The organism is Pseudofrankia coriaricola (assembly GCF_032027725.1).
GTDB lineage: Bacteria > Actinomycetota > Actinomycetes > Frankiales > Frankiaceae > Pseudofrankia.
In genome coordinates, this window is record NZ_JASNFO010000040.1 from 1 (window position 1) to 113,752 (window position 113,752).

Sequence of the window (113,752 nt, forward strand, 5' to 3'; positions counted from 1 at the left end):
GCTGGGGCTGCCGTTCACCCACTGGAGCCTGCGCAAGCTGTCCGACTACCTGCGCCACCCCCCGGCCGGGGTACCCCCGGTCATCGTGGGCCGCCAACGCCTCGGCGAACTGCTGCACCAGCACCGGATCTCCTTCCAGCGCACCCGCACCTGGAAAGAGACCTCCGACCCGGACGCGGAGACCAAACTGGCCCGGATCGAACAGGTGACCCGCCGTTTCCCTGACCGGTGCTTTCGCCTTCGACCAGTTCGGGCCGCTGTCGATCCGCCCCTGCCACGGGCTGTGCTGGGCCAGAGCCGGCCACCCTGACCGGCTGCCGGCCACCTACCACCGCACCCACGGCATCCGCTACTTCCACGGCTGCTACTCGGTCGGTGACGACACCCTGTGGGGCGTCGTGCGCGAGCGCAAGGGAGCCGACCACACCCTGGCCGCCCTCAAAAGCATCCGCGCCGCCCGCCCGGACGGCGCCCCGATCTACGTCATCCTGGACAACTGGACCGGGAACAAGACGGCCGCGATCCGCACCTGGGCGCGGCGGCACAAGGCCGAGCTGTGCCTGACCCCGACCCAGGCGTCCTGGGCCAACCCGATCGAGGCCCACTTCGGCCCGCTGCGCGGCTTCGCCCTCGGTAACAGCGACCCGCCCAACCACCCGGCACTCGCTCGCGACCTGCACGCCTACCTGCGCTGGCGCAACACCCACCGCCGCCACCCAGCAGTGCTGGAAGCCCAGCGCCGCGAACGCGCCCGTATCCACTCCGAACGCCAGCACCGCTGGGGCCACACCAGAAACGCCGCCTGATCAACAAGAACCGACCCGCATTCGCGGACAACGCACTAGCCGTGGTCTTCGCCATCCTGACTCTGCCTGCTACGGCGTGCGGCGGCGGGCGGTTTCGGGTCGAACCAATTCTCGGCGCCGGCCGCCCAACCCCCGGGCGGAAAGGCGGCTCGTGAACATGCGACGGCCGTCCCCCGAGCAGAGACACCCGCCACCGAGCCCGCGTCAACCGCCGCCCAGCCCAGGGCCACCGTCCCGGCCGCTGGACGGGACGCCGAGCTGAGGCTCGAGCTCGACGGCATTCGGGCCGGCTACAGCTTGATCGACGCGGTCGGGAACGTCAGCTTCGCCGTCCGTGCCGGCGAATTACTCGCGCTCCTGGGCCCGAACGGCGCTGGCAAGTCGACGGTCCTGAAGGTTGCCTCGGGCCGGCTCCGGCCGAACGCCGGCACGGTGCGTCTGTATGGCGCCGACGTTACCGGCCGCCGACGGAAAGGCTGGCCCACGGGGGCTGTGCTGTCTCCCCGAGAGACGCAGCGTCCTCCCGGACCTCACCGGCGCCGAGAACCTCCTCGTCGCGACGCATCCGGGAGCCGCCCGCGCCACCGTGGAGGCGGTCGCCTACGAACTGGTTCCCGCTCCTGGGCCAGCGCCGCAGGCAGGCAGCGGGCGCCCTGTCGGGAGGCGAGCAGCAGATGCTGGCCATGGCCCGCCCGCTGAGCCTGGATCCCACGTTCTGCTCCTCGACGAACTGTCGATGGGCCTGGCCCCATCTATCGTGGAGGACTCTACGAAACCGTGAGCCGCCTCGCAGCCGCCGAGTCGATGGCGATCGTCATCGTCGAACAGTTCGCCCACGATGTGCTCCGCGTCGCCAACCACGCCCTTGTGATGGCCCACGGCCGAATCGTCCTCGGCGGCCGCCCGGACGAGATTGCGGGCGGTACGGGCACGGCCTGTCTCGGGCTCCGGTCGACGTGACGAAGCGGCTGGCGTTGCCCAACGAGCGCGGACGACAGACGTCCTCTCACTGCCCGGGATCCGCTGGTGCGCACGTGTCTGCGCGAGAACGTGATGTTGGTTCTCGACCAACGACCCGCCTTGCGGATCGAGAAATAAGGTAGCACAATGCGGGACACTGTCCCGTAGACTGCCACATCACGAGGAGCACGATGGCGATCTTCCTGACCCTGCACCAAGCTCCTGGCCTGTCACCCGAGGAGATCGCCGGCTACGGTCCGGAGGTCGTCAAGTCGGTCCACGCCACGTTCCGCCAGCTGTACGTCAACACCGGCACTGGCTTCATCGTCACCGTCTACGAGGCCGACAACGCGGGCTCGGTCGAGCAGGAGTTCGAACGGGTCGGCTTCCCGTTCGACTCCATTAACGAGGTCGACTACACGATGAGTGCGACCGAGCTCAAGGAGATGCTTGCTCATGACTGAAGAACCGCGCCTGGACCGGCCGATCACCCTCGCGTTTCGCGGCGACTGGGGCCAGGCCAACCTGCACCGGATCTGCGGCTGGCTCGCCCAGGAGATAGGCGACCGGTCACCGGAAGGCTCCAAGTTCGCGATCTGGTCTGGCCGCGGCGGCATGGACCAGATCAACGCGATACGCGCGGGTGAGGCCGACATTTCCCTGGTCGTCCCGTCGCCGGCGCTGCCGGGCTTCAAGATCGACGACGAGATGTGCGCGCTCGGCGTGATGCCCCAGCGTGACCGTCTCGTCGTCGCGGTCGACGCCGCACTCCCCGTCAGCACCGTCGCCGACCTGGCGACCCTCTCGGGCAAGGTGACGGTCGCGACCTCCCCCGACGACGGCGTCAACCTCATCGGCTTCGCGGCCCACAAGGGCCTGCGCATTGCCGGAGTCGACCCCGAACGCCTCTCCTTCGTCTACGACGAGCGGCCGTTCCCCCCCATCGAGGCGTTCACCGCCGGTGAAGCCGACGTGCTCATCCACGAAGCGATCATGACGCCGCACTGGCAGAGCATCGCCAGCAAACGGCCGGTGCGCTATCTGCCCTGGGGCGACGACGTCCTCGCCGCCTTCGCCGCGGAGGGCTGGCCCTCTGCCACCGTGGAGGCCGGCTACCTCCCCGGCCTCACCGAGGATCTCCTCACCCTCGACTTCTCCGACTTCGTCGTGATCTGCCCCCGTACCCTCGCCGACGACATCGCCTACCTCGCCGTCTGGTGCATGGTGAAGACCCGCCGCGCGCTGGAGTCGCAATACGCCCACATACCGCCCGAGCGCTCCCCCATCACCTACCCGCTCGTCCCCGCCGACATGGCGCGGACACCGATCCCGCTCCATCCAGCGGCGGCCCGCGCCTACGCCGACGCCGGCGACGACACCCTCGATGGCGCGATCATCTGGAGGTGAGCACCCGGTGGCGTACGTCATCAATGAACGTTGCATTGACGAGCTGGACGGCTCATGCGTCGACTGCTGCCCCGTCGACTGCATCTACGAGGGCCTGAGGAAGCGCTACATCCACCCGGACGAGTGCATCGACTGCGGAGCCTGCCTGCCCGAGTGCCCGGTCGACGCGATCCTCGGCCCGGGCGACTCCCCCGACCCCGTCTGGGTGACCGACAATGCCGCGTTTTTCGCCGAGACGCTGCCCGGCCGAACGACCGCCCTGGGTTCGCCCGGTGGCGCTTACCCTGCCGGCGCGACCAGTGTGGACACGCCGCTCGTCACAGGCTGGACCACGAAATGACCTCACAGGTACCCCTACTGATCATCGGTGGCGGGATCGGGGGCATGACCACCGCGCTCGCCCTGGCCCGGGCCGGCTTCGCGGCGCACATCGTGGAGCAGTCACCGGAGTTCGCCGAGATCGGCGCCGGCATCCAACTCGCGCCGAACGCGCTGCGCATCCTGGACGATCTCGGCGTACTCCCGGAGCTGGCCGCGCTGGCCGTCCATCCACGCCACGTAGTGTTCATGCACGCCGACACCGGCCAGCATCTGACCACCATCGCCTTCGGCGAACCGTTCGAGCGGCGCTACGGCTATGCGTACACCGTCATGCACCGCGGTGACCTGCTCAACGTGCTTCACGAGGCGTGCAAGGCGGACGACCGCATCACCCTGGAAAGCAACCGCGAGGTCACCGAGGTCACCGATCACGGGGACACGGCACAGGTCCGCTTCGCCGACGGCGACAGCTACGAGTGCGAGGCGGTTGTCGGTGCCGACGGCCTGTGGTCGATGGCCCGCAAGCTGGTCTCCGACGACCGCCCGATCACCGACACCTTCGTCGCCTACCGCGGTGCGCTGCCGGTCAGCGACGTTGCGCGGCCAGCGGACGAGACCAGCATCCCCGTCGGGCCGGATGACGAGATCATCTGGATCGGGCCGGACAAGCACCTCGTGCAGTACCCGATCCGCCGCGGCGAGCTGTACAACCAGGTCGCCGTCTTCCGCAGCCGACGCTACTCGCGCGAGGCCGAACTCACCGACGGCTGGGGCACCACGACCGAGCTGGACGAGAGCTTCGCCACCTCGTGCGAGCAGGTACGCGGCGGGGTGGCCCTGGTCAGCCGCGACCGCCGGTGGGTGATGTACGACCGCGAACCCCTGGACAACTGGACCTCCGGCCGGATCACCCTGCTCGGCGACGCCGCACACCCCATGGTGCAGTACCTCGCGCAGGGCGCCTGCCAGGCCATCGAGGACGCCGGATGCCTGGCACGCCACCTCACCGAGCAGGACGGCGATATCGACAAGGCCTTCGCCACATATCAGGCCGAACGCATCCCGCGCACCGCGCTGGTCCAGCGGGCCGCCCGGATCTGGGGCCGAATCTGGCACGACGACGGCCCAGTCATCCCGATCCTGCGCGACCGGGTCTTCAGCCGGCGTGACCCGGACGACTACACCGACCTGGACTGGCTCTACCAGCATCAGCCGAAGGCGAGTTGAGCCATGACGACCAACCCCGTCGAGGAAGCCGTGCAGGCCAGCCAGGCGCTGGCCGCCGCCGGGCTGAACGACCTGGTGTGGGGCCACGCCGCGATCCGCGAACCCGACGGGCGGGGGGGCGTCTGGATGAAGGCGGCGGGCTGGGGATTCGAGGAGATCGACGCCGACCGGGTGCTTCTCGTGTCCCCTGACGGCGAGGTGTTGTCCGGGGCCGGGAAACGGCACATCGAGTACCCGATCCACACCGAGATCATGCGCCGGCGCCCCGACGTCAGCTGCTCGGTACACACCCACGCGCCCGCGCTCAGCGCATTTGCGTGTCTTGACACGCCGCTGCTGCCGATCTCGCACGACGGCGTCTTGTTCTGCGACCCACCGATCCCGCGGTTCACCCAGACCGGTGCGCTCATCGCCACCGCCGAGCTCGGCGCCGCCCTGGCCGAGACACTCGGTGACGCACGCGCATGCCTGATGCCCAACCACGGCGCGGTCACAGTCGGGCCCGATGCGACGACCGCCGTCATGTACGCGGTCCTGCTAGAACGCGCCTGTCGGACCCAGCTCATGGCGCTGGCCGCCGGCGGTCCGAAAATCTGGTCGGACCCCGCCGAAGCCGCGCTCAAACGCGAGCAGATATGGAACCCCGGAGGGCTGCAGGCAGGCTGGCGGTACCTGCTCCGTCCGGCGGAAAGGGCCCTCCGATAACCAACGGCTGTTCGCGGCTCCCGCTGATCTGTTCCGGAAAGGGACACCTCGCCTGATGAAAGCCACCAGCTTCCTGGACAGCCGGGGCAGCCTGCGCCTCGCGGTCGCGGACCCGGCCGGCGCCTGGCGGGATGTCACCGCCGCCGCCCTCGACGATGCCGGCCCCCAGACGGGCTTGAGCCCCATGCGGCACTTCCTGTCCAGCGATGGTGACTGGGCGCGGCTGGCCATCGCAGCCGAGTCTGCCCCGGTCGCCGACATCGTGACACCGCTGGCCCCGGTACCGGATCCCAGCAAGGTCGTTGCCGCGCCGGTCAACTACCGTGATCACCAGAGCGAGATGAACGAGGACATCGCCGTCGACGCGCTGGGCGTGTTCCTCAAGGCGCCGTCGTCGCTGATCGGCGACTCCGGGACGGTGCGGCTGCCCTATCATGACCGGCGGTTCGACCAGGAAGGCGAACTCGCCGTCATCATCGGCCAGCCGGCCTCGCACGTCAGCGAAGCGGGCGCGCTGAACGTCATCGCCGGTTACACGTGCCTGTTGGACATGACGATGCGCGGCGGGGAGGACCGCTCGGTACGCAAGTCGTTCGACACGTTCACTCCCGCGGGCCCCTACCTTGTGACCGCGGACGAGGTCGGCGACCCTGCGGAGCTGGAACTGCGCACCTGGGTGGGCGGGCAGCTGCGGCAACGTGCCGACCTCGCCGACCTGATCTGGAGCGTTCCCCGCCTCATCGCCTACATCAGCTCGGTCATGCAGTTGCAGCCCGGTGACCTGATCGCCACCGGAACCCCGGCCGGCGTCGGCGAGGTTTGCGACGGCCAGGACATCGCCGTGGAGATAACTCGCGTCGGACGGCTGCAGGTCACGGTGAGCAGCCAGGGCGCGTTCACCTGCCCGACTCTCGGCAAGGACCGCGGTCCCGTCCCGCCGGCTCACGTCACACCCCCGTCCGAGCGTGTACGCGCCTGACCCCGCCGCAACCGACAGATGCACTGTGAACTCGCCGACCCCGGTGGGCATCGAGACGCTCGACGCGGCAGGTCGCTGCGTCCTCAGGAGCGATCAGCCAGCGGGGTCAGGCCATCGGTAGGAGGAGAGCAGTGATCCGACGGTTCAAGACTGGGCGGGCCGGTAGCGCACCTCGCACGGCCAGCGCCGAGGTGCGCGCGACTGTCGAGGAGATCGTGGCCGCCGTGGAAGACCGCGGCGACGACGCCGTCCGGGAGTATTCGCGGCGCTTCGACGGCTGGTCCCCGCCCTCGTTCCGCCTCAGCGCGGATGAGATCGCGAAGGCGGTAGAGGCCGTTCCCGCGCGGACGCTCGACGACCTCGCCTTCGCTCAGGCACAGATCCGCTGCTTCGCCCAGGCCCAGCGCGAGGCGCTGCGTGACGTCGAGGTGACCACGCTGCCTGGCGTCGTGCTGGGGCACCGCACCATCCCGGTGACCGCGGTCGGCTGCTATGTGCCCGGGGGCCGCTACCCGTTGGTGGCCTCGGCGCACATGAGTGTGGTAACCGCGAAGGTCGCCGGGGTGAGGCGCGTGGTCGCCTGCGCACCTCCCTTCGACGGCCGCCCGCACCCGGCGATCGTCGCGGCGATGCACCTCGGGGGTGCCGACGAGATCTACGTGCTCGGCGGAGTTCAGGCGGTCGCCGCGATGGCGCTCGGCACCGACAGCATCGAGCCGGTCGACATGATCGTCGGACCGGGCAACGCCTACGTCGCCGAGGCGAAACGCCAGTTGTTCGGACGGGTCGGCATCGACCTGCTCGCCGGACCCACGGAAACGCTGCTGATCGCCGACGACAGTTGCGACCCGGAGATGGCTGCGGTGGACCTGCTCGGGCAGGCCGAACACGGCCCGACCAGCCCCGCCGTGCTGCTGACGACATCCCCGGCGCTGGTCGAGGGCCTTCCCGACGCGATCGAGAAGGTCCTGTCCTGGCTGCCGACCGTGGACGTCGCCCGCACGGCCTGGCAGAACTACGGCGAGATCATCCTGTGTGACACACGCGAGGAAATGGTCGCCGAAAGCGACCGCATCGCCTCCGAGCACGTCCAGGTCCTCACCCGCGACCCTGACTACTTCCTCGAACGCCTGACGAACTTCGGCGCGCTTTTTCTCGGCCCACGCACGAACGTCGCCTTCGGCGACAAGGTCATCGGGACCAACCACACGCTCCCGACCATGGGGGCCGCCCGGTACACGGGTGGCCTGTGGGTCGGCAAGTTCCTCAAGACCTGCACCTACCAGCGGGTACTGACCGACGAAGCCTCGGCGCTCATCGGCGAGTACTGCTCACGGCTGTGCGCGCTCGAAGGGTTCGCCGGCCACCAGGAGCAAGCCGACCTGCGGGTCCGCCGGTACGGCACCGCCGCCCGATGACCGCGGCAGATCAACTCGCCGGACTGCCTGTCGCGGCGGTGACAGGCGGATCCGGCAGTATCGGGCGGGCGATCTGCAAGGCCCTCGCCACAGCCGGGTTCCGGGTACTCGTCGGCTACCGGAGCGGTACCGACCGGGCCGACGCCGTAGTCCGCTCCCTTCCAGGAGCGGGGCATGCGGCGTTGCCGATGCCGGTGACCGATCCACCCGCCCTCCTTGCCGCGGCCGCGTTCGTGACCGCTGAGCACGGCCGCTGCGACGTGCTGGTCAACGCCGCCGGCGTCACCCGCTTCGTGCCCCACGACGACCTCGACGCACTTGATGACGCGCTCATCGAGGAAATCCTCGCGACCAACGTGCACGGCGCCTTCGCCGCGGTCCGAGCGCTACGTCCGCTTCTGGACCGCGCCACGCTGGCCGGCGGCGGTGTCGTCGTCAACATCTCGTCCATCGCGGCGGTCACCGGCACCGGCAGCAACGTCATCTATTGCGCGTCGAAAGCCGCCCTCGACACCATGACCAAGTCGTTGGCGCGGGCGCTCGCCCCACAAATCCGGGTCCTGTCGGTGTCCCCCGGTCTCGTCGACACCGAATTCGTCGCCTCCCTGGATGAGGCATGGCGAGACGAACAGGCGGCCCGTACCCCGCTTGGCCGCCTCGTGACTCCCGCCGAGGTTGCCGCTGCCGTCGTAGCGGTGGTCCGCGACCTCCCCACCACCACCGGAACAATCATCGCCGTGGACGGCGGCCGGCAACTCGGCTGAATGGCGGCGGTGCGGGCGACCGGGACGACCTCGACCCGCTGGGCAGGGTCGCCTGCGAGACGTTGGTGACCACCGGGCTCGTGGTCCTCGCCGGGGAAATCACTACCACGGCCACGATCGACTACACCGAAATCGGCTGGTTCTTCCTGCGGGTGGAGTTCACGCCGCCCGACCTGGAGCGCAAGCTGGTGGATGTCGAGTGCGGGCTTACCGACTTGGCCGCGTCGTTCGGGATGGAATGGCGGCTGCGCCGCGCCGCGGAGACCCACCACCTCGGGATCATGGTTTCCAAAGCCGACCATGCCCTGCAGGAGCTGCTGTGGCGCCGGCAGGCGGGGGACCTACGCGCCGAGATCAGCGTCGCGATCTCGAATCATCCGAGGGGCGACGGCGCACTACCTCTCGGAGGAGCTGGACGCCGGGCCGATCATCGAGCAGGACGGGTGCCGGGTCGACCATCGCCACACCGTCACCGACCTGCGCGGCGCTGGCCGGTATGTCGGGCGCTCGATACCTGCCCGTGCGGTGTACTGGCAAGTCGGCGACCGCGTTATCACCACGCTATGTAGGCGTGCATCTCCGGCTCTTGCAGATTCCGGCGCCACAGCAGCATAATACGAAACAGCGTTCCGTATCGCGACACGCCGCGACGAGGGAGGTCAATGGCACTGCTCCTGAGCGGCCCCGGGACTGTCACCCGATGAGGTGTGGACTTCGGCGAGCCCTTCGAGCGGCGCTGTGGCTTCGCGTACACCGTCATGCACCGCGGCGACTTGCTGGCCGTGCTGCACTAGGCAGCCGGGCGGACGAAAGCATCACTGGTGCGGCGCGGTAGCGAGCACAGGGGGTCCTCGGCGGGGTGCGGCTCAGTGCGCCCGCAGCAAGGCCAGCTGCTCGACGATCCCGGCACGGGGAGTGTTGACAAGACAGGCAGCCCGTTCTCGACCGTTAACTGTCTGGGCCAGGCACAAGGGTCAACGAAAGATAGAGGACGAAGACACCGATGACTACTGTACGTGGCACAACCGTAGACATCCCCACTCGGGACGGCACCGCCGACGCCTACCTCGCCCACTTCGACGACAACGCTGCCCGCCCCGCGGTGCTGCTCTACATGGATCTCTTTGGGCTGCGCCCCCAACTGAAGCGGATGGCCGACCGGCTCGCCGCCGCCGGCTACACCGCGCTGGTACCCAACGTCTTCTACCGCCGTGGGAGGGCACCTGTAGTGGAAGTACCCGACCTCATCCAAGCGGCCCACCGCCCGGCACTGAACGAGCAACTCTTTCCGATCATGCGGGAGTTGACCCCCCAGCTGGCCATGCGCGACGCCGACAGCTATCTGTCCTGGCTCGCCGCCTGCCCCCACGCCACCGACGGGCCGGTCGGCATCACCGGCTACTGCATGGGCGCCGCCCTGGCCTTGCGCACCGCCGGCACCTACCCCGGACGGGTCGCGGCCGCGGCCGGCTTCCACGGCGCGAATTTGGCCACCGACGGCCCGGACAGCCCGCACCTGGTCGCGGACCATGTCGCGGCAGAACTGTACTTCGGCCATGCCGACGAAGACCCGCTACTACCGCCCGAGCAGATCGAAAGCCTCGACAAGGCGCTCGCCGCCGCAGGTGTCCGCTTCCGCACCGAGGTCTACACCGGCGCACGCCACGGCTACACCCAGGCCGACACCGAGGTTCACAACCCGGAAGCCTCCGAACGTCACTGGGCGGCGCTGCTGGATCTCCTCAGCCGCACTCTCGCAAACACCCAGTCATGACAAGATGCACCGCGGTGACACTGCCAGGCCGAGGCGATGATCGCGCGGTGCACGAACTGCAATGCCGAGCTGCTGCGGCACTCCGGGGTGCGCGGCGTCGCCGAGCAGGATGACGCCGGCCGGTGGTCTAGTTGTCCAGAGGCTCTCCGGTCGTACATCACCCACCGGCGGTCGCGGTTGATCAGGGTCACTCCGGCGCGCCACGCGTGGGCACCAGGCAGCGAAGCTTCGGTACTTTGTGCCAACAGCAAAACGACGAACAACGTGGCGGAATCCGATCCAAAGGACAGTTAATGCCGACGCTGGCCGTCATCATCGGCTCGACCCGACCGGGCCGAGCCGGTCTGCCCATCGCCGTGTGGTTCATCGAGCGCGCACGCCGCCACGGCGGGTTCGAGGTCGAGGTCGCCGACCTCGCCGAACTCAATCTTCCCTTGCTCGACGAGCCGAACCACCCACGGCGGCAGGAGTACGTTCACCAGCACACGAAAGACTGGAGCGCATTTGTCGACCACGCGGACGCCGTGGTGTTCGTGACGTCGGAATACAACTATGGCTACTCGGCACCGTTGAAGAATGCGATTGACTATCTGCACAACGAGTGGATGGGCAAGCCGGCGGGGTTCGTCTCCTACGGCGGCATCTCGGCCGGAACTCGCGCGGTGCAACAGCTCAAGCAGGTCGTGGCAGTGCTGAAGATGATGCCAGTCGTGGAGTCGGTGAATATACCGTTCCACACCAATTTCATCAAAGACGGGCGGGTGCAGGCCAACGAGGTCATGGAGCAGGCGGCGGACGCGATGCTCGACGAGCTCGTCCGCGTCGAGGCCGCCCTGCGCCCGCTGCGCAAGCCGGCACTTGCCGCCGCCGCGCCTACCCGGGTGGTTACCGCGGCGTCCGACGGAGACCAGGCCCGCTGACCGAACGGCCAACATCCAGGGGGTGCAGACCCCCTGGACCTTGCGAACGCGGGTCGCGCGGCAATGGAAGCTGTCCTGTCGGGCCTGCTCGTAGTCCAACTCGACGCGGTCCCCGGCTTCCAGGGCACGGAATCCGTCCATTTCGATCGCGCTGAAATGAACCCAAGCGTCGAAACCGCGTGTCGCTGCAGGTCATCCCTGCAGGGGGGCCGGTCAAGGCGGCGCTGGGTTCTGTTTTGGCTGGTTGTGGGCGTGCGGGGTTGGGCGCCGTGGGTCGGCGGCGTGTGGGAGGGGCAGGCAGCTGAGCCTGGGCGGCTTCCTGCGCACGGCCGCCGAGCACGGCCGCGACCTGATGACCACCCTGCGCCAGGTATTCGTCGGCCAGCTCTGGATCCCGGACTGGCCCATCGTCCCCGCCGTGCGACCACACCCCCGCGCCGGCGGCGCCCATGCCGCCGGCCATCACGCCATGCCACGGACCGGAACTCTCAGCACACCTGCTGAATGATTGCGCGGTCAGGCGACACAGACGCTGGGGACGGCGATCTTCTTGAACACATGCGGCGAGACGGTGCAGGAGTCCGGGTAACGGGAGAGAAGTTCCTGGAACTCCGGGGACTTGAATGCGGTGGCGAGGGCTTGCGCGTTCTCCCAGACTGCAATGTTCAGAAAACAGCAGCTACCTTCGGTTCCTTTGTGCATCTGAGCCGAGAGGCAGCCGTTGCTCAGCATGTAGGCGGCATCATCCTGCCACAGTCGCAAGAACTCCTCCTCATACCCCGGCTCGACGCACAACCGGTTCACCAGCACGATCGGGCCGTCGTCCTGCGACGCGAGCTGCTGGAAGAATGTAGTGTTCTGGTCCATCTCGACGAGCTTCGCCATGATCGGGACTTCCCATTCTTCTTGACCGTACAAGCATTTTCGACGAGGACGGCCGAGACCGACCGACCGCCCTAGCCGCACCGCCGTCGTCCTTTTCGATGACAAGATTCAGCGCCGCCCGGCCAAGGCCGAGCTGCGGACCAACCAGCACCGTGGTCAGCAGTGACACGAAAGCCGACCGGTACAGCGTTTCGTCGGTGAACGGCGTCGGGTAACGGCCCTCGATGGCGGCCGGCACCGACATCACGCGATGCGACGGCACGAAGATATCGGTGGCCACCAGGCAGTTGCTCGCGGTCCCTTTCATACCGGCGACAAACCGGACGTCCTCGATGGTCAGGTCGGCCGCCGGGGCCAGAATCAGCCCCTGGTCGGCGACCTCGCCCCCATCATCGGTCAGCGGCACGCCGAGCACGGCCCAGGTCGACCACCAGGAGCCGGAGTTGAAGTACCACCGACCCGAAACCTGCCAGCCGCCGTCCACCTTCCGAGTGGTGGCTGACGGTGTCAGCATCCCGGTGACGTGCGGCTCCGGGTCAGTGAACACTTCGTCCTGCGCCTGTGCGGGGAACAGCGAGGCGAGAGCCGCGGTTCAGCGCCACGGTGATCATCGGCGATCGGAGCGACAACGAGGCGAAGGCGCTGACCGTCGTCCCGAACGGCCCGCCTTCGGCGGCCGTGACGACCGTGACCGGAGCGCAGACGCCGGCCATCAGATCCCAGAAGGCCTGCTCGGCGAGCATTCTTTGCCCCAATCATCGAGAGCGCTCTGCGTGCTGCCGACAGAGGAGAGGCCGCTGCCGGGTGTCGTCGCTATGTAGCGACATGCGGAACATTGCTCCTCATTGTGAGACCAAAACCCCGGCGCTGGCAAGAGGCCTCTCCGGCGGGCGTGGACGCCTGGCTGAGGGTGGACCTGGCCGCGGCGGGGTGGACAGGCGACTCTAGGGCGCGTATCGCGTTGTGATCTCTCGCCGTGATCTGTGTCCGCGGCTGTGCATGATCCGGTAGATCGTGGTGCATGACGCGGGTGCAGTTGACGGACCAGGAGTGGGCGTTCATCGAGCCCTACCTGCCGATCGGGGAGTTCGGCCCGTATCCGGCGCGGTTGCGGGAGCAGTTCGCCGGGGTGCTGTGGCGGTTTCGCACGGGCAGTCAGTGGCGGGAGATGCCGGCCGAGTTCGGGGCCTGGTCGACGGTGCACAACCGGTTTCGGCAGTGGCGGGACGCCGGGGTCTTCACGGTGCTGCTGGAGGGAATGATCGCCGAGGCTGGGCGTCGGGGTGCCGTGGACCTGTCTCTGGTCAGCGTGGACTCGACCACAACCCGGGCCCATCACGACGCCGCCGGGATGCATCTGGCCGAGGACGTGATCACCGCGCTGGAAAAAGCCGCGGAGGAGGAAGAGGGGATCCGGCAAAAAGGGGCGACACGCAGGGACAAGACGGGCAGGACACCCAGGACGACCCGGAGCGTGAGCAGCGGAGACGGGTGCGACGACGGCGTCGGGGCCGGCTGAGCGCCGCGCTGCTGGGGCGGTCGCGGGGTGGGCAGACCAGCAAGGTCCACCTCGCCGCCGACCGGCGGTGTCGGCCGTTGGCGTTCGTGCTGACCGCGGGACAGGCCGCCGACTGCCCGCAGTTCATCCCCGTGCTGGCGAAGGTCCGCGTCCCCGTCCCCGGGCCGGTCGGGCGCCTCCGGACCCGGCCCGGCGCGGTCGCCGGGGACCAGGCGTACTCGTCCCGCGGCAACCGCGCCCACCTGCGCAGCCGCGGGATCACCGCCGTCATCCCGGAAAAGACCGACCAGGCCGCGAACCGCAAGAAGAAAGGACGCGCGGGCGGCCAGCCCGTCCAGCATGACACCGAACTCTACAAGGAACGGAACACCGTCGAACGGCTGATCAACAAGCTGAAGGCATGGCGAGGTAACGCCACCCGCTACGACAAGACCCCAGGCAGCTACCTCGGCGGCCTCCACCTCCGCGCCACCATGATCTGGATCAAGGAGCTTGCACCATCACCTTGATCGCAACCAGATACGCGCCCTGGCCGAGGCGGTCGCCGAGCCCGCGCGCGACCCGCGTTGTCACCGCGGCCGTAGCGGCAATCCACTCATCATCGGCGCGCGACATCGGCGCTGTGGTGACCAGAGCACATCGAACATGGCCCCGCTTGTCACGCACCGCCGCCGCGACCGCGGCCACATCGTCCTCGCTCTCCCCGCGGTTGACCGCGTACCCCGCCGGCGAACCTTAGCCAGCTCCTCGATCAACGCCTCCCGCGTCGTCAACGCCCGGTGCGTAGACACCTCCAACACCCCGACGGATACAACTTGACGATCTCCTCGCCACTCCGTTCCGCTAGCAATTCCTTACCCACCGTCGTCGAATGTGCCGGCAGGATCCACCCCACCCGGCCGCCAGTACGCACCACCCGATCGCTCTCCAGACTGTCCAGAAACACGACGCTGGTAGCCCCCCGCATGATCCCCAAATGCACTGTCTCCTGCGTCAGATCACGTAGGGTCACCAACGCCATGTGCGACACTGCCCTGATGTCGATCTTGGACACCCCCGCCAGACCGATGTCGACCAACGCCGGCCCAGGCTTGTACGCCGGCGAGTACTCGTCCTGCTCCACGAACTGGTGGTGACTCAGCGTCGCCAACATGCGATGCACCGTCGACCGAGACAACCCCATCTCCCGGGCCACCTGGTTCACGCGGGCCATCTCATGATCCTCAAACAGCCGCAGCGGTCGCAGCACGTTGTCCACCGCCCCGATCAACCCACCGGGGCGCCCAGACGGAACCTCGACATCGTCTAAGACCGGCTCCACCCCAGTAGACCACGCCGGCCCGGCCTTGCGGATCACGATCCGGTGTAGCACACTCCGGGACACCGTTCCGCGTCGTGCACCATGCCGGAGCCTTCCCAGCAAAGGGGTTTTGCCATGCCACAGTCCCACGTGACGCCCGACTCGGCTGCCGGAGCGCGAGTGTCGGACCCAGCGCCCATCGGGCTCTCACTATTCGGTTTCGGGTTACTGCTCTACGCGGTGAACTTCATCTGGGTCGAGAAGTCGGTAGTGGGCTTGGACTACGCACTGCTGATTGGCGGGCTGGCCTTGGTCCTCGCCGGGATCATATCTGTCGTCGGTGGCCTCGCCTACTCCGGCTACGTTATGACCACCTTCGGTTTCTGGGCCATCGGGCTGTATTTTCTGCTGACCTCCGGGATCCAGAACCGGGCCTTCGCTCCTGAGGCTGTCGGCTGGTACTGCCTCGGCATGCTTGTCCCCGTGGCCTACCTCGCGATACCCGCGATCAAGTACCGGATGTACCCATTCGTGGCGCTCTTCGCCTCGCTGTTCGGAGTGCTGGCGTGTATGGGCATGGGCCAGATCAACACGGATCAGGACCTTGTGAAGACGTCCGGGTGGTTCGCCCTGTTCGCGTCCGCTCTGGTCTGGTCCGTCGCTGCTTACAGCGTGCTGGTCAACACCGGCGTCCTCACCCAGGCCGCTCCCTCGCCCCGTGTCCCAGCCGCTTCACTGCCGGTCGAGAAGGCCACCGCCTGACGTGACCGAAAGCAAAGGGTTCGCCCATGCCTGACGAGTATGAGGTCGCGCTTGCACCTCCCGGATCACCTCGCCACCAAATCGGCCTCCAGCCGGCAGGCCTCGGCATGCAGGGCCGTGACCAGCTGCCGAAGGTGATGTGGGTTGTAACGCACTATCGGCAACGACACCGACAGGCCGGCCTGCGCCATGCCGTCAGGACCGCGCACGGCCACCCCGACGGCGACCAGGCCGCGCTCCGAGCGTTCTCGGTTCAGGGCGAACCCTTTGCTTCGGACGCGCGCGAGCTCCACGCGCAGCGACGCGAGGTCCGGGCGCTCCGCCGGGCGTTCCTGGTAGCGCTCCGCCGCATAGATGCCATCCAGTTCGGACTCCGGGAGTTCAGCCAGGAGCAGGAGCCCAGCGGTTGTGCGATGGGCGGGAAACACCATCCCCTCCCGGGAGCCGACCCGAAGCGCCTGCCGGCCCTCGGCGCAGGCGATGAACCGCACGGTGTCGCCGGTGCGGATGGCTACACTCGCGGTCTCGTCGAACAGGCCGACCAGCCTGCGCAGATGGGGAAGCGCGGCTGCTCGCAACGAGGACACTGTCGACTGGGAGTGCGCGGCGAGTTCCAGCACCGGGCCGGCCCGGTAGACCCGATCGTCGTCCCGCACCGCGAAGTCGCGGTAGACCAGCATAGCCAGCAGTCGGTGCGCGGTCGACCTGGCGACCCCGAGGCGGTCAGCGACCTCCGAGACCGTCAGGCCCCCCTCCAACTGCAACATGGCCGCGGTTCGCAGTGCGTGGTCGACGCTGGCGATGGCGTAGGGCGGCGGCGTCTTGGGCGGATTGTCCAACTTCAAGCTCCGATTCTGCTATCCAGAATCTTGCGGTCTTCAGTGCAGACCTGGACAACCCTATGGTGCATGACCATGTCCTCCCTGGATGCCAGCTCCCTCGTCCGGCTACACGCCACCGCGGCAGCGGATCAGCCAGCTGTCACCCCAGCTCTCGAGGAGCTGTACCGGGGCTTTGAGCAGGAGCGGCTGGTGCCGCTGTGGACTGAGATCGGCGACATCATGCCCCCGCATCCGCGTCCTAAGGCGGTTCCCCACCGGTGGCAGTGGGAGCCTCTGCGGAAGCTGGCGGCCCGGGCCGGCGAGCTCGTCCCGGTGGGCCGCGGCGGGGAGCGCCGCGCGATCGCGCTCGCCAACCCCGGGCTCGGCGGACGGCCGTTCGCCACGCAATCGCTGTGGGCCGCGATCCAGTACCTGATGCCCGGCGAAGATGCCCCGGAACACCGACACACTCAGCACGCCTTCCGGTTCGTCGTCGAGGGCGGGGGCGTGTGGACCGTCGTGGGCGGCGACCCGGTGGCAATGCGACGGGGTGACTTCCTCCCGCAGGCGGGATGGAACTGGCACGGCCACTACAACGCGGCGACGGAGCCGACAGCCTGGCTCGACGGCCTCGACGTCCCGTTCCAATACATCACCGAAGCCCAGTTCTTCGAGCCGGGTCGGGACCACCTCGACGACGCCGAGCGGATCACGCCCGACCGGTCGCGCGCGGAGCGCCTCTGGGGGCACCCGGGATTGCTGCCGGTGGCAACCGGTACCCTGGCGCCTGGCTCGCCGCTGCTGGCCTACCGGTGGGAGTACACCGACCGGGCACTGGCCGATCAGCTTTCACTCGAGGCCGAAGGGTTCGCCGGTACCGTCGAGCCCGGTCACGCCGCGGTGCGGTTCGCCAACCCCGCCACGGGCGGCGATGTGCTACCCACCATCCGGGCGGAGATGCACCGCATCACAGCCGGGACGCAGACAGCGCCTGTGCGGGAGACAGGGTCATCTGTCTACCTGGTCTTCGACGGCTCGGGCAGCGTCACCGTCGGGGACACGACCTGGTCGGTGACCCGGGGCGACCTTTTCGTCGTCCCGTCCTGGCAGCCGTTCTCGGCCCGTTCCGAGGCCGGCGGCGACGACTCCGACTCCGGCGCCCTCGATCTGTTCCGCTTCAGCGACTCCCCTGTCTTCGAGGCTCTCCAGCTCAACCGCTCGCACGTGCAAAGGAGCACCCCGTGAGACTTGCGACCATCCGGCTCGACGGCACGACGAGGGCGGTCAAAGCCGACGGTGACACGCTGGTCGACCTCGGATACTCCGATGTCGGCGAGCTGCTGGGCCACGCTGACTGGGCCGAGCGGGCACGCGGCGTCGGCGCTTCGGGCGCGGCGACCTACGCCTCGGCCGGCGCTGACTTCGCGCCCCTGATCCCGCGACCGTCCAAAACGATGTGCGTCGGGCTCAACTACCGCTCCCACATCCTGGAAATGGGCCGGGATCTGCCGGAGTACCCGACGCTGTTTGCCAAGTTCGCCGACGCGCTCATCGGTGCCGGCGACGACATCGTCCGGCCGCAGGAAAGCGACCAGCTCGACTGGGAGGGCGAACTCGGCCTCGTGGTCGGCTCACCGGCACGTCGCGTGCGGGGGGCGGCGGCCGAGCGAGCGATCGCCGGATTCACGGTCGTGAACGACATCACCTGCCGGGACTGGCAGTTCCGGACTCGGGAGTGGCTGCAGGGCAAGACCTGGGACTCCAGCACACCGGTCGGCCCGTACCTCGTGACCCCGGACGAGGTTCCCGGCGGCGTCCGGCCCGACCTCTGCCTGCGGTTGCTGGTGGACGGGGAGGTGATGCAGTCCGCTTCGACCGCCGATCTGCTCTTCGACCCGGTCGCGCTGGTGGAGTACGCCTCGACGGTCGTGCGCCTGCGTCCCGGCGACATCATCGCCACCGGCACCCCCGGTGGCGTCGGCAACGCACGCGACCCGAAGCGCTTTCTGGTCGGCGGCGAGACAGTGGTCACGGAGATCGAGGGGCTGGGCCGCCTCGAGAACGTGGTCGTCAAGGAGCCCTCGAACTGATGCGCCGGTCCTTCGCCGATGCGCGACGGTGGATGCGGCAGGGCACGTTGCTACTCGCCAAGGAGGCGGACCTCGACGGCGATGCCGCCGCCGCCCCGAGCGCGCTACCCGGGTGGAGCCGCCGGCACCTGCTTGCCCACGTCGCGGCGAACGCCGATGCGCTGGGCAACCTCGTCCACTGGGCCGCTACTGGGGAACCCACCCCGATGTACGCCTCGCCAACCGAACGGGCCGCCGGGATCGAGCGCGGGAGCCGCCTGTCCGTCCGCGACCTGACGGCCTGGCTGGACCGCTCGGCCAGCGCACTCGAAGAGGCAATGACCCGGCTGGGCGACCAGCAATGGCAGACACCCGTGGTAACCGCCCAGGGACGAACGGTGCCTGCCTCCGAGGTGCCCTGGCTGCGAGCGCGGGAGGTCTGCGTCCATGCCGTCGACCTCGCGACGGGGCTGTCCTTCACTGACCTGCCCGCCGGCTTCCTCGCCGCGCTCTGCGACGACGTGGTGGGCAAGCGCGGCACCGGTCCAGGCCCGTCCCTGGTCCTGGCGGCCAGCGACACTGGCGACCGATGGGAGTTGCCTGGTGACGGTGACGCCGTCACGCTGATCGGCGCGCTGAGTGAGGTCGCCGCGTACTTGACCGGACGGACCAACTACCTCGCCAGGTTACAGGGCAAACAAGCCCCAGTCCTGCCGCCCTGGCTTTGAGCCGGCACACCAGCCACCGGATGCGAACCAAAGAAGGAGGTGGTTGGCACAGTGACCCGGTCAGCCCGCCACGAACACGGGCTGCTCGGCGAGGCTAGGAAGCATCGACGGGCACGTTTCTCACGGCCCATCTGCACAACACTGCACAGAGAGTTTGGAGCGACCGATGGCGACGTTAACCTGTGTACGCGAGATCACCATTGAGAAGCCGGCGGAGGAAATCTGGGACTGGGTCTCCAACCTGGACAACATCATGACCCTGAACCAGTTCCACGTGGCAATCGACTACGACGCCGGAGGAGAGTCGCCGAAGCGTGGCCTCGCCGTACCCCTGCACCACGACTTCTTCGGGTACAAGCACGTTCGGATGGCGACTATCCAGGCCTACGGTGACCACAAGATCGGGTGGGGTGAACGTCACGTCGCTGAGGTGGAAGGCGAGGGCGACCCCTTCCCGCACAGCGAAGCCTGGTGGATCGAGTCGCTCGGTCCGGATCGCTCCCTCGTCCGCACCTCCCTCCGCGGGTCGATGCAGTGGGGTCCGCTCACCTCCGTGTTGGCCGACTATCTCTGGTCGATCTTGATACCGCCCATCCTCGACACAGATCTCAAAACACTCGCGTGGCGGCTCGGTGGGGGGGGAGAAGAGCCCACTCTGGAGTTGTCGCCCCACACGCTCTTCGTCAACCGCCTGTTGGCGGCGCGGGAAATTGACGGCCAACCCGTGGAGAAGCTCATGGCCGATTTCCTGCCCGAAGGGATGATTAAGCCGGGCATACCGCTCGACGCGGACAAGGCGTTCCTGCCGGTCAACTAACCGTCCGTGATGCTGTTCCGCCAGGTTTTCGAGGGTGGCGAGCCGACCCGGTAGAACGTACGCGACAGTGAAGGCCTCCGGTTGTGGAGTGGAGCTGTTGAGCAGCTGCTCTCCAAACCGGAGGCCATCATTTCTGCGAGCCGATTCCGTCAATTATCTGTTCCGGGCCGGGTGCCGCCGGGTGACTCCCGGCCCCAAGACGCCCGGTTCCTTCCCGCCCCGGTCCGCTCGGACCTGTCTCATCTCGGGCGGTGCCGTCCGAGTGCCCGGGCCTGGCCGCGGTCTGGACAAGGGCGGGCGAGGGCGGTTCCTGCCCCCCGGACACGGCCGTGTGGGTCATCCAGGCGCCGGTACGGCATGGTCCCCGCCCTGACTTCCGCCAATCGGTGCGCAGGTCCCTCGTCGGTCTCGAAGTAGAGGGTCGTCACGTCGTGGAGCAGGAACGTCGCCGGTCCCAGCCCCGCGTGCCTCGCCCGGGCGCGCCACGGACCACCGGCAGGGTCCCGAGCACATCGGGTTCGGCCTCGTCGTCGTTGTCGGTCTCGCCGGCCGGCTCTCCCGATCGACCCGGGCCGTAGCCCGAAAAGCCACGGCTCGGAACCGTCAGAACAGCCGAGCAGGGTCGGTCGGCGCGCGCAGCGCGGCGAGCGCCTCCTGGTACATCCGCTCTTTGATCGACCCACGGTTCGAGCGAGACTTCCCTGCCAGCGGGCGGGCGAGGTCCACGGCGGCCGCGAGCACGTCGTCCACACCCGCGACCCCGTCGACGATGCCGGCCGCGAGCGCGTCCTGTCCGCCGTAGCGCCGACCGGTGGTCATCGCCACGTGTGCGACCTGGGGGGTCAGCCGGGCCCGGACGAACGCCGCCATGCCTGGCGAGAACGTCATGTCGATGTCAACCTCCGGCAGGCAGAAGAAGCCCCGGTCCACGCGCATCACCCGCAGGTCGTGGGCCAGCGCCCACATCCCGCCGGCTGCAAAAGCGTGGCCGTTAATCGAGGCGACGCTCACCACCGGCGACGCCAGGGTACGGGCCAGCAGGGCCTCGACCCGGTCGAGATAGGCCGCGAACTGGTCACCGTGCGCGCGCAGCCAGTCCACATCGAGCCCGTTCGACCAGAACCTGCCGCTGCCCGCCGTCACCAGCGCCGCAGGGGCGCCGGCCGCTTCCACCTCGTCGAGCGCCTCCTCGACCGCGGCCAACCAGTCGGGATGGAACCGGTTCTCGTCGTCGGGATCGAGGCGCAGGATAAAGATCTCGCCGTCGCGCTCCAGCTTGGGCACAAGTCGCTCCTGATCTGAACCGGGCCTCGCCGATGGATCGTGCGAGGCCGAGGGTCGCCCCAACCAGCCGAAGCCGGCGTCGCCGAACGGGTCGGCGCGAGGCCGACGGCAGTCGCGTTGGCCGGGGCGCCAGAACCGTTCCTCCGGTGTGAGCTCGATCGTCATCGGCGCTCACAGCTTAAGGCGTGTCTCGTGTGGTGGCGGCAGGCCACGAGGGTGGACACCGGCTCGATTCCGTCTCGCCTCGCCGCGCGGAGCCGCGCCCGCTTCACGGCGGTCCCGGCCAGCGTTCGCTCCGGAGCCTAGAATGATACTGAGCGGTTTCTTACGACGAGGGGACATTCTTCGTGTTTACCCGGCATCCGCGGCTCGTACGCGTGGACTCGCCGTTGGCTGCCCCGATGGAGACGCTGCCACGGACCAGCATCGAAGTGCGCGTCCAGGAACCTGCTGTCGCCGGTGGCCGCGCGACGACGGAAGGTGGAGCCTGATGTCGCCACGCCCAGGGGTGCCGCGGGACGTCATCCTTCGGGCCACGATCGACCTCATCGCCGAGAACGGCGTCGCCAGTCTGTCCGTCGATGCGGTGGCTGCGAGCGCGGGAGTCAGCAAGCTAACGATCTACCGTCATTGGGGCTCGCGCGCCGGGCTAATCCACGCCGCTTTCTCGTGTGTGCAGCGTCCGTCGGTGGAGCCCGACACCGGATCCCTGCGCGACGACCTGATCCAGCTGCTCTGGCAGCTGGTCAGCTACCTCAACAGACAGGACATCAGCCGCGCCTTTCCATCCTTCGTGGAGGCCGCGAATCGCGACCCGGAGCTGGACGCGCTGCGCCGGAAGACTGAGCGAGAGGCCCGGTCGACCTTCGAGCGAGTCATCCTCCGTGGCATCGAGCGTGGCGAGCTAGTCGACGATCTTGACGTCCGACTCTTTGTCGACTTCGTGATGGCGCCGTTCATCTACCAGCGCGTCATCGAGCAGTCCAAGGTCCGATCGGAGGACATCGCGACGCTAGTCGACGTCGCGCTCTCCGGTTTCAACCGTCCACCGACCAAAGAAAGATGGAACGGAAAATACGATCCTGCCGCCAGGAACTCCTCAACCGAACCCTGATCTACAACCAGCGCCACCTCCTGTACGCCCCCGCCACTACGAGGCGTTCTACAACATACACCGACCACACCAGGGCATCGCCAACTCCGGCCCCCTCCACCCGCTACCCGAAACGATCACCGCCCCGGACCGGCTCACCCACCTCAACATCCACCGACACGACCGCTTCACCGGCATCCTGCACGAGTACGAACACGCCGCCTGACCTGCCCAGACATGCTTTTCGGCAGGTACGACCGCAGGACTTGCAGCGTGTTCAGGCCCGTCGCACGAGAAGCGAACATATTCATGAAAACTAGTGTCCCCTCCACTGAGGCGGACGTTTTTCGGCGAACGCCCTGGGTCCTTCCTGGGCATCTTCGCTGTTGTAACAGCACTCAGACGCGTGCCGGGCGGCCTTGAGGGCCGCCGAACGACCCATCTCAGTAGAGAGCATTACCGTTTCTCGCGCCGCCTTCACCGAGAGGGGGGCACCGCCAAGGATTTCGCCGGCCAGTTCCAGCGCGACGTCCATCAGCGCTCCGGGATCGGCAAGGCGATTGACCAGGCCGATCTCATATGCCCGCTGAGCGCTCATCGGTCGGCCGGTCAGCAGGATCTCCATCATGATCCGCTGCGGGATCATATGGATCAGTGGTGAGGCCCACGGAGAGCTTCGGCCGACCTTGACCTCGGTGACCGCGAACTTCGCGCTGGTACTGGCGACACACAGGTCACAGGCCTGGGCGATCATCCAGCCGCCGCCGAACGCGACTCCGTTGACGGCCGCGATGGTCGGTTTCGACAGCTCGACGGTGTCGTACGGGAGGGGAAACATATCGCGAGGCGGCACCCGCATACCGGTCTCGACCATCTCCTTGAGATCACCGCCGGCGCAGAATGCCTTCTCGCCGGCGCCCGTCAGAATGGCGACGCGCAATACAGGGTCGCGCTCAAAAAGATCCCAGGCGGCGTACAGGCCGTCGCGAACGTCTCGCGTCAGACAGTTACGGCTCTCGGGTCGATTCAACGTGATGACGGCGATGCCGTCATCACGGCCATCGAATAATACCGCGTCGCTCACTAGAACCCCCTCCGTTGAATGGTGTGAGCCCCCCGCGCCAGCTCTTCCTGGAAATCAGGATGAGCGATGGCGATCAGACGCCGGGCACGCTCGGCAAGGGTCCGGCCTTTGAGCTCGGCCGCGCCGAATTCGGTGACGATCACATCCACATCACTGCGCGCGGTGGTGACCGGTCCGGACAGGTTGACCGTGATCCTGCTGATCGTGCCACCCTTGGCGGTGGCGGGCAGGGCGATGATGGCGTGACCGCCCGGCGAGCGCGCGCCGGCACGCACGAAGTCCACCTGGCCACCGGTACCCCCGAGGTACGCCGAGCCGCTCTGTTCGGCGTTCACCTGGCCGGTCAGGTCGACCTCCATCGCCGAGTTGATGGTCACCAGCCTGTCCAGCTGCGCGAGCACGGCCGCGTTATGGGTGTAGGACGTGGGGCACATGCGAATCCGCGGGTTACGGTGAGCAAATTCATAGAGACGCTTCGTACCGACCAGGGCGCCGTTGATCGAGACCCCGACGTCGATACGTTTGCGTGCATTGGTGACGACACCTGCCTCGACCAGTTCAACCAGACCATCACCCAACATGCCAGAATGCACGCCAAGGTCTTTGCGGTCATGTAGCAGGCGGAGTATGGCATCCGGCACCGCGCCGACCCCGGTCTGGACGACCGAGCCGTCCTCGATATAGGTGGCGGCGTACTCCGCTATAGAAATATCGGTTGGGCCGATTCTCGCCGGCGGTACCTCCACGGGCCGCCGCGAGACCTGCACGGCGTAGTCGATCTTAGCCGCTGGTAGCAGTCCGCCGTGAGTGAAAGGTACCTGATCGTTTACCTCCGCTACGACGACACGCGCCTTCGCGACGGCGGCCTGTACGTAATCGCTGATGAGACCAAAGCTATGGTCTCCGTTCGCGTCGGCTGTGCTGACCTGGACGAAAGCGACATCGCACCCGATGATCCCGGCCTCGATCAACGGGCCGACCTGGCTGACGTGACAGGGGATCACGCTGAGTCTGTGCGCCTTGGTCAGTGAGCGTAACGCGCCGATGGCCCCCATGCTCGACAGGGAGAAGCCGTCCGTCGCCTCCGGGGTGAAAAGACCAGAGAAGCTTGTCGCGATAAAGGCCGAGAGGCCACCGATGCCGCCACTTTGGTCGATCAACGCCTCGATCAGCGTGGTCGGCTCGCCGCAGGCCTGGCCGATGACGATGCGGTCACCGGGGCGCAGGAACTGGCTGAGGTCCACGTCCCTGACATCTGAGATGACCTTCATGCGCGTTTGCCCGATACCAACAGCGCCTGCGCACGGGCCAGGTGAGGACGGTCGAGCATGGCACCCTTGTGACCGATGGCACCGACGCCGGGATTGGCGGCGAACAGATCGACGACTTCCTGAGCCGCGGCCAGGTCCGCCTCCGTAGGCGTAAAGGCGAGGTTGATCACATCGACCTGGGCTGGGTGAATGGCCAGCATACCTCGATAGCCGTCACGGCGTACCCTCTCAGCCCGCCGGCGCAGGCCTTCCACATCGCGGAAGTCGCCATGGATAGTTTCGATAGGCGCTACCCTGGCGGCTGCCGCGCCCAATAGGCACAGACTTCTGGCCAGCTCATAGGTGAAACCATAGCTTCCATCAGGGTTGCGATTCTCACTGGCGCCGACGGCATCAGCAAGATCTTCCGCGCCCCAGGTCATGGCAACAAGCCTCGATGCACCCTGGTATGTGTCGGTCGTGAACATGCCTTCGGCCGTTTCGGTTACCAGCACGATGACCTTTGTCGAACCCTGCTCGATACCGGCGGAGACCTCCAACGCCGAGAGGTAATGGTCCAGGAGGTCCACGTCCGCGCGGCCGCGTGACTTGGGAAGCATAATTCCTCCGGGCCGCGCCGGGATCACCGCCGCCAGATCAGCCAACGCATGTGGGCCGTCCAGCGGATTGACTCTGACCCATAGTCGACTTCTGTCCTCCTTCGGCCTAGCCGCCAGAAAGGCTGAGATCATCGCTCGCGACCTGGGTTTTTCGTCCTCATGTACCGCGTCTTCAAGATCGAAGATAACAATGTCCGCCGCGCCGGCGGCGGCCTTTTCCATCTTCCTTTCGCTGTCGCCTGGGGCAAAAAGCCAGGACCGTGCACTGAAGAGTTGTCCAGCGCTGACCATTTCTCCTCTATTTCTTCTGTTCAGAGTCTTTCTGACGTCACTTGGACTTGGGCACACCGAGCACCGCTTCGGCCAGGGGGTTCAGGATCACAAGCGGGCGCACCGGCGGGCGAGTGGGACGAGGACCCCCGCAAGCAGCGTCCGACGTGGTACTCCTGCGCGAAACCTATACCGCCCAAATCGACTTTGCGGCACACATTTCAAATCCAGCCTCACCGGCCGGTTATTTTTCGACACTCGTCTCAACGCCACAGTTGAGGCCCTCGCCAGACATCGTCGCCGCTTTCATAGCCAGCGGGTTGGTGACTTCAAATTGGGGCGGACCGACGGCCAGTCGCTCGGCCAGCGCGATCGTCGGGTGTCGCGGGGCGTCGCCGAGGATCCGGCCAAGGCGGCCGGGTCTGTCGCCGACGCGCTTCTCCCCTCCCGGATTCACGTCGGCGACAAGACCTGGGGTCGGCCGGTCACCTGGCCGCGCCAGCAGCTATGCGCTGACGGGTGACCTGACGGGTCCGAACTTCTCGTACGCTGTACGGATCTGGGTCTTGGCGGCCTGGGGCAGGATTGCCTGCGGGGGTCGGGAGTGGGGGTAGTCTCCCATGGGCAGACCGATCATCGATGCCGCATAACGGAACGCCTCAGCCCAGTGCGTGAAGTATTCGGGCCGTCCGGGGTAGCACGTGTACCAGTTGCCGACCGCCGACTGGAGCTCCTCCAGCCCGCTTTCCTTGGCGTAGCTGATGGCCTCGGCGATCCGCCCGTCCCAGATACGGGTCCAGTACTCGGTCAGGCGCGGCCATTCCGGGGTTTCCACCAGGTAACCGGCGGTGCCGAGCTGGGCGGGAGTGACGATACCCGCCTGCAGCCAACCGGCCCGGTAGACGATCGTGTCGCACTCCCAGACGACCAGACTCGGAGCGAGCGCATGGATCGCCTTGCTTCGCCAGTACTGCAGCATCCCCTCCTTGATCGCACACACGGCAGGAACCTCGTCGTAGATTCGTGCTATCTCGACCGGGGAGAGCACGCAGCCGGACGACCCCGAGTTGAACATCCCGAGCGCGATGTCCGTGCGATCCGCGATGTACTTGAAGAACCGCAGGACGCCTTCGCCCGCGTGCACCTCCATCGGAGGTGTCTGCAGGTAGCAAATGTCAGCGCCGTGCTCCTGCGCATGCCGCGTGAGCTCCAGACTGTCCTTCGCCGAGGTCGCGGTCGTGCACGCCTGGATAACGGCGCCGGGTGCCACCGACCGCGCCTCATCGATCGCGATCTCAACGAGTTTCTTACGCTCGTCCAATGTTAACGACCACCACTCGGCAATGCCGCTGGTCAGCCAGAGCATCGCGTGGCCCAGGTCTCCGACGCAGTACCGCACCAGCGCCCGATACGCGTCATAATCGATGTCGTCCCCGTCGGGCCCGCTGAACGGCGTGTACAGCGAGTTCCCGATCCCGTGCAGCCCGCCCTGGGCGGCCCACTCTCGCGCATCACGTGCAGAAGGCAACGTCTCCTCCTTAGGTTGGGACCCGGTTGAATGCGGCGAAAACGGCATCGACGACGGGCTCGACATCCACGCGCTCCGGCGGGTGGTCGACGACGCGCCGACAGATGGGCAGCGACGTCACCAGGTCGACGAAGGGCCGGACCTCGAGGTCCTCGGGATGCGTGAGGCCGGATCCAGCTTCGAGCGGGTCGCCCATCGTGGTATCGAACGTGGCGAACGACAGGTAAGCGGGGCCATGTCGGAACGGTTGAGGTGGTTGACGTCGACGGTGGTACGGAAGATGGGGTCTTCCAAGGCGCGCTCGAAATGGTCCTCGGAAGGCGTCACGGACATCCCTCACGGTTGCGAAACCGGATCGTAGCAATGTGGAGGCTGAAGGGACGCCGATCGGGGCGCGGGATGTCTCATGTGCGGGCCGAGTGGCTGCGGGGCGCGTCGCGGAAAGCGATACCGCGGTCGGCGGCGGGTTCCCGGGGCATGCCGAGGACGCGTTCGCTGATGACGTTGCGGGCCATCTCGGCGGTGCCGCCGCCGATGCAGCCCGCCTGGCGCATGAGGAAGTCGGTGCCGCGGTTCGCCAGCGTGCCGTCGTCGTTGGCCCACGCCACGCCGGTGTCACCGGCGAGCTCGAAGGCGATGTCGGTGGTGCGGGTCGAGACGAGTGCTCCGAACACGCGGCCGATAGCGGCAGCCTGGTCGGACAGTACTCCGGCGGCGATGCCCTCACGCAGTCGCCGTTCGAGCTCTCCCTTCGCGACCGTGAGCATGTAGGCCTCGCCGACCAGGTCGCGGGCGGCCGGATCCTGGAGGCGGGCGGCGTCGCGGGCGATGTCGCGCATCGACGTCGGGCTGACGACACTCCCGGGGGCAGCGCCGGCGGGGATGGTGAGCAGGGGCGAGTTGAAGAGCATCCGCTCGTGGAACATCCAGCGGATGCAGACGCTCCAGCCGTCGTCGACGTCGCCGACGCGGTGGCTGTCGGGGACGCGGACGTCGGTGAGGAACTCCTGGCAGAACTCCTTGCTGCCGTTGAGCATCTCGATGGGGCGGATCTCAATGCCGGGCTGGCGGATGGGGAGCATGAACACGGTCAGACCACGGTGTTTGGGGACGTCCCAGTTCGTGCGCGCCAGGCACAGCGCCCAGTCGGACCACGAGGCGTTGGTGGTCCACAGCTTGGAGCCGTTCAGGACCCATTCATCGCCGTCGCGGACGGCGTTGGTGAGCGCGCCGGCCATGTCGGAGCCACCGCTCGGCTCGGACAGGAACTGCACCCACAGCTCGTCACCCTTGAGGATGGCGGGGAGATGGCGTTGCTTCTGCTCCTCGGTGCCGCGGTCGAACAGCACCGCGGCACAGGGCACGAACGTCGGGATCTGCAGGCGCATCGGGTACTCGTAGCCGGCGAGCTCAGAGTTGAGGACCTGCTGGTGGTCGGGAGTGAGGCCCTGGCCGCCGTACTCGCGAGGGACGCAGATCCCAGCCAGGCCGGCGTCGAACAGCATGCGCTGCAGCTCGCGTTCGCGGGCGACGGCGGCGAGCGTCTCCTCCTCGGGCAGCATGAGCCGGGCCGACACCACGGCCGGGTCCGCCGGGCGGAGGTTGACGCGGACGAAGGCGCGGGCCCGCTGCCGGAAGCCGTCGAGGTCCTCTACCTCGCCGGTGTCCTGGGTAGTCATGCGGCGTCCTCTCGCTGTTCGACGAGGTCGGCGAGGCGTTGGCGGTGGTCGGCGGGGGTGCCGTCGAGCGCCCGGTTGACGGTGTGGCGGCGCAGGAACAGGTGCAGGTCATGCTCGAAGGTGAGGCCGATCCCGCCGTGGAGCTGCACGCAGTCCTGGAGAAGTCGGCTGCCGTAGTCACCGATGTACGCCTTGGCGACGCTCACGAGTGCGCCGGCCTCGGGGGATCCGGCGCCGACGGCCGCGGCGGCGGCGTCGCTGACGGCGTTGCTGGCCTCCAGCCAGGCCTTCATATCGGCGAAGCGGTGCTTGAGGGCCTGGTAGGAGGCGAGGGGGCGGCCGAACGAGTAGCGGTCGAAGGCCCACTGGACGGTCAGTTCGAAGGCGGCCTGCATGGCCCCGACCGCCTCGGCGGTTCCCACTACCGCCGCGAGCTGACGCTGGTGCTCCACCTCGGCGTCCGCGCCGCCGATCTCACCGACGACCCGTTCAACGGGGACGCGTACGTCGTCGAAGGTGACCGCGAAGAAGCGGCGGGTCAGATCCACCGTGTGCAGGGGCACGATCGACACCCCCGGGGCCACCGCGGGTACCAGGACCTGGGTCAGTCCCTCCCCGGTGCGTCCCGTCACCAGCAGGTGCGATGCCTGCGCTGCGGACTCGACCGGCCGCTTGGCGCCGTTCACCACGACGTCGCCGCCCTCTACACGCACCCGCAGTCTCACCGAACCGAGCCGGTTGTGGGGACGGGGTTCCGCGACACACCATGAGGCCAGGGCCGTCCCCGATACCAGGTCGGCCACGACGTCCGCGTGCGCGTCGCCGGCCCGGCTCAGCGCCGCGGCGACGACGTTGGCAGCGGCCAGCGGCCCCGGCGCGGCGTGCCGCCCGAACGTGTCGGCCACCAACGTCAGGTCAACCAGGCCGTCTCCGCTTATCGAGCCGCCACCGTGCTCCTCACCGACCAGCAGCGACGTCCAGCCCAGCTGCGCGCCCTGGCGCCAGTACTCACCGTCGAACCCGGCCGGATCGTGACGAAGCCGCCGCAGCTCACCGACCGGCGCCTGCTCGGTCAGGAACTTCGCCGTCGTGTCCCGGAAGAACGCCTGATCGGAGCTCAACACCAGACGCACCGCTCACCTACTCCCGACGTCGCTGACAGGGACGACGCACCCACGTCGGGCCCGTACGGCCCGCGACAAGGAAATGCACACGTCGTGGTGCTGCACCAAACAGTGCCGATGCCGGTCGCCCCGTTGCGCTTACGCCATTCCGCCTGCATGGATGGCCCTCTCACGACGTGAAGACGGGCAGCTGTTCCCAGCCGCGCACCGTCGAGGTACGCGCCTGGACGGCGTGCTCGTAGTCGATCTCCCAGTCGGGCCAGCGCTTGAGTACCTCGTCCAGGGCCACCTGGCCTTCGAGTCGGGCCAGCGCGGCGCCCAGACAGAAGTGGAGACCGTAGCCGAAACTCAGGTGACGGCCGTTCGGGCGGTGAATGTCGAAGCTGTCACCGTCAGGGAACCGGCGGTCGTCGCGGTTGGCCGAGCCGTTGAGCAGCAGCATGACGCTGCCCTCTGGGACCTTCTGGCCGTAGTGCTCGACCTCGCGGGCGACGTACCTCGCCTGGACCGGCGAGGGCGGCTCGAAGCGGAGGATTTCCTCGATTGCTTTCGGCACCAACGAGCGGTCCGAGGCGATCTCCCGCCGGGCGGCAGGGTGCTCGGCCAGGACCTTGCCGGTCCAGCCGATAAGCCGGGCGGTCGTCTCATTGCCCGCGCCGGCGAGCATCGAGACGTAGGTGAGGACCTCCTCGCGGGTGAGCGTCCGTGTCGCACCGGTCTCGTCCTCGAACTCGATGGTCAACAGCACCGTCATCAGGTCGTCCGACGGGTTCTTCACTCGCCAGTCGATGTAGTCGCCGAACAGCTCAGCAAAGGAAGCCGGATCGTCGGCGACGGTGCTCTCCTTGCCCTCCTCCAGGCGAAGGTGCCCGTCGATCCGCTCCTTGATAGCGGCCTGGTCCTGTTCGGGGATGCCGAGCAGCAGGCCGATGACCCGCATCGGCATCACACCGCCGAGGTCGGCGATGAAGTCGAAGCGGCCCGAACCGACGAGCGGGTCGAGGGTGGCGGCGCAGAACTCGCGGATCTTGGGCTCGAGCGCCATCATCTTTCTCGGCGTGAACACCCGCGCCAGCAGGCCGCGGTGCACGTCATGGATCGGCGGGTCCTCGAACAAGACGATGCCTGCTGGGAGCTCGACGTTGGCCTGGATGAGCTCGAGAATCGAGCCGCGCCCTGAGCGGTAGGTCTCCCAGTCGCTCAGCGCCCGATCGACGTCAGCGAAGCGGCTGAGCGCGGAGAAGTCGTGCGTCTCGTTCCGGTAGAGCGGTGCGGTGTCCCGCATGCGCTTCCACACCGGGTACGGGTCGGCGTCGATCTCGAAGTCGTACGGGTCGTAGTAAACGCCCCTGCCGCTGGTGGTGATGGTCACGTTTCACAGCTCCTCGATGATCGACGCTGCGACCAGGCGCAAGACCGGAGGCATCAGATACCGCACGACCCGGCCGCACCGAGCGCGAACCGCGGCCCCACTGGCCGGAGCACACCACCTCCGACAGCCGCGCCAAGGCCAGCCGTGGCCCCGACGCCGAGGTTGGTCCTCGCCGCACCGTGGGCCGCGACCATGATCGATCCTCCGTCCGGCCAGCGTATAGTACGGTACCGTACCGTTTACCATCGGGTTGAATGACGCTAGCGTCAAGGGCATGGAACGCAGGAGCAGGTTCCCCGTCTTCGACGCCGACAACCACATGTACGAGACGCGGGACGCCCTTACCCGCCACCTGCCCGACCGCTATCGGAGCGCGGTCGACTACGTCGACGTGCGCGGCCGGACCAAGATCGCGATCCGAGGCCTGATCAGCGAGTTCATCCCGAACCCCACCTTCGAGGTCGTCGCCCGCCCCGGCGCACAGGAGGACTTCTTCCGCATCGGGAACCCGGAGGGGAAGCCGTACCGGGAAATCCTGGGCAAGCCGATGCGGAGCATCCCGGCCTTCCACGAGCCGGCACCTCGCCTCAAGCTCATGGACGAGCAGGGAGTGGACCGAGCCTTGATCTTCCCGACGCTCGCGAGCCTCCTCGAAGATCGACTGAGGGATGATCCCGAACTCATCCATGCCGTGATCCACTCGCTTAACGAGTGGATGCACGAGGAGTGGTCGTTCAACTACGAAAACCGAATCTTCCCGGCACCAGTGATCACCCTGCCGATCGTGGACAAGGCGATCGAGGAGCTCGAGTGGGTGCTGGAGCGCGGCGCGAAGACCGTCCTGATCCGCCCGGCCCCCGTGCCCGGGTACCGGGGCTCGCGGTCGTTCGGGTTCGAGGAGTTCGACCCGTTCTGGCGTGCCGTCGTCGATGCCGACCTCCTCGTATGCATGCATGCCTCGGACAGTGGCTACTCCAGGTACCAGGCAGACTGGACGGGCCTGCGGGAATTCCAGCCCTTCAAGCCCGACCCGTTCCGGTGGCTCACGTCCGGGAAGCGGGCGATCGAGGACACCATGGCGGCACTGACCTGCCACGGCGCCCTGACCCGCTTCCCCACGCTCCGCATCGCCTCCATCGAAAACGGCGGCGAGTGGGTGACACCCTTCCTCGAACACCTCGAGGACGTCCACCGGAAGATGCCGCGAGACTTCGATGAGGACCCCGTCAAGGCCTTCACGCGCAACATCTACGTCAATCCCTTCCACGAGGACAACGTCGAGCAGCTTATTCACGTCCTCGGGATCGACCACGTCATGTTCGGATCGGACTACCCGCATGCCGAGGGCCTCGCCGAGCCCCTCAGCTACCTCGACCGCCTGCCGCCTGGGCTGCCGCAATCGGACGTTGAAAAGATCATGGGTGGCAACATCGCCCGGATCATGCGTCTCGACCCTGCCGCCTGACGTTGCACCGCGGCCGAGCTCCTCAATTCAGCGGAGGAACGCATGCAGTTCGAACATGTCCAGTTCGAGGTCGACGACGCCATCGGGATCATCACCCTGGAAAGGATGGAAGAAGCTGGTCGCGGCGCGTGAGGCGGCCGTGATCGCCATGACCGGCCACATGAGCGGCGCGTACGCCGATGCCAAGGTGACGGAAGAGGACCTCGGCGGCTTCGTTGTCTTCAAGATCAGGTCGGACAGGGTGGCGGCCAAGGACCGGCGGGTCTTCCTCGACTTCCAGCCCGGGCGCTGGACGACTAATTTGGCGGAAGTCAGGCTTCACGTCTCCCAGGCGGAGCTGTCCAGCGCAATTCAGGCCCTGGAAAGCGATTGGACTCGGCGGTCTCGACGGCGCCTGCGCGCCGCCGAGGCCACCCCTCGGTCAGAGATCCGGCCGCGCCCGCAGGCACAGCCGGCCGGTGACGATCGAGGTCGCTACCGCGGATCGCCGAACGGCTTGTGCACGTCGCCGCGCGGGAAGTGATCAACCTCGGGCACCCTCAGGATCTGCTCCATGGTCGGGCCATGAGCGTCGACGAACGGCTGCAACTTCGCGACGTCGAAGCCCCAGAGGTCCACCGCGTTGGCTCCAACAATCACGCGGGCCTCGTCAGGCGTGACGCCTGCAGCGCCAATGGTGGCGTTGAGGTACTCGATGTGGCCCGGACCCATGCCCCAAGTGCCCTCCGGATGGGGAAAGTCCATCCCGAGCGTCATGTGCTCGATGCCGATCTGGTGGCGGTTCTCCATCTCCGCACGGGAGAAGACCGACGAACCGAGGTGGACCTGGCGGCGCACATACTCAGATGGCGGAATCGGGAGGAAATCCTTCACCGCGCGGGGTGTGAAGGCGCCGTCCCAGGTGTAATCCATGTTCTTAAGGAGTCCGGCGAGCCAAGCCGAGCCGGTCTCGGTCAGGACGATCTGGAGCTTGGGGTGGTTCTCCAGCACGCCTCCCCAGATGAACTGCATGAGCAACTGGTGCGCCGCGTAGAACACCGTCTTAGACATGAGGGCGGCGGCCGTCGTGGGGTGCGGGAGCGGCGTCGGCTTCGGGAACAGTTCGCTGTCGCTACTCGGGAGCATGGCGGAGTCGAACGTACCGGACACAGCTGTGTGGACATTGACCGGCATATTCAGTTCTTCCAGCAATGACCAGATCGGTTCGTACTTCGGGTGGAACACCGGGACCTCCGCGCTGAACTTGCCGAGGAGAATGCCCTTGAGACCGTGCTCCTTGGCCCAACGGATCTCGGCCATCGCGGCGTCGACATCGGCGAACGACACAAGCGCCATGCCTGCGAAGCGGTGGGGTGCCTCAGAAACCCACTCCGAAAGCCAACGGTTGAATGCCTGATAGGAACCGACGACCTGCTCGTAAGTCAACCGGTACCCGACGAGCGCCCGCACGAGCGGGTTGTAGAGCTCGAACGGAATGCCGAAGTCGGGAAAGATCACCTCGGCGGCTAGCCCGGCGCGTTCCATCTCAGTAAAGCGTGCCTTGATGTCCCAAGTGCCCTCGAGGCGACCCGGCTCGATCACGTTCCGCTTCCACAGCTCAACGAACTCCGCGTCGAAGTTCTTCGACATCGATGCTTCCTCGTTGATGCGAGCGCCCTTCTCCTTATAGATCTCGAGGAAGCGGTCGAACTCCTCGCGAAGTGCGGCCGACAGATACGGACGATACTCATGCATGCGGGCGGTCGCATGACCGTCAGACGAGATCATCAGGACGCGATCGGTTGACGAGGCTGGCGAGGTTGTGTTCGACATGAAAACTCCTCCGGGATTTTAGCCGGCGACGTGGCTCGATTACGTCTGCTAGATAGCTGGAGGCTACGGAGAGGAGCCCGTCATTCTCGATGATAAATTCTTCTAGCTCTCCGCCGCGTGCTGCCGAATCACCCCGCTGGACCCATACCGACCTGCCCAATCTAGGCACGCGAGTGTGGCCAGGTCAACATCCGGCGACGTAACAGTTTGGTATAACGCCGAGACTGGTCCGCACAAGCCGTCTCCTCCTGCCCTGGAATCGGAGAGTTGTTTCAGAACATGCTCATCTCTGCGCGGGCTCGGGGGCGCAGGGTCGTCGTCGACAAATGCTCTGGCCGCTCGAGACCTGTAAAGGCTTAGGTTAGGGTGGTACGAGATCCAGGCCGGTCCTGACGATGCACCCGGCGAGCAGCCGTGAGCGGTACCGCATCCGCATGAGGCGGCTGGCGGTGAGCGCGCCGGGCCCGTCGATGCTGTGTTTGACCAGGTTGGTCAGGGAGAGACGTGTTGTGCGTCAGGATCTTTGGCACAGGGGTTTGTTGGCCCATAGCCCAAGGAGATCGCGATGAATCGTGATGAGTCGTCCCCCAGCCTTTCCAGTCGAGGACAAGATCCGGCCTACGCGGGCCGCACTTCGACGTCACCGAGTTGTGGAGGCCACTCGGTCCGAGTTCGGCAGTCACACAGGTCTACGCGTGGAGAAGTAGGAGCTTTCGCCCGTCGGGTCGCTCCATCGCTGGTAGGCGATGGCTCCGCCGTCGGCCAGGATGTCGGTCCCGTTGATGAAGGATGCGGCCGGGCCAGTGACGAACTCGATGACTGCTGCGATGTCGTCGGGCGTGCCCAGACGGGCTCCCGGCCTCGCCAGCAGCGTATTCCTGATGAGGTCACCATTTGGCCCATCGAGTTCAAGCATTGACTGGGGGGTGACGGTGAATCCGGGGCTCACAGTCACAGCTCGGGCGCCGCGAGCCGCCCATTGGATGGATTGCGCCGCAACCCGTACATGGGTAGCGCGCTTGCTGACCGCATACGCTTCAGCCGCCGTGAAATTGGAGGGGTCGAGGGCCTTGAGTTCGAGAAGATGCTCGGTAGGCGTGTGCGCGAGGAGCCGCTCGGTCTCGGCGGATACCGCGTTACGATAGCCACCCTGACTTGCGATGCAGGCGATGACGGTGCCATGCTGTGCGGTAGGGAGGAATGCGTCAAGCACGAGGGCGGTGCCGTAGAGGTTGACCCTGAATACGTCGGCGGCCCCACCGCGCGCTTGAGTCGGTGAGATGCCCGCGGTGTGGACGATCGTACGGATCGGGCCGTGGCGGGCAGCCTCGGATGCCAGGGAGGACACCGCGATGGGATCAGACGCGTCGGTTGGCCAGGCGGTGAATTCGTGCCCGGCCGACCTCAGTACTTCCGCGGCGAGGTCGAGGCGATCGCCGGGCAGGTCGGCCACCATGAGGTGGCGGCCAACTCCGAGCCTGCGGGCGGCGGCGAGGCCCAGCCCTCCGGCACCGATGATGACCACGATATCGCGTTGAACCTTGACCTGATCGGGATTCGACATCGGCTCGCTCCCCTCTCGACGTTCACCACCTCCACGCCCCGGCGGTACGGTGATATTCGTCATCGCATTGGCTGTCCCGTTGATGCCGTCCACCTTTGCGAACATCGAGCCCGAGTTCCGTGAGAATCCGGAAGAGCAGGGAAAGCCAACGACGAGAGAACACCATCGGCGTTCATGTCCTTCACGCGCTCGCCGACCTCGTGCAGCGCCGGGCACATTTCCATGCAGTTTTCTGGGTCCTTCTTCCATTCGAGCCGGCTAAGACCCATAACCCCCTTGAAGACCCGATGCAGCGTGACGACTCATGATCCGCGAATGTTGCCCCGCCTCCCTGGCGCATCGCAGGGACTCTCCGGAGACCTACAAGGCGCTGTCGCCGGGTAAAATGTTGGTGAAATGGTCGTGGCGGCCAATCCTGCATCGACGATGCCAACCTGGTCAAGGTCCGAAGTTGAACACCTTCGTATAACCATCGATCTTGACGGCTCCGGTCCTCGTCACGTCACCGCTGGACGGAGTGCACCCCGGCAGAGCGCGAAGTTCCTACCCGAAAGAGGTCACGTCACGAGGTTGAGCCACGAGTCGATTGAACCGAGGCATTCGCACCATCTTGCTCATCAAATGGGCGTTCAACCCCCTGGCCTGGACCGGATCGCCAAGCCCTTCCGAGGGAAGCCGGTGGCAAACGCATCGCACAACGACGAGCTCGCGAGCGGTGCGCTGTCCAACCTCCTCGGTAGATACGATGTTGGGTACTACCAAGCTCGCCGAGAGTAAGTATAATCTGCCTATGCCTGATCCGAGGTTCATCACCGTCGAGTCGTTCGACGACGGCCAGATCGTCCGCATCATGCTCAACCGGCCGGAGACCAGGAACGCACAGAACCGGGGGCTGCTCGTCGAGCTCGACGAGGCGCTCCGGGCGGCGGAGGCGGACGACCAGGTGCGGGTCGTGATCCTGGGGGGCGCCGGCTCGATGTTCTCGACCGGCCATGACATGGGTTCGAAGGTCTCGCTGGCTGAGCGGACGCCCGGGCCGGATCTCCACCCCACCTGGCTGATCGACGGCGGTACCCGCCTCGGCGCGGAACGGCAGCTGCTGCAGGAATGGCACTACTTCTTCAACAACACGCGGCGGTGGCGGGACCTGCGGAAGATCACCATCGCCCAGGTGCAGGGTGACGTGTATGCGGCCGGGCTGATGCTCATATGGGCGTGCGACCTGATCGTGGCCGCCGAGAACGCCCGCTTCGCAGACGTCGTCGGTACCCGTCTCGGGATGTGCGGGGTCGAATACTTCGCGCATCCCTGGGAGTTCGGGCCCCGCAAGACCAAGGAGCTCATGCTCACCGGCGACTGCATCAACGCGGACGAGGCCCACGCGCTCGGGATGGTCAGCAAGGTGTTCGGTACCGACGAACTCGGCGAGCGGACCCTCGAGTTCGCCCGCCGCATCGCGGCGCTGCCCACGATGACGGCGCTGCTCGTCAAGGAGGCGGTGAACCAGACCGTCGACAACATGGGATTCCACAACGCGTTGAACGCGTGCTTCACCCTCCACCAGCTGAACCACGCGCACTGGGCCGGGGTGAACGAGGACAAGATGCCGATCGCCAAGGAGGACGCCGGCATTCCGAACTGGAGCCAGGCTCCCCCGATCGTCCCAGCGGTGAAGGACAAGGTTCGGGCCGACGGCCCGGCCTGACCGGCGGCCTCTGGCTCGCGCTGCGCGGCCCACGCGCTACCCGACCCGCGGGCCGCGCAGCGCGAGCCAGGCGTCGAGGACAGTGATACCTTTTCCGGCGTCGTGCACCACGACGGGATTCAGGTCGAGCTCGGAGACGTCACCGCGTTCGACGATCGCCCCGACTCGGACCAGCAGGTCAGCCAGGGCCGGCACGTCGGCGGCGGGGCGGCCGCGGGCGCCGGCGAGCACCGGGGCACACCGCAGCCGCTCGACGGCGCGTGTCGCCTCGGCGTGGTCGAGCGGGAGGGGAAGGAAGCACGTGTCGCGGAGTACCTCCGCGTAGATCCCGCCCGATCCGACCATGACGAGGGGACCGAACGTCTCGTCGTACAACCCGCCCACGATGATCTCGTGGCCGGCGTTCGCCATGCGTTCCACGAGCACGCCGTCCATCGCGATGCCGGCGGCTGCCTCGGCCCGCCGGGCGAGATCACCGAAGACCCGCTCGACCCCGGACGATTCGACATCGAGGGCGACGCCGCCGATCTCGCTCTTGTGCACGACGTCGGCGGCGACGACCTTCACGACGACCCGCCCGCCGAGCGACGCCGCGAGCCGCGCGGCCCCACCCGCGCTCGTCGCATACCCGCCCTCGGGCACCGCCACTCCCCACGCGCGCAGCAACCGCTTCGTGGTCGGTTCGTCGAGGACCTTCTCGCCGCCGCCGGCAAAGGACAACGCCGGCGGCCCCGCGATGAGGGACCGTTCCCTCACCTCGGGCATGACGCGCCCGGCGGCGACGAGATGGTGGATCATGCGCGCCACCCGGGCGGGGCTGGTCGCCCACGGGAGACCGAGCTCAGCCAGCAGGGAAACGCTCGCTGGGGACGGGCGGGTGTAGGTCAGCACGAGGATCGGCTTCGCCGTCGAGCTGACGAGCGCGGTGAACTCACCGGCCTCCCGGGCGAGGACGAGGGGGTCCGACAGCGAGGTCGACAGGACGACCGCATCGAGGGCGGGATCCTCGACGAAGCCTCGGACCGTCGCGGCGACGTTCGCGTTGCTGATCACCCGGCCGGTCAGGTCGAGGGGGTTGGCCGTCCCGGCCAGGGCCGGGACCTCGAGACCGAGGTCGTCGCAGGAGTCTGCCAGCCAGACCCCGGCGCCCCCGGACGTGCTGACGATCCCGACGCGGGGGCCGGCGGCGGCGGCGCACCGGGCGAGGGCCATCCCCACGTCGACGAGTTCCTCCAGATCGGTGGCGCTCAGCACGCCGTGCCGTTGGAAGACCGCGTCGTAGGCGGCGCTCGAGCCGGCGAGGTGCGCGGTGTGCGACGCGGCGGCACGGGAGCCGGCCGCCGACCGGCCGAGTTTGCTGACGACAAGCCTCGTACCGCGACGGGCGGCCCGGGCCGCGAGCTCGCGGAACCGCGGCCCGTCGTGCAGGCCCTCCAGCACCACCAGCACGACATCGGTGTGCTCGTCGTCGACGAGAAGCTCGATCACGTCGAGGACGTCGACGTCAGCGCTGTTGCCACAGCTGACCACATGGCTGAAACCGAGCCCCAGCGCGACTCCGGCATGGAACAGCGCGAACCCCAGCGCACCGCTCTGCGACACGACGGCGACGTTCCCCGGCGTCGGCCGCTCCGCTCCGCGGCGAGGATCGGCCGCCGGGCTGAACGTAGCGGCGACCGACCCGTGCACGTTGAAGAACCCCTGGCAGTTCGGACCGAGCACACGCATGCCCGCGGCGCGGGCCACCGCCAGCACCTCTTCCTGGCGGACGGCTCCCACCGCGTCCTGCTCGGCGAAGCCCGCGCTGAAGATGGCCACGCAGGCCACGCCGGCATCGGCGCACTCGCGAACCACGTCGAGCACGGCCGGTGCCGGCACCATGATCAACGCCAGGTCTATCGCGTCGCCGATCGCCAACACCGACGGCGCGGTCGGCAGGCCGGCGATTGACTCGTGCTTGGGATTGACGGGCACGATCCGGCCGGTAAATCCCTGGCTGACCAGCATGTCGACGGTCTGCCCGCCGTAGGTCGCGAGATTGGTCGAGGCGCCGACGACGGCGATCGTCGACGGCCAGAACATTCGCCACAGCGACTCGCTCACTCCTCGTCCCGCCGGGTTATCCGCGGCCACAGCTGATCCGCGCCTCCCGCGAGCACCTGCTCCCCCAGCCACGTCGCCCACTCCCGTTCCGTGCCGTATTCGTTGCGCCAGCACCAGAGTCTTTGGGTCAGGGTGCCCAGCTCGTACTCGGCGGTCAGGCCCATGGCACCGTGCGCCTGGTGGGCGAGCCTGGCCACGGTGCCGGCGGCCGCGCTCGTCTGCTGCTTGGCCACCGCCACCTCGAATGCCGCGCGCTCCCCCGCCACGATCGCGGCCCGGGTGGCCGTCGTGGCCGCCACGGTGTGCTCGACGAGCTGGACGACCAGGCCGGCCACCGCCTGGAATGTGATGATCTTCTTACCGAACTGGACCCGGTCGTTGGTGTGCTCGACCGTGAGCTCAGCCACGCGCTCCAGCGCTCCGGCCATGAGCGCGGCCCGGCCGAGTGCACCCCGCAGGCGGATCGCTTCCCGGTCGACGCCGGGCGGCAGCGGGACGACCTGGTCGTCATCGATCGGCACGTCGACGGCGACCCGGTCGCGTGCCTCGCCGGCCAGGTTGCGGCCGGCCGTGATCGTCACGTCACGCGGTCGCAGGGTGACGACCCGATCGCCGTCGTCGGTCCCGCACACGGCGACGATGAGCGAGGCGCGCTCGGCGAAGGGCACCCGCGTCAGTGGCGCGTCCAGCCGCCAACGCCGGCCGTCGGCCCGCAGCAGGTGGTTGCCCGACGCGACAGCGATGGTCGTCGGCCCTTGGGGAATCGCGAGACCGGCGGCGGCCAGGACCCAGCTGGCGAGCAGTCCGGTCTCGGCGACTGGGAGGGGCACGGCACCCGCACCCAGCTCCCACAGCACGTCGCACGCGTCGGCGACGGTCCCACCCGAACCGCCGCCTTCGGCGTCGACGCCCACCCATGGCAAGCCAGCGTCGGCGAGCGCCAGCCAGGTCCGTTCGGGCCATGCGCCCTTGAGCCGCTCGTCGCCGTTCGTCCAGCAGTCGGCGACGATACGAGCGGTCAGTGCGGCTACCTCCGAGCGCGTCATGCCTTCAGGCCCCTCGCCGCGACGACCCGCAGCACCTCGGTCGTCCCTCCCCTGATGGTGAACGAAGGAGCCACCACGACCGCTTCGGCCAGCAGGCTCTCGAACACGTCGGTCGACGACGGATCGGCGTCCATCGCGGCCAGTTCCGCGATGACGTCCACCACTCGCTGCTCGTACTGCGTGCCGAGGTCCTTCACCATTGATGCCGCGACCGGTGACACGCCGCCGCGGTCAAGCATGTACGCCACGGAAAGCCCCAACTGCCGGATCGTCCAGAGCTCGGCCGTGGCGCGGCCCAGCGCGACGAGATCGTCGCTCCCGCTCCGCCGCCGGGACAGGTAGTGACGCAGGAGCACGAACGCGCTGAGGAACCGGTCGGGGCCGCCTCGCTCCAGCACCAGTTCCGAGGTCACCTGGGCCCACCCGGCGCCGGGTTCGCCCAGCACCATGTCGTCGGCGACGAAGACGTCCTCGAACGCGACCTCATTGAAGTCGTGCGATCCGTCGAGGAAGCGGATCGGGCTGACCGTAACTCCCGGCGAGGACAGGTCAACGATCAGCTGGCTCAGGCCGCGGTGCCGGTCGGTGCCAGCCGGTGAGGTCCGGCACAGCGCGACGAGGTAGTGGCTGCGATGGGCGTAGCTTGTCCAGATCTTCGTGCCGGTGACCCGCCAACCACCGTCGACCTTCGTCGCCGTGGTTCGGACCGCTGCGAGATCTGAACCGGCCTCAGACTCCGACATCCCGATCGAGAAGAAGCAGGTCCCGGCGCAAATCGAGGGTAAGAACCGCCGCCGCTGACCTTCCGTGCCGTGGTGCAGGATCATTGGCCCGGTCTGGCGGTCCGCGACCCAGTGGGCACCGATCGGCGCGCCAACCGCGAGGAGCTCCTCGGTGACGACGAAGCGCTCGACCGCTCCCCGCCCGTGACCGCCGTACTCCTCCGGAATGGCCATGCCGACCCATCCGTGGTCCGCCAGTGCACGGCTGAACCCGGCGTCCCAGTCGCCGCCGAGACCCAGGCCGGGGCGGAAGCCCGCCGGCAGCCACTCGCTGAGGAAGTGCCGCACCTCCGACCGGAGGCGCTCCTCCCGGGGCCCGAGCGTGACGAGGGGGAATTCCAGCAGATCAGCCATCGACGACCGTGGCGCTTTGGCGTGTCATCAGCAGTTCCAGATCCTCGAGATGTCATTGGGTGCGGTCGATCACGGGCTCGGCTGCTCGATTCATACGAATGCGAGCGGTCAGCAGGAGTGGACTACTCGCTCGCCGGATCACCTGGACATCCTGAGACGAGTAGTCCGTTCCCCCTGCCTCGCGTGTTCACGCTCACGACCCGGTGAAGATCGGCTTCTCCTTGGCGAGCAATGCGTCGGCAGCGATCCGATTGTCGTTGGTGAACTGAGTGAGGTTCTCGAAGGCCGAGGCCCGGTCGATGATCGCGGCAGCGGTCACCTTGAGACCGGCGTTAATGGCGGCCTTCGTGAACCTGATCGCATGCGAAGCGCCGGAGGTGAGGCGCTGTGCCATCGCATCGACGACCTCGTCGAGCCTGTCGTCCGGGACGGCCTCGGTGATGAGGCCCATCTCGGCTGCCTCCGTGCCGCGGATCGGATCGCCGGTCAGCAGGTAGCGACGGGCGCGAGCGTAGCCGACCAGCTGCGGCCAGATCACTGCCCCGCCGTCGCCTGCGACCAGGCCGACGGCGACGTGCGGGTCCGCGAACACGGCGCCCGGCGTCGCATAGACGAAGTCGCAGAACAACGAGAGGGAGCAGCCGAGTCCGATGGCCGGGCCGCGCACCTTCGCGATGATCGGCTTCTCGAGATCGAGCATGCTGTGCTGGATGCGCCGGCCGGTACGTACCGCCGCGTTGTTCGTGGCGAAGTCGCCGCACATCGACCGGATCCAGGCCAGGTCACCCCCGCCGGAGAAGGCGCCGGCGGCGCCGGTGAGGACGATGACGTCGCACGAGTCGTCGAGGTCGAGATCGGTGAAGATCGTCCCGAACTCCTCGTGCAGCCCGTTGTGAATGGCGTTCTTCGTCTCTGGACGGTCGATCGTGACCGTCACGATCCGACCATTCCGGGTGATCTCCAGGTACTGGTACCGCGAGTAGTCCATCGAACCCTTCTTCGCGTGCATGGCATGTGCTGGACCGGTCGTTCCCTGGCGAAGGACGGCCCAGACCCAGGGTGGGCCTGGGCCTAGGCGTAGACGGATACCTACGTCGATACGCCCGCACCGCGGCGAACGACCTGCCCCGTCCAGGTGGGTGGATCCTTTGGGAGTCCCGGATACGGCACATGACGATCCAGGTCCGGCCATCCACCGGCGCACGGCGCTCAGCGGGTGGCGCGAGGACCGAACAGCCCGCGGGCGTTGTCATGCATGATCTTGCGGACCTCGTCCTGCTCGAAGCCGGTGAGTGCTTCGGCATAGCTCACGGGCTCGGCCAGTCCGTCGGTGTGCGGGAAGTCCGAGCCGAACATGATTCGGTCGACACCGATGAGGGCGGCGAGCCCTGTGATGTCCTCATCCTCGAACGGCGTCACCCAGAAGTGCTTCTTGAAGGTCTCGACCGGGTGCTCGGCGAGGTCGCCCTGGCCGAAGCGCTCGAAGTTACCGACCAGGTCGGGCACCCACGCACAACCCAGCTCGATGACGGCCAGACGTAGCGTCGGAAAACGCTCGAAGAGCTTGCTGTAGACCAGCGACACGATCGTGTCGTGGATCGACCGGTCGAGTCCGGCGATGACCCGCTGGATCGGCGGGATCTTGCGGGCCGGCACGTTGATGTTGCCCCAACCCCACACCTTGGCCATCTCGTACCGGTACGAGTCATCGCTGGCATGGAACACCACTGTGACGTCGGCCGCGGCGACCGCGGCCCAGAAGCGGTCGTAGATACGGTCGGCCGGCGACCTCCCGGCCACTGGACCCGGGCGAAGATGGACCACCGTCGCGCCCCGGGAGACAACGAACTCCAGCTCCTCGACAGCGAGGAACGGGTCCAGCAACGACAGCAGTGGGACACCGTATATGCGGTCCAGGTAGTTGAACCCCCAGTCGTCGTCCAGCCACTGGTTGAAGGCATGGAGGTTCGCGTACGTGGCCTCGACGTCGTCGGCGATCAGGGACTCGACGCTCACCGCCAGCGTCGGGAACAGCAGCGTCGCCGCCAGACCCTGACGGTCCATCACCGCCAGCCGGGCATCACGGTTGCGATACTCCGGACGCGCCGGCTCCAGGTTCGACTTCTCCTGGGTGGCGACCCCGGCCTGCCCCTGCTGCAGGCCGCCTGGCCTCCCCACCGCGCTGAACGTGTGGTCAGCCCCCAGGAATCGGTTCATCCGGTCACCGAACACCAGCCGGCGGGCACCCGTCTCAGGCACCTCGACCCACCGTGGCGCTTTGTGCGCGATACGCGGGCTCATATGACGCAGAAAGGCGTCCGGCGGCTCGTAGTAATGGTTGTCCGCATCAAACAGACGGTAGCCGAGTTCCGACACCCGACTTTCCGCGACCGCGGTCATCGCTTCCACCCTAAATCCTCCACTTGACCGTCCCGCGGATCTTCCGGGTACAGTGTCGGTCACCGGCCTGCGACTGAAGCCAGTTCGTCCTTGACGAACCGCCCACCTATCATCACAGCCTTCATGTTGTCAGCGTTCTCGAGCACGTCGATGTCCGAGCTGGGATCACCTTCGACGACCACCAGGTCGGCGAGCATTCCTTCGGCGACCTGCCCGACGGCGTCGCCGGAGATCTCCGCGCCGTTGCGGGTCGCCCAGCGGAGCACGTCAAGCGGCTTGATGCCGACCTCATTCACATAGAGAGAGAGTTCCTCACCGTAGATTCCGGGCCGGTGCGGGAACATCGGCGAGCCGTAGTCGTCGCCGGGCAGGATACGCAACCCGGTGTCGTTGGCAAGCGGAAGCATCCGGCATATGTTGTCCCAGTCTCGCTCGGCTTCCCCCTTGGGAACGCCAGGCGTGCCTGGCGGCAGCGAGCGCAGGAACGCGAGGAACTTCAGGCTCGGCACCCAGGTCGTCCCACGCTGGACCATCAGCTCGATGCAGCGCTCGTCCATCTCGTCACCATGGTCGATGATGTCGACGCCGAGCTGGACACACTCGATGATCTCGTCATGCCAGACACAGTGGGCTCGGACCTTCTTGCCGCGATGGTGCGCGGCCTCGACGACTGCGGCAATCTCTCCGTGTGTCATCCCCCGTCCCCGGCCGCCGCCACCGTGACCGCTCGTCGGAAAGATCTTGACGATCTCGGCCCCACGGAGGATCTCGGTTCGAGTGGCCTTGAGGAACTCGTCGGGACCGTCGACGAAGACGTCGACGGGGTGATAGCGCATGTCGTACCACCACTTCGCCATGTCGTTGTCATGGCCGGTGGTGTTGAGATGCCTGCTGCAGGGAGTGATACGTGGACCATCGATCAGGCCGTCCTCGATGACCATGCGTAACTGGACATCGAGGTTGTTGGCACAGCTCGCGCCGAGGTAACTTGTCACGCCCGATGCGAGCATCGGCTTGAGGTTGTGCATGGCGCGAGCCATCAGGACACCCTCGGGCCGCTCCGCCCTGGCATAGATGTCCATGTAGTGGTGCGGCTGCTGGTAACCACCGTCGACGTGCGTGTGGCCGAGGAACATGCCCGGCATCAGGACACGACCGTCGAGATCGATCACTCGATCCTCTGGCCCGGGTTCGACGGCGCGAGCCGCGACGACCACGATCTCGTTGCCTCGCACGACGACGGATGTATCAGGCCGGAGGGGGTTGACACCATCCAGCAGGTTTGCCCTCGTAAAGATGACGTCGGCCACGTCGCCCCTCCTGCTCACCACGTTCGTGGCTGTGTCAGATACTCCGTCGCCGCGGTCGCAACGAGCACCTCCAGTGGGTCCTGGCTGCCTCAAGGTCCGCCAGGCGCTTGGTGTTGAGCGTTGCGCGCTCCGCACGGGACCAGATCGTCACGTCGACATCCTGGGCCTTCGCGCGCAGGGCGTCGGCCTTTGCCTCGGCCTGGGACACGTTCACGAAGGGATCCCAGCGGAAGAATCAGCACGCGACCGTTCCGGGCACCTGCTGGCAGGCTCGATGCTCCATCGATCCCGCCGCCCCGTCAAGATCCGAAGTCCAACAGTTTCGTATCACGGCGAACCCAAAGGCGTGCTCGCCCGACTTCCGGATCACTGTCAACAACCGCTATGAAACGGCAGGTGACGAGCCTTGACGAGGGTGCCCGGCAGTCTCGCAACGGAGACGGACGCCCGTACGACCTCGCCCGCACCAGCGACGTCCCGGCCACGCCGCGGGCACCGCGTGCAGGCACCCACCTCACAGGCCGAGGGACTTCGCAATGATCGTTTTCATGATCTCGCTGGAGCCGCCGTAGATCCGGCCGACCCGGGCGTCTGCCCAGGCTCGCGCGACCGGGTACTCGCTCATGTAGCCATACCCGCCGAACAGCTGCTGGCAGGCGTCGACCACTCGGCCCTGCATCTCGGTGCAGAAGAGCTTGACCTTTGCCGCGTCGGCCGGCGTCAGCTCGCCGGCCGCGTGCGCGGCCAGCGCCCGGTCCAGCAGCACCTGTCCGGCCTCGACTTCGGTGGCGCACCCGGCCAGCACGAACCTTGTGTTCTGGAAGGCGCTGAGAGTCTTCCCGAAGGCGGTCCGGCCGCTGACATACGCAACCGTCTGATCGAGTACCGACGCCGCGGCGCTCTGCGAGTTGATGGCGATCGACAGCCGCTCCTGCGGGAGGTTCGAGGTCAGGTAGGTGAAGCCGTCTCCCTCCCCGCCGAGCAGGTCGGACGCCGGCACGATCACGTCGTTGAAGAAGATCTCGGCAGTATCCTGGCCGTGCAGCCCAAGCTTTCGCAGCGGCGCGCCCCGGGTGACGCCGGCCGATTCCGCTGGAATGACCAGCAGCGACAGTCCGGCATGCCGCTTGGTTGGATCGGTCTTGACCGCGGTGACGAACAGGTCGGCGTTCAGGCCGCCGGTGATGAACGTCTTCGAGCCGTTCACGACGTAGCGGTCGCCGTCGCGACGGGCGGTGGTGACGACGCCGGCCAGGTCCGAACCAGCGCCGGGTTCGGTCAGCGCCAGCGCCGCGACCAACTCGCCGCTGGCGAGCTTGGGCAGCCACCGTGCCTTCTGCTCCTCGGCAGCATGGTGTACGAAATACGGCACACAGATGTCCGCGTGTATTCGCAGCGGGCCGAGTGCATAACCGGCCCTCGCCGCCTCCTCGGTGACAACCGCGTTGAACAGGAATTCCGCGCCGCCGCCGCCGTAGCACTCCGGTATGCCGAGCCCGAGAATGCCGATCTCGCCGGCCCGGTAATAGAAGTCGCGCGGCGGCCGGCCGGCTTCCTCCCACTCGGAGTAGTGCGCGCCGACCTCCTTCTCAAGAAAGGCGCGGACTGCCATCCGGAACGCCTCATGCTCAGCTCCGTACACAATTCGTCGCATTAGGTCACCCCTCCGGCCGGGGTGTCCGGCCTATCGATCCTGCCGTTTGCATGGGGCTGGTCGGCCAGTCTCGCGGGGGCGCCGACAAGGCGAGGCTCGCGCGAACGTGAATCGACGGACTGTGGCCACTGACGACCACCGGCGCGACCGCGACCGGACCGCGGGGGCGCTGGACGCCATCCAGAGCGCGGCGCGGCGCGTGGTCGGCTGACCTGCCCGATCAGTCTTTGGGACCGCCGGCTACGTAGATCACCTGGCCGGACACGAAGCCGGCTGCCTCGCCCACAAAGAAGGACACGGCGTTCGCGATGTCCTCGACCTGGCCGACCCGGCCCACTGGAATCCCGGCGGCACGGGCGACGATGTACGTTTCCCAGTCCTGACCGAGCCGGGCGGCGGTCGCTTTCGTCATGCCGGTGGCAATGAAGCCGGGTGCTACGCAGTTGGACGTGATGCCGAACTTGCCGAGCTCGACCGCCAGGGTCTTGGTGAATCCCTGCAGCCCTGCCTTCGCGGCGGAGTAGTTCGCCTGACCGCGATTACCCTGCGCCGAGGTGCTCGAAAGGTTGACGATCCTCCCCCCAGCCTGCCTCGACCATGTACTGCTGGGTCGCGCGCGCCATCAGGAACGCCCCCCGCAGGTGGACTCCCAGCACGGCGTCCCAGTCGCTCTCGGTCATCTTGAACAGCAGGTTGTCGCGGGTGATCCCGGCATTGTTGACGAGCACTGTCGGCGGGCCGAGCTCGGCCGCGACCCGCTCAACCGCGGCCTGGGCCAGTTCGGCGTTGGTCACGTCCGCACCGACGGACAGCGCCCGCCCACCGGCCGCTTCGACCGCCGCCACGGTGCTCTTGGTCGCCGCCGTCTCCAGGTCAAGCACGGCTACCTCGAGACCGTCCGCGGCAAGGCGCTTCGCGGTGGCCGCGCCGATGCCGCGGGCAGCACCTGTGACGATCGCAACTCTGGCAGGTGACTTGGACACGGGATCGACTCCTCACACAGCGGGCAACAAAACAGATGACATGACATTGGGGACACCTGCCCGCCGGCGAGGCCGGCACCCGCCCGCGTCACCGCCGTCGTCGCCGCGCGCCTGAGGCGGCGTCCGTCCTCTCGACGGTGGCTATCGGGAACCGCGCACCGGGTTCGCCGCCACGCGGACCCGAGCCGTTTCGCCTGGGTACGAATGCCGTCGACGGCCCCCGGATTCTCCGCCGCTGACAGGCCGCCGGGATCGCTGTCGAGAATGGCCGCGCCCCAGGTCAGTGAGCCAGCAGAAATTGCGGTCCGGCACCGTGTCGAAGCGGCACGCGGCCCGGACCAAGCCGAGGATCAGAAATTATGCCAGAGCGTCAAAGCAGCAACCATTTCCTGTCGCGACACCAGTGGATTGAGCGGAGGTAGCTACAGCCAGCCCGAGCATTGAGGCGACGACCACGGCTTGAAAGCCTCTCAGCTAAGAGCGCTGCCGGCGGCCGTCGATCTTCCGGATGCGCTGTGGTTTGGGTCGATCGTGCATCCGAGCTGAATCGCGTGTCAACATTCGATACCGAACAGCTTCGTATCACGGGGTTAGCGCCGAACAGGAGTTGTCCGTGTCGTTGGGGTGGCTGACGTACCACGCCCCACCGGTCGGCTCCGCGGACCGACAACACCACGGGAGCCATCGCCACGCCGACTGCTGGCGACCGACAACGAACCGGCCGACGACTCTGGTCCCGGCCGCGCGGCCTCCGCCGCCGAGTCACCGCCCGGACGGATATGCCACCGCGCCTCGATGCGAGTACGGATACCCTGCGGTCGATCCGTCTACTCACCGATACCCGGCGGCGCAGGCCTTCTTGTGGTTCGGTTACCCATATATACCCGCGGCGGCGGGCTTTCGGTTCAAGGCCGGTCCGCTCAGACCAACAGTGGTACGAAGCTGTTGGTGTCCGACTCTTGACCTCATGGAACTTCACCTGTCATCATCACTAACCCTAGGGCTTCCTCAACAACAGAGGCGTCACCCGCACAGGCGGACAGCATGGCGGAAAGTCTATGTGCCAAACCTTTGAGACACCGTGGACGCCACGTTCTTCTGGCGGGATTTCTTGCGACCTTGCTGACCCTGGTTGCCTGTTCCAGTGACCACGGTGGTGGCGATGCCGGCAGAAGGATCACTTCCAGATGACCCGATGGACAACGATCCTCGGCGGCGTGACCATTCCGGCCAGAACAACCGTAATGATCATGATTGGCGCCGTCAACCGTTGTCCGCACCGCTTCGAGCAGCCGGACGAGGTTCGCCTCGGCAGAACGAACGCCCACGAGCAGATCGCGTTCGCGAGGGGCATACACAGCTGCCTGGGTCAGCCGCTGGCCAGGGCCGAGGCCTGGGTCGCGCTCGGGCGCATCCTTGACCGCACGAGCGCCAACACGATCTCTGAGACCCACGGTCCGGCAGACGCCCGCCGCTATGAGTACGGTCCAAGCAGCCTCTTCCAAGGGCTGATGGCACTTCACCTCGAGTTCACCGCCGTCAGCGCCTGACAGGGGCGGCCTTACCAGGCTCGGGTCTGCCCGCACCCACGACAGCAGGTCGTGGTCAACGTTTCGAGATCGGTCAGGCAGGGAGCGAGGACGCTCGCCGATCGCGCGTGTCTGGGCGATCCGCGCCGGGAACCCGCCCCTCGAGCCCGCACCCTTGCCCGGACGTGGCCGCTCGGTCAAGGCGGGCGGAGCGAGCGCCCCGGCGGGACGGTCGGCGCTGGTTGTCGCCGTGCATACTCGATCAGACCACTGTTCAGGCCGGGCGGACAGCGTACTTTTGGTTTCCTCAACCAGCTACGCCCCGGGAGGGGGGTTTCCGGTCGACGCTTGGGCGGCTGACCGCTGCCGGTTACGCCGCCGATATTCACGTTGCATTTGGGCCTTGGCGCACGCGGCATCACAGTAGGTCACGCCAGACGTTCGATACTGACCTTTCAGGGCGCGTCCCCGTTGCCGGGTGAATGGGCGGCCGCAGGTCTCGTTGACGCACCGACGGATCTCTAGACCGTCCACGACCAGGTTGTGCAGCTGCACCATGAGCGCGGCGCCGAGGCTGCTTGGGAGGGCGGCGATCCTGACCGACGCGCCTCGGTGCGCCAGCCAGACCGTGAGGTTTGGAAGGTGGTCGCGAAGCAGCTGGGCGTGGACCGCGACGAAGACGCGCCACGCATCCGCCTCGGCGCTTGCGACGAGCTTGGTGAGATCGGGTGGCTGCTGAGCTGTGGCCACGTCCAGGAAGTCATGTTCGACCTGTATGTCGAAACCCTCCGACCGCCAGGAGGCGATCAGGTCGGCGCCCTCCCGGAACGCCACATAATGCTTGACCGCCGCTCTGACCAACCGGAGACGCTGGGCGACCATTCGCCAGTGTCCACAGGAGACCGTGCCGTCGAACTCGTAGGCGTCATCGACACTACGAATCGTTCCTTCGAGCTTCCGCGTGCCTGGGCCGTGACTTGCGACGGCGATGAGCATCCTTGGATTCATGTAACAGCCCTCGAACATAAATGGGGCGGCTGGGAATGGCCCCTCGGGAACGCCGATCTCATCAATGAACCCCAGGCCGGCCAGGTCAAGCGGCTGGGCCAGATCCAGGCCCACGGTGGCAAGAAGATTAACGACGCCCTGGGAGCTGTTTAAGTCCGCTTCGAGTAGTTCCCGAACGACCGTCTCGGGTCGCAGTGTTGTACTGAATGTGCGTCCAGAGCCGATTATCCGGTTATCGTCACACGCGACAGACTCCGCCTTGATAACGCGCGAATCTGGGAGTAACTGCGCGGTGTCGGCTTCAACGCTCGTAGTGATACGAAGTTGTTCGATATCGCATCTTGACATGCCGGCATCGTAGATACACGATTTGATCCTGTAAAGAGGGACTTTGCCGGGTCGGCCCGAGAAGATCTGGTCGAGGTCGACCAGATCGAACCACGGAGGTCACAGTGACAGAAGTGATCCCCCCGGTGACGTACGGCGACAGCTCGGCGGAGGCCAATACCTCGGCGGCCCCCTTCGCGATCACCGACCGGTCGTACATCCCACCTCAGCGGTATTTCAACCGAACGTTCTTCGAGCTGGAGAACGAGAAGCTGTGGCCTCACGTCTGGCAGATGGCCTGCCGACTGGAGGAGATTCCCAACGTCGGCGACTACGTCGAGTACTGGGTCGCGAGCTACTCCGTGATTGTAGTCCGATCGAGCCCGACAGAGATCAAGGCCTACCAGAACGCCTGCCGGCATCGGGGTACCCAGTTGGCCCAGGGCTGCGGGAGCTTCCGGGGCGCTCAGATCGTTTGCCCGTTCCATGCCTGGCGCTGGAACCTGGATGGCTCCCCGTCGCTGCCGATGTACGGCTCGGAGGGTTTTGAGGATCGGGTTATGAGGCCCGACGACCTGCGACTGGTCGAGTGCCGGGTCGGGACCTGGGCGGGGTGCGTGTTCATCAACATGGACCTCAACGCGCCACCACTGCTGGAGGCTCTTCATCCGGTGCCGGACTTCTTGGACCCGCTCCTGATCGCCGACATGCGCGTCGACTGGTGGAAGGCAGTGCGCCTGAAAGCCAACTGGAAACTGGCGCTGGAAGCGTTCATGGAGGGCTGGCACGTCAGGGGCACTCACACGCAGCTGACACTGGGTGCTGGCGACGACTTCCGCAACCCGCACGATCTTCAGCACTCCTATGAGAACGGGCACGCCAGCCTGGAGAAGGATCCGAACAGCGCGGCGCAGGGAACGGTAAAGAGCAGTCTCGGCCTCGGCGGCACGGCCGACCCCGAGCAGACTATCTCCTACCTTCGCATGGTCCACGAGCAGCTGCAGACCAGCGTTCTGGCGAAGGATCTCCACGTCGCAGAGTCTCTTCGTACCTGCCCGCCGGAGCAGTTCTCGAAGAATTTCGTGAAGTCGATGTACGCCTGGAATGCCGGAGCTGGAATCAAGCTTCCCGATCCGGACCCGGCTGTGCTCGGCCTTTGGAGTAGCCAGTGGTTTATCTTCCCGAGCTTCAAGATCCATCCTCTCTTTGGCAACGCGATCACCTATCGGTCACGGCCAGACCGGGACGATCCCGAGTACTGCTACTTCGAGATGTGGTCCCTGACGCTGCAGCCGGAGGGCCACGATCCGGGCAAACCGAAGTTCGACGGCGTGTTCGAGTTCGACGACGAGGCATGGCCGCTAATCGCGCGGCAGGACTTTGGCAATATCGAGCGTCAGCAGCGCGGACTGCACATGCCTGGACTCAAGTCCACCCGTCTGGCGCGGAAGTGGGAGGACGGCATCGCCAACAGCCACATACAGCTCGACAGGTACCTTGCGCGCTGAGCAGTAGCCCCAGCGCGGCACCCAGGGGACAGGCTCCTTAATACGTTGACCGTTCCACCGCGATGGCCTGACGCGTGTAGATCCTTTGTAGAAACGTCACACATGGCGGTCGAGGCTCGTCATCACCCGTGTCCGCTCGTCCGATCCGCCGCCAGTCGGAGCGGATGACCAGTTCGTGGAGGTCCAGGTTGGCGAATAGGCGCGTTCTGCCGCCTCTGACGGCACGCGGCACGGTGCGGACCACCGGCAAAGATTGACCTGGGGCTCCGAGATGGATCCTCAGCGTGGCGTCGGCGGTGCGGTTCCAGTCGTGCGAGTTGAGCCGCTCGGAGTGACCATCGAGGTCAGCCCGGGCGAGACCCTCATCGAAGCGGCCTGGCGCGAGGGTTTCGACTGGCCCACGGTGTGCTACGGGCAGGCACAGTGCGCCGTGTGCCATGTCAGAGTACTGGATGGCGTAGAGAATCTTGCTCCACCGGAGAGCGAAGAAGAGGACGCGATCCGCACTCTTCTGGGAGCACGAGCGGGTCGCCTCGGGGAGATCCGGTTGGCGTGTCGGCTCGAGGTCACCGGCGGCGCTGTGGTCGAGAAGCGGGGCGTGCGGCGGAGCTAGGCTGGCCCCGCCTCTCCGTGAGCCTGACGTCATCGATGGGCCCGGCTTCACGCGCTCGACGGCACCAGCGGCGGCGCGCCCAGATCACAAAGGACTTGGATGAATGGCAGAGAGCGGACCTGAAGGGCCGGCGGTAATGACCTCACCCGAGCAGCCCTGTCGGCCGACGATCCCGCTGATCGTCCGGCGCGCGGCGTCGTTGTTCGGTGACGGTGACTATGTGGTGTTACCTGACCGGCGATTGTCTTTCCGTCAGCTCGAAGGGGCGTCACGCCGACTGGCGAAGCATCTTCTGGCCGCGGGTGTGGGTAAGGGTAGTCGGGTAGGGATTCATCTCCCGTCGGGCCCAGAGTGGGTGGTGGCGTTCGCCGCTGTCACCCGGGTCGGGGCAATGGCCATGCCGTTCAGCACGATCTACCGGCCGGTGGAGCTGCGTGCGGCGATGCGTATTGGTGATGTTTCGCTCCTGCTCTCCGCGCCGACGATCCTCGGAAAGGACCATGAGGATTTCCTGGAGGAAACGCTGCCTGGGCTTGATTCAGCGGATGCTGGTCGCCTGCGGATTCCAGTGGCGCCGTATCTGCGGGCTGTCTGGTTGCTGGGTGGTAGTTCCCGGGTGTGGGCGGGACGATTCGACGTGTCGGCCGATGGCGCCGGCGAGGTGGTAGACGGGATCGATGACGCGCTGCTCGGCACGGTCGAGGACGAGGTGGCGCCGGCGGATCCCGCCGTGGTGGTTTTCACGTCGGGTACCGCGGCCGATCCGAAGGCGGTCGTGCATTCCCAGGGCGCGGTGGTCCGTAAAACCTCTCCGCGGGCCAACGCCGCGTTGAACGCGATATTCCCTGGGCGGGTCCTCAGCCTGATGCCGTTCTTCTGGATCGGTGGCGTGCAGGAGGTGCTTTCCGCCCTGCACAGCGGCGCGGCGATCCTGACGCTCGAGCGGCTGAACGCCGCGGCCGCACTCGAACTCGGCGAGCGTGAACGGGCATCGAGCATCCTGGGCAGCCCGCAGGCGATGCGGTCACTGTTCGGGGACGCCGACGTCGCCAGCGTGATCCCGACCATCCGTGAGTTGCCCATGCGCCCGTGGCAGGGCGGCCCTAGCAGCCGGGGCCATATGGCGACCGGAATCGGCATGACCGAGACGTTCGGCCCGTGGAGCAATGTCACCGGCATGGAGTGCCGGATCGTCAATCCCGAGACCGGTGCCCAGGTGGCGGACGGTCAAATTGGCGAGTTCCACGTCCGGGGCTACGGTCTCATGCAGGGCCTGTACAAACGCGAACGTGAGGAGGTGTTCACCCCCGACGGGTTCTATGCCACCGGGGACCTCGGTTACATGGAACACGATCGGTACTTCTTCTCCGCCCGAATTAAAGATATGATCAAAACCAGGGGGGCCAACGTGGCACCGGCCGAGGTCGAGGTCGTCCTCAACGGCCAGCCGGGCGTCCGTATCTCGTTCGTGGCCGGCGTACCCCACGAGAAGTACGGCGAGGAGGTCGTCGCCGGCGTCGTCCCGGAGAACGGGCACACCATCGATTTCGTCGAGTTGCTCACCGCATGCCGTCGGGCGCTGTCCTCGTACAAGGTACCCACCATGATCGAGCTGCTCGGTCAGAACGAGATCCCCTACCTGTCTAGCGGTAAACCCAACCGGCGCGCGATCACACAGATGCTCGACCAGCGCCGTGGCGAACGGAGAGGTCACGCCTGACCATGGACAACGCCATCACCCCCGACCGACAGGCCCTGCTCCCCCAGCTGACCAGCGGGTCCACCGTCGCTACCTTGGCGATCGCCGATGGACCCGGCTGCTGGGACGAGAGCGCTGTCCGCACAACCGCGACACCGCACAAGGACGGCTACCTGGTCTCCGGGGTCAAACGGTGGGTATGGGAAGACGACTCACACCTGTTTCTACGCCGCGTCCAGTCCAACCGGATGCCTTACGGCACGCCCGAGTGGCACAGCGACCGGCTCGGCGACGTCGTGGGGGTGGCAGCCTGATGCCCGTCGACCCGAACGACACCGACCTCGACCACTTCCGCGCCCGTGCCCGCGCCTGGCTCGCCGAACACGCACCACACCACTTCACCCGCACCGAGGACCAGCCCGAGTACTGGGCCGAGACGCGACGTTTCCAGATACTTCAGCATGCCGCCGGATTCGCGGGCATCACCTGGCCCGAACGGTACGGCGGCCAGGGCCTCACGCCGGCCCACCAGACCGTGTTCAACGAAGAAGCCGGCCCCTACGAGCTGCCCTCGGTCGGCTTCCAGATCACTCTCGCCATCCTCGGGATGACGCTGCTCGACTACGGCACGGAACAGCAGAAGCAGCACTATCTCTCAGAGATGTTGCGCGGCCAGGCACTCTGGGTACAGCTCCTCTCCGAACCAGGCGCCGGGTCCGACCTCGCCGCACTTCGCACCCGCGCCGAACGCGACGGCGGCACCTGGATACTCAACGGCGAAAAGGTCTGGAGCTCGTACGCCCAATGGTCCGACTACGCCGTAGTCCTCGCGCGCAGCGACTGGGACGTCGCGAAGCACTCCGGCCTGGCCACGTTCATCGTGCCACTGAACGCACCGGGCATCACGGTGCTGCCACTGAAGCAGCTCACCGGCGACGACGAGTTCTGCCAGGTCTTCCTCGACAACGTGACCGTTCCGGCCGACGCGCTGCTCGGTGAGGACAGGGGTGGCTGGAAAGTCGCCACGTCGATGTTCGACCACTCGCGCGCGATGACCTCCGGCGCCGGGCGTACTGGGCCCGTCTTTCAGGCAGAACGAGGCGGTGAGGCTGATCCGGCGCGCGACCTCATCAACCTCGTCAACGCCACCGGCCGAGGCGGCGATCCTGCCGTCCGCCAGCTCGTCGCGGAAGCCGTCGTCGGGAATGTTGTGTCCGGTCTGCTCGCCACGCGGGTGGCCGAGGATCCGAACGCCCACCCCGCCGCCGGCACGATGGCCAAGATGTTCGGCGCCGAGACCGTGCAACGCCGCCGGGAGATCGAACTGATCTTACGCGGCGAGGGGGTCATGGCCTGGCGCACCGGTGACGAGACGGCCAGCCGCGCTGTCTTCGACTACCTCAGGGGACGCACCGCCTCGGTGGCGGGCGGCACGACCGAGGTGATGAAGAACGGCATCGGCGAGCGCATCCTCGGTCTCCCCCGAGAACCTTCGACTGACAAGAACCGGCCGTTCCGGCAGGCTATCCGCCCCCGCTGACCCACGTCGCGAGGCACCCGCTACCTCCACCTGCGCGACGAAGCAGGGATCGGCTACCGAGCGATCCGACACGGGCGTCGGCCAGGCCATGAGCGACGTGCTCGTCGATGCGACACCTGGCGTCGCTGGATCGCCTGGTCTGGAGCGCCTCGAGAAGAGATCGAGGACAACGGAAGGTGCCGCTATGAATGTCAGTTCCACGTTCCCGGCGCTGTCCTACCGCTGCGCACCGTGGACACGCGCGCAGAACGTCGACCCGGTCGGGTCCGCACTTACCTGTGACACGCTCGTCCTCATCGAGGTACCACCGCCCTGGCCCAAGGACGTCAGTGAGATACCGGCCTTCGCCGACCTCCAGCGACGTGGCCTTCGCCGCACCAGGCTGCTCGCGGTCAGACCGGACCTGGACCCCGGCGGCCCGGTCGGCGAGGTGGCCGTCCCCACTTTCCCCGCGGACGCCGCGATTGCCAGTGATCAGCCGGGACCAGGCGCCGGACACGGCGTACGCGTGACGATCTGGCGCCGGGTGGACTCCAGCCGCTTGGTGGGCACCGACCACGTCGTGGCCTCCGGGAACCTCGCCGACTCGGTCGCCCGCCTGATCGAGGCGCCGTGGGCGGATACCGGGCGGCGGGTCGCCCCCGCCGAGGTGCTGCTGTGCGGGCACGGTGCGCGGGACCGCTGCTGCGCCCGCCTGGGGACCCGGCTGGCGCTGGACGTGGCCGCGGTCTGGACTGGCGTGCGCGTTCGCCGGTGCAGCCACACCGGCGGCCACCGCTTCGCCCCGACCGGGTTCACGCTGCCGGACGGCCGGGCCTGGGGCTTCCTCGACGCCGAAGCCCTCGATGCGATCGTGCGCCGGTACGGGAGGCCACCGCTGGGTGGCCACTATCGCGGCAACACCGCACTGGACTCCTGGGGGCAGGTTGCCGAACGGGAGCTGTTCGAACGGTTCGGCTGGGCCTGGCTGGACCACGCCCTGACTTCAGCACGCACCGAGATCGCGGCCGGCGGGCGATCGGCGACCGTGGAGCTGGCCTGGCACGGGCCGACCGGTACCGGGACGGCGACCGCAAGGATCGACGTCGTACGCGACGTCCCCGTCCTGGTCTGTGGCGAGCCTCCCGAGCTGGCCACGAAGACGGCAACAGAACTGGCACTGGGGGCGTTCAGCGTCGGAGGTACAGCTGCACCCAGCTAAGCCCGGCGATCTGTTGCCAGGGCATCGCGCGCTGGGGTGAACCGACCGGCGACGCCGGCGCCAGCCGCGTCCCCGTCGGCCTGCAGGGCACCGGTGACGACATCGCCGCTGCCCTACAGGTAGCTCGTCTCCGAAGAGGCCTCGTTCATCATCGGCCAGACCTACGGCGTCAACGGCGGCGCCATACCGTGATGCCCGCGGGCTCGGTGCGGGAGCGCTGTCAGCGAGGACCGACGGGGCGTTCGCCGGCGAGCACCACGCGCTGCATGACCCTTGCCGCGTCGTAGTCGGGCACGGCGTAGTGCTGCACGGAACGGTTATCCCAGAGCGCCAAGGCGTTGTCCGTCCAGTGCCAGCGCATCGTGAAGTCCGGCGACTTCACGTGCTCGAACAGCAGCGCCAGGATCGCTGCGCTCTCGGCCAGGCTGAGCTCGACGATCCGGGTAGTCCACCCCTCGTTCACGAAGAGGGCCGTGCGCCCGGTGTCAGGATGCACCCTGACGACGGGATGGGTGAACTCGAAGGCGTTGTCGGGCGACCGTTCGGCCCGCACCATCGCGGCGAGACCCATGCGCGCAATGACCGGCTCGACGGAGTGCACGGCAGTGAGGCCGTCGAGCAACTCGCGCAGCGGTGCCGACAGAGCGTCGTAGGCGGCGTGCATGCTTCCCCAGCAGGTGTCCCCGCCCGTGGGCGGCACGCTGATTGCCCGAAGCGCCGTGAGCCCGGGCGGATGCTCGACGTAGGTGGTGTCGCTGTGCCACACCGCCGTGCCGCGCTTGGTGGCCTGCATGTTCCCTTCGCCGATCGGGTCCATCGTCCTGTCGCCACCGAGCGGCTCGGGGATGGGCGTGCCGAAGTTCACGACGAACGCGCGCATCTGTTCGCGGGTCAGGTCCTGCCCGCGGAAGAACACGACGCCGTGGTCGAGCAACGCTTGGCGAATCGCCTGGACCGCGTCGGGTGCGAGCGGCTCGCGCAGATCGACACCGCCGATCAGGGCGCCCACCGCGGGTGTGACCGGCTCCACATCGATCGTCGTTGTCGCCATCTCGCCTCCTCCGCGACCCGGCTGCAGCCAGGCCCCACGGGTGTATACACTCACCCGCAGGAGCATAGGCCGTCCGGTTCGGAAGGGGGAACGGTTTCGTGGTGGACATGGTCATCTCGGCTCAGGTCCGGCGGACGAATCCCTGGTGATCGATCCGGACCTCGACCATGTCGGCATCGTCGTGCCGAATCTGGAGCACGCCCACAAACTGCTGGCGGCTGGCGGGGCGATGCCCGACTGAGATCGTCGGGGTCGGTGCCGACCGGGGAGATGCCGAAGACGTTCAGCTGCCACGTCCTGAACGGCCTGCGTTTCGAGCTCCTCGAACAACGACCTCCAGAGAGCAGGACCACGACATGACACCGCCGCCTCGCGGCAACGGCGCTGGGACACGCAGCAACGTGCAGGACCTCGTCCAAGCCGTGCGGAACCGGATCATCAGCGGCGAGCTCGAGCCTGGCCGACGGCTCGCCGAAGAATGGCTGGGCGCGGAGTTCGGGGTCTCGCGCATTCCGGTACGAGAGGCCATCAGAGAACTGGCCGCCGAGGGATTCGTCCGGTCCGAGCGCTACGGCGGCACGTTCGTCGCCAAGCTCGATTCCCAGGCGGCCCATGACCTGCTCGACGCGCGGGCAGCCCTCGAGCCGTTGGCAGCGGCCCAGGCCGCCATTCGGTGCTCCCCCGAAAATCTCGCCCTCTTGAAGCAGATCCTCGACGAAGCCGAGGGGGCTAGCCAGGAGGGGCGATACGACGACGCTCGCAGGTTCAAGGGTCGCTTCGCGGAGCAGCTCGCCGTGGCGTCGGGGAACGAGACGTTGATCGCCCTCATGCGAACCGTCCGGTGGAAGATCGAGTGGGCGACGTCCATCGATGCCATCGCCAAGAGCGCCGAGGACAAACGACAGGAGCGCCGCAAGACCCTGCACGAGATCGTCGACGCGATCGCTGCCCGCGATCCGAGTCGGGCTACTGCTGCCGTTTTGGCGAACATCGATGGCGCCTACGTCGCCTTCGGATGGCGGCGCGTCGTCGACACCCGCTATCGGGAGCCATCGACACCCACCCGGCGGAATTGAAGACCGAGAGGCGGCGCCGCTGAGGCGCACGTCCCCCGACATAAGGTTCGCCGGCGGCATTAGTGAGGTGCGTTGGTCAGCAGGAATGCCTGGGCGAGCGGGCCACCCCCGCCGCTGACCTAGCCGACCTCGCGCTGGGCATCTGGCGGTCGCCGGCCCAGAAGCGAAGCTGCTGGCACACCTCGTGAAGGTGGCCGAAGCCTACGTAGCGACCCTCGGAGAGTTGCCCGCCCGACGCGTTGAGCGGCAGTTCACCCTCAATGACAGCCGTCCGCGGCCGGCGCGGGACGTGATGAGGAGCTGGCCGGTGGCCCCCACCGGTCCAGAAGGCCCGGCTGAGCTCGTCGACGGTGGGCGCCGGACGGACGACGGGGCCGGTCATCTCCGGTGTATACAACTAAGCGACCGGTCGGGGCGACGCGACGGCCGGCCGTGCCGAGTCCGAGCATAGGGGTTGGGTGTGGCGAAGCAGAAGCTGATCATCGAAGTGCGGGCCAACGAGTACCAGACCCGGGACAAGAGCCCGCACGTGCCGTACGGGCCCGAGGAGATCGCCGAGACGGCGCTCGAGTGCTGGCGGGCGGGGGCGTCGATCGTGCACTTTCACGCCACGGAGCCAGCGACCGGAGCGCCGTCAATCGCGGTGGAGCGCTACGGCGAGGTGGTACGGCGAATCAGGGAGGAGAGCGACCTCATCACGTTCCCGACGCTCGGTGCGGACATCATCCAGAGCACGGGGCGGGTCGGCCACATCGTCCAGCTGGCGAAGGACCCGGCGACCAGGCCGGACTGCGTCCCGATCGACATGCTCACATGCAACGTCGATCTCTACGACGTGGAGCGGAAGGAGTTCGGCAGCCTGGACCGGGTGTACTCGAACACGACGGGAGCGCTCATCGACATCTGCCAGCAGGTGCGAGCGGTCGGCGTGAAGCCCGTGCCAATGCTGTGGAACGTCGCCGCCCTGCGCCTGACCGAGGCGTTCCTCGAGATGGGTGTGTACGAGCAGCCGTTGCTGGCCGAACTGCCGGTGTACGCCGACAGGTTCCGAGGGCTGGGACACCCGGCGACGATCAAGGGCCTGTACTCGCTGCTCGACTTCTTCCCGCCCGGGGCGGACTGGCACTGGCTCGTCAGCGTGATCGGCTGCAACGCGTTTCCGGTGCTGGCGGGGGCAATCGAGGCGGGCGGTCACGTCGTCATCGGCGTGGCCGACTACCCGTACCCGGAGTTAGGCTTCCCGACCAACGCCGAGCTAGTTACCCGTGTGGTCGAGATGGCCAAAAACATGGGACGCGAGGTCGCCACCGCCGCTGAGGTCCGCGAGCTGCTGGACATGCACTGATGGCCGCCCGGTCGTACGAGGTGATCGTCGACGTCAGCGCCCGCGTCGACCTCGATGGGGCGCTGCGGACCGCAGCCACGGTGTGGCTGCCCGAGCGTGTCGACGGGCCGCTGACCGTCCTCGTCGCCTACCCCGGTGGGGGTTACAGCCGCGGATACTACGACATCGATCTCCTGCCCGGCTACAGCGAGGCCGAGTACCACGCAGCGCAAGGCTTCGCGTTCGTCGCCTGTGACCATCTCGGCGCGGGTGACAGCACGGCTTGCGACCCCTTCGACCTGACCTTCGAGCGCCTCGCCGCGGCAGACGACGCCACGGCATCGAGCGTCGTCGACCGTCTGCGGAACGGCACGCTGGCCGACGGCGTACCGCCCGTCGCGGTCGAACGGGTGATCGGTTTGGGGCAATCGATGGGGGGATGTCTCCTCACCGTGCAGCAGGCCCGTCACCGCACCTTCGACGCCGTCGGGTTCCTCGGTTGGAGCGGCATCGGCTCGAACTTCCCGGCGCCCGACGGCAGCCGGTTGACGGTCCCCGCCCCGCCCCGCGGCGCTGACCTCCGAGAGTTCGCCGAACGGGCCCTCGGCGCCGTGGCCCAGAACCTCGCGCTCATCCGCTACTGCTTCCACGCCGCCGACGAAGAAGCGGAGCTCGTCGAGGCCGACCTCGGCTCGCCGGCTGATGCCCTGCCACGCTGGCGCTCCGCGGCCAGGCCGGCAGCCGCGGCCTCGATGATGGCGCCCGGCGTGGTCGCCGACGATGCGGCCGCCATCGACGTGCCGGTCCTGATCGCTTGCGGCGACATCGACGTGGTGCCCGACCCGTGGGCGGAGCCCACCGCGTACCGAGGCTCCCGTGACGTCTCGGTGTGCGTCGTGCCGCGGATGTGCCACATGCACAACTTCGCCCGCACCCGCGAGGTGCTCTGGGACCGCGTTGCCGCCTTCGCCCGGGCCGTGCGGACGTAGGAGGGAGTCGCGCCGGCCGCGGGAGAAGTGCACCGTCAGGGCCCTTCGAGCCGAAGCGGCCGGCGCCTACACCGACTAACGCCACGTGCGCACCACGTCCCGAAGCGGTCGTAACCACGTCAGAGCACGGCGCCAGCCTCCTTCATGGCGAGGATGTCGTCCCATGAGTACCCGCAGGCAAGGAGGATCTCCTCGGTGTGCTGCCCGTGTTCGGGGGCCCGCCGAACGGGGCCAAGGGTCCCTCCGTCGAACTGGGCGGGCGAGGCCACAGCGCGCAGCGGCGGGCCAGACGCGTCGCCGGGCGTGATGTAGCCGTTGGCGAGTACCTGGGGGTCGTCGAGGACCTCCTCCGGCGACTGGTGGGCATCCCACACGCCGGTGAAACCAGCGAGCCGCTCGCGCCACTCGTCGAGGGTCCGTGACCCGAACTCGGCGTCGAGCAGCTCGACGAGCTCGCGGGCGTTCGTCATGCGACCGTGGAAGTCGACGAACCGTGGATCCTCAACGAGGTCCGGGCGCCCGATGTGGTTGCAGAAACTCGGCCAATGCGGGTCGGGCTGGAGCACGACGAGGGCGATCCACCGTCCGTCGCTCGTGCGGTAGCTGTTCACCAGCGGATTGCGCGTGTCGAAGCGATCGCGCCGGTGGATCGCCACGCCGTCGGGACCGGGGTTGGCGTGTGTCATGAGCACGGTCGCGTTCATCCATACGGCGCTGGCGAGGAGCGACATGTCGACCAGCGAGGGCTTGCCGGTGCGCTCGCGCTTGAACAGCGCCGCCGCCACGGCACCCGCCATGCTCAGGCCACCGACGCAGTCGCCGATGCCGCCGGGTGGCGGGATGGGGGCGGTCGCGTCCGGCGGGGTGAGGAACGCGGCAAATCCGCCACGGGCCCATGCGGCGGCGGCGTCGTAGCCGGGCGTCTCCGCGTCCGACCCGCGGGGGCCGTACCCGCTCGCCCGCACGTACACGATCGACGGGTTCGCGGCGCGGATGTTCTCGAGGTCGACGCGAAGGCGGCCTCGAGGTCCCGGCAGGAGGCTGGTCACGAACACGTCGGCGTCGGCCACCAAGCGCAGCAACGCCTCGTGGCCGAGGGGCGTTGACAGGTCGATGGCAACGCTGCGCTTGCCTCGGTTGGCGAGCTCGATGGTCGGGTTCACCGGGCCGGCGTGGAAGAAGCCCCGGTAGGGGTCACCGCCGTTCGTGGTCGGCTCGACCTTCACGACGTCGGCCCCCCAGTCGGCGAGCGCGACTCCACACGATGGCCCGAACAGCCAGGAGGCCACCTCGACCACCTTCACTCCGTCGAGTAGGTCGTACATCAGTTCCCTCCTGGAAGAGCCCGGCGTCCAGTAGTCACTTGGCCGCCAGGCCCCACTGGCGCAATACGTCCTTGGCGACGTTCCCCGCGTTGTGGGAGCCGGAGACACCGCCGTACATGCCGACGTGGGCGATCGCCTCGTGGATCTCGTCGGCGGGGATACCCAGGTTCAGCGCGTTGTTGACATGGATGTGGAGCTGGTCGTTCTCGACCACGACCTGGAGCACTGCCATGGTGATGAAGCTGCGCGTGCGTAGGTCGAGGCCGGCGCGGCCCCAGAGCTCGCCATAGCCGTACTGGGCACCGATCATGGCCAGGTCCCCCTCGACCTCGCCACGCGTGGAGCTGATCTGGGCCAGTGGGCCGGGCAACGGGACGAGCGGCGGGGCGTCGGGGCCGAGACCGACCCGGTTCACGCCGAGCGCGGCGGCCACGCGCGCCATCGCCGCCCGGCGGTCCTGGTGGTCCATCTGGGCCTTCGGTTCGACGGTGGCGCCGTCGCCGGGGGCCAGAATGCCGCGATGCACGAACACGGCGGTGGCGACGTCGGCCGCGTTCTCCACCGCGGGCAGCCCGCAGTAGCAACCGGCCTGGAGAAACGTCTCATGGATCTCGTTCGGGGTGATGCCGAGGTTCAGTGCGATGTTCACGTGACGGTATAGCTGCTTGTACATGCCGCGGGTGGCCTGTAGAGCGGCGAGGGTGATGAAGCTCCGCGTACGCAGATCGAGGCCGGGACGGGCCCAAAACTCGCCATACTCGATCATCTGTACACCAGCGATCTCGGCCTCGATCGGCAGCGTCGATCCGGCCCGGGGTGATGGCGTCCCCGCCCACGGCGGAAGCGGGGGCGCATCCGGCTCGGTGCCCATGCGATCCACCGCGAGCTCCCGAACGATTCGCTCGTAGGCGGCCTCGCGCTCGGCCTGGGTCATCATGTCGAAACCTCCGAAGAAAGCGTCCAACGTCGGGACCAGCCGACGATCTCGGTCAAGCCCCGGTCGGCACGCACTCGACAGCGTGACGGTGGGACATAGAGAATGGTCGTCATGGCAACAGTCTTGCCAATAGTTGTGGCAAGAGTCCTGCCGATAGCCATGCAACAGTCTTGAGTCAGGGGAGGCACGACGTGGGCATGCTCGACGGCAAGGTCGCAGTGATCACGGGCGCTGGGCAGGGCATCGGCAAGGCTTCCGCCGAGGTGTGCGTGAGGGAGGGCGCGAAGGTGCTTGCGGTCGACATCAGCGGAGCCGAGGACGACGTCGCAGCCAAGCTCGGGGACGCGGTGGTCCCGTTCCACGCGGACGTCTCCGTCGAGGGCGACATCGCCGCGATGTTCGGCGCCGCGCGCGACGCGTTCGGCGGGATCGACGGCCTCATGAACGTAGCCGCCGTGCATGGCGGCCGACGAGGTGAGTTCCTGAGCCTGGAAGAGTACGACGCCGTGACGCCGCTGAACCTTCGAGGCCTGGTGCTCAGCATGAAGTACGGCATCGAAGCCATGCTCGAGAGCGGTGGCGGCGCCATCGTCAATGTCTCTTCGGCCGCCTCGCTCGGCGTACAGGAACGGGTGGCGGCCATGTACCAGGCGACGAAGTCCGCCATGAACACCCTGACCAAGGCGGTCGCTGTCGAGTACGGCAAGCAGGGCATCCGCGCGAACGTCATCGCCCCGGGCTTCACGCAAACCGACTTCTACGGGTCCGCAAAACCGGAGATCGTGGACTACATGGCCAGCAAAGCAGCGCTCGGCCGGGGAGGTGAAAGTCGAGAGCAGGCCGAGGTTGCCGCTTTCCTCCTCTCCGAACGAGCGTCCTTCGTGACCGGTGTGGTGATCCCGGTCGACGGTGGGTGGACGGCTCGGCTCGCCTGAGCCTGGCCGGTACGTCATCACCGGGATCGTGACGCGACCTGGGCGGCGTGCTTCATCCCGATGTAGGCGAAGACGAAGCTGGCGGCGATGCTGGCGCCGGCACCCGGATAGGCGTGGCCCATGACCGTCGCCGTGCAGTTGCCCGTGGCATAGAGACCCGCTATGGGCCGCTGCTCGGTGTCCAGCACGCGTGCGAACTCGTCGCTTAGCAGGCCACCACTGGTGCCCACGTCACCGGGGTACAGCGCGACGGCATGGAACGGCGGCTTCTCGACCGGACCGAGTGCTGGGTTCGGCTTGTGCAGAGCGTCGCCCATGTATCGCTCGTATGCACCCTCGCCCCGGTGGAAGTCGGGGTCGACGCCCTGGCGGGCGGAGCCGTTGAACCGATCGACGGTGGCGGACAGCCGGACCGGATCGATGCCGCACTGCCGTGCGAGCTCCTCGATCGTATCCGCTCGCTTCATGTACCCACTCGAGATCCACTCGTCGGGCGTCTTCGGCTGGAACGAGAATAGGTAACGCGAGCGGTTCCGGCCGTCCATGATGAGCCAGCTCGGGACGGCCTTCCCGTCAGTCGACTCATTCCGCGCGTACATCTGGCGGCCCGCCTCCATGTACGACAACGCTTCGTTGAAATAGCGGTCACCGGTCTGGTCAACGATGATTGAGCCAGGCTTGCTCCGCTCGCCGACGTGCGGCGCCGGCCGCCCGTCCGGCATGACCGAGGCCGGAATCCACCAGGCGTCGTCCATCAGATCGGACGCCGCCCCGTACTGGATCGCCGCCTCGATGACCTCACCCGTGTCGCCAGGGCTGGCCACGGTCCACGTGCCGGAGTTGGGCTGCATGGAGTACCGCTGGCGCATCTCGGCGCTTTGGGCGAACCCACCGGAGCTCAGCAACACAGCGTGGTTGGCGCGGATGCGGATGTCGCGGCCGCACCGCTTGGCCACTACGCCAGTGACGCGGCCGTTCTCGACGACGAGGTCGACCAGCGGGGTCTCCGTCCAGATCGACACCTCGTGCTCGATGGCGATCTTCAGTGCCTGAGCCACGAGCGCAGCGCCGTTCGCGAGCCGGGACTCGCCCTTCAACTTCCCCGCGGCCGTCCGCGCCGCCACCTTGGCGGCGGTCGTCACCGCCCTGGGCGAACGCTTGATGGTCTGAAGCGCGGCGGACTCACCGGTGAACACGACGACCCCGAGCGAGGCCGCAATGCCGGGACGCAGCTTCGCAAGCCAGGGGCCAAGCTCGTTGCCGTCGGTGACCGTCGGTTCGATGGACCGGCCGCGCGAGCTATAGCCCACGACGCCACGCATCTCGGCGTAGTAATCGCTGTACCCCTCGCACCTGCGGAAGGACATGCCAAGGTCCTGCAGGAAGCGGATCATGTTGACGCCTTCATTGATGTAGGCGGCGCGGCGCTCCTTCGACGACGCCGGCCTCACCTCGCCGACGACACTGTCGAAGTACGCCATGGCTTCATCGAACGAATCAGGCACGCCTTCGGCCCGCATCAGAGGGTTGTTCGGCAGCCACAGCACACCGCCCGACATCGCCGTCGACCCACCGATGAGCGGCTCCTTCTCGATGACAAGGGTCGCGAGCCCGTGCACCGCCGCGGTAACGGCGCCGCACAACCCCCCACCGGATCCGACGACTACGACATCCGTGGCATACTCCCAATCAGGCACAGGATCTCCTTCCGGTAGGCGACGGCATCAGGAACAATTGTGTTCCCGATGAAGCTGATACCCGCAACCTCGCACGCGACGCGGGGGTGACGATTACGGAGGGCATTTCATCATCGATAGGAAACGCGGGAGCGCCGTCATCCTGATGGTTCCACGCACGTCCAGGGCGACCGGGACTGACAGTGCGTAACCGACCGCTGTCAGGCGCTGATGATGCCGAGCCTCGCGAAGGTGTCGCGCACTCCGTCCTTCCAGCGCAGGGAGCATTTGCCAATGAGCTGCTCTCGGCGAGTGTTGTCGGAGATGGTGCCGTCGAAGTGGAACTCGCCCCGGGCGAACTTCGCTTCGACACCGGTGAGTTCGGCGATGTGCGCGCACATCTCAGGATCAGAGACCGGTTCGTCGCCGGCCCAGTTCACGATCGTCGCCGGGACCGACGCCACCTCGAGCAGCAGATGGGCCTGATCGCCGATGTCCGTACCGCTGATTGGCGAGCATATGTTGTCGAAGTCGATCGGTGCCGGGACGGGCTTGCCCTCCGCGAGCATGCGATAGAAGCGAACGGGCATGCCGCCGTGGCCCGTCCAGCTGAAGCCAGTGTTCATGCGGGCGATGGTCGTCGGCAGATCGAGCATTCGAGCCGTGGCGCGCGCGGTTGCCTCGGACGCGAGCTTGATCACGGGGTAGGCGGGCAGGTAAGGCGCGTATCCGCCGAGCGCGTCCGTCTCGGCGTACGCATGGTGCGGATGATCCTGGTGCTTGCTGTACACGGCGAAACTCGACACGTGGAGGAATGCCTCGGCCTTGCCGCAGTGCTGCATCAGCAAGGCCACGGCCTCGGCGTTGTTCGTGATCGACGTGTCGTAGCCGGGGTCGACGTTGAGCGCGGAATGAACCACGTGCGTGAAGTCGTCGGGCATCGTCGAGAAGTCGCCGGACCCCATGTCCCACATGCACGTCTTGATACCCATGGCCTCGAGCTCCGCCCTACGGGCCGGGTTGCTGAACCGCGCCGCGCACCAGACCTCGTTGTTCTGGGCGAAGTTCTCGGCGATCGGGCCGGCGATCTGTCCCGTCGCTCCGGTCACCAAGATTTTCTTACCCTCCGGCATGATCCACACCTCGGTCTCGATTGCGCCCGGTCCGGTATCACCCCACCAGCGGTAGCTCCCGGCGCTTGGACCGGTATCGATCGCGCACAGACCGAGCCTCCCATGCCCCAGCCCCGGGTCTGCGAGAACCCGTCGGGCGCCGGCGAGCGCTGCCGCTGCTCGTCAATTCGGTTCGTAGCAACGGCAGCGACAGCGCCCGCCAGTTCGCCCGACGAGATGCTCGCTCGGACCTCCGGAGCGAAACCTTTAGGGAGCGGCATCCGTCAAGTTCTCTTGTGTGACCGCCGCCCGGGATCTCGGGTCAGTTCCCGATCGTCGTGTTGCTGAAGGGGGTGTAGCTCTCGGGGAAGCCATCTGCGCCGAGCGTGCCGATGAGCGCACCGCGGACGCACAGCGCCGGGTTCCCCGGCACCGCCTTGCCGTTGCATCGGAACCTCAGGCCGCCGCCAACCGGCAGCCTCGTCTCCTTCATGGACTTGAGGGTGGTGATGATGTTGGCGGGGGTGGCCTCACCCTTCATGCCCACGAGTCCGGCGTTGGCGGCGGCCATGGTCGCGAAGACGCTGATTGCCACCGGCTCGGCGCGGTTGAACGTGCCGGCGTTGTAGTGGTCGGCCACCGCCCGATAGAGCTTCATGTCTGAGTCGTCCTTGATCTCGAAAGGTCCGGTGCTGACCACCTTCATGCCCTTGAGGAAGCTGCCGGGCACCGATTTCCGGGTGGCGTCGGAAATGCACGGGCCGACCGGTGCGACCGTGCCCTTGAACCCGGCAGCCAGGAGGCCGTTGAAGGCGGCGATGCAGAAACTGTCGTACCCCGCCACCTGCACCACCCCGTCCGGGTTGTCACGGACGATCTGAACTGCCTGCGGGGCCATGTCGGGCGTGCCCAACGGGACCCGGACCACGTTGAGCACGACACCCGCATCCTTGTACCGCTCAAGCGTGCTGGGGCTCCCGTAGATTTCCGTGGCGGCAGGGACGTCGAGCACGATCGCGTCGACGCGCTTGGTCTTCCGCTCCTTCGCCGCGGCCGCCGGGAAGTCGATGAATGCCAAGGGGTTGCTGACCATGAACGTCGAGTCGGGATCCTCCATGAGCGTCGGGGTGGCGGATCCGTACAGCACCACCGGGATCTTGGCTTTGTGCAGAATCGGCCAGAACTGCGTCACGTTGGCGGAGCCGCCGAGCACCACGAGCGCAACATTCTCACTGAGGTACGTGTTGGCGCATTCGAGCGCCTTGCCGGGGTCGAAGTCGCTCTCGCAGGTGACCAGCTCGATGGGGTGCCCACCGAAGCCGCCCTTGCGCTCGTTCAGCCATTTCGCCGTGGCCTTGGCGATCGACGGCACGAAGCTGTTGTCGATCCCGGGACTGCGGCCCTCGCCGAACACGCCGACCTTGATGGGCGTGCCGGTGGCGGGGTTCATCGGGCCGAGAATGGCCTCGTCGCTGGTGGCGCCCGGTGGCGCCTCCGTGCCACCGCCGCCGCCGCTCCCACAGCCGGCGGCTAAGAGCAGTGCAACCAGCGCTGCTGCTAACCACATCCGGCGGACCTTGGTTGCTTTCACGGACCGACCTCCTACACTTGGTCAGACAAAGGAACGTCGGGCAGATCTCCTTCGAACGGATCGACGCGGACGCGCGTGTCATGACGCTCGAGATCCGCCAACTGTCGGAGGTGCGCCGGTACTCGGCGTGGTCGCGGCCGTAGCCGAAGAACCCGACCCGGCACGTTATCGTTATTCGTGCCGGACGTACTCACCCGCCCACCCGAGCATCAGGCGCCGAATTCACGCCGCCGAGACCAAGAATGAATGCTGCGACGTGTTCCACGTTGCCTCCGATCGCGCCCGGCTCAGTCGGGGATCGGCGTGTTGCCCACGACTTTGTAGGCCGTGGGCCGGCTGTCCGGCCCGAGGGTGATCATCAGCGTTCCTCGTGAGCACGCCGCCGGCGTGAGCGCGACGGCCTTGCCGTTACAGCGGAACTCGAGGCCACCGCCGGCGAGGAGGGGCATCTGTGGCGCGGACTTCAGCGCCCTCACAATGGACTCACTCGTCACCTCCCCGGAGAAATCCTCGAGCACGAGGGCCAATGCCGTGATTGTGTTGAAGGTGGCGAGCCCGTCGGTCTGCGACAGGTCGACGTGGCCGGATGCGAACTTTTCCGCGACCGCCTTGAACAGCTGAATGCCCTTGTCATCGTCGTCGCCGACCGGCGTCGTCGCCGACATGACGAGGCCCTCGAGCTGCGTGGCCGGGATCGCCTTGCGGACGGCGTCGGTGATGCCCTCGCTGAGAGACGTCACGGGCGTGTCGATGCCCAGCGCGCCGAGCGCTCGCAACACCCCGATGACGAACGCCGAGTTGCCGATGATCGAGATCACACCCGGTTCCTGCCCGAGCTGGGAGATCACGGGTACGAAGTCGGCGGTACCTGGCGGCACCGCGACGAAGCCGAAATCGGTGATCCCCCGCTCGGCGAAGAGGTTCTTCGCGATGGTCTTGTAGAAGGTCACGGCGGCCGGGACGTCGACGACGATCGTCCGCACCTTCGTCACATGGTCCGCCTTGGCGACCGCGGACGGCACCTCGACCTGGATCGCTATGCTCGACACCAGCGAGAACGTCGACGCCGTGTCCGTGAGCGCGCCCGCGTCCGTCGCGCCGTACAACAGCAGCGGCACGCCCGCATCGTGGAGCGGCTGCCACACCGCACCGTCGTTCGCAAGCTGTCCGCCGACGACCACGGTGACGTCCTTCTGGATCATCTGCGTGGCACATTCGCCGGACTTGGCGACGTCACCGCCGGCGTCGCAGATGGTCAGCTCGATCTTGTGCCCGGCAAGTCCGCCCCGGTACTCGTTGAGCCACTTGACCGTCGCCTTGGACATGAGCAGCTCGTTGCTGTGGTCGACCGCCGCACTTCCCGCACCGTCGGTGATGAACCCAATGGAGATCGGCGCCTTGGTCGCGGGCCTGGGGGTACCGAGCAAGCGATCGCCGGCCTCCGCCGTGGTGCCGGTGACGTCGTTCCCGCTGGCGGCGTCGCTGCCGCACCCCGCCACGAGCAATGCGGCCGCCAGGAGCAGCGCGACAGCGGCACATCGCCGGCTCGTGCGGGTGATCGCTGTCCGTCCCGGAGCCATCACGTCACTTCCCCCTTGTGGTCCACGTCATACGGGCGTGGAGCACAAGGATTGGTCCTGTCTCAATATGTGTCAAGTATTATTATGATTTAAAGTTTAGGTGACGTTCCGCCGCCGCGGCGTCACGGAACTCCGCTGCCTGCTCCGTCGTCGGCCCGATCGCCGGCGCCTCCGCGGGCACCACCGGGAGCGCGGTCGCGATCCGCAGCTCCACCGGGTCGCGACCGTGGCCGCTCACGGCGTCCGCATGCGGCGAACCGCATCGAGGAGTCCTCGTCCTGCGTAGAGCGCTTCCCCAGAGGATCCACGCTCGGACGGGTAGCTTGCCTACCCATGCCGTCACCGGGGCATGGGTAGGCGTGGCAGGCTGGCGCCGACCGCAGCGCGTGCCCGAGGACGACGCCGACGCCGCTGCGGGGTGGGTGCGGGCGGCACGAGTCTGTGCGGGTGGACAGCGGCGGTGACAAGCTCACCGACCGCGTGCCGGTCCATCCGCGGCTACCGCCGAACAGGCCGTTTCTGCGCCGGAAAGGGGGGTGGGCTGTGTCCCTGACGCCCCTCCCGTCACGACGGCGACGCGGCCCATCCGGCCCCTTCTGGTTGTTCGGCGTCAGCGGGCGAGCGCGGCCGCGGTGCGGGCGAGGTCGAGCAGGTGGACACCGCCGGCGCCGACGGTGATGCTCGGCACCTTCGCCTCGGGCTCGACTAGGAGCATGTCGTTGGTGGCGAACTCGACGTCGCCGACGGTCATCGAGCCGTCGAGCACCAGCGTCGCCCGCCAGTCGGGGACGGCCACCGCGGGGAGTTCGGCGCCGGCCACCAGCCGGCGGTCGAAGACGATCCCCCGCTCGGGATCGTCGGGCTCGCCCAGGTCGAAGTGGGCATCGCCGTTGAGGCGGCCCTTCGTGAGGCCCGGAGTCCCGTCGATCGGCACGATCTGCCGTTTGCCATTCTCGACCAGGCGCGGTGGGCGTGAGACGAACTCGATCGAGTCGAGGCCCTTGAGGTAACGCAGCGTGGGATGGTCGCGGTACTCCGCGCCGTAGCCGCCAGGCGAGAGGATGTCACGGGCGAAGATCTCGAGCAGCTCGCAGCCCTTCGGCCCGTTGAGCAGCAGCCCATACTCGACCCCGGGTTCGGCGATGAGCACGTCGCCCGGCCCCATCCACCAGTCGCCCATGAGAAGGCTGCCGTCGAGCACGACCACCGCGGTCCAGCAGTCGTGCCAGTGCAGCGGCCAGACCTGATTGGGCGCCATGCGGATGTCGGGGATGAGCATGCGCCACTCGTCGGCCGGGCGGCCGAGGAAGAAGGCCTGGCTCCAGAGGGCGCCACCCGGCTGGTCCGAGTCGCGCACGGCGCCGCCGGGGCCGTCCTTGCCGCCCGGCTCGAGCCGGGAGCGGACCACCCCGGGCGCCACCGGCTCGGCGAGGTTGTTGGTGAACACGATGGGGGGCATCGGCGACTCCTCTTCCTAGGGCAGCTGTGCCGACCAGCCGCCGTCAACGGGGATGACCGCGCCGGTCACGAACGAGGCGCGGTCGGAGGCGAGGAAGGCGGCCACCTCGCCCTGCTCCCGACACTCGCCGGGCCGGCCCAGCGCCGACTTGCGCTTCAGCGCTTCGATCGCGTCGGACTTCACGTCGCGAACCAGCTCCGTGAGGGTGAAGCCAGGGGCGACAACGTTGGCGCGGATACCCTGGCGTCCGTACTCGACAGCGATGGCCTTGGTGAGGGCGTGCACGCCGGCCTTCGCCGCCATATAGGCCGCCGGGGCCATGCTCTCGACGTTGATGCCACCGACCGACGAGAAGTTGACGATCGAACCACCGCCGCCGCGCAGCATGGCCTCGATGCCGTGCTGGCATGCAAGAAGCACCGCGCGGAGGTTCACCGGCATCATGAGGTCGTACTCCTCGGCGCTGAGGTAGGACGACTGACCCCCGCGGCCGCCGATGGTGCCGGCCACGTTCACGAGCGCGTCGACGCGGCCGAACGCCTCCTCGGCGGCCGCGACCATGGCAACGATGTCCTCTTCCTTGGTCAGGTCGGCGTGGCAGGGCACGACCGACCCGCCGAGCGCGGCCGCGGTGTCCTTCTCGGCCCCGCTGATGTCAACCCCCAGCACCTGAGCGCCTTCGCGGACGAACACCTCGGCGGTGGCCTTGCCAATGCCTCGGCCCACCCCCGTGATGATCGTGGTCTTGCCGTCGAGCAGACCCATCAGTTCCCTCTTCCCAAACGTCATCGACAACTCTCGACGCGGGCGCAACGGCGCCGTCAGGCAACGGGCACGTCGCCTTCGACGGTCCGCCTGCGCATGCGACGGGTGCCGACGAAGTCGGCGACGCCCCGGTGCTGCGTGACGCGCTCCTCCCACACGGCGATCACGCCCGGGCGCCACTTCAGGCGCACGTGGAACTCGGGCGTATTCACGTGCTCGTAGAGATGGCGGAGCACCAGCTCGCTCTCGCTGTCACCCATGCCGACGATTCGCTCGGTGTAGTTGGCGTTGACGTAAAGCATCCGGCGACCGGTCACCGGGTCGCGCAGGACGGCCGGATGGACGGCGCCGGCCGGTTTCTTGATGAACGGGAGCCGGAACGTGCTGTGCAGCACCTCGGCGCCGTCGAGCAGCCGCTGGTAGCGCGAGGAGAGCGCCTCCCAAGCGGCGTACATGCTCGACCACATCGTGTCGCCACCAGCCTCGGGCACCTCGACCGCCGTCAGGAGCGCCGCCTGGGGCGGGCGCTCCAGCGCACTGCCATCGGTGTGCCACACATTGGTCCGGTACTCCCCCATGGGTGTGGTCGCGTTGTCCAGCACGCCGGTGCTGTTGTCCTTCTGGAAGGCGTACGCCGCTTCGGGCCTGCCGAACACCTCGCCGAAGGACTGCAACTCGTCAGCCTCAATCGCTCGGCCTAAGTCGAAAAACAGCACGCCGTGTTCGTGCAGCGCGGAGTTCAGCGCGTCGGCGATCGGGGTCTGCGGTTTCACCCCCAGCTCCACACCGTGGACGCGCGCGCCGATATTGCCGCTCACGCGTTCGAAGGCGACGGATCCTGCCAGGCCAGTCACGGTCATAGGAGTCCCCTCTGCATCGATCCCGATGGGTGTATACAACTCTGCGGGCTGCGTGCGCGCCGCGTCAACCGGCGCTCGTGCGTCCGCCGTCGACGACGAGGTTCGTTCCGGTGATGAACGACGCCTCGTCGCTCAGAAGGAACCGAATGGCGCGCCCGACGTCCCACGGATCACCGACGCGCCCGAGCGGCACGAGCTTCGCGGTGTCCCCCACCGTCCCGCCGCTCGAGGCGAGACCTTCGCGGAGCAGCGGCGTGTCGATGGTGCCAGGCGTGGCGACGTTGACCCGGATTCCGTCTTCCGCGAGCCCACGCGCCATGGCGCGAGCGAGGCCGACCAGGCCCGCCTTCGACGTGAGATACGCGGGATCACGCCACGTCGACCCGTCGAAGGTGCTCGCCGACGACGTCACGACGATGGCGGATCCTGGATTCGCGCGCTTCAGGGCCGGGATGAGCAGCCGGATGAGCACCGCTGCGCCGCGGAGATTGACGCCCATGACGCGGTCCCAAGCTCCTGACGCGACCTCATGGGGGCCCTCTGCCCACGCGTTGATGCCGGCGCAGTAGGCCAACGCGCCAACCCCGCCCAGCGCCGCGACACTCGCGGTGGCGGCCACTTCGACGGCCTTGTCATCCACCAGGTCGACAACCTGGACGTCGGTCGAGACACCGAACCGATCGCGGCACTCGCTTGCCGTTTCGTGCGCAGCGTCGCCCTGGATGTCCCACACCGCGACGGGCCGACCGTGCTCCGCCAACGCCAGACAGGTTCCCCGCCCGATACCGGTGGCGCCGCCGGCTACGATCACCGGGGTCTTCGGGCCCAACAGCTCCATGCGTCGCTCCTCGCGAGGCCGCGGTCAGTGCCGCTGGTAGAGGACCTGCGGCGTGATACCGGGCAGGTCCGTACTCGAGACGAGCGTCAGCCCGCCGTCGACGACGAGCGTCTGGCCGGTCACCCAGCCCAGCGCGAACAGGGCAAGCACGGCCTCGGCGATGTCCTCCACGCCCTGGCGCTGGAGCGCCTCGGTGACGGCGGCGCCCATCCCTGACGCTCCTCCCGCCACGAGCGCCGTGGTCCCTGTGAGCTCGAGCACGTTCCCTCCTTCAACGCAGCCGGCAGCGAAGCCGGCTGCGTTGTATACAATTAGTCGAGGGTCAGCCGACAACCGAGTCGCGCGTGGTTCAAGGGGTCACGGGTGGGGCTGCTGCACTGTTGTCCTGAGGACCAATGGCCGCTGGTACGACGGATCGGTGGTGTCGCGGCGGCTGGGCGCGTCGGCACGCCCACTCATGTCGACGGCAGGCGGTTCGGTGATCGAATCCACGATGGTGAGGCGCGCCGCGATGCGCCACTCGCCGCCGCGGCGCTCGAACCGATCGACGTACCGCCCGCTGACGGAGATCACGGCACCAGAGAGATCCCGGCGTATGACCAGGTAGTACGTCTCGCCATGGGCAGTGTCGCCGTCCAGCTCGACGTTGTGCGTCGTGATGTGGTTCTGGGTGGTGACGACCCTGGCCAGGTTGCCGAACACCCAGCCGGCGAGATCGCGTCCCAGGCCAACGAACCCTCCGTGATCGTCGATGGCGTCGGCGTGGTAGCAGGAGGCGACCAGCTCAGCGTCGCCGCGGTCGATTCCCCTGGCGTAGCGGTGCACGCAATGAGCGATGGCCTGCCGATCGAGCAGCTGCTGAAGCGCGTCGCCACTCATGAACGCTCGCCCGACGCGCGATCAGGATGCCTCCGAGCTGGTCCGACCGAGGCCCGGTGCAGCAGGTCGGCCGACTCGATCGGGTGCGTGATCATGGCGTCGTGCGGACCGGCGACGGTCACGACCTGCACCGACGGGTTCACGGCAGCAGCCGCTCGAGCGCGCTCGTGCGAGAGCTTCATGCCAGGATCCGTGTGCGGTGAGGCGGTGCAGATCACGGCGAGCACCGGCACGTCGAGAGGTCCACTCAGCCGGACCGGCTGCGTGAGCGTGGCCGGCGGCTGCGGTGTCAGCCTCGCCGCGACCCACGCAAGGTCGTCCGGATCAGTGATGCCCATCATCTGTGCCGTCAGCGTCCCGGCCGCGAGCAGCGGTGCCGACTTCTCGTCGGCGACGTTGGCGAGCACGCCGGCCGTCGCCTCCTCGCCACCGATCAGGAAGCCAACTGTCTCGCCGTCCTCCGGCCACAGCGCGTCGAAGTACACGAGGCGGCCGACCCGGTCCCGGGCGCGGTCGGCCACGCCGGTGATCACGGCGCCGGCGTAGCTGTGGCCGACGAGGTTGACGTCGTGGAGATCCTCCCACTCGAGCACGCCGATCACGTCGGCGATGTGGGTCTCGAGATCGATGTCGGGCCGGAGGAGGTGCGCTCGCTCGCCCAGCCCGGTGAGGGTGGGCGTGTACACCTCATGGCCGAGTTTGCGCAGGCGGTCGGCCATTCGCTTCCAGCACCAGCCGCCGTGGAAGCCCCCGTGCACGAACAAGAACGTTGCCATCGTTCCCCTTAAGTCGGACCTGGCCAATGGCTGTCCCCCGCGGCTGTCTCGACGCGCCAGGTCCGTGGAGCGCCGGTTCCGGGTAGGTGCTCCACGGCCGAGCGCACGGCGAGTCGGTCGTACTAAGGTCGCCGCGGCCGCGGGGCAGGGGCCGTCATCCCGTCGACTTGGTCTCGGCTAGCTCGTGGGTGAAGTGGGCGAGCGAGCGGCCACGACCCTCCTTCACGCCGTGCGACACGGTCGAGATGTCGTGGCCCTCGGCCTCCTTGCGGAGCGCGCCCACAGTGCACCGTTCGCGGGGCCGGATCGAGTACGGGTCGAACGCGAACAGCCGCATGGTGTTCTCGTGGGTGACCTTGTTGATCTGGGCGTCGGTGAGGTTGCGCATGGCGTCAGCCACGAGCTCGGGAGACTCGGGCCACGTGCTGTCCGAGTGCGGGTAGTCGCACTCCCAGGTCACCATGTCCTCGTTGAGGCGGTCGATGTTGTTGGCACCAAAGTCGTCGACCACGAAGCATGTGATCACGTGCTCGAGGAAGATCTCGCTCGGGAGCCTGCCCCCGAGGTTCGGGCGCGTCCACGCATGGTGACGTTTGTAGACGTAGTCGGCGCGCTCGAGGAAGTAAGGGATCCAGCCGATGCCACCCTCCGCCAGAGCGATCTTCAAGTTCTTGAACTTCTGGAAGATCGGTGACCACACGAGGTCCGCGGCGGTGGGGTAGAGCTTGATCGCCGAGCAGGTGATCTCGACGTTGATCGGCGCGTCCGGGGAGGTGACGACGTCGATCTTCCCCGAGCCGATGTGCATCGTGACGACGGTCTCGGTGTCCTGGCAGGCGGCCCAGAACGGGTCCCAGTGATCGGTGTGCAGGGAGGGGAGGCCCAGGCCGTAGGGGTTCATCGAGAACGAGACGGCGTGCGACCCCTTGGCCGCCGTACGGTGGATCTCTTCGGCCATGAGGTGGGGGTCCCACACCGGGGGGATGGTGAGGGGAATGAACCGGTCGGGGTAGGAGCCGACCCAGTAGTCGAGGTGCCAGTCGTTGTATGCCCGGACCACCGCGAGCGCCAGTTCCGGGTCCTGGTCAGCACGGCTCCCGAAGAACTGCCCGCAGAAGCGGGGCATGGTCGGAAAGCACAGCGAGGCGAGCACGCCGTTGGCGCTCATGTCCTTGACCCGCTCGTGCACGTCGTAACAGCCACGGCGGATCTCGGCGAAGGTCGCCGGCTCGAGCCCGTACTCCTCCGGCGGTCGTCCGGCGACCGCGTTCAGGCCGGCGTTGCGGGCTTCGCCCTTGCCGAAGATCCACTTTTCGCTGGTCTCGTCCGACACCACGCGAGGTGCCCGGTCGGCGAACTTCTTCGGGATGAAGTCGTCGAACAGGTTCGGCGGCTCGACGGTGTGGTCGTCGACGCTCATCAGGATCATGTCGTTCATCCGCATTGGTCGTCCCCTCTCAGGAGCCAGTTGATGAGTGTATACACGACTGGTGGTGATGTATACACCCGTTGGTAGGGTGGGGATCTCGATGGCGAAGGAGGCGATGCCGTGACGCCGCGACAAGCCGACGGTGGCGGCGCCGTGCGAGTCGCCGAGCTGCTGGACGCCGCTCGCGCGGCCACCAGCCTCGATTACTTCGGCGAGGACTCGTTCCGCGAGGGCCTCGAGATTCTGGTCGACGCCCTCGACGTCGAGGCCGACCTCAACGAGCGGGGGCGCCAGACGGCTGAACGCATGATCGTCGGCTCGCTGACCATGCGCCTGCGCATCGAGGAGTGCTACCGCGAGCATCCGGAGATCGACGACCAAGAGGTGCCGGCGCCGGTGTTCCAACTCGGCCTGCCGCGCACGGGGACGACTGCCCTCGCGCACCTTCTCGCCCAGGACCCGGCGATCCGCTTCCTGCGCTGGTGGGAGTCGAGTGCTCCGGCGCCGCCGCCCGACCCGGCGCGGACCGGCGACCCGCGCATCGCCCAGGCCGAGGCGTTCTTCGCTCGGCAGGACGAGATGCTGCCGAAGATGCGGGCGATGCTCCCGCTGTCGGCCGAGGGCCCGGCCGAGTGCCTGCCCCTCCTCGGCCTAGGTTTCACGTCGCAGCTCTTCGACGGTGGCCACAAGGTGCCGAGCTACAGCCGCTGGCTGCTTCAGGCCGACCTGGAGCCCGCGTACCGCTACCACAAGCGCGTCCTCAAGCTCCTCCAGTGGAGGACGCCGCCGAACCGGTGGCGGCTGCGCACTCCTGGCCACATGGTGGGGATCGAGGCGCTAGACAAGGTGTATCCCGACGCCCAGTTCGTGATGACCCACCGGGACGTATCGAGCGTGGTCCCGTCCCTCGCGGACCTACACACCACGCTCGCCGCCGGCCACACAGACCACCCGGACCCGAGGTACTTTGGCGTCATCTCCACGGAGGTGTGGGCAACGGCGCTCGAGCGGACGATCGCCTTCCGGGACAACGGCCGCGAGAACCGGTTCCACGACCTCGGATTCCGGGAGCTCCAGCGGGACCCCGTGGGTGCGGTGCGCGAACTGTACACCTCGCTCGGCGAGCCCCTCGCGCCCGCCGTCGAGGAGCGCATGGCGCGATGGTGGACCGAGAACCCTCGCGACCGCTACGGCAACCACACCTACACGGCTGAGGACTTCGGGCTCAGCGTCGGCGGGCTACGGGAGCGCTTCGCCTTCTACGCCGACCGCTTCGACGTTCCGCTCGACCGCTGACGGGTCGAGTTACCCACGGTGGCGGGCCGAGGTGTTGCGCGTCCAGTAGCGCGGGACGTCGAGGAAGGTCAGAAGGCCAGCCGGCGCAGCGCAGACGGCAGGGATCGCGTTGACGCGGGCTCGAGGAAAGGGACGAGGTCGGCGACCGCTTCGTCTTCTCGGCCGATGGCGTCGCCGAAATACGTGAGGCAGTCGGCCCCGAGCTCGAGCAGTTCGTCCCAGCTTCCGGTCGCCCTGACCCCCGCGGGAGCGGCCCCGACGAGCTCGCCGGAGTCCTGTCCTACCTTGCTCGGCGTGCTCACGAAGTGCCCGACGAGTTCGAGGTCGGGAGTATCCAGGATCGCTCGCAGCGCAAGCGCCCCGACGTTCCCGGTGCCGCAGTGCACGACTCGATACCTCACGCTCCACCTCGCCTCACGCCTTGGTTTGAGCCTTGTATACCCTAATGAAGCACTTGGAGGGACCGTTGCTGTCAGGTGAGAAGATCCTCGTCACCGGGGTCACGGGGAGCGTGGCTGGGCCCCTAGCACGCTTCCTCGCCAATGAGAACGAAGTATGGGGACTCGCTCGCTTCCGCGACAGCGAGCGGCGCGAGCACCTCGAACAGGCGGGCATCATGACCTGCGCCGGCGACGTCTCTTCGGGTGGCTTCGAGGGCGTGCCGGACGACTTCACCTATGTGCTCCATCTTGCCTGGGCGCGCGGCGACTTCTCCCGGCTGCACGACGTGTTACGCGTCAACGTGGAAGGCACCGGTCTTCTGTTGCAGCACTGCCGCAAGGCAAAGGCCGCCTTGGTGATGTCGAGCACGGCGGTGTATTCCACCAATTCCGATCCGTGGCACGCCTTTACCGAGGACGATCCGGTGGGTAATGGGGCAGCGGGCCACACCGCGTCGACCAGTCCTGCGTCGAAGCTCGGCCAGGAGTCGGTGGCCCGGTTCTGCGCGCTCGCGTTCGAACTGCCCGTTGTCATTGCCCGGCTCAACACGTTCACCGGCATCCCGCGGTCGCTGCCCGGCCTCTACGTCGCGAGCGTCCTCGGTGATCGGCCCGTCGTCCTGCCCGGTGATCCGTTCCCCCACTCGCCGATCGACGTCGAGGACATGAAGGCCCAGCTCGAGCCGCTCCTCGACGCCGCGTCGACACCGGCGCTGACCGTCAACTGGTGCGGGGACGACGTGATCACGGCCAGGGAGTGGATCGCGCTTGCGGCGGAGTGGGCGGGCACGGACCCGCGGGTCACCGTGGAGGAGACCCAGGGGGGCGTGACCGGGAACGTCTCGGATGCGGCCCGCCGGCAGGCGATCACCGGACCCTGCACGCGCTCGGCGGCCGACTCGTATCGAACCCTCTACGAATCGATGATGAGGTCGGCACACTGAGCGAAACTCGGCGGCCAGCGAGCGCCAGGAGTTTCTGGGGCCGCCGAGGTTGTAGAAGCGGATCGCACCTTCGGCCAGGACGCGGCGCTCCGTATCCTCGGACATTTCCAATGAACGAACGCGCCCAGGAGCGCCGGGGAACCTTCTTGACCGGAAAATGGAGTTACTGACTCAGGCGCCGATAGGTGCGCCGGGCACCATATAAGCGACGATCTTCGTCTCGGTATATTCCTCGATGCCTTCGACACCCCAAGCGCGGCCGAGGCCGCTCGACTTGTAACCGCCGAAGGGAATGTCCCCATCGACGTAGCGGCCGCCATTGATGCCGACTGTACCGCTGCGGAACCGAGCGGCGAGCTTGATCGCGCGCTCGATATTTCCGGACGATACCTCACCCGAAAGCCCGTATTCGCTGTCATTGGCGATGCGCACAGCGTCATCCTCATCCTCGTAAGGTATGACGACAAGGACAGGTCCGAAGATCTCCTCTCGCGCGATAGTCATGTCGTTGGTCACATCGGCAAAGCATGTGGGCTCGATGAAGAAACCCCGCTTCGCCGCACTGATCCGTCCGCCGGCGATCAGCGTCGCGCCCTCCTGTATGCCGATATCGATATGCGCCTTGATGCGTTCCATCTGCCGCCGCGAGATGACCGGGCCCATGAGATCCTGGGGGTCTTCGTAATGGCCCCATTTGCCGTCATAGGCCGCATAGGTCGATTTCAGGACTTCGATCGCTTCGGCATAGCGGTTCCTGGGCACAAGCAAACGCGTGCGTGTCGTACAGCCCTGGCCCGAATGGCCCACAAGGACGGACGAAGCCACCTCGTGTGTGAAATCCTCCGCGTCGTCAAGGATGATCTTAGCGGACTTCCCGCCGAGTTCGAGAAGCACACGCTTCAGCGTCGATGCCCCCTTTTCCATGATCCGCTTTCCGACCGCCGAAGAGCCGGTGAAGGTGATGAGATCGACGCGGGGATCAATGACCAGCAGTTCGCCCAAGGCAGGATCGCTGCCAGTCACGACGTTCAACACGCCAGCCGGAAAGCCCGCCTCGATGGCCATCTCGCCCCAGATCGCCCCGAGAGCAGGCGTGTCGGGGGCGGGCTTCAGCACGACCGTGCAGCCCGCCAGCAAGGCCGAAACGGTCTTTTCGATGTTGACGTAGAAGGGGACGTTGAACGGCGTGATTGCACCAACCACACCTGCCGCCTCGCGCACCTTGATGCGGTGGCTGATGCGTCCTTCCGGGCCACGCTTGCCGCGATCTTCCATCCAGTTCACCTTGGCGAACGCGTCGATGAGGTCCTTGTAGCCCGCAAGTGCCTGGAGGGTCTGGATATATTTGGCCATGAAGATGGTCGATCCAGCTTCGTCGCGGGCAAGCTGAATCAAGCGGTCCGTATTTGCGCAGAACAGATCGTAGAGTTTCGTCACCAGTTCCAGGCGCTTGGCATGATCGGTTGACCAATCGGTGGTGTCAAAGGCCCGGCGGGCAGCCGAGATGGCATCGCTGACATCCTCGGCAGATGCATCGGCGGCCTTGCCTACGATCTCTCCGGTCCAAGGGCTAATATTGTCATAGGTACGGCCCCCGGCGGCGCCTCGCAGTTCACCATCGATATAGAGACTCGTTTCGCCAGTGGTGAGCTTCGGCTCGGCAACCGTCGCCATATTCTCGTCCTTTCCCAACAGATCTGCGGCGTTGTCTCCAGCCTCCCACACTCCGAAACAGGGAGACTGGCTCTGATCCCAACAAGGCGCCCGGCACCGCCCGCGGCGCTTCGGCGGACCGATGTCCGAACCGATGGCGGGTCATCAGATACCACCTTGTTTGTGATACCAACCCGGGCAGCAGTGTATACAACTTTGGCGGTGTACACAACCAACAGCCGAGAAGGAGCTGGTGGGGCCGTCGCGACCTAGCCAGGCGGCGTTGACGAACGTCATCCCGAGGATCGCGAGGGTGATCTGGAGTCCGTCCGACGGCGGCACGTTCGGCTTCGTCGTTGAACGCCATCTGGTGCTCGAGCGTGAACCCTTGGCGCCCGTGGCGCTCGTCCCAGGTGATACCGGCGAACCCCGCCTCGCGCCGCAGTCGTTGGAACGCACGCGCCTCGACCCAGTACTCGGGCTCCTGCTGCGTATGAGTGAGCGCTCGCGGCGCGTGTTCGGCGAGCCAAACCCGGCCCGGTGCCGGAAATGATCGAGATCGACGTCCGTTGGATCCACCGGCATCAGCTCGCGACCCCCACCACATCGCACAACCGGTCGGCGTGCCACGCCGGCGGGCCGTACAGCATCCGGTTCGACTGCACCCGCCTGAGGAAGAGGTGCGAGTCGTCCTCCCATGTCATCGCGATGCCGCCGTGTACCTGCATGCACGCCTCGACGACGTGCGGGCACCGAGTCCCGACGAACACCTTCGCCACGTGTACCACGCGCACCACATCGGCGGCGTCGGTCGCCACTGCCCGCACCGCTGCCCACGTGGCAGCCTGCGCTGCCTCCAGGAACGTCACCGCCTCGGCGAGGCGATGCTTCACGGCCTGGAACGAACCGATCGGCCGCCCGAAGGCGATCCGCTCCTTGGCGTACGCCGCGGTCTTGTCGAGCATGCGTGCCGTCGCCCCGACCGACTCCGCGCACTGCAGCGCGATCGCCAGGCGCGACTGGCGGGCGACATCCACGGCCGCGTCGCGTCGCTGGCCCAGCACGGCGCCGGCGCTCACCTCGACGTCGGCGAACCGGATGTCGGCGAGGCGGCGCCCGAGGTCCATCGTCTCCAGCGGTGTGACGATGACGCCCGGGGCGTCGGTCGGCACGAGGAGCTGGATCGTGCCGCCGTCGTCGCGCCGGCACGTCACCAGCAGGTGGGTGGCGTTCTGGCCATCCTGCACCCACCGCTTCGTGCCGGAGATGACGTAGCCGTCCCCGCGCGAGGTCGCGACGGTGCGCACGTCGCGCTCGTCCCAGCATCCCGGCCCGTCCGCGACGGCCCACGTCGCCACGGCGGTTCCGTCGACGAGCGACGGCAGCAGCGCCTCCCGCTGCGCCTCCGACCCGACACGGGTGACGGCATCGGCCACCACATTGACGGCGAGGAATGGCCCAGGGTGCAACATCCGGCCCAGCTCCTCGGCCACGATCGCCGCCGCGACCACGCCGTCACCGCTCATGCCGGCGCCCCCGTGCACCTCCGGCACGAGCATGCCGAGCCACCCGAGCGACGCCGCTTCCTCCCACAGCTTCGGGTCGAAACCCGACGCGGTGGACGCCACCTCCCGCACCCGCGGCAATGGCGAGCGGGACTCGAGAAACGCCCTCGTCGCGTCCCTGAGCATGCGCTCTTCCTGCGTCACCTCGACGTCCACCGCACTCCCCTCGCACCGTGGATCGGTACCATATATTACAATGATCTATTATTATCAGCATCTGGCGCGGTGGTCGACCGATCGGGGCGCGACGGTGGAGGTCTCATGACGCAAGTGCTGGCGACTGACCAGGACATCGACACCTCGAAGGTTCCATTCGCGATCACCGATCGCGCGTTCATCCCACGTGAGCGCTACTACGACAAGGCGTTCTTCGACCTGGAGAACGAGAAGCTCTGGCCGCACGCCTGGCAGATGGCCTGTCGGCTCGAGGAGATCCCCGGCGTCGGCGACTATGCCGAGTACTCGGTGGGCCCCTACTCGGTGGTCGTCGTGCGCACCAGCCCGACCGAGATCAAGGCATACCAGAACGCGTGCAGGCATCGGGCCACGCAGCTCGCGGTGGGCTGCGGCAGCTTCCGTGGCGGCCAGATCGTCTGCCCCTTTCACGGGTGGCGCTGGAACCTCGACGGCACACCGTCGTTGCCGCTCTACGGCCGACAGGGCTTCGAGGAGCGCGTTCTCGATCCCGACGACCTCGCGCTGATCGAGTGCCAGGCCGACACCTGGGGTGGCTGCGTGTGGATCAACATGGACCGCAACGCCCCGCCGCTGCTGGAAGCCCTTGACCCGATGCCGAGCCTGCTCGACCCGCTCGGCGTCGCCGACATGCGGGTGCACTGGTGGAAGGCCGTACGCCTGAATGCCAACTGGAAGATGGCCCAGGAGGCGTTCCTGGAGGCCTGGCACGTCATGCGAACCCACCCGCAGCTGACCCTGGGCGCCAACGACGGCTACTCGTCCGACAAGGTCGCCTACTACTCACACCCAAACGGCCACATGCACCTGCAGGGCAGGTCCGGCGGTTCGGACGTGGCCGCGCAGGGGGGCATCTCGACCGGCCTCGGGGAGCGGGAGGCGGTGATCGAGTCGCTGCGCCTGCTCTGCGAGGGGCTCAACGCCATGTGCCTCGACAAGGACATGCACGTCCTGGAGAGCCTTCGCACCATTGACTACGAACCCGGCCAGTTCTCGATAAAGATGATCGAGGCGCTCTACAAGTGGAACGTCGCGGCCGGCACGCCGTTCCCACCGCCCTCCGAGGCGTGGACGCGCTGGGGCGGCGTGCACTTCATGTTCCCCAACTACTTCATGCTGCCCCAGTTCGGGAACGCGCTCGTCTACCGCAGCCGGCCCGACAGCACCGACCCCGAGCACTGCTTCTTCGAGCTCTTCTCGGTCACCGGCTACCCGAAGGGCGAGGAGCCTGGAAAGCCGACCTTCGGCGGCGTGCACGCCGCCGACTCCGAGGCCTGGCCCCTCATCCCCCGCCAGGACTTCAGCAACATCGAGCGGCAGCAGCGGGGCCTGCGCACACCCGGCTTCAACGCGCTCCGGCTCGCGAGCGAGTACGAGGACGGCATCGCCAACATGCACGCCCACCTCGACACCCACCTCGCCCGCTGACCGTCGGACCGGCGGTATCTCGCCGCCGGTCCGCACCATCGGCGGGCTCAGTGACTAGCGGGTCTCCACCCGTCGTCCAGCGGTGTGGCACCCTCGATCATCGGCGAATCTGGGATCTGTCCCACGGTGAGCATCGCGCGCGCCGGCGCCGACTGCCGGTCGACGAGCTCGATCACGGTGCCGTCCGCCATCTCGTGGTATACCCAGCTCGCCGGGAAGACGTCCTCGTGGAAGCCACCGCGCGCGAACGGGATACCGAGAGCCGCCAGCGCGTCCGAGGCCGCCTGCAGGTCGTCGACGTAGTAGCCCAGGTGGTGCAGGCCCGTGCCGGCCGGCGCGACGAGGTGAGTTCCCGGCACCGCCTCCAACAGCTCGATCTGCGGCGACACCTCGCGCGAAACGGCGATCCGCATCGGCGGCACCGTGTCGCCGTCGGCGTCGCGCGTCGGGAGCACGCCGTCGACGACGACGGCGAACGTGTAGCCGAACGCCTTGTGGAACTGCTCGATTGACGTCTCGATGTCGGGAACGATCAAGCCGATTTCGAAGAGATCGCCAGGTACGATCATCGCTACTCGCCTCTCTCCGCCGGTCAGCGAGCCGCGGTGCGGCCCTGGCCTGGCTCGGCCGCTCCGACGAGGGCAACCTTGCTGCCGAAGACGTTCTCGCCCTCGCCCATCTTGTGGTGCGCCTCGCCGAGTTGCTCGAACCGGATGGTGTCGCCAAGGCAGGGGTCGATGGCACCGGCCCGTACCAAGTCGTTGTACGCGTAGGCCTGCTGGTCGTTGGTGCCGTGCGAGCCCTGGAGCCGCTTCTGCCGCGTCCACAGGAAGCGGAGGTCGACGACCGGGGAGTAGCCCGTGGTGCCGGCGCAGATCACGACCATGCCACCGGGCTCGCACACGAAGATGCTCGTGGCCATCGTGGACTCGCCCGGGTGTTCGTACACGATGGTCGGGTTGCGGCGTTCACCGAGCACGTCCCAGAACGTCTTCCCGAACTTGCGAACGCCGGTCGTCCACTTCTTCTGGCCCTCGGCGTCCTCCCAGTGCGGCTCGACGCCCCAGTGGTCGAACTCCGTGCGGTTGAGGTAGCCGACCGCGCCGAGCTTGCGGCAGTACTCGCCCCGCTCAGCGTCGGACACCACCGCAACTGCCCGGGCGCCGGCGTGCTTGACGAGCTGGATCGCCTGCCCACCGAGTCCACCAGAGCCGCCCCAGACGAGTACCACGTCGTCTTCGGTCAGCGTGTTGCTGGCGAACCCGTAGAGCATCCGGTATGCAGTGGTGCCGACGAGGCTCGGCGCCGCCGCCTCCTCCCAGCTCAGATGCTGCGCCTTGGGCATGACTTGATGGGCCTGGACAAGCGCGAACTGGGCGAACGAGCCGAAGTTGGTGTCGTATCCCCAGATCTTGGCCGACGGTGCCAGCATCGGATCCTTACCCGCCTTCACCCACGGGTCGTTCAGATCCCACGACCCGGGATGCGTCACCACATGGTCGCCGACCGCGATGTCCTCGACACCCTCGCCGACCGCGTACACGATGCCCGATGCGTCACTTCCACCGATGTGGAAGTCATACGGCTCGCCCGCCTTCTGGCGCAGTGCGATCACGTTGATGGGCACGCCCCTCGCCGCCCACACGTTGTTGAAGTTCACGCCCGCAGCCATGACACCGATGAGCACTTCGCCCGGCCCAGGGCGCGGCACCGGCACCTCTTCGATCTGGAACGCGGAACGGGGATCGCCGAGGCGCTCCGTTCGAATCAGCTGAGCGAGCATCCGCTCGGGCACCTCGCCGACCGGCGGCAACGAACCGATGGGAACGACGTCGGACATGGTTCCTCCTCGAGGGACGGATCGGGGCAGTCAGCCCTCGGCGGCCAACAGCTCGATGGCCAGGGCACGCACAGCGGGAAGGTTGAACTTCTCGCTGCTCGTCCGCGGCAGGTCGTCGACGGATGAGAAGAACAGGATCCGGCGCGGGATCTTGAAGCTGGAGAGCGACCCGCGCAGGCATTGGCGGACGTCATCCTCGGTGAGCGTTGCGCCAGCATGCGTCACAACGCAGGCCACGACGATCTCACCGGCGATCGCATCGGGCACGCCGGCCACGACGGCTCGAGCGATGTCGGGGTGGCCGAGCAGGACTCCCTCGACCTCGAGCGGCGCCACGTTGGCCCCGCTCGTCTTGATCATGTTGCTCAGCCTCCCCGTGTAGTGGAGGAGACCGTCCTCGTCGAACCAGCCGAGGTCGCTCGTGTGGAAGAATCCCTCGGCGTCGAAGAGGTCCTCCGGCGGGACCTTGACGTAGCCCCGCATAAGGCTGGGGCCCTTGAGGATGATCTCGCCCTCCTCGCCGACGCCATGCGTCTCGCCCGTCTCGGGGTCGATGACCCGGATGCTCGACCCCGCGGTCAGCCGTCCGTAGGTGTGTCGCTGCACGATCGGCGCGTCGTAGGGGATAGCGGTGATGCTCGTGAATGTCTCGCTGCTGCCGTAGCTGGCCTGGTTGGCCGGGCGCGGCGCGCCACCGGGCGCCGGCTCGCCGGTGATCCGGTGCACGTCTCGCCGTATCGACGAGATGTCCCGCGGTAACCGCTGGTAGGCCGCCTGCAATTGCACATCGTGCGCCCCCACGATCTGCGCGACCGTGACACGCTCCTCCTCGATCAGCCGAAGGGCGTCGTCGGCATCGAAATACGGCGGGAGCACGAGGCACGCGCCGGATCCGAGCGTTCCCCCGAGCACGGCCGCGAACCCGGCGGTCCAGAACAAGGGCAGCCCGCAGTACACGCGGTCGTCGGTCGTGTACTGCTCCCGGTGCGCGTGCCGCCAGCACTGGAGCATCGGCCCTCGGTGCCGGTGCAGCACGCCCTTCGGGAACGACGTCGTCCCCGAGGAGTAGATGATGACGCCGTCCTCGATCGGCCTCGTCTCGGCGATGATCCCGTCGAGCACCGAGTCGGGTACGTCGGCACCCGCCGCCACGAACGTGTCCCACCCCTGCAACGCCCCGGTCGGCTCCCCGTCGAGACGCACAACGCGGCGGAGGAACGGGTAGTCCGCCGAGCGAATACCCCCGGGCGCCGCGGTGCGGGCCTCCGGGCACAGCTCGAGGATGTCGTCGACGAACCGGTGCCGGAGGAACTCTGTCTGTGCGATGACGACCGACACGTCGGAGTGGCGGAGCAGATGATCGAGCTCGCGCTGCTCGACGAAGGTGTTGAACGGGACCGCCACGCCTCCGGCCATCGCCGCGCCCCACACCGCGGCGATCCACTCCGGCCGATTCGCCATCAGCACGCCGACGCGAGTCGCGCGGTCGACACCGACGGCCACGAGCGCCTTTGCCACCTCCCGTGCCCGCTCGCGCAGCTCTCCATAGGTCCACTCGACGCGACGACCACCCGACGGTGAGGACACGAGCGCGGGTCGTTCGCCGAACCTCGCGACGAGCTCGTCGAGGAACCCCCCGAAGGTGAGCGCCCCGATCCCGGGCTCGGTGGCCGGATCGGGACCGGTGAAGGTGATGACGCCGCTCGAGGTCATGCCGGCGGCAGTTGCACGTCGACGAACGCCTTGGCCAGCAGCACGTCGTCCTGGTTCGTCATCGTGATCCCCACCTTGGCGAGGTGCACGCCGAGCGCCGGCTCCCACCGGTGCTCCTGCACCACACCGTGGACGATCGCCAGGTCACCCTCGAAGGTCGGGTACCGGTAGTCCACCTTCGCGTGGCGGATGAACCCGCTGTCACCTGCCCAGTAGGCGACGTAGTCGAGGACCCACGCCCCGATCGAGCTGCCGTAGCCGTAGGCGCGTGGGAGCCCGACCAGTTTCGCCTTCCCCACGTTGGTGTGACCACTCGCCGGACCACGATCGAGGCCGATCGTCATCGAAGGGTCCGAACCGTCACCCTCGGCACCGAGCAGGTCCGGGAGGAACCCGGCGTCGTTGCCGTAGTAGTGGCCCTCTATGTAGTGGCTGCCCCACACTGTGAACATGAACGTGCGGTACTCCGTGACGAACTGCGCCGAGGTGTGCGGGCCGATCGGGCGGACGGGCAGCATGTCGCCGACCTCCACCTGGCTCGGCCCCTCGCCCCCCATGCCCGACCGCGCCCACTCGACTTGCTGCCGCTCGAGCTCCTGCAGCTGGGCGTCGGTCCACGTGGGCGCGTCCGCCGCGTCCCGGTCGTAGTAGCCGCGCTTGCGCGCCAGTTCCGGCAGGTAACGCACCATGGTCGACCGCTGCTTCGCGATCGCCTCCTTGCGCTGGTTGAGGTAGGTCGTGTCGCCCCGCGAGAACATCGTCGGCCCGGCGAACTTGGTCTCGGCGATCGAGTAGCCGTCGAACCGGCGCCTCACGCGGACGAGGTCGCCGGGGCGAATGTGCGGGCCGTAGAACCAGAACTCGTCGCCACCGAAGATGACGTGCGAGTTCGGGATCCTGCCGACGACCGCCGGCACCGCACCGTGGCCGACATCGCAGCACACCGTGAAGGATTGCGGCGCGACGATCTCGCCGAACGGCGACCGTGCCGCCGCCTCTTCGTCGAAGTGCCGCGCGTTCGGGTAGTTCATCGCCTGCACCCAGCGGCGCACGTCGATGAGCGCGATCGGCTCCTTCAGCTGGCCACCCCCGACCTCCTCGCCGATGTGCTTGTCGACGTCGCTGGTGTCGAGCGCCTCCTCGGCGGTGGTCATCTCCCAGTCCTCTCGTGTGCTGCTGCGACGAACCAACCGAAATACTAGTATATATTACAAGTATTGCAACACCCCGACAGCGCGCGCCCGTCGCACGCGATCGCCGGTCGGCCGAGGGTCGTTCGCCATGACATCAAACCCTTGTAATCTTCATGTCCATGGAGCCCGAGGAGACGTCGAAGCAGCGTCGAGTCGGCGACGGCCAGGTCCACCTCCCGCGGCTCGCAGACGTCGTGGCCGATCGCATCCGGGAACTCGTGCTCGAAGGCGAGCTCAAGGACGGCGAGCGGCTACCTCCGCTCGACGCGCTCCTAGACCAGTTCCGCGTGAGTGGCCCCTCGATGCGAGAGGCGCTCCGCGTCCTCGAAGCCGAAGGCCTCATCGAGGTCCAACGTGGCAGCATCGGCGGTGCCGTAGTGCACCGCCCCAACGCCCGGATGGCCGCATACACCATCGCCCTGGTGCTGCGCAGCGGGGGCACCAGCAAGGGCGACGTGGCCGAGGCGCTCGCCATGCTCGAGCGCTTGTGCGGCATGGCGTGCGCCCGACGCTCGGATCGCGAGTCGACCGTCGTCCGCGAGCTACGGGCCATCAACGCCAAAGCGCGGAACCTCGCCGATGGCGACGAGCTCACGTTCAACGACGCCATGCTGGAGTTCCACACGACGTTGGTACGGCGATGCGACAACGACACGCTGCGGCTCCTCACTCGGGCACTCGCGTCGATCTGGCACGCCGACATGCGCACATGGGTGACCTCGACGGTGTGGCACGGCAAGTACCCGAAGGTGCACGGGCGGTTGGCGGCCGTCGAAGTGCACGAGGGCATCACCGAGCTAGTCGCCGCAGGAGACGAGGCCGGCGTGGCCGCGGCCATGACGACTCACGCCGAGATCCAGCGCATCTACCGGGAAGGCGTCGACCCAGACGAGCGCGTCGATCCCCGCGCCGTTCGCTTCGGTAGGTAGGCCCCCGCTCTCACCCGCGTGTCGCCGCGTCACCCGATCGAGACTCCCAGTCACGTTCGCAGCGTCCTGACTGGTACACGCTGCTGTCCTATGGTAATACTTTAAAACTAATGGAAGATTCGGGTGGACACGATGACCGATCCGAAGCAGGAACCGACGACGCTCGGCTACCGCCTGTTCGACGCCGACAACCACTACTACGAGCCCGAGGACGCCTTCCTGCGGTACCCCGACAAGCGGATCACCCACAAGGCGCCGCGATGGGTGCGGATGGAGGACGGCGCGCGCCGGCTCGTATTCGGCGACCGCATGAACCGCTTCGTGGGGGCCGACCACACCTTCAACCTGGTCGGCAAGCCGGGCGGCCTCAAGCAGGGTGAGGCCGGCGTGGCCGCCCAGAAGCGGTCGGACCTCGAGCCTGCCCGCGCCGAGTATCGCAACCGCGACGCCCGCTTGGCCCGCATGGACGAGCAGGGTCTCGAGGCGAGCTTCTTCTTCCCAACGTTCGCCGTCAGCGTCGAGGCGCTCCTGGCCGACGACGTCGAGGCAACCTACGCGAACCTGCACGCCTTCAACCGCTGGCTGGACGATGACTGGGGGTTCAACTACCAGGACCGCATCTACGGCGTCCCGCTCGTGTCCCTGCTCGACCCGTTCCGCGCCATCGAGGAGCTCGAGTTCGTCGTGTCCCGGGGGGCACCGGCGGTGATGGTGCGGACGGGTCCCGTCGCCGGTCGCTCGCCCGCGGACCAGATCTACAACCGGTTCTGGGCGGCCGTTGCCGAGGCGGACGTGGTGGTCGTCTGGCACGCCGCCGACGACAGCTACCGGTGGGAGATGGCCAAGGTCTGGGGCTGGGGGAACGTCAACATCCCGGCCCGCAACATCCCGCCGCTGCACCGCATCATCGCCGGACCCGACCGATCGACCCACGCCACCATCACCGCGCTCATCTACGGCAAGCTCTTCGAGCGGTTCCCCACGTTGCGCCTCGCCACCATCGAGCTGGGCTGCGCCTGGCTTCCCGACCTGCTGCGCGATCTCGAGCAATTCGGCCAGGGCGACCTTGACGAGCACCCGATCGAGACGTTCAAGAAGCACTTCTGGGTGACGCCGTTCGAGGACGAGGACATCCCCGGCCTGGCCGACACCATCGGTGTGGACCGCATCTTGTTCGGCTCGGACTATCCGCACACCGACGGGTTGGCGGAGCCGGCGTCATTCGCGGATTACCTCGATACCTTCGACGAGGACGGCGTCCGCAAGATCATGCATGACAACGCCCGGGCACTCCTCGCCCCGCGCCAGTCAGCCTGACCAGCGATTACGCAATAATGCGGTACATCATCGGCGAGCGGCTCCTCGGGCTTCCGGGCGAGCCGCGCGTCGACAGGGACGTGCCCTGGAACCAGACCCGTCGGTCCTGACGACGAGGACCGGGACACCTTGCTCGACGACCATGCGCTCGGCGGTGTCGAGGATGAGCCGCCGCGTTGCGGCTCACCGACTCGTTGGCGGCACTTACCGGCGCACCGGGTCCTGTGATGCGTTCGGCCTTGACGGAAGCGTCGGGCCGACTGGTTGCGGCAAACCGATCGGATCCACCTGTCTCCTGTCCTGCGATCTGCTCGGCTCCGGGCGGTGGAGTCACATCGCGGCTAGCCGGCGGAAGCGGCTACCGTGAAAGACCAGCGGAGAGATGTCCGGCTCCGAGCGCAGTCCGTGGATCCGAAGCAGGGCGATCGCGTGGTCGCCAGCGGGCACTTCCTGATGGAGCGAGCAGTCGAACCAGGCGCTCGCGCCGTGCACGAAGACGCTTCCGCTCAGCCCGGCCGTCCAGTCGATCTCCACGAACCGGTCTGCGTCCTTCCGAGCGAGAGCCCGGCAGACGGCGTCATGATCCTCGGCCAACACACTCAGGCCAAGCCGCGCGCACCGCCGGAGTCTCGGCCATGTGGTGGAGGTGTCCTGCATGCAGACCGACACCAACGGCGGGACCAGGGACACGGAGGTGAAGGAGCTCACTGCCATGCCGAGCGGCACCCCGTCGGCCATCGCGCACACCGCCGCCACACCGGACGGGAAGCACCCGAACGCATGCCGAAGCTGCTCGCCGTCCGGCGTCAGCTGATCTAGGTCGATCATGTCGCCTCCCGCCGCGCCGACCCGAGTCTGGATTCCATGACGCCGTTCTTTCTCGTCGTCGATGCGGTGGCAGGTGTGCGGCTACGGCGGTGGGCGGGGCGAGGCGCAGGTCGGCCGGCTCGTCCCGCCCGGTCGGGCCACACGGACCGGTCATCCTCAGGAAGGCCGATCGCCGATCGGCCCCCCCTCCTCGACGAGGGAGTCGATCTCATCTGTGGTCAGCCCAAGCCCCGTGAGCACCTCGACGTTGTGCTCGGGTCGAGCGCAGCCGTTCAGCGAGCCAGGTACGTGTCGAGGTACGCGTGGAAGTTGGCGATGCCGTCCTCGAACTTCTTGGCGAGGCGCATGGTCGTGAAGCCGGGTTGGTGCAGGCCGATCTGCTGGCGCTCCATGTTGCTGAAGTCCTGCCGTGGGATCCGTGGCCACGCCTCGTCGTCCTTGGCGAACTCGCCATCGAACGTCGGCTTTCCGGGCTCCTGGCCTTCGGGGAACAGCGTGAGTGACCACACTTCGAACAAGCAGTGCTCCGGGTCGTCGCCGTCGGGACGGGCCCGGTACGAGATGCTGTTCCCGAACAACGGGTGGAACATGAAGTTCGGGAAGATGAACCATTGGCTGCCCCAGCGGGCGAGGATCTCGGGCTCTGGGTCGGGGAGCTTGATGCCCGCCCCCGTGTTCCACGCGTACATCGCCTGAATCATCCTCCCGGAGAACTCCTCCGGCGCGCAGTCGATGTTGCGCAGCGACTCGACCACCTGCACGTCCTTGGGCAGGACCATGGCCTGCAGCTGATCGCACGTCAGGCGCAGGAAGCCGAGGGTCTTCTCCACCTCGGCCTGCGCCGTGAGCCCGAGGCCTTCGGCGACCTCCTTGTCGTGGCCCTCCTCGAGGCTGGCATGACCGTTCTCATAGGAGTGCTGGATGTCGAGGAAGTCGGCCGGGAACGCCTCTCCGGCGCCCATCGTGAGCTGCGGATGGGTGCTCATGACGTGCCACCCCTCCATAAACGCCTCGATGGCGATCTTCCAGTTGCAATTCAGGCGGATGCTCTTCCACCAGTGGACCCGCATGTCGCCGATCCGGAGCGGATCGAGGAACTCCGGCAGCGGGCGCATGGCGTGCTGAAGCGGCGGCGCGTCGCGGTCCATGTTGATCCACACGCAGCCGGCCCAGGTGTCGACCTGGCACTCGATGAGCCTGAGGTCGTCCTCATCGAGACAGCGGGGCTCGAACCCCTGCGCGCCGTAGAGCGGGAGCGACGGCGTGCCGTCCAGGTTCCAACGCCAGCCGTGGAACGGGCAGACGATCTGGCCACCGCGGAACGAGCCGCGCCCGACGGCCAGCTGCGTGGCCCGGTGGCGGCACGCGTTCTGATACGCCTTGATCTCGGTCGGGCTCGTCCGCACCACAATCACCGAGTACCTGGCGACCCAGTACTCCGTGTAGTCGCCGACGTTCGGGATCTCCTCGAGCCGGCAGGCCATCTGCCAGACGCGCGGCCAGAGTTTCTCGTTCTCCAGGTCGAAGAACGCCTTGTCGTAGTAACGCTCCCGCGGGACCTTCGCCCGGTCGGTGACGGCGAACGGCACCTCCGATGTATCGACCCCGGTCTCCTGGGCGAGTACCTGCACCATTGCAACCTCCCCGTTTGCCTCGTCAACAATTCGGTCAAGGACGGTTCGCCGTGCGTCCGCTAGTCCGCGGTCTGGATGAAGCCGATCTGCGCGCCCACGTCGTAGGTCTTGTCGGGTTCCGACTTCCAGTGGACGACTCCCGAGGTCGGCGAGGCGACCTCGGTCTCGACCTTGTCCGTCGCGATCAGGAACAGCGGTTCGCCCTCGTTGACAGTCGCTCCCTCCCCGACGACGTGTTCGAGCAGCGTCGCCTCGGTGATGGTCATGGCGACCTTCGGGATGCGGATCGGGAACTCGGCCATCAGCTGACGACCTCTCGAACACCCTTCATCACGCGCCGGACGGCATCGGTGACGTCGGAGACGTTCGGGTAGGCCGCGGCCTCGATGGTCGGGGCCTGCGGTACCGGCGTGAACCGGGCGCCGATCCGCACCACCGGTGCCGCGAGCTGGCCGAAGAGCTCCTCCTGGATGGCGGCCGCGATCTCAGCGCCGGGGCCGGCAAACCGCGTGGCGTAATGCACGACCACCGCCCGGCGGGTCTTGGCCACGGACTCGAGCACCGTCGGAAAGTCGACCGGCAGCAGCGTCCGGAGGTCGATCACCTCGGCACTGATGCCCTCGGCCACCAGTGCCTCGGCCGCGGCCACCGCCTGCGTGAGGCCCAGCCCGTAGCTGATGATCGTGACGTCCTCGCCGGGCCGGACGACGTTCGCCTGGCCGAACGGGATGGCGACCTCGCCGAGCGGCACGCTCGAGCGCGCCCCGTACAACGCTCCCGTCTCGATGAACAGCACCGGGTCGTCGTCGAAGATGGCGGTGGTGAGGAGCCCCTTGGCGTCAGCCGCGTTGGACGGCATCACGACCTTCAGGCCCGGGATGTGCATGAACCATGCTTCGAGCGTCTGGTTGTGCGTCGCGCCGTTACCCATCCCCATCCCGCCGAGCGTCGCCGTGCGGACCGTGAGCGGCTGCGTCAGCCGGCCCGCCGTCATGAACCGCATCTTCGCGGCGTGGTTCAGCAGCTGGTCGATGGCGATCGGCATCAGGTCCACGAACATGATCTCGGCGACCGGGCGGTAGCCGGCAAGAGCGGCGCCGACCGCGGCGCCGAGGATCGCGGCCTCCGAGATCGGCGTATCACGCACCCGGTCGGCGCCGTACTTCGTCGATAAGCCCTTGGTGACGCCGATGATGCCGCCCGCGGGATCGGCGATGTCCTCCCCCAACAGCAAAACCTTGCCGTCCTTGGCGAGAGCCTGGTCGAGGCCGAGATTGATGGCCCCGAGCATCGTCATCTCTTGTTCTTGCACCTGGTCCTCCATTCTCGATCTACTGCGGCCCAGCACCGACTCAGGCCGGTGCCTTCTCGGGATTGGCGTACACGTGCTCCATCAGCGTCTCCACCGCCGGGAATTCGGCAGCCGCGACGGTCTTGACGGCGGCGTTCACGGCAGCCGTGGCCTCGGCTTCGATGGCGGCGAGCTCGTCCTCGCTGAATGCACCGCTCGAGATGAGCCTCTGGCGATAGGCCGGGTACGGGTCGTTCTTCTCGGCCTCCGCCAGCTGCTCCTTGGGGATGTACACCATGTCGTCACCGATAGCATGACCGCGCAAGCGGAACGTAAGGGCCTCGACCAGCGTAGGCCCGCCACCGGAGCGAGCCCGCTCGACGGCTTCGCTCATGGCCGCGTAGGTCTCGTCGGGGTCATTGCCGTTCACCGTGACCCCGACGATGTCGTAGGCCGTGGCCCGTGCCGAGATCTTCTTGATCTTCATAGTGTGGTCGGTGGGCGTCTTCTCGGCGTAGAGGTTGTTCTGGCAGACCATGACCAGCGGCAGGTTCCAGAGCGCCGCCATGTTGGCGGCCTCGTGGAAGGCGCCGGTGTTAGTGGCACCGTCGCCAAAACTCACCGCCACTACTCGGTCGCTCCCGTCCAGCTGCGCGGCCAGAGCAAGGCCGACGGCCACCGGGATGCCCGAACCGACCATGCCGGTGGAGAGCATGACGCCCGTCTCCGGCGACGCGATGTGCATGGTGCCGGACTTGCCCTTGGCAGGCGCGATCTCCTTGCCCATGATTTCGGCGAAGAGGTCGACGAGCGGGATGCCCTTTCCGATGTGGTCGTGGGCGCCGCGGTAGGTCGTCACGAGTTGGTCGGTTTCGCGCAGCGCCGCCCCCAGCGCGGCCGCGACACCTTCCTGCCCGCGGTGCGAGAAGTAGATCGCGATGAACTCCCCGCTGAGGATACCTTTGGTGAGGCGATCATCCACGGCCTTCATGCGCGCCATTAGCCTGTAGATCCGACGCTGCACGTCCGTAGACAGCGTGGCCACTCCCATGACAACTCTCCCTCCGCGATCTCGACGATCGTCGTGTCAATATTGCAAACGATCAAAAAGAAAAGATAGAGCTTGGCCCGCGGGTGGCCCGGGAGCTAAGTTGACCAGCGGTAGCCCCGGAGCCAATGGAGAAGCCGGTGCTCGCCAGCTCGCGACCTGCCACGGCGCGCATTTCACATGACGGCGCGCATCCTCTCTGCTACCCGGGAGGCGGAGAGCCGAGCGACAGCACGCTGAGCTTGGCGCCCTCGGGCCCCGCTTTCCACCCGTGATCGACGCCGTTGACGACTAGTACGTCTCCGGGTTCGAGGGGATGCTCGCCGTCGTCGAGGACGAGCGAGAGACTGCCCTCGACGAGCATGTCGAAGTCGACGGTGTCGGTGTGGTGGATCGGGAAGACGAGATCGGGTGCATACTCTACGACCATCCACACCACAAGTCCGGGCCCGACCCCGAGATCGACCATGAGGCCCTGGCCCTGCGGACGTGGTGGCGGGGGCGACGACGCCGTGGCACCCGCGACTGCTGCGGAAAACCCTGGGCTGTCGGGAACTGGGAGGAGCTTCAGCGTCTCCTCCTCGACGAGGTACGAACGGCCGGATGCATCGACACCGGCAACGAGCTTGCGCACAATTACCTCCTGCTCAGCACGATTGGGAACGGCCTACGCCGTGGCCGCGCGGAACCCCGCCACCCATTCCGCGAGGTACTCCTCGGCGGCCTTCGCGCCGTCGGGAACGGGAAGCTGGACGCGGAGGTCCGTGACACCCGCCTCGACCAGCGCAGCCACGCCCTCCATCGTCGGTTCGATCGCCGGCGTTCCGTCCTTGTCTGCCACCGTGGGAAGCGTCCCGGCGACCTGCAGCTCCGCGGGATCTCGCCCGAAGGCGGCCACCGCGTCGCGCATCTTCGGGATTGCCTCGAGGAGGGCGTCGATCCCACCAGCGGCGTCGCCCCACGGGATCCACCCTGTCCCGAACCGCGCGAGCCGCCGCATCGCAGGAGGGGTGACCGTGCCGCTGATCCAGATAGGGACACCGTTCGGGTCCACGGGCTTGGGCATCATGTGGATGTTCTCGAACGACAACTCGGGTGATGAGTAGCTCGCGCGCTGTTCGCTCCACAGCAGCTGGCACACCTCGAGCGTGTGGTCGAGCAGCCGCCCGCGCGTGCCGAAGTCGAGCCCGGCGGCCCCGTACTCCTCCCGTTGCCATCCCACGCCGACGCCGAGGTCGAGCCGCCCGCCGGACAGCACGTCCAACGTGGCGGCGGACTTGGCGAGCACGATCGGGCGGCGGAGCGCCGCGAGCAGGATGTTGCTGGCGAACCGGATCCGTGAGGTCATGCCGCAGAACATGGCCATGGTGACGATGGGCTCGAGGTAGTGGCCGTCCGGCCCGGTGATCTGCTTCCCGCCCGCTCTACCGCCCAGCTCAGGGCGGGTGTAGGCCCCGAGGTTCTCGCCGAAGACGACGTGCTCGCCGGTGAGGATCACCCGATCGACGCCGGCCCGATCGGCGGCGCGCACCCGATCGAGCATCGGCTGCCAGGTCCCGGGGTCGTCCGGAGCGAGCGTGAACACCGGGATGGTGAGCTGTGGCTTCATCGGTGACAGCCGGCGCTCAGAACAGCTCCGTCGGCGAGAGCTTCTCGCCGACGAGGGCCGCGCCGAGCACCCGGTAGCCCTCCGGGGTGGCGGCGACGTGCTGCGTCGCGACGTGGATGTCGCGGAGGCGTCTCTGCAGTGACGACGTGTTGTAGACCGATGTGCTGCCCGCGTACGTGTAAGCTACGTCGACGATCTTCACGCACTCGGCGGTGATATAAGCCGCCATCGTCCGCCCGATCAAGGTCTCCTCCGGCGTGAACTCGCGCTCCTCGGCCCCGGCCCGTTCGAGTTCCGCGGTCACCTGGTCCAACATCGCCATGACGCTGGTGAAGCGGAGCGCCTGCTCGCCGAGCGTGTGACGGAACACCGGGTCGGCCGCGAGGACCGCGCTCGGGTTCATGGCTGCCTTCTTCGTCTTGGCCAGCTCGGTGAGCTCGTCGAGCGCTCCCTGGGCGAGCCCGAGTGCGACCGCGCAGTGCTGGGTGGCCAGCGCCACCCGGATCGGCAGGCGGGCGGGCGGCGTGTCGAAGAAGCTCGCCGCGGTGACGATGTTGATGGTCATCTCTTCGGGGACGAAGACCTCCCTGGCCGCGTAGTCATGGCTGTCGCTGCCCCGCATCCCGAGCACGTGCCACGTGTCGAGCGGCTCGACTGCGCTTGCCGGCATCATGGCGATGACCAGCTCCGGCGCACCGTCGGGCAGGATGCTGGGTTTGCCATCGCGCATGACGACGCAGTTGCCGCCCACGAAGTGGGGGTTGGGCCCGCCGCTGGCGAAGGGCCACTGGCCCGTCACGACGTAGCCCCCGTCGGTCGGGACGGCTGTGCCCTTCGGAGCGAAGACACCTCGCGTGCGCAGGTCGGAGAACTCCTCGAGCAGCTTGACTACCGTCTTCTCGGGGAACATCCCAAGACCGATCCCCTGCGACAGCCCGATCATCAGCAGCCAGCCGAGGGAGCCGTTGGCCCGCGCCCCTTCGACAATGAGGTGGTTCGCCTGGCCGAGCGACAGCTCGAGCCCGCCGTGCGCCTTCGGGGTGAGCGACTTAAATACTCCCGTGGCTTCCAACTCATCAAACAGGTCCTGTGGGAACGATCGCATCTCGTCGATCTCAGCGGCACGCCGAGCCGCCTCCGCAGCCACCCGGCGCACGCCTTGCAGGACATCCGCGTACTCGTTCGCTCGCTGCTGCCCGTGCGGCACGATTCCTCCCCGACTGGCCCAATGCCCCGCTGCCGACATCCTCGTGAAACGAGACGGTATCGTCTCACACATGGTCCTGACAACCCACACCTCCGAGGCCTGAGCCCGTGTCGCCGCGTGAACGCACGCCGCAGGACCCGGTCCTGGCCGCCACGGTCGACCTCATCGCCGAGCGGGGGGTCGATGGCCTGAACGTGGAAGCGGTCGCTGCCGTGTCCGGCGTCAGCAAGGCGACGATCTACCGCCACTGGGGGTCGCGCGCCCAGCTGATCCACGCCGCGCTCTGGAGCCTGCAGCGGCCGTCCGTCGAGCCTGACACTGGATCCGTTCGCGGCGACTTGATCGGTCTGCTCGAGCAACTCGTCGACTACCTGAGCAATCCCAGCAGCGGCCGAGTCTTCTCCTCATTCGTCGACGCAGCTGCCCGGGACCCGGAGCTCGCGGTGCTCCAGAGCGAGATGATCCGAACAAAGCGTTCGGCGTACGCGTTGGTGATCGGCCGCGCCATCGGCCGGGGTGAGTTGCCGGCGGAGCTCGACATCGAGCTGGTCACCGACCTCCTGATGTCGCCGTTCATCTACCGGCGCGTCGTCGGCCAGTCCCGGGTGCGGCGGGCCGACATCGCGCCCGTCGTCGACACCGTGCTTGCCGGCGTGGCGTCGCGATCCGGCAGCGGGAACGGTGCCACGGCCCGGGCGCATCGTCGCTCGGAGGTCACCTAGCGGGCTCCAGGGGCTCGACGCGGGCAAGGCGGGCCGCCTTGACGCTGCGACCACGGCGACCTAGGTTTGAAACGCTACCGTCTCGTTTCATTTGCGCAGCTGGGAGCCCGCTGCGACGACATCGGGGAGGACACAGAGCGTGACGCTCGACGAATCCACGTTCCAGCTTCCGCTGAACATCGAGGACATCGATGCGGCGTGGCTGACCACCGCCCTTTCGAAGAGCTTCCCCGGCATCACGGTCAAGGACTTCGAGATCCTCACGGTCCGGCACGGCTTCACGACAGTCGTACGGATCCGGCTCGACGTCGACGAGGCGGGGCGCAAGGCCGGCGTTCCCGAGACCGTCATCCTGAAGGGCGGCTTCGAGGCGTGGAGCCGCGACCGGGCCCGCACGTACGCGATGGAAGCGCTGGCATACCGCGACGTGTGGCCGGTACTCCCGCTGAACGTACCCAAGAGCTATTTCGCCGACATCGACGCCGAGCGCAAGCAGGCCATCATCATCATGGAGGATCTCGTCCCGCGCGGGGTGACCTTCGGCAACGGGCTCAAACCCCTGCGTTACGTCCAGGTGGCGCAAACGTTGTCCGCGTTGGCCAAGTTACACGCGGCCACCTGGAACAGCGCCGAGCTGGAGCCGGGCGTTCGTTGGGACACGAGCTCCCAGTTCGAGCCCGACGGCCGGTGGGTCGGGGTCGCGAACAACGGCGCCGCGATGTTCCGCACCTACATGTACCTGGTGGGGTACCTCCACCCGGACATCTTCCAGCGCTTCGTCGGCATGCCCCGAGGTGCAGCGAGCTCCAAAGAGTTCCACGACCTCGAGTGGGCGAAGCTGGCGTTGGACTACATCGCCGCCCTCGGCGACGTGCTGCCGAACTGCATCGTCCACGGCGATATGCACCTCGGCAACGTCTTCGAGGAGCCCGACGGCACCCCCGGCTTCTTCGACGCGCCCCCGCGCAAGGAGCCGCCGTACCTGGAGCTCGCGTACTGGATCACGTGCTCGCTCGACGTCGCAGACCGACGGCGCTGGGACAGGGCACTGGTGGGCCACTATCTCGCCGAGCTGGGCCGCAACGGCGTCGAGCCCCCAGATCTGGACGAGACCATGCACCACTTCGCCGCCTACCTGACCTACGGCTACTACGTCTTCCTCATCAACGAGGCGCACTGGCAGACGGAGTCCTTCAACACGGTCCACGCGGCACGCTTCAGCGCGGCGATGGTCGACCACGGCACCAAGCAGCTGATCATCGAGGCAGCCAAGGACCCCACCATCGCCAAGCCGATGGCGAAGCTGCCCCAGCATGAGGTGACACCGCCATCGAGGTCCCAATCGCCGTCCGAGCTCGGCGTGGCGGCGCCTTCCGAGCACTGAGCCGACCCGGCCGCAACTCGGGGAGATCGTCCTAGGCGACTTCGCACGGGGCGACTGCGTTGCGGCCTATCTTGGGGATCGGCGGATCTTGACGTAATCGGGATCGAGGTCCGCCAGCACTAGGGACAGGCCCTTGAAACCTCTCTCCGCCGGTGCGAACGAGCAGCAGCACGACCTGCGCCTCAAGCGCCTTGGACGTCCAGACCTTGCGGCCCCCCAGGACATACCCGCCCTTCCCGTCCGGCTCCGCCCGGGTGCTGATGCGTGACGTGTCCGTGCCGGCGTCGGGCTCGGTGAGGCCGAACGCGACGTTCAGGTCGGCCACCGCCCTGGAGAGGAACTTCCGACCTGAGCCGGTCGTTGCCGAAGAGCGCCACCGGGTTCAGGCCGAACATGTTGATATGCAGGGCGCTGCAGCCGTTCATGGCCGCACCGCTCGCCGCCACCTCCTTCGGGACGACCGCGGCCTCGGTGATCCCACGCCCTCCCCCGCCGAACTCCTCGGGCATCGCGATGCCGAGCCACCCGCCCTCCGCCATGAGGTTGTAGACCTCCCAGGGGAGGCGCCATCGCGGTACGGGAGCGCTCCGCCGGGCTACCCCGGACGCGCGACGGGCCGATCTGGCCGCGTGCCGTGACGAGTGGTGGCCGCGGGGCTCGTCAAGGAACCGTGGGTCACTTCGGCCGTACGCCGGTCTTCTGCACGGTCACCTCACCGAGCACTTCCGCGCGACACGCCAAGCGCGCCTCGCCTGGGCCATATTTGGCAGCGCGCGGCAAACAGTGGTCGAGAGCGTCCTGCTCGTCAGGCGGGATGGGGCCGAGCTGGTGCGCACCCTCGATGACCTTGACGTAGCACGCTGTGCACTCGGCTTGGCCCCAGCAGACGGTCGGCCAGTAGTAGCCGAGGCGCCACGCTGCCTCGATGATCGTCTCGCCCGGCTCCGCGTCGAGATGGATGCCGCTGCCTTCAACGTGGACGACTCGGCGGCTCAAGTCACCGCTCCTCAAGGCGGTCCAGCAGGGCGTACGGCACGTAGTTGGCCCAGCCGTCGCCTGGCCGGTTGAACCAGCCAGACGAGGCACAGGTACCGCCGTCGGGGTCAACGGCCTTCCGCTCACACACGCCGACAGTTGCAACATGAGGAACACGACGCACCCCGCCACGTCGGTCACCTCGCATGATCGGCCCATCGGGATGGCAACCCGATGTCCCGCCGGGTCCGATATCGATGTCGGACCCGGCGCACTGCATGCCATCCTCGGCGTGGCTTCGTCGGCGACGGATGACCTCGACGCACCCGTCCGCCATCCCAGCACCACAGACCTCAGCCGCTTCGGCAAGCCCAGCCTCTGCTACACCTTCGTCCGTGTCGACCAGACCGGCACCGCCTTTGACGTCATGCAGAACACCCGTGCGCCCGATCCGAACCAATGATGCGGGAACCATTGCCACGCGACTCACGTCTCCGCAGAAAACTCAAAGTCGTCCAGTACTTGCTGCTGGCGGGCGCGCACCACGTCCTGCATCTCGGGATGGGTGAAGATGTATGGGCGGTTCGCCCGGATGCCCCGCACGACAATCGGCCCCAGAGCCTCGATCGGCATCATGCCAGGCGGCATCATGCCGGGCGGCAGCGTGCGGCCCGCCATCGGGTCGGACATCGGCCCGCCGAAGCGCTCCGGGCGGTGCCGGGCGGTGGTCGAGACCAGGCTGGTCGCCACCGCCCCGGGGCAGAGCACCGATACCCCGATACCCTCGGGCGTCAGATCGTGCCGCAGCATGTCGCCATACCCCACGACGGCGTGCTTCAACACGGTGTACACGCCGGTGTTCATGCCGCCGGTCTGCTCCGCTGGCAGCGCCACCATACCGGCCATCGACGACGTGAGGACGATGTGTGCCCCGTCGTCGTGCGCGCGCAGCAGCGGCAGGAACGCCTCGACCATGCGCACGGCCGCCATGAGGTGAAACTCGACGAACCACGCCCACACCTGCTCGCTGGAGGTCGTGACCGCGGCGTCGGTGAGGACGCCGACCGTGTTCACGAACACGTGCACGCGGTCCAGATCATCCGCAGCCGCGGTCGCGAGCTTCGCCACCGAATCGCTATCGGTCGCGTCCACGCGTGCGGCACGCGCGTCGCCACCGCTACGGGCGATCTCGTCGCGTACCGCCCCGGCATTCTCGGCGTCGATGTCGGCGACGAGGACCCGCATCCCCTCACCGGCGAGACCCAAGGCGATCCCGCGCCCGATCCCGCTGCCACCCCCGACAACCACCGCGCCGCGTCCGTCGAGCTTGTCCATGCACATCAGTCCTTTACATCGAATCTGGCCGGGCAGCCGAGCTACACACCCTGCCTGGCGGATGGCGATCTCGTCTTACACAACTGTCTAAAAGAGGCTAGAGTCCGGCGCGGCCGACGCGATCGGTCGCGGACCCTCGACTGCCGCACACTAGGACGGGTACATCGCGGACGACGTCGACCGTTGTCGTCGCCATTACAACGCCCTTGAAGCGCCCCGGCTAGGCGACGGAGAAGGCGGTGGTTCCCGCCTTCTCCCCTCGGGCCGGTGTCCTTCGTCACCGGAGCAGTAATCCCGGTCCCCGTTGACCCGGTTCCGCCTGGCCTGCCTTGTCCGTTCAGCCATCTGGTGGGCGAACGTCGGGAGGAGGTGAGGTCGGCCAGCGCGAGGATCGTCGCTGGGGTAGTTGCTGGTCGACCCGGGCGCCCAGGGGCAACAGCGCATCCGCGACGGCGTTGGTCACCGTCGCGAGTGCCCCGCCTTCGCCGACGCCGTGGAAGTCGAAGTCAAAGTCGCCGAGGCTATCGGAGGGCAGGTGTTCGATTTCGACGTCTGGGATCTCGGTAGCGGTCGGAAGCAGGTAGTCCATGAACGTGGCGGCAAGGGGATTGCCATGCCGGCATTGCCTGCGTGAAAGCGGCGCCGACGTCTCTCAGGGTGATGGGCGGACTCGCGTCCAGAATGTTGTCGCCGAGCTCGTCGCAGGTGGCCGGTGCATCGCTGTCGAGGGCAGCGTTGTACCCGGTCACCGCCGGCAGCGGGTCGTAGTCGACCTCGGCCAGGTCGCAGCCATCCTCCGCTATGTACCGGCTCTCGGCCACGACCATCGCGACCAGGTCGTCGACGAACCTTCCCCGCCCCGTCAACAGCCGCCGGTCCTCGACCCTCGCCGCCCACTCGCCGACGAACGTCACCGGTTGACCTCCTGTCTGCGCTGTGCCCGCGCGGACGTACTGACGGCTTCGAACCGCACAACGACCACACGCCGCCAGCCCAGCGAGACGTAGGTCGCGTCGATGTTGGCCGCCACCGCTGTCGCCGCCCGAGCGGGATCGCCCGGGCTCGCCTCTTACACTCCACCGAGCCTTGTATACAGTACCAGGGTCAGTGTATACATTGGCGAGCGATGTCCGGTTACCCCACGACGAGCCGATCGCCACCCAGGGCAGCTGTCCATGAACGCTTCGGGGGCGCGCCGGGCGCCCGCCGACCGGGGTCGCTGCGCCGGGCGACCACCCGCGACGCGCTGCGGCCAGACAAACTCCTCGGACCGGTCACCGTTGTGGCGCGGGGCGCGACCTGCGCGCCGCGTTCGACGGCACCAGCACCAGCCTCGACGCAGCGCGCCTTGACCTTCAGGTTGATGACCCGGAGCGGCTGGTCCGCCAGAGGTGTTGAGCGGCAGGTCACCGTCACGGGCGATCCGCCTGCCACCCTCAACGAACGGCCTCGACTCACCGCGGCCACAGAAGCCGAGCGCTTCCAGCTAGTACAGGACAATGCGCCCGCCGGCCGAGGGCCGCGTCGTACGCGTCGCTGTCCGCCGCTCGGTGACCGGTTTCTGCTCGGCATCGGGGTCGGCCACGCCCCGGGGTGGACGCCGGGGAGCTCCGGCCCGCACCGCCCGCCGATGGCGGCGATGGGGCTTTCCTCGGCAGCCTCGCACAGCGGAGCCACCGGTGCTGGCCGAGGGGCGGGTGCTGGCCGCGCTCGGCCGGTGTCCGGATCCCAGGACCGGAACGACCCGTCCTATGCCGCGCTCGAGCCTTGACGCCCGACCGACGCTCTCCCGCCCACCACACTCAGGCGAACCGCCGCCAGAAGATCAGGGCCCCTCAAGCGCCCGCTTGATCATCTCGGCACCGACGTGCGGTCGGTACGCAGGTCCAGGCCGTTTCACCCAACAGACTGCCGAGACCCTAACCGGGCAGATCCTTCACAGCGACGAGTCCCGGAAGAGCTGGGCCTGAGCGTCGCCGGCCACCGCGACAAGGTCGATGGTCTTGGCGGCGCTAATCCTTCAGCGGTTGCTGCGCCTGGAGTTCAATGAGCTGCCCGAACGGGTAAAAACCCGGACCGATGACATCCGTGTAGAGGAACGCCTGGTGGACCTCGGTACCGAGCGAGCGGAGCCCGACCGGAAAGGGTGGGTACACCGTCACGCGACCGGCGAGTTCGGCGGGAAGCTTGTGTTCGAGACGGTCGAGCACCGTCTTTAGCTCGTCGAGGTCCGGATACCGCAGCCCGAAATGCGCGACATGACCAGGCTTCTTCCGTACCAGATCGTTTTGCTCGAGCGCGACGCGAAGCTCGTCGTCGGCCTGCATCCTGCGCCTGAGGACGTCCTCGAGCTGCAGTTGCGACTCGCCGATCTCGGAGACGTACAGAACGTTGTTGAGCCTATCGAGCTCGCTCGCCTCCGCAAAGACAGCCAGGTACGTCGACCTCGCCCCGAACTCCTTCGTGACATCCAGGACGGTGCAACCCAGCGTCTCGAACAACAGGGCCGCGAGCTGACCTTCGCCAGAGCGGTGCAGCAGCTCGACATGGTTCAGAAAATGATTGTCGTACTCGGTGAAAGTCCCCACAGCTTGCGATCCTCTCGCGTTGCTTGAATGGAGAGCGAAGCGGCCAGCAGAAACTCGCCGGGGATGATGCGCTCACGAGCGGCATCGATAATTTCCCACACGTCGAGTACCGCCGGCTTCATGCGCGTCCGCCTCACACGTCACGCTCGTCTGGGCCGCCGCGCTGTCCCGTCGGCCTTACCCTCCCGAATCCTGAGCCCGCCCCCTCCCGTGCTCCGGCTCGCGTCGCGACCGCGGTTCAACGCCACTCCGACCCTGATCCACCGCGGACGGCCAGGTCACGCAGGGTGTTCCTCTCAACGACCGAACGAGCGAATCCTTATAAGTTATGTGACTACGGTACAGTCACCGCTGAGCCCGGTCAAGAGCCTGTCCGCCCCTTGCGCGTCAGCGTCATCTTGTATACAAGATAGGTTCCTGCATACATCACGAGTCCGACCGCAGGGAGAGCCGATGCGCCTGGCCGGGGAGGAAGAGGTACCATGAGCCGAGTTGCAGCCGTCACCGGCGGCGCCTCGGGCATGGGACTATCCATCAGCGAGCACCTTGCCCGCCGCGGACACCGCGTGGCGATCCTCGACGTGAATGGGGACCTCGCCCATCAGGCCGCCGAAGGGCTACAGGAAAGCGGCGCGAAAGCTATGGCGTGCGCCGTAGACGTCTCCCATCGAGCCGCGGTCGACGAGGCGCTGGCAAAGGTGCGCGCCGAGTTCGGACCCGTCGAAGTCATGGTCACCTCCGCCGCGGTCGCGCCGTTTCATCCCTTCACCGAGATCACACTCGAGTCATGGCACCGTGTCCTCGCGGTGAACCTGACCGGCACGTTCCACTGCTTACAGGCGGCAATCCCCGACATGGTCACCGCCGACTGGGGCCGCATCGTCACGATCACGTCATCGGCCGCCCAGATCATGACCCCCAACCACGCGCACTACGCCGCGTCCAAGGGCGGCGTGATCACGCTGACAAGAGCGATCGCCTTTGAGTACGCACGGCAGGGGATCACGGCGAACACCATTGCACCCCACATGATCGACACCCCGATGTACCGCCAGGCCCGCGTCGAAATCGGCGATCCGACGGGCGACGGGGGTGCCAGCCGCATCCCCGTCGGCCGGCTGGGTACGGGCGACGACATCGCCGCCGCCTGCCTGTACCTTTGCTCCGAGGAAGCCAGCTACATCACAGGACAACTGTTCGGCGTCAACGGCGGAGCCATCCCGTAACGCGGCGGCTCGCGACATGAATATTACCTTTCAAAACTCGCTGGGACCACTTGCCGGCGGCAGACTGCAGGTTGTCAACGACATCGTCCAGGTCCTCGGCCACGGAGATCTGGCGTCAGGGCTCAAGCGCGCCCGTTTCGCTCGACGAGACCCAGGCCTTCCAGCGCGGTGAGCGTCTGCTGGGCCGCCTGCGGCGTGATGAACATCAGGCGGGCAAGGTCGGCGGCCGAGAGCCCGGGACGTTGGGCGAGCCGGATCAGGACGCCACCCTGGGCAGAGGTGACGCCGTGGGCGCGCATCGCCTCGTCGGCGGCGCGCCGGGTGTAGTGGAAGGCCTGCTTGATGAGCCACGAGATGTGCTCTCGCGGTTCGAACTCCCCTCCCGTTACGCACCCCCGATCTGGTCGCCGCGGCCCGTCGGGCCGGCACCCGGTGGTCCAGTCACCCCGCGCGCCGGCCGCCCTCGGATCACAAGTTCTTGTGAAGCACAGCGAGCGTATGCTCGCTTACCGTAACTTTACCGTCAAGAGCTTGATTACCACGCTTGCATACGAATCATGATATTGTATACACGCACCCGCGCGTGATCCGCGTCAGGCAGAGACGGAATGCGGCCGCCGACGAGGGCCCGCCCGCGCCACCGTGGCGACGTTCGGGCGCGTCGACGTCCTGGTGAACAACGCGGCGACCGTCGCCGGCCGCAAATGGGACGTCGACTACCTCAGCAGCGACGAGTACGCGGTCCACACGGAGGTCAACTTCTTCGGCGTCCTGCTCTGCATGCAGAAGACCATTCCCGTGATGATCGAGAACGGCGGCGGCTCCATCGTCAACATCTCCTCGGTCGGTTCGTTCAACGCGTGCGGCTTTGGCCGCGACGGGCTCAGACGAGCCGCGAGGGCGTGCCCGGAGGCGCTCGTCGGGTACCCGTGCCGCGCGGGACGCGCTCGCCGCCGGCGGCCAGACCGCCTCGCCGACGATGTCGCGTCGGTGTCGATGACCCATCGGGTTATAACAGGCCGGGCGCGGCTACTTACTGTGAGTGTCGGAAGATATCCGACCCGTGACAGCGGACCAATCGGGGTCGCGGATGTACCCGCGGAAGCGTTCGATGACCGGCGGCCCTGGCTTGCGGTGGTGGTCGGTGGCGGTGGCGTGTGCCGTCCTGACCCTCGCCGTGGTGATCTGCGCCGTGACTGTCCCCACGACGGCGGCCACGTTGATCGTCCGCTCGACGAACGCGGCCAGCTGTCTGGCCGCCGCGGTCTGCATGGCCTGGACCGGCTGGCGGACCCGGGGCGCCGACCGCCGCTGGCGTCTGATCATCGCGCCAGCGGCCGCGGTGCTGGCGGCCACCTCGGCGTGGTATGCCCAGCTCGGCCTCAGGCACGGCGAGCCGTTTCCCCCGCAGCTCCCGGCGTCGGCAGCGGGATTCGTCCTGACGGCCGTGCTGGCGCTGGCCGGCGTGCTGGCATTCCCCACCGACCCGCTCAACGCTCGCCGGACCGACGACAGCGGCTCTTACTGGTACGCGATCGTTGCTCTCGACAGCCTGGCGGTCGTCGGCTCCGTGGCCACACTCCTGTGGTCGGTGCTGCTGACACCGATCGCGCGGAGCGCGCACATCGACATCCGGACACTCACCATCCCGATCGTGGCGACGCTCGGCAGTCTCCTGCTCCTGGTCGGTGTCCTGCTGCTGGGCACCGTCCGCCGGCCACGATCAGGGCTCGCGCTCGGCCTGCTCGGGGCCGGCATGGCCGGGCTGACGTTGACCCTCACGGCCGCCATGTTCAACATCGCCGCGGGAGGACGCGGAGCCGTGCCGGTCACGGACGTCGGGTTCGTCGTGGGCTGGCTGCTCATCTTCCTGTCCGGTCTCGTGCCGATCCGGGCGGCGCGGCCCTCGGACCTGGACGACACCCGTCCTCAGACGCTGTGGATGCACGCGGTTTTGCCGTATGTGGCGCTGGGGGCCGTCGGCGCGCTGGCCGTCGGCCAGACGATCGCCGGCACGCCCATCAGCAGCGTCGAGCGGGACGGTCTGCTCGGACTGCTGGTGGTGGTGCTGATCCGGCAGGTGCTGACATTGCGGGACAACGCCCGGCTGCTCGCCTCCATCCAGGCGAGCCGGCGCGATCTGCACTACCAGGCCTCCCACGACCCACTGACGGGACTCGCGAACCGGGCACTCTTCACCGACCGCCTGCGGCACACTCTCACCCAGCGCGACGACCGCCCCTTCGCGCTGCTGTTCTGCGATCTGGACAATTTCAAACAGGTCAACGACACCTTCGGTCACCCCGCCGGAGACGAGCTGCTACGGATCACCGCCCGCCGGCTCCGGGACGGCGTCCGATCGGGGGACACCGTCGCCAGGCTGGGAGGTGACGAGTTCGCGGTCATTTTCGAGAACAGCCGCGACGGCCCGGGGGCCGAGTCACTCTCGCGCCGTCTCGCCGCCACCATCCGTGCACCCTGCACCCTGGCGGGACACCGCCATCGCGTCGGCGCCAGCCTCGGGCTGGTCCTCGCGAGCCGCAACGGCGGCGCGGATGCCGAAACCCTACAGCGCGAAGCCGACCTCGCCATGTACGCGGCAAAGCGGCAACGGAAAGGCGAGCTGGTCGTCTACCGCCCCGACCTCACGATGATCGACACCGCGCCACGGATGTCCGGCGACCTCACCCGCCTGCTGCACGGCGAGGACGACGCCGGCACCTTGGACGTCGCCTACCGGCCCGTCGTCCACCTCCGGGACGGGCGGACCGTGGCGGCGGACGCCGAGCCACGCTGGCGCCATCCAGGCCACGGCGAGATCCCGTCCGGACAGCTACGCCAGCTCGCCGACGAAGCCCGGCTGGCCGACGGGCTCCTCTGGCTCACCCTCCAACGGGTCTGCGGCGACCTCGCGACCACCGAGCGACGCTCCGCACCCGTGCCCGTCCTCGTCACCATCCCCCTCGACGCGATCCTCGACCGCACGCCGCTGACCGACATCGCCGCGCTGCTGCCGGGCCCCAGCCCATGCTCCCTGATCCTCACGCTCGCCGGTACCCGCGGCGGCGCGGACCTGGCCGCGACGGTCCCCGCGCTACTACCTCTCACCGACCGCGGCGCAGCCCTCGCGCTCGACGGAGTCGGCGAGAATGCGGACATGTTCGCCGCCTGCCGCGTCCTACCCATCCGAATGATCAGGATGCACCACTCCATGACCGACACCGGCGCCACCGACCGCGCCCAGATCCGCCAGGTTCGCGACACCATCCTCGCCGCCGCCGCGCGCCTCGAGCTGATCGTGACGGCCACCGGCATCAACGACCACACACAGGCACGCGAACTCGCCCTCGCCGGCTGCGACCTGGGCACCGGCCCGCTCTACGGCCAGGCCCGCCCCCTCGCCGATCTGTGATCGACGCCACCCCGACCCTGATCCACCGCGAACGGCCACGTCATGCAGGAGTGCCCCTCGACGGCCAAATGGGTAAAGCCTTATAAGCTATATGACCATGGTACGATCACCGGCGAGCCCGCTCAAGAGCCTGTCCACCCCTTGCGCGTCAGCGTCATCATTGTATACAAAATGGGTTCGTGCTTACATCGCGAGTCCGACCTCAGAGAGGGCCGACGCGCCCGGCCGGGGAGGAAAGAGGGATGTCACACCCACTTCATGCCGTCAGCCTGGCAGAGCCCCGCGACGGCGATCCCAAGTCGGAGGTTGGCCGCTACGGGCAAGGTCTTGGCCGAACGCGCGGAGACGGGCTGCCCCAGCGGGCGGTCGCCATGACGTGTACGGGTGCCGGGGCAACGGCGAGGTTGGAAGTGCAGGTCCGATGACCGCGGGGTTCGAGCTGCTCTTGGACCGGCTCCCGAACCTCCGGCTCGCCGAGGAGGCCCGGGTGTTCGGTGCCGGACTGCGCGGCCCGAAGACGCTGCACGTCGCCTGGGACGCGGCGTGAGCATCACCTTGCTCTACGGGTGCGCCCACATCGAGCTCACCGTCCACGACCTGCGCCGTGCCACCTCGTTCATGGCGAGCGTGCTCGGCGCCGGCCCGATCGAGCAGAAGCTGGCCGCGGACCTCAACACGACCTTGGCGGGCGTCTTCGCCGTGGAGCACCTCGGCTGTGGCAAGGCCGTGTTCCAGTTCTGCCAGCCCCTCACCGCGTCGGAGCCGCTCGACCAGCGGACGGTCCACCGGCGGTACCTCGATGACGTCGGGCCCTGCGTCACGAACCTCAACTACTACGTCGACGACACCGAGCACGCCCACGAGCTGCTGGCGGCCGTCGGCGCCCCAACGCTCATGGCCGGCCCGTCGTGGTTCATCCCGTCCCTCGGTGACTACGGGCCCGACAACACCAAGCCCGTCGACGAGCGGGCGAACCTGTACTTCATGGGGTCCCGCTCGCTGCTGGGCTTCGACCTGGAGCTGCTAGAACCGAACTTCCGGTACCTCGCCAAGCAGACGCTCCAGTACCCCGCCTTCGTGCAGCCCCGGCCGGTCGTCGACGACCTCGTCGACGACCTGCTCCGGCTGCGGGTCGTCGTCGGCGACCTCGAGGCGACTCGACGACACCTGACGTCGCTCGTCGCCCCCGCCAGCCGCGGTACGCCGCACAACCTCCCCGCGGGCGCGTGGGGGAAAGGGTTCCGGATGAGGGTGGGCGGGCTCGAGATCGAGTACGTCGAACCGCACCC

112 protein-coding genes and 7 pseudogenes (1 of these 119 cut by a window edge) are annotated in these 113,752 nt (G+C 67.4%); 50 read left to right on the forward strand and 69 right to left on the reverse strand.

Annotated elements, in window-relative coordinates:
• The 15 genes from QOZ89_RS48310 to QOZ89_RS21605 all read left to right on the forward strand — a co-directional run.
• A partial coding sequence (locus QOZ89_RS48310; protein ID WP_491723667.1) for a hypothetical protein occupies positions 1-310 on the forward strand: 310 nt, incomplete at its 5' end.
• Positions 282-806 (forward strand): transposase, encoded by a 525-nt coding sequence (locus tag QOZ89_RS21545; protein WP_312624964.1) that lies wholly within the window; start codon positions 282-284, stop codon positions 804-806. The genes QOZ89_RS48310 and QOZ89_RS21545, both read left to right, overlap by 29 nt.
• 297 nt (positions 807-1,103) lie before the next feature.
• The gene (locus tag QOZ89_RS47460) at positions 1,104-1,505 is read left to right on the forward strand and encodes an ATP-binding cassette domain-containing protein (protein WP_349308084.1); all 402 of its coding nucleotides are present in this window, start codon (positions 1,104-1,106) and stop codon (positions 1,503-1,505) included.
• Between the two features lie 78 nt (positions 1,506-1,583).
• Complete coding sequence (locus QOZ89_RS21550; RefSeq protein ID WP_071053906.1) at positions 1,584-1,766, forward strand: hypothetical protein; 183 nt, start codon at positions 1,584-1,586, stop codon at positions 1,764-1,766.
• Positions 1,767-1,957: 191 nt separating this feature from the next.
• Complete coding sequence (locus QOZ89_RS21555; RefSeq protein ID WP_071053905.1) at positions 1,958-2,230, forward strand: nickel-binding protein; 273 nt, start codon at positions 1,958-1,960, stop codon at positions 2,228-2,230.
• Positions 2,223-3,173, forward strand: a complete 951-nt coding sequence (locus QOZ89_RS21560; protein WP_071053904.1) for a TAXI family TRAP transporter solute-binding subunit — start codon at positions 2,223-2,225, stop codon at positions 3,171-3,173. The genes QOZ89_RS21555 and QOZ89_RS21560 overlap by 8 nt, the downstream gene beginning before the upstream one ends.
• Positions 3,174-3,180: 7 nt before the next feature.
• Entirely contained in the window at positions 3,181-3,513 is a 333-nt protein-coding gene (locus QOZ89_RS21565) for a ferredoxin family protein (RefSeq protein ID WP_071053903.1), read from the forward strand.
• Positions 3,510-4,721: an FAD-dependent monooxygenase gene (locus QOZ89_RS21570; protein WP_071053902.1), complete on the forward strand. Its 1,212-nt coding sequence runs from the start codon at positions 3,510-3,512 to the stop codon at positions 4,719-4,721. Before QOZ89_RS21565 ends, QOZ89_RS21570 begins: the two co-directional genes overlap by 4 nt.
• 3 nt (positions 4,722-4,724) lie before the next feature.
• Positions 4,725-5,426 (forward strand): class II aldolase/adducin family protein, encoded by a 702-nt coding sequence (locus QOZ89_RS21575; RefSeq protein WP_071053901.1) that lies wholly within the window; start codon positions 4,725-4,727, stop codon positions 5,424-5,426.
• Between the two features lie 55 nt (positions 5,427-5,481).
• Positions 5,482-6,405 carry a fumarylacetoacetate hydrolase family protein gene (locus tag QOZ89_RS21580; protein WP_083420003.1) on the forward strand — a complete coding sequence of 308 codons (924 nt, stop codon included), beginning with the start codon at positions 5,482-5,484 and terminating at the stop codon, positions 6,403-6,405.
• 131 nt (positions 6,406-6,536) lie between these two features.
• Positions 6,537-7,823: a histidinol dehydrogenase gene (hisD, locus tag QOZ89_RS21585; RefSeq protein WP_071053900.1), complete on the forward strand. Its 1,287-nt coding sequence runs from the start codon at positions 6,537-6,539 to the stop codon at positions 7,821-7,823.
• Positions 7,820-8,587, forward strand: coding sequence for an SDR family NAD(P)-dependent oxidoreductase (locus QOZ89_RS21590; protein WP_071053899.1), 768 nt, complete (start codon positions 7,820-7,822; stop codon positions 8,585-8,587). The genes hisD and QOZ89_RS21590 overlap by 4 nt, the downstream gene beginning before the upstream one ends.
• A gap of 300 nt (positions 8,588-8,887) precedes the next feature.
• The gene (locus tag QOZ89_RS47465; protein WP_206745038.1) at positions 8,888-9,202 is read left to right on the forward strand and encodes a formyltransferase family protein; all 315 of its coding nucleotides are present in this window, start codon (positions 8,888-8,890) and stop codon (positions 9,200-9,202) included.
• A 388-nt stretch (positions 9,203-9,590) separates the two neighbouring features.
• Positions 9,591-10,361 (forward strand): dienelactone hydrolase family protein, encoded by a 771-nt coding sequence (locus QOZ89_RS21600; RefSeq protein ID WP_071053897.1) that lies wholly within the window; start codon positions 9,591-9,593, stop codon positions 10,359-10,361.
• Positions 10,362-10,654: 293 nt separating this feature from the next.
• Positions 10,655-11,281 (forward strand): NADPH-dependent FMN reductase, encoded by a 627-nt coding sequence (locus tag QOZ89_RS21605; protein WP_071053896.1) that lies wholly within the window; start codon positions 10,655-10,657, stop codon positions 11,279-11,281.
• Positions 11,282-11,335: 54 nt separating this feature from the next.
• Here the strand turns inward: QOZ89_RS21605 and QOZ89_RS47470 are convergent.
• The 4 genes and pseudogenes from QOZ89_RS47470 to QOZ89_RS47475 form a co-directional block, all read right to left on the reverse strand.
• Positions 11,336-11,440 (reverse strand): annotated as a pseudogene (locus QOZ89_RS47470) (S1 domain-containing protein); the annotation flags it as partial.
• Positions 11,441-11,797: 357 nt separating this feature from the next.
• On the reverse strand, positions 11,798-12,043 hold the full coding sequence (locus tag QOZ89_RS21610; protein ID WP_241842383.1) for an antibiotic biosynthesis monooxygenase family protein: 246 nt from the start codon (positions 12,041-12,043) through the stop codon (positions 11,798-11,800).
• Positions 12,044-12,053: 10 nt separating this feature from the next.
• On the reverse strand, positions 12,054-12,713 hold the full coding sequence (locus QOZ89_RS21615; RefSeq protein WP_198543607.1) for an acyl-CoA dehydrogenase family protein: 660 nt from the start codon (positions 12,711-12,713) through the stop codon (positions 12,054-12,056).
• Entirely contained in the window at positions 12,703-12,909 is a 207-nt protein-coding gene (locus QOZ89_RS47475; protein ID WP_071053894.1) for a flavin reductase family protein, read from the reverse strand. The genes QOZ89_RS21615 and QOZ89_RS47475 overlap by 11 nt, the downstream gene beginning before the upstream one ends.
• Positions 12,910-13,187: 278 nt before the next feature.
• Between QOZ89_RS47475 and QOZ89_RS21620 the strand changes: the two are divergent.
• Positions 13,188-14,194 (forward strand): annotated as a pseudogene (locus QOZ89_RS21620) (IS5 family transposase).
• Here QOZ89_RS21620 and QOZ89_RS21625 read toward each other — a convergent pair.
• Both QOZ89_RS21625 and QOZ89_RS21630 read right to left on the reverse strand, forming a co-directional pair.
• A pseudogene (locus QOZ89_RS21625) lies at positions 14,169-14,396 on the reverse strand (hypothetical protein); the annotation flags it as partial. The pseudogenes QOZ89_RS21620 and QOZ89_RS21625 overlap by 26 nt on opposite strands.
• A 58-nt stretch (positions 14,397-14,454) precedes the next feature.
• Complete coding sequence (locus QOZ89_RS21630; RefSeq protein ID WP_157910630.1) at positions 14,455-14,943, reverse strand: IclR family transcriptional regulator; 489 nt, start codon at positions 14,941-14,943, stop codon at positions 14,455-14,457.
• Between the two features lie 222 nt (positions 14,944-15,165).
• On the opposite strand from QOZ89_RS21630, the gene QOZ89_RS21635 reads away from it, so the two are divergent.
• Positions 15,166-15,747, forward strand: coding sequence for a GPR1/FUN34/YaaH family transporter (locus QOZ89_RS21635; RefSeq protein ID WP_071053892.1), 582 nt, complete (start codon positions 15,166-15,168; stop codon positions 15,745-15,747).
• A gap of 65 nt (positions 15,748-15,812) precedes the next feature.
• Here QOZ89_RS21635 and QOZ89_RS21640 read toward each other — a convergent pair whose 3' ends face one another.
• Complete coding sequence (locus QOZ89_RS21640) at positions 15,813-16,592, reverse strand: IclR family transcriptional regulator (protein ID WP_198543605.1); 780 nt, start codon at positions 16,590-16,592, stop codon at positions 15,813-15,815.
• A 69-nt stretch (positions 16,593-16,661) separates the two neighbouring features.
• Here QOZ89_RS21640 and QOZ89_RS21645 point away from each other — a divergent pair, with 69 nt between their 5' ends.
• The 4 genes from QOZ89_RS21645 to QOZ89_RS21660 all read left to right on the forward strand — a co-directional run bounded on the left by QOZ89_RS21645 (position 16,662) and on the right by QOZ89_RS21660 (position 20,182).
• The gene (locus tag QOZ89_RS21645; RefSeq protein WP_071053919.1) at positions 16,662-17,813 is read left to right on the forward strand and encodes a cupin domain-containing protein; all 1,152 of its coding nucleotides are present in this window, start codon (positions 16,662-16,664) and stop codon (positions 17,811-17,813) included.
• The gene (locus QOZ89_RS21650; protein ID WP_071053891.1) at positions 17,810-18,658 is read left to right on the forward strand and encodes a fumarylacetoacetate hydrolase family protein; all 849 of its coding nucleotides are present in this window, start codon (positions 17,810-17,812) and stop codon (positions 18,656-18,658) included. The genes QOZ89_RS21645 and QOZ89_RS21650 overlap by 4 nt, the downstream gene beginning before the upstream one ends.
• Positions 18,658-19,365 carry a maleylpyruvate isomerase family mycothiol-dependent enzyme gene (locus QOZ89_RS21655; protein WP_071053890.1) on the forward strand — a complete coding sequence of 236 codons (708 nt, stop codon included), beginning with the start codon at positions 18,658-18,660 and terminating at the stop codon, positions 19,363-19,365. Before QOZ89_RS21650 ends, QOZ89_RS21655 begins: the two co-directional genes overlap by 1 nt.
• 166 nt (positions 19,366-19,531) lie before the next feature.
• On the forward strand, positions 19,532-20,182 hold the full coding sequence (locus QOZ89_RS21660) for a hypothetical protein (protein WP_071053889.1): 651 nt from the start codon (positions 19,532-19,534) through the stop codon (positions 20,180-20,182).
• A 603-nt stretch (positions 20,183-20,785) separates the two neighbouring features.
• Here the strand turns inward: QOZ89_RS21660 and QOZ89_RS21665 are convergent.
• Complete coding sequence (locus QOZ89_RS21665; RefSeq protein ID WP_071053918.1) at positions 20,786-21,466, reverse strand: enoyl-CoA hydratase-related protein; 681 nt, start codon at positions 21,464-21,466, stop codon at positions 20,786-20,788.
• A gap of 490 nt (positions 21,467-21,956) precedes the next feature.
• On the opposite strand from QOZ89_RS21665, the gene QOZ89_RS21670 reads away from it, so the two are divergent.
• Positions 21,957-22,580: a TetR/AcrR family transcriptional regulator gene (locus tag QOZ89_RS21670; protein WP_083419999.1), complete on the forward strand. Its 624-nt coding sequence runs from the start codon at positions 21,957-21,959 to the stop codon at positions 22,578-22,580.
• A gap of 295 nt (positions 22,581-22,875) precedes the next feature.
• Here the strand turns inward: QOZ89_RS21670 and QOZ89_RS21675 are convergent, their stop codons facing one another.
• The 8 genes from QOZ89_RS21675 to QOZ89_RS21710 form a co-directional block, all read right to left on the reverse strand.
• Positions 22,876-23,643, reverse strand: a complete 768-nt coding sequence (locus QOZ89_RS21675) for an enoyl-CoA hydratase/isomerase family protein (protein WP_071053887.1) — start codon at positions 23,641-23,643, stop codon at positions 22,876-22,878.
• Positions 23,643-24,914, reverse strand: coding sequence for an acetyl-CoA hydrolase/transferase family protein (locus QOZ89_RS21680; protein WP_071053886.1), 1,272 nt, complete (start codon positions 24,912-24,914; stop codon positions 23,643-23,645). The genes QOZ89_RS21675 and QOZ89_RS21680 overlap by 1 nt, the downstream gene beginning before the upstream one ends.
• Complete coding sequence (locus QOZ89_RS21685; RefSeq protein WP_071053885.1) at positions 24,911-25,804, reverse strand: HpcH/HpaI aldolase/citrate lyase family protein; 894 nt, start codon at positions 25,802-25,804, stop codon at positions 24,911-24,913. The genes QOZ89_RS21680 and QOZ89_RS21685 overlap by 4 nt, the downstream gene beginning before the upstream one ends.
• 484 nt (positions 25,805-26,288) lie before the next feature.
• Positions 26,289-27,311, reverse strand: a complete 1,023-nt coding sequence (locus QOZ89_RS21690; protein ID WP_071053884.1) for a dihydrodipicolinate synthase family protein — start codon at positions 27,309-27,311, stop codon at positions 26,289-26,291.
• Positions 27,312-27,321: 10 nt separating this feature from the next.
• The gene (locus QOZ89_RS21695) at positions 27,322-27,507 is read right to left on the reverse strand and encodes a hypothetical protein (protein WP_071053883.1); all 186 of its coding nucleotides are present in this window, start codon (positions 27,505-27,507) and stop codon (positions 27,322-27,324) included.
• Between the two features lie 208 nt (positions 27,508-27,715).
• Complete coding sequence (locus tag QOZ89_RS21700; protein ID WP_071053882.1) at positions 27,716-28,990, reverse strand: acyl-CoA dehydrogenase family protein; 1,275 nt, start codon at positions 28,988-28,990, stop codon at positions 27,716-27,718.
• The gene (locus QOZ89_RS21705) at positions 28,987-30,123 is read right to left on the reverse strand and encodes an acyl-CoA dehydrogenase family protein (protein WP_071053881.1); all 1,137 of its coding nucleotides are present in this window, start codon (positions 30,121-30,123) and stop codon (positions 28,987-28,989) included. Before QOZ89_RS21705 ends, QOZ89_RS21700 begins: the two co-directional genes overlap by 4 nt.
• A 160-nt stretch (positions 30,124-30,283) precedes the next feature.
• Entirely contained in the window at positions 30,284-31,486 is a 1,203-nt protein-coding gene (locus tag QOZ89_RS21710; RefSeq protein ID WP_071053880.1) for a cytochrome P450, read from the reverse strand.
• Between the two features lie 274 nt (positions 31,487-31,760).
• Here QOZ89_RS21710 and QOZ89_RS21715 point away from each other — a divergent pair, with 274 nt between their 5' ends.
• Positions 31,761-32,951 (forward strand): amidohydrolase family protein, encoded by a 1,191-nt coding sequence (locus QOZ89_RS21715; protein ID WP_071053879.1) that lies wholly within the window; start codon positions 31,761-31,763, stop codon positions 32,949-32,951.
• Positions 32,952-32,978: 27 nt separating this feature from the next.
• Here the strand turns inward: QOZ89_RS21715 and QOZ89_RS21720 are convergent, their stop codons facing one another.
• Positions 32,979-33,101 (reverse strand): hypothetical protein, encoded by a 123-nt coding sequence (locus tag QOZ89_RS21720; protein WP_312624846.1) that lies wholly within the window; start codon positions 33,099-33,101, stop codon positions 32,979-32,981.
• Between QOZ89_RS21720 and QOZ89_RS21725 the strand changes: the two genes are divergently transcribed.
• Positions 33,091-33,474 (forward strand): hypothetical protein, encoded by a 384-nt coding sequence (locus tag QOZ89_RS21725; RefSeq protein ID WP_071053878.1) that lies wholly within the window; start codon positions 33,091-33,093, stop codon positions 33,472-33,474. The two genes, QOZ89_RS21720 and QOZ89_RS21725, sit on opposite strands and share 11 nt — an antisense overlap.
• Here QOZ89_RS21725 and QOZ89_RS21730 read toward each other — a convergent pair.
• Positions 33,426-34,763 (reverse strand): amidohydrolase family protein, encoded by a 1,338-nt coding sequence (locus tag QOZ89_RS21730; RefSeq protein ID WP_071053877.1) that lies wholly within the window; start codon positions 34,761-34,763, stop codon positions 33,426-33,428. The genes QOZ89_RS21725 and QOZ89_RS21730 overlap by 49 nt on opposite strands.
• A gap of 679 nt (positions 34,764-35,442) precedes the next feature.
• On the reverse strand, positions 35,443-36,420 hold the full coding sequence (locus QOZ89_RS21735; RefSeq protein ID WP_312624848.1) for an SDR family oxidoreductase: 978 nt from the start codon (positions 36,418-36,420) through the stop codon (positions 35,443-35,445).
• A gap of 697 nt (positions 36,421-37,117) precedes the next feature.
• Between QOZ89_RS21735 and QOZ89_RS21740 the strand changes: the two genes are divergently transcribed.
• Positions 37,118-38,032, forward strand: coding sequence for an enoyl-CoA hydratase (locus QOZ89_RS21740; protein WP_071053875.1), 915 nt, complete (start codon positions 37,118-37,120; stop codon positions 38,030-38,032).
• Between the two features lie 36 nt (positions 38,033-38,068).
• On the opposite strand, the gene QOZ89_RS21745 is transcribed toward QOZ89_RS21740, so the two are convergent.
• The 8 genes and pseudogenes from QOZ89_RS21745 to QOZ89_RS21780 form a co-directional block, all read right to left on the reverse strand.
• Entirely contained in the window at positions 38,069-40,135 is a 2,067-nt protein-coding gene (locus QOZ89_RS21745) for an acetate--CoA ligase family protein (RefSeq protein WP_071053874.1), read from the reverse strand.
• Positions 40,132-41,181, reverse strand: coding sequence for an acyl-CoA dehydrogenase family protein (locus tag QOZ89_RS21750; RefSeq protein ID WP_312624851.1), 1,050 nt, complete (start codon positions 41,179-41,181; stop codon positions 40,132-40,134). The genes QOZ89_RS21745 and QOZ89_RS21750 overlap by 4 nt, the downstream gene beginning before the upstream one ends.
• Positions 41,178-42,317 (reverse strand): acyl-CoA dehydrogenase family protein, encoded by a 1,140-nt coding sequence (locus tag QOZ89_RS21755; RefSeq protein ID WP_312624853.1) that lies wholly within the window; start codon positions 42,315-42,317, stop codon positions 41,178-41,180. Before QOZ89_RS21755 ends, QOZ89_RS21750 begins: the two co-directional genes overlap by 4 nt.
• A 193-nt stretch (positions 42,318-42,510) precedes the next feature.
• Positions 42,511-43,305, reverse strand: a complete 795-nt coding sequence (locus QOZ89_RS21760) for an enoyl-CoA hydratase/isomerase family protein (RefSeq protein ID WP_071053916.1) — start codon at positions 43,303-43,305, stop codon at positions 42,511-42,513.
• A gap of 221 nt (positions 43,306-43,526) precedes the next feature.
• Positions 43,527-44,717 (reverse strand): amidohydrolase family protein, encoded by a 1,191-nt coding sequence (locus QOZ89_RS21765; protein ID WP_071053872.1) that lies wholly within the window; start codon positions 44,715-44,717, stop codon positions 43,527-43,529.
• 59 nt (positions 44,718-44,776) lie between these two features.
• Positions 44,777-46,027 carry an amidohydrolase family protein gene (locus tag QOZ89_RS21770; RefSeq protein WP_071053871.1) on the reverse strand — a complete coding sequence of 417 codons (1,251 nt, stop codon included), beginning with the start codon at positions 46,025-46,027 and terminating at the stop codon, positions 44,777-44,779.
• A gap of 514 nt (positions 46,028-46,541) precedes the next feature.
• Positions 46,542-47,681 (reverse strand): acyl-CoA dehydrogenase family protein, encoded by a 1,140-nt coding sequence (locus QOZ89_RS21775; protein ID WP_312624856.1) that lies wholly within the window; start codon positions 47,679-47,681, stop codon positions 46,542-46,544.
• Between the two features lie 220 nt (positions 47,682-47,901).
• Positions 47,902-48,664: pseudogene (locus QOZ89_RS21780) on the reverse strand (SDR family oxidoreductase).
• A 1,187-nt stretch (positions 48,665-49,851) separates the two neighbouring features.
• On the opposite strand from QOZ89_RS21780, the gene QOZ89_RS21785 reads away from it, so the two are divergent.
• Positions 49,852-50,214 (forward strand): cytochrome P450, encoded by a 363-nt coding sequence (locus QOZ89_RS21785; RefSeq protein ID WP_071053869.1) that lies wholly within the window; start codon positions 49,852-49,854, stop codon positions 50,212-50,214.
• Between the two features lie 294 nt (positions 50,215-50,508).
• Here QOZ89_RS21785 and QOZ89_RS21790 read toward each other — a convergent pair whose 3' ends face one another.
• Positions 50,509-51,549: a hypothetical protein gene (locus QOZ89_RS21790; RefSeq protein WP_131804222.1), complete on the reverse strand. Its 1,041-nt coding sequence runs from the start codon at positions 51,547-51,549 to the stop codon at positions 50,509-50,511.
• 104 nt (positions 51,550-51,653) lie between these two features.
• Between QOZ89_RS21790 and QOZ89_RS21795 the strand changes: the two genes are divergently transcribed.
• From QOZ89_RS21795 to QOZ89_RS21820, 6 genes are all read left to right on the forward strand, one after another.
• Positions 51,654-53,036 carry an aromatic ring-hydroxylating oxygenase subunit alpha gene (locus tag QOZ89_RS21795; protein ID WP_312624859.1) on the forward strand — a complete coding sequence of 461 codons (1,383 nt, stop codon included), beginning with the start codon at positions 51,654-51,656 and terminating at the stop codon, positions 53,034-53,036.
• A gap of 271 nt (positions 53,037-53,307) precedes the next feature.
• Entirely contained in the window at positions 53,308-53,649 is a 342-nt protein-coding gene (locus QOZ89_RS21800; protein ID WP_312624861.1) for a 2Fe-2S iron-sulfur cluster-binding protein, read from the forward strand.
• 136 nt (positions 53,650-53,785) lie between these two features.
• Complete coding sequence (locus QOZ89_RS21805; RefSeq protein ID WP_312624863.1) at positions 53,786-55,369, forward strand: class I adenylate-forming enzyme family protein; 1,584 nt, start codon at positions 53,786-53,788, stop codon at positions 55,367-55,369.
• A gap of 2 nt (positions 55,370-55,371) precedes the next feature.
• Positions 55,372-55,662 (forward strand): hypothetical protein, encoded by a 291-nt coding sequence (locus QOZ89_RS21810; RefSeq protein WP_312624865.1) that lies wholly within the window; start codon positions 55,372-55,374, stop codon positions 55,660-55,662.
• On the forward strand, positions 55,662-56,888 hold the full coding sequence (locus QOZ89_RS21815; protein WP_071053864.1) for an acyl-CoA dehydrogenase family protein: 1,227 nt from the start codon (positions 55,662-55,664) through the stop codon (positions 56,886-56,888). The genes QOZ89_RS21810 and QOZ89_RS21815 overlap by 1 nt, the downstream gene beginning before the upstream one ends.
• Before the next feature lie 184 nt (positions 56,889-57,072).
• Positions 57,073-58,089, forward strand: a complete 1,017-nt coding sequence (locus QOZ89_RS21820; protein WP_312624868.1) for a ferredoxin family protein — start codon at positions 57,073-57,075, stop codon at positions 58,087-58,089.
• A 220-nt stretch (positions 58,090-58,309) separates the two neighbouring features.
• On the opposite strand, the gene QOZ89_RS21825 is transcribed toward QOZ89_RS21820, so the two are convergent.
• The gene (locus tag QOZ89_RS21825) at positions 58,310-59,206 is read right to left on the reverse strand and encodes a TauD/TfdA dioxygenase family protein (protein WP_083419994.1); all 897 of its coding nucleotides are present in this window, start codon (positions 59,204-59,206) and stop codon (positions 58,310-58,312) included.
• Positions 59,207-59,541: 335 nt separating this feature from the next.
• Here QOZ89_RS21825 and QOZ89_RS21830 point away from each other — a divergent pair, with 335 nt between their 5' ends.
• A complete protein-coding gene (locus QOZ89_RS21830; RefSeq protein ID WP_312624870.1) occupies positions 59,542-60,216 on the forward strand; it encodes a GntR family transcriptional regulator in 675 nt (224 codons plus the stop codon).
• 76 nt (positions 60,217-60,292) lie between these two features.
• On the opposite strand, the gene QOZ89_RS47485 is transcribed toward QOZ89_RS21830, so the two are convergent.
• Positions 60,293-60,598 carry a thiolase C-terminal domain-containing protein gene (locus tag QOZ89_RS47485; RefSeq protein WP_397428819.1) on the reverse strand — a complete coding sequence of 102 codons (306 nt, stop codon included), beginning with the start codon at positions 60,596-60,598 and terminating at the stop codon, positions 60,293-60,295.
• 78 nt (positions 60,599-60,676) lie between these two features.
• Between QOZ89_RS47485 and QOZ89_RS21835 the strand changes: the two genes are divergently transcribed.
• Together QOZ89_RS21835 and QOZ89_RS21840 are read left to right on the forward strand one after the other, a co-directional pair.
• Positions 60,677-61,561 (forward strand): beta-keto acid cleavage family enzyme, encoded by an 885-nt coding sequence (locus tag QOZ89_RS21835; RefSeq protein WP_071053860.1) that lies wholly within the window; start codon positions 60,677-60,679, stop codon positions 61,559-61,561.
• Positions 61,561-62,529, forward strand: a complete 969-nt coding sequence (locus QOZ89_RS21840) for an alpha/beta hydrolase (protein ID WP_071053859.1) — start codon at positions 61,561-61,563, stop codon at positions 62,527-62,529. Before QOZ89_RS21835 ends, QOZ89_RS21840 begins: the two co-directional genes overlap by 1 nt.
• Before the next feature lie 119 nt (positions 62,530-62,648).
• Here the strand turns inward: QOZ89_RS21840 and QOZ89_RS21845 are convergent, their stop codons facing one another.
• Together QOZ89_RS21845 and QOZ89_RS21850 are read right to left on the reverse strand one after the other, a co-directional pair.
• Positions 62,649-63,854: a CaiB/BaiF CoA transferase family protein gene (locus QOZ89_RS21845; protein ID WP_071053858.1), complete on the reverse strand. Its 1,206-nt coding sequence runs from the start codon at positions 63,852-63,854 to the stop codon at positions 62,649-62,651.
• A 34-nt stretch (positions 63,855-63,888) separates the two neighbouring features.
• Entirely contained in the window at positions 63,889-64,791 is a 903-nt protein-coding gene (locus QOZ89_RS21850; RefSeq protein ID WP_071053857.1) for a carboxymuconolactone decarboxylase family protein, read from the reverse strand.
• 197 nt (positions 64,792-64,988) lie between these two features.
• Here QOZ89_RS21850 and QOZ89_RS21855 point away from each other — a divergent pair, with 197 nt between their 5' ends.
• On the forward strand, positions 64,989-65,726 hold the full coding sequence (locus QOZ89_RS21855; RefSeq protein WP_071053856.1) for an SDR family NAD(P)-dependent oxidoreductase: 738 nt from the start codon (positions 64,989-64,991) through the stop codon (positions 65,724-65,726).
• A 17-nt stretch (positions 65,727-65,743) separates the two neighbouring features.
• Here QOZ89_RS21855 and QOZ89_RS21860 read toward each other — a convergent pair whose 3' ends face one another.
• From QOZ89_RS21860 to QOZ89_RS21920, 13 genes are all read right to left on the reverse strand, one after another.
• Positions 65,744-67,423 (reverse strand): FAD-dependent oxidoreductase, encoded by a 1,680-nt coding sequence (locus tag QOZ89_RS21860; RefSeq protein WP_312624875.1) that lies wholly within the window; start codon positions 67,421-67,423, stop codon positions 65,744-65,746.
• Between the two features lie 200 nt (positions 67,424-67,623).
• Positions 67,624-68,535: an NAD-dependent epimerase/dehydratase family protein gene (locus tag QOZ89_RS21865; protein WP_071053914.1), complete on the reverse strand. Its 912-nt coding sequence runs from the start codon at positions 68,533-68,535 to the stop codon at positions 67,624-67,626.
• A gap of 301 nt (positions 68,536-68,836) precedes the next feature.
• Positions 68,837-70,105 (reverse strand): ABC transporter substrate-binding protein, encoded by a 1,269-nt coding sequence (locus tag QOZ89_RS21870; protein WP_131804221.1) that lies wholly within the window; start codon positions 70,103-70,105, stop codon positions 68,837-68,839.
• A 287-nt stretch (positions 70,106-70,392) separates the two neighbouring features.
• Positions 70,393-71,685, reverse strand: a complete 1,293-nt coding sequence (locus QOZ89_RS21875) for an ABC transporter substrate-binding protein (protein ID WP_083419991.1) — start codon at positions 71,683-71,685, stop codon at positions 70,393-70,395.
• An 82-nt stretch (positions 71,686-71,767) separates the two neighbouring features.
• Positions 71,768-71,923, reverse strand: coding sequence for a hypothetical protein (locus QOZ89_RS21880; RefSeq protein ID WP_157910627.1), 156 nt, complete (start codon positions 71,921-71,923; stop codon positions 71,768-71,770).
• A gap of 372 nt (positions 71,924-72,295) precedes the next feature.
• A complete protein-coding gene (locus tag QOZ89_RS21885) occupies positions 72,296-73,144 on the reverse strand; it encodes a cupin domain-containing protein (protein ID WP_071053853.1) in 849 nt (282 codons plus the stop codon).
• A 15-nt stretch (positions 73,145-73,159) separates the two neighbouring features.
• Positions 73,160-73,933 carry an SDR family NAD(P)-dependent oxidoreductase gene (locus QOZ89_RS21890; RefSeq protein ID WP_241842382.1) on the reverse strand — a complete coding sequence of 258 codons (774 nt, stop codon included), beginning with the start codon at positions 73,931-73,933 and terminating at the stop codon, positions 73,160-73,162.
• A 32-nt stretch (positions 73,934-73,965) separates the two neighbouring features.
• Positions 73,966-74,769, reverse strand: coding sequence for a TauD/TfdA dioxygenase family protein (locus tag QOZ89_RS21895; protein ID WP_071053851.1), 804 nt, complete (start codon positions 74,767-74,769; stop codon positions 73,966-73,968).
• A gap of 64 nt (positions 74,770-74,833) precedes the next feature.
• Positions 74,834-75,607, reverse strand: coding sequence for an SDR family NAD(P)-dependent oxidoreductase (locus QOZ89_RS21900; RefSeq protein ID WP_312624883.1), 774 nt, complete (start codon positions 75,605-75,607; stop codon positions 74,834-74,836).
• A gap of 24 nt (positions 75,608-75,631) precedes the next feature.
• Positions 75,632-75,868 carry a hypothetical protein gene (locus QOZ89_RS21905; protein WP_131804220.1) on the reverse strand — a complete coding sequence of 79 codons (237 nt, stop codon included), beginning with the start codon at positions 75,866-75,868 and terminating at the stop codon, positions 75,632-75,634.
• A gap of 96 nt (positions 75,869-75,964) precedes the next feature.
• A complete protein-coding gene (locus tag QOZ89_RS21910) occupies positions 75,965-76,486 on the reverse strand; it encodes a nuclear transport factor 2 family protein (RefSeq protein WP_071053848.1) in 522 nt (173 codons plus the stop codon).
• A complete protein-coding gene (locus QOZ89_RS21915) occupies positions 76,483-77,262 on the reverse strand; it encodes an alpha/beta fold hydrolase (protein ID WP_071053847.1) in 780 nt (259 codons plus the stop codon). The genes QOZ89_RS21910 and QOZ89_RS21915 overlap by 4 nt, the downstream gene beginning before the upstream one ends.
• Before the next feature lie 154 nt (positions 77,263-77,416).
• Positions 77,417-78,700, reverse strand: a complete 1,284-nt coding sequence (locus QOZ89_RS21920) for an amidohydrolase family protein (RefSeq protein WP_312624887.1) — start codon at positions 78,698-78,700, stop codon at positions 77,417-77,419.
• Between the two features lie 111 nt (positions 78,701-78,811).
• Between QOZ89_RS21920 and QOZ89_RS21925 the strand changes: the two genes are divergently transcribed.
• Complete coding sequence (locus QOZ89_RS21925) at positions 78,812-79,987, forward strand: sulfotransferase family protein (RefSeq protein WP_241842381.1); 1,176 nt, start codon at positions 78,812-78,814, stop codon at positions 79,985-79,987.
• A gap of 68 nt (positions 79,988-80,055) precedes the next feature.
• Here QOZ89_RS21925 and QOZ89_RS21930 read toward each other — a convergent pair whose 3' ends face one another.
• A complete protein-coding gene (locus QOZ89_RS21930; RefSeq protein ID WP_157910626.1) occupies positions 80,056-80,388 on the reverse strand; it encodes a hypothetical protein in 333 nt (110 codons plus the stop codon).
• A gap of 65 nt (positions 80,389-80,453) precedes the next feature.
• On the opposite strand from QOZ89_RS21930, the gene QOZ89_RS21935 reads away from it, so the two are divergent.
• Positions 80,454-81,371 carry an NAD-dependent epimerase/dehydratase family protein gene (locus QOZ89_RS21935; protein WP_157910625.1) on the forward strand — a complete coding sequence of 306 codons (918 nt, stop codon included), beginning with the start codon at positions 80,454-80,456 and terminating at the stop codon, positions 81,369-81,371.
• 171 nt (positions 81,372-81,542) lie between these two features.
• Here QOZ89_RS21935 and QOZ89_RS21940 read toward each other — a convergent pair whose 3' ends face one another.
• Positions 81,543-83,045: an aldehyde dehydrogenase family protein gene (locus QOZ89_RS21940; RefSeq protein ID WP_312624891.1), complete on the reverse strand. Its 1,503-nt coding sequence runs from the start codon at positions 83,043-83,045 to the stop codon at positions 81,543-81,545.
• 292 nt (positions 83,046-83,337) lie between these two features.
• On the opposite strand from QOZ89_RS21940, the gene QOZ89_RS21945 reads away from it, so the two are divergent.
• A complete protein-coding gene (locus QOZ89_RS21945; protein WP_131804219.1) occupies positions 83,338-83,577 on the forward strand; it encodes a hypothetical protein in 240 nt (79 codons plus the stop codon).
• Positions 83,578-83,608: 31 nt separating this feature from the next.
• Here QOZ89_RS21945 and QOZ89_RS21950 read toward each other — a convergent pair whose 3' ends face one another.
• Positions 83,609-84,745: an acyl-CoA dehydrogenase family protein gene (locus QOZ89_RS21950; protein ID WP_083419989.1), complete on the reverse strand. Its 1,137-nt coding sequence runs from the start codon at positions 84,743-84,745 to the stop codon at positions 83,609-83,611.
• Between the two features lie 105 nt (positions 84,746-84,850).
• On the opposite strand from QOZ89_RS21950, the gene QOZ89_RS21955 reads away from it, so the two are divergent.
• Positions 84,851-86,212 carry an aromatic ring-hydroxylating oxygenase subunit alpha gene (locus QOZ89_RS21955; RefSeq protein WP_312624894.1) on the forward strand — a complete coding sequence of 454 codons (1,362 nt, stop codon included), beginning with the start codon at positions 84,851-84,853 and terminating at the stop codon, positions 86,210-86,212.
• Positions 86,213-86,259: 47 nt separating this feature from the next.
• Here QOZ89_RS21955 and QOZ89_RS21960 read toward each other — a convergent pair whose 3' ends face one another.
• From QOZ89_RS21960 to QOZ89_RS21975, 4 genes are read right to left on the reverse strand one after another with little or no spacing between them, the layout of a single operon-like run.
• Positions 86,260-86,781, reverse strand: coding sequence for a VOC family protein (locus QOZ89_RS21960; RefSeq protein WP_071053840.1), 522 nt, complete (start codon positions 86,779-86,781; stop codon positions 86,260-86,262).
• 23 nt (positions 86,782-86,804) lie between these two features.
• The gene (gene ccrA, locus QOZ89_RS21965) at positions 86,805-88,052 is read right to left on the reverse strand and encodes a crotonyl-CoA carboxylase/reductase (protein ID WP_312624895.1); all 1,248 of its coding nucleotides are present in this window, start codon (positions 88,050-88,052) and stop codon (positions 86,805-86,807) included.
• Positions 88,053-88,082: 30 nt separating this feature from the next.
• Positions 88,083-89,765, reverse strand: coding sequence for a class I adenylate-forming enzyme family protein (locus QOZ89_RS21970; protein WP_071053838.1), 1,683 nt, complete (start codon positions 89,763-89,765; stop codon positions 88,083-88,085).
• On the reverse strand, positions 89,762-90,919 hold the full coding sequence (locus QOZ89_RS21975) for an FAS1-like dehydratase domain-containing protein (protein ID WP_071053837.1): 1,158 nt from the start codon (positions 90,917-90,919) through the stop codon (positions 89,762-89,764). Before QOZ89_RS21975 ends, QOZ89_RS21970 begins: the two co-directional genes overlap by 4 nt.
• 152 nt (positions 90,920-91,071) lie before the next feature.
• Between QOZ89_RS21975 and QOZ89_RS21980 the strand changes: the two genes are divergently transcribed.
• Together QOZ89_RS21980 and QOZ89_RS21985 are read left to right on the forward strand one after the other, a co-directional pair.
• Positions 91,072-91,887: a FadR/GntR family transcriptional regulator gene (locus tag QOZ89_RS21980; protein ID WP_312624896.1), complete on the forward strand. Its 816-nt coding sequence runs from the start codon at positions 91,072-91,074 to the stop codon at positions 91,885-91,887.
• 132 nt (positions 91,888-92,019) lie between these two features.
• The gene (locus QOZ89_RS21985) at positions 92,020-93,204 is read left to right on the forward strand and encodes an amidohydrolase family protein (RefSeq protein WP_071053910.1); all 1,185 of its coding nucleotides are present in this window, start codon (positions 92,020-92,022) and stop codon (positions 93,202-93,204) included.
• 330 nt (positions 93,205-93,534) lie between these two features.
• Here QOZ89_RS21985 and QOZ89_RS21990 read toward each other — a convergent pair whose 3' ends face one another.
• The 8 genes from QOZ89_RS21990 to QOZ89_RS22025 form a co-directional block, all read right to left on the reverse strand.
• Positions 93,535-94,032 carry a flavin reductase family protein gene (locus QOZ89_RS21990; protein WP_071053835.1) on the reverse strand — a complete coding sequence of 166 codons (498 nt, stop codon included), beginning with the start codon at positions 94,030-94,032 and terminating at the stop codon, positions 93,535-93,537.
• Positions 94,033-94,304: 272 nt separating this feature from the next.
• Positions 94,305-95,666, reverse strand: coding sequence for an aromatic ring-hydroxylating oxygenase subunit alpha (locus QOZ89_RS21995; protein WP_071053834.1), 1,362 nt, complete (start codon positions 95,664-95,666; stop codon positions 94,305-94,307).
• 59 nt (positions 95,667-95,725) lie between these two features.
• Complete coding sequence (locus QOZ89_RS22000) at positions 95,726-95,968, reverse strand: lipoyl domain-containing protein (protein ID WP_071053833.1); 243 nt, start codon at positions 95,966-95,968, stop codon at positions 95,726-95,728.
• Positions 95,968-96,963 (reverse strand): alpha-ketoacid dehydrogenase subunit beta, encoded by a 996-nt coding sequence (locus tag QOZ89_RS22005; RefSeq protein WP_083419987.1) that lies wholly within the window; start codon positions 96,961-96,963, stop codon positions 95,968-95,970. Before QOZ89_RS22005 ends, QOZ89_RS22000 begins: the two co-directional genes overlap by 1 nt.
• 55 nt (positions 96,964-97,018) lie before the next feature.
• Positions 97,019-98,008, reverse strand: coding sequence for a thiamine pyrophosphate-dependent dehydrogenase E1 component subunit alpha (locus QOZ89_RS22010; protein WP_071053831.1), 990 nt, complete (start codon positions 98,006-98,008; stop codon positions 97,019-97,021).
• Between the two features lie 199 nt (positions 98,009-98,207).
• On the reverse strand, positions 98,208-98,639 hold the full coding sequence (locus QOZ89_RS22015) for a cupin domain-containing protein (RefSeq protein ID WP_071053830.1): 432 nt from the start codon (positions 98,637-98,639) through the stop codon (positions 98,208-98,210).
• A 33-nt stretch (positions 98,640-98,672) separates the two neighbouring features.
• Positions 98,673-99,614, reverse strand: a complete 942-nt coding sequence (locus QOZ89_RS22020; protein ID WP_071053829.1) for a TIGR03619 family F420-dependent LLM class oxidoreductase — start codon at positions 99,612-99,614, stop codon at positions 98,673-98,675.
• Positions 99,615-99,630: 16 nt separating this feature from the next.
• Positions 99,631-100,821, reverse strand: coding sequence for an acyl-CoA dehydrogenase family protein (locus QOZ89_RS22025; RefSeq protein WP_312624906.1), 1,191 nt, complete (start codon positions 100,819-100,821; stop codon positions 99,631-99,633).
• 107 nt (positions 100,822-100,928) lie between these two features.
• On the opposite strand from QOZ89_RS22025, the gene QOZ89_RS22030 reads away from it, so the two are divergent.
• Positions 100,929-101,543 (forward strand): TetR/AcrR family transcriptional regulator, encoded by a 615-nt coding sequence (locus QOZ89_RS22030; protein ID WP_312624908.1) that lies wholly within the window; start codon positions 100,929-100,931, stop codon positions 101,541-101,543.
• Between the two features lie 139 nt (positions 101,544-101,682).
• The gene (locus QOZ89_RS22035; RefSeq protein ID WP_312624910.1) at positions 101,683-102,927 is read left to right on the forward strand and encodes a protein kinase family protein; all 1,245 of its coding nucleotides are present in this window, start codon (positions 101,683-101,685) and stop codon (positions 102,925-102,927) included.
• Positions 102,928-102,958: 31 nt separating this feature from the next.
• Here QOZ89_RS22035 and QOZ89_RS47490 read toward each other — a convergent pair whose 3' ends face one another.
• The 3 genes and pseudogenes from QOZ89_RS47490 to QOZ89_RS22040 all read right to left on the reverse strand — a co-directional run bounded on the left by QOZ89_RS47490 (position 102,959) and on the right by QOZ89_RS22040 (position 103,923).
• Complete coding sequence (locus QOZ89_RS47490; RefSeq protein ID WP_491723668.1) at positions 102,959-103,252, reverse strand: acyl-CoA dehydrogenase family protein; 294 nt, start codon at positions 103,250-103,252, stop codon at positions 102,959-102,961.
• Between the two features lie 31 nt (positions 103,253-103,283).
• Positions 103,284-103,481: pseudogene (locus QOZ89_RS48315) on the reverse strand (acyl-CoA dehydrogenase family protein); the annotation flags it as partial.
• A 121-nt stretch (positions 103,482-103,602) separates the two neighbouring features.
• Positions 103,603-103,923 (reverse strand): 2Fe-2S iron-sulfur cluster-binding protein, encoded by a 321-nt coding sequence (locus QOZ89_RS22040; protein ID WP_071053824.1) that lies wholly within the window; start codon positions 103,921-103,923, stop codon positions 103,603-103,605.
• Positions 103,924-104,068: 145 nt separating this feature from the next.
• Between QOZ89_RS22040 and QOZ89_RS22045 the strand changes: the two genes are divergently transcribed.
• Positions 104,069-104,365, forward strand: a complete 297-nt coding sequence (locus tag QOZ89_RS22045) for a hypothetical protein (protein ID WP_071053823.1) — start codon at positions 104,069-104,071, stop codon at positions 104,363-104,365.
• A 23-nt stretch (positions 104,366-104,388) separates the two neighbouring features.
• Here the strand turns inward: QOZ89_RS22045 and QOZ89_RS22050 are convergent, their stop codons facing one another.
• From QOZ89_RS22050 to QOZ89_RS22070, 5 genes and pseudogenes are all read right to left on the reverse strand, one after another.
• Positions 104,389-105,237: an SDR family NAD(P)-dependent oxidoreductase gene (locus tag QOZ89_RS22050; RefSeq protein WP_071053822.1), complete on the reverse strand. Its 849-nt coding sequence runs from the start codon at positions 105,235-105,237 to the stop codon at positions 104,389-104,391.
• Between the two features lie 521 nt (positions 105,238-105,758).
• Positions 105,759-106,151, reverse strand: a complete 393-nt coding sequence (locus QOZ89_RS22055; protein ID WP_312624915.1) for a hypothetical protein — start codon at positions 106,149-106,151, stop codon at positions 105,759-105,761.
• 452 nt (positions 106,152-106,603) lie between these two features.
• A pseudogene (locus QOZ89_RS22060) lies at positions 106,604-106,723 on the reverse strand (thiolase C-terminal domain-containing protein); the annotation flags it as partial.
• A gap of 526 nt (positions 106,724-107,249) precedes the next feature.
• Positions 107,250-107,825, reverse strand: coding sequence for a hypothetical protein (locus QOZ89_RS22065; RefSeq protein ID WP_312624917.1), 576 nt, complete (start codon positions 107,823-107,825; stop codon positions 107,250-107,252).
• Positions 107,789-107,947: a hypothetical protein gene (locus tag QOZ89_RS22070; protein ID WP_312624919.1), complete on the reverse strand. Its 159-nt coding sequence runs from the start codon at positions 107,945-107,947 to the stop codon at positions 107,789-107,791. Before QOZ89_RS22070 ends, QOZ89_RS22065 begins: the two co-directional genes overlap by 37 nt.
• 360 nt (positions 107,948-108,307) lie before the next feature.
• On the opposite strand from QOZ89_RS22070, the gene QOZ89_RS22075 reads away from it, so the two are divergent.
• On the forward strand, positions 108,308-109,051 hold the full coding sequence (locus tag QOZ89_RS22075; RefSeq protein WP_071053819.1) for an SDR family NAD(P)-dependent oxidoreductase: 744 nt from the start codon (positions 108,308-108,310) through the stop codon (positions 109,049-109,051).
• A 122-nt stretch (positions 109,052-109,173) separates the two neighbouring features.
• Here QOZ89_RS22075 and QOZ89_RS22080 read toward each other — a convergent pair whose 3' ends face one another.
• A complete protein-coding gene (locus tag QOZ89_RS22080) occupies positions 109,174-109,350 on the reverse strand; it encodes a MarR family winged helix-turn-helix transcriptional regulator (protein WP_083419982.1) in 177 nt (58 codons plus the stop codon).
• 373 nt (positions 109,351-109,723) lie between these two features.
• Here QOZ89_RS22080 and QOZ89_RS22085 point away from each other — a divergent pair.
• From QOZ89_RS22085 to QOZ89_RS22100, 4 genes and pseudogenes are all read left to right on the forward strand, one after another.
• Positions 109,724-109,852, forward strand: a pseudogene (locus tag QOZ89_RS22085) (hypothetical protein); the annotation flags it as partial.
• Between the two features lie 343 nt (positions 109,853-110,195).
• The gene (locus QOZ89_RS22090) at positions 110,196-112,463 is read left to right on the forward strand and encodes a diguanylate cyclase domain-containing protein (RefSeq protein ID WP_312624922.1); all 2,268 of its coding nucleotides are present in this window, start codon (positions 110,196-110,198) and stop codon (positions 112,461-112,463) included.
• 421 nt (positions 112,464-112,884) lie between these two features.
• Positions 112,885-113,010 carry a hypothetical protein gene (locus QOZ89_RS22095; protein ID WP_312624924.1) on the forward strand — a complete coding sequence of 42 codons (126 nt, stop codon included), beginning with the start codon at positions 112,885-112,887 and terminating at the stop codon, positions 113,008-113,010.
• Positions 113,007-113,752, forward strand: partial view of a VOC family protein gene (locus QOZ89_RS22100; protein ID WP_312624926.1) — the 5' portion only. 256 nt of this gene lie beyond the right edge of the window; only the first 746 of its 1,002 coding nucleotides appear in the window; its start codon is at positions 113,007-113,009; the stop codon falls past the right edge of the window. The genes QOZ89_RS22095 and QOZ89_RS22100 overlap by 4 nt, the downstream gene beginning before the upstream one ends.

Bases quoted from the DNA above. Each gene is read 5' to 3' on its own strand.
- QOZ89_RS21555 (WP_071053905.1), top strand. From the start codon at position 1,958: ATGGCGATCTTCCTGACCCTGCACCAAGCTCCTGGCCTGTCACCCGAG.
- QOZ89_RS21560 (WP_071053904.1), top strand. From the start codon at position 2,223: ATGACTGAAGAACCGCGCCTGGACCGGCCGATCACCCTCGCGTTTCGC.
- QOZ89_RS21570 (WP_071053902.1), top strand. From the start codon at position 3,510: ATGACCTCACAGGTACCCCTACTGATCATCGGTGGCGGGATCGGGGGC.
- QOZ89_RS21575 (WP_071053901.1), top strand. From the start codon at position 4,725: ATGACGACCAACCCCGTCGAGGAAGCCGTGCAGGCCAGCCAGGCGCTG.
- QOZ89_RS21580 (WP_083420003.1), top strand. From the start codon at position 5,482: ATGAAAGCCACCAGCTTCCTGGACAGCCGGGGCAGCCTGCGCCTCGCG.
- QOZ89_RS21590 (WP_071053899.1), top strand. From the start codon at position 7,820: ATGACCGCGGCAGATCAACTCGCCGGACTGCCTGTCGCGGCGGTGACA.
- QOZ89_RS47465 (WP_206745038.1), top strand. From the start codon at position 8,888: ATGCCCTGCAGGAGCTGCTGTGGCGCCGGCAGGCGGGGGACCTACGCG.
- QOZ89_RS21600 (WP_071053897.1), top strand. From the start codon at position 9,591: ATGACTACTGTACGTGGCACAACCGTAGACATCCCCACTCGGGACGGC.
- QOZ89_RS21605 (WP_071053896.1), top strand. From the start codon at position 10,655: ATGCCGACGCTGGCCGTCATCATCGGCTCGACCCGACCGGGCCGAGCC.
- QOZ89_RS47475 (WP_071053894.1), bottom strand. From the start codon at position 12,909: ATGCTCGCCGAGCAGGCCTTCTGGGATCTGATGGCCGGCGTCTGCGCT.
- QOZ89_RS21645 (WP_071053919.1), top strand. From the start codon at position 16,662: ATGTCCTCCCTGGATGCCAGCTCCCTCGTCCGGCTACACGCCACCGCG.
- QOZ89_RS21655 (WP_071053890.1), top strand. From the start codon at position 18,658: ATGCGCCGGTCCTTCGCCGATGCGCGACGGTGGATGCGGCAGGGCACG.
- QOZ89_RS21660 (WP_071053889.1), top strand. From the start codon at position 19,532: ATGGCGACGTTAACCTGTGTACGCGAGATCACCATTGAGAAGCCGGCG.
- QOZ89_RS21670 (WP_083419999.1), top strand. From the start codon at position 21,957: ATGTCGCCACGCCCAGGGGTGCCGCGGGACGTCATCCTTCGGGCCACG.
- QOZ89_RS21680 (WP_071053886.1), bottom strand. From the start codon at position 24,914: ATGAAGGTCATCTCAGATGTCAGGGACGTGGACCTCAGCCAGTTCCTG.
- QOZ89_RS21685 (WP_071053885.1), bottom strand. From the start codon at position 25,804: ATGGTCAGCGCTGGACAACTCTTCAGTGCACGGTCCTGGCTTTTTGCC.
- QOZ89_RS21695 (WP_071053883.1), bottom strand. From the start codon at position 27,507: ATGGGCGACCCGCTCGAAGCTGGATCCGGCCTCACGCATCCCGAGGAC.
- QOZ89_RS21700 (WP_071053882.1), bottom strand. From the start codon at position 28,990: ATGACTACCCAGGACACCGGCGAGGTAGAGGACCTCGACGGCTTCCGG.
- QOZ89_RS21715 (WP_071053879.1), top strand. From the start codon at position 31,761: ATGGAACGCAGGAGCAGGTTCCCCGTCTTCGACGCCGACAACCACATG.
- QOZ89_RS21720 (WP_312624846.1), bottom strand. From the start codon at position 33,101: ATGGCGATCACGGCCGCCTCACGCGCCGCGACCAGCTTCTTCCATCCT.
- QOZ89_RS21730 (WP_071053877.1), bottom strand. From the start codon at position 34,763: ATGTCGAACACAACCTCGCCAGCCTCGTCAACCGATCGCGTCCTGATG.
- QOZ89_RS21740 (WP_071053875.1), top strand. From the start codon at position 37,118: ATGCCTGATCCGAGGTTCATCACCGTCGAGTCGTTCGACGACGGCCAG.
- QOZ89_RS21750 (WP_312624851.1), bottom strand. From the start codon at position 41,181: ATGACGCGCTCGGAGGTAGCCGCACTGACCGCTCGTATCGTCGCCGAC.
- QOZ89_RS21755 (WP_312624853.1), bottom strand. From the start codon at position 42,317: ATGGCTGATCTGCTGGAATTCCCCCTCGTCACGCTCGGGCCCCGGGAG.
- QOZ89_RS21760 (WP_071053916.1), bottom strand. From the start codon at position 43,305: ATGGACTACTCGCGGTACCAGTACCTGGAGATCACCCGGAATGGTCGG.
- QOZ89_RS21765 (WP_071053872.1), bottom strand. From the start codon at position 44,717: ATGACCGCGGTCGCGGAAAGTCGGGTGTCGGAACTCGGCTACCGTCTG.
- QOZ89_RS21775 (WP_312624856.1), bottom strand. From the start codon at position 47,681: ATGCGACGAATTGTGTACGGAGCTGAGCATGAGGCGTTCCGGATGGCA.
- QOZ89_RS21785 (WP_071053869.1), top strand. From the start codon at position 49,852: ATGACCCGATGGACAACGATCCTCGGCGGCGTGACCATTCCGGCCAGA.
- QOZ89_RS21790 (WP_131804222.1), bottom strand. From the start codon at position 51,549: ATGTCAAGATGCGATATCGAACAACTTCGTATCACTACGAGCGTTGAA.
- QOZ89_RS21800 (WP_312624861.1), top strand. From the start codon at position 53,308: ATGGATCCTCAGCGTGGCGTCGGCGGTGCGGTTCCAGTCGTGCGAGTT.
- QOZ89_RS21805 (WP_312624863.1), top strand. From the start codon at position 53,786: ATGACCTCACCCGAGCAGCCCTGTCGGCCGACGATCCCGCTGATCGTC.
- QOZ89_RS21810 (WP_312624865.1), top strand. From the start codon at position 55,372: ATGGACAACGCCATCACCCCCGACCGACAGGCCCTGCTCCCCCAGCTG.
- QOZ89_RS21815 (WP_071053864.1), top strand. From the start codon at position 55,662: ATGCCCGTCGACCCGAACGACACCGACCTCGACCACTTCCGCGCCCGT.
- QOZ89_RS21820 (WP_312624868.1), top strand. From the start codon at position 57,073: ATGAATGTCAGTTCCACGTTCCCGGCGCTGTCCTACCGCTGCGCACCG.
- QOZ89_RS21825 (WP_083419994.1), bottom strand. From the start codon at position 59,206: ATGCTCCTGCGGGTGAGTGTATACACCCGTGGGGCCTGGCTGCAGCCG.
- QOZ89_RS47485 (WP_397428819.1), bottom strand. From the start codon at position 60,598: ATGACCGGCCCCGTCGTCCGTCCGGCGCCCACCGTCGACGAGCTCAGC.
- QOZ89_RS21840 (WP_071053859.1), top strand. From the start codon at position 61,561: ATGGCCGCCCGGTCGTACGAGGTGATCGTCGACGTCAGCGCCCGCGTC.
- QOZ89_RS21845 (WP_071053858.1), bottom strand. From the start codon at position 63,854: ATGTACGACCTACTCGACGGAGTGAAGGTGGTCGAGGTGGCCTCCTGG.
- QOZ89_RS21850 (WP_071053857.1), bottom strand. From the start codon at position 64,791: ATGATGACCCAGGCCGAGCGCGAGGCCGCCTACGAGCGAATCGTTCGG.
- QOZ89_RS21855 (WP_071053856.1), top strand. From the start codon at position 64,989: ATGCTCGACGGCAAGGTCGCAGTGATCACGGGCGCTGGGCAGGGCATC.
- QOZ89_RS21865 (WP_071053914.1), bottom strand. From the start codon at position 68,535: ATGCCGGAGGGTAAGAAAATCTTGGTGACCGGAGCGACGGGACAGATC.
- QOZ89_RS21875 (WP_083419991.1), bottom strand. From the start codon at position 71,685: ATGGCTCCGGGACGGACAGCGATCACCCGCACGAGCCGGCGATGTGCC.
- QOZ89_RS21885 (WP_071053853.1), bottom strand. From the start codon at position 73,144: ATGCCCCCCATCGTGTTCACCAACAACCTCGCCGAGCCGGTGGCGCCC.
- QOZ89_RS21890 (WP_241842382.1), bottom strand. From the start codon at position 73,933: ATGACGTTTGGGAAGAGGGAACTGATGGGTCTGCTCGACGGCAAGACC.
- QOZ89_RS21895 (WP_071053851.1), bottom strand. From the start codon at position 74,769: ATGACCGTGACTGGCCTGGCAGGATCCGTCGCCTTCGAACGCGTGAGC.
- QOZ89_RS21900 (WP_312624883.1), bottom strand. From the start codon at position 75,607: ATGGAGCTGTTGGGCCCGAAGACCCCGGTGATCGTAGCCGGCGGCGCC.
- QOZ89_RS21910 (WP_071053848.1), bottom strand. From the start codon at position 76,486: ATGAGTGGCGACGCGCTTCAGCAGCTGCTCGATCGGCAGGCCATCGCT.
- QOZ89_RS21915 (WP_071053847.1), bottom strand. From the start codon at position 77,262: ATGGCAACGTTCTTGTTCGTGCACGGGGGCTTCCACGGCGGCTGGTGC.
- QOZ89_RS21920 (WP_312624887.1), bottom strand. From the start codon at position 78,700: ATGAACGACATGATCCTGATGAGCGTCGACGACCACACCGTCGAGCCG.
- QOZ89_RS21940 (WP_312624891.1), bottom strand. From the start codon at position 83,045: ATGGCGACGGTTGCCGAGCCGAAGCTCACCACTGGCGAAACGAGTCTC.
- QOZ89_RS21955 (WP_312624894.1), top strand. From the start codon at position 84,851: ATGACGCAAGTGCTGGCGACTGACCAGGACATCGACACCTCGAAGGTT.
- QOZ89_RS21960 (WP_071053840.1), bottom strand. From the start codon at position 86,781: ATGATCGTACCTGGCGATCTCTTCGAAATCGGCTTGATCGTTCCCGAC.
- ccrA (WP_312624895.1), bottom strand. From the start codon at position 88,052: ATGTCCGACGTCGTTCCCATCGGTTCGTTGCCGCCGGTCGGCGAGGTG.
- QOZ89_RS21970 (WP_071053838.1), bottom strand. From the start codon at position 89,765: ATGACCTCGAGCGGCGTCATCACCTTCACCGGTCCCGATCCGGCCACC.
- QOZ89_RS21975 (WP_071053837.1), bottom strand. From the start codon at position 90,919: ATGACCACCGCCGAGGAGGCGCTCGACACCAGCGACGTCGACAAGCAC.
- QOZ89_RS21980 (WP_312624896.1), top strand. From the start codon at position 91,072: ATGTCCATGGAGCCCGAGGAGACGTCGAAGCAGCGTCGAGTCGGCGAC.
- QOZ89_RS21985 (WP_071053910.1), top strand. From the start codon at position 92,020: ATGACCGATCCGAAGCAGGAACCGACGACGCTCGGCTACCGCCTGTTC.
- QOZ89_RS21990 (WP_071053835.1), bottom strand. From the start codon at position 94,032: ATGATCGACCTAGATCAGCTGACGCCGGACGGCGAGCAGCTTCGGCAT.
- QOZ89_RS21995 (WP_071053834.1), bottom strand. From the start codon at position 95,666: ATGGTGCAGGTACTCGCCCAGGAGACCGGGGTCGATACATCGGAGGTG.
- QOZ89_RS22000 (WP_071053833.1), bottom strand. From the start codon at position 95,968: ATGGCCGAGTTCCCGATCCGCATCCCGAAGGTCGCCATGACCATCACC.
- QOZ89_RS22005 (WP_083419987.1), bottom strand. From the start codon at position 96,963: ATGACGATGCTCGGGGCCATCAATCTCGGCCTCGACCAGGCTCTCGCC.
- QOZ89_RS22010 (WP_071053831.1), bottom strand. From the start codon at position 98,008: ATGGGAGTGGCCACGCTGTCTACGGACGTGCAGCGTCGGATCTACAGG.
- QOZ89_RS22020 (WP_071053829.1), bottom strand. From the start codon at position 99,614: ATGAAGCCACAGCTCACCATCCCGGTGTTCACGCTCGCTCCGGACGAC.
- QOZ89_RS22045 (WP_071053823.1), top strand. From the start codon at position 104,069: ATGAGGAACACGACGCACCCCGCCACGTCGGTCACCTCGCATGATCGG.
- QOZ89_RS22050 (WP_071053822.1), bottom strand. From the start codon at position 105,237: ATGGACAAGCTCGACGGACGCGGCGCGGTGGTTGTCGGGGGTGGCAGC.
- QOZ89_RS22070 (WP_312624919.1), bottom strand. From the start codon at position 107,947: ATGAAGCCGGCGGTACTCGACGTGTGGGAAATTATCGATGCCGCTCGT.
- QOZ89_RS22075 (WP_071053819.1), top strand. From the start codon at position 108,308: ATGAGCCGAGTTGCAGCCGTCACCGGCGGCGCCTCGGGCATGGGACTA.
- QOZ89_RS22080 (WP_083419982.1), bottom strand. From the start codon at position 109,350: ATGCGCGCCCACGGCGTCACCTCTGCCCAGGGTGGCGTCCTGATCCGG.
- QOZ89_RS22095 (WP_312624924.1), top strand. From the start codon at position 112,885: ATGACCGCGGGGTTCGAGCTGCTCTTGGACCGGCTCCCGAACCTCCGG.